The organism is Arthrobacter sp. zg-Y750 (genome assembly GCF_020907365.1).
Lineage (GTDB): Bacteria > Actinomycetota > Actinomycetes > Actinomycetales > Micrococcaceae > Arthrobacter_B.
This window is the reverse complement of sequence record NZ_JAJJOC010000021.1, coordinates 1-112,940: the sequence shown is the minus strand read 5'-3', so window position 1 is coordinate 112,940 and position 112,940 is coordinate 1. Positions and strand designations below refer to the sequence as shown.

At 66.2% G+C, this 112,940-nt stretch carries 100 protein-coding genes, 3 tRNA genes and 1 pseudogene (1 of these 104 running past the window's edge); 47 read left to right on the top strand and 57 right to left on the bottom strand.

Features of this window, described 5'->3' with window-relative positions:
• A protein-coding gene (locus tag LOC57_RS13620) for an MFS transporter (RefSeq protein ID WP_229960385.1) crosses the window boundary here: on the bottom strand, nt 1–495 show its beginning. Its footprint begins 990 nt before the window's first position; only the first 495 of its 1,485 coding nucleotides appear in the window; it begins with the start codon at nt 493–495; its stop codon lies off the left edge, out of view.
• 55 nt (nt 496–550) lie between these two features.
• Between LOC57_RS13620 and LOC57_RS13615 the strand changes: the two genes are divergently transcribed.
• Nucleotides 551–1,135, top strand: a complete 585-nt coding sequence (locus tag LOC57_RS13615; RefSeq protein ID WP_229960383.1) for a TetR family transcriptional regulator — start codon at nt 551–553, stop codon at nt 1,133–1,135.
• A 10-nt stretch (nt 1,136–1,145) separates the two neighbouring features.
• Here the strand turns inward: LOC57_RS13615 and LOC57_RS13610 are convergent, their stop codons facing one another.
• From LOC57_RS13610 to LOC57_RS13560, 11 genes are all read right to left on the bottom strand, one after another.
• Nucleotides 1,146–1,427 carry a hypothetical protein gene (locus tag LOC57_RS13610; RefSeq protein WP_229960381.1) on the bottom strand — a complete coding sequence of 94 codons (282 nt, stop codon included), beginning with the start codon at nt 1,425–1,427 and terminating at the stop codon, nt 1,146–1,148.
• An 84-nt stretch (nt 1,428–1,511) separates the two neighbouring features.
• Nucleotides 1,512–3,629, bottom strand: coding sequence for an FAD-dependent oxidoreductase (locus LOC57_RS13605; RefSeq protein WP_229960379.1), 2,118 nt, complete (start codon nt 3,627–3,629; stop codon nt 1,512–1,514).
• Nucleotides 3,630–3,694: 65 nt separating this feature from the next.
• Complete coding sequence (gene tatA, locus LOC57_RS13600; protein WP_227913069.1) at nt 3,695–3,913, bottom strand: Sec-independent protein translocase subunit TatA; 219 nt, start codon at nt 3,911–3,913, stop codon at nt 3,695–3,697.
• A complete protein-coding gene (locus tag LOC57_RS13595; protein WP_229960377.1) occupies nt 3,910–4,899 on the bottom strand; it encodes an alpha/beta hydrolase in 990 nt (329 codons plus the stop codon). The genes tatA and LOC57_RS13595 overlap by 4 nt, the downstream gene beginning before the upstream one ends.
• Nucleotides 4,896–5,573: an N-acetylmannosamine-6-phosphate 2-epimerase gene (locus LOC57_RS13590; RefSeq protein WP_227913071.1), complete on the bottom strand. Its 678-nt coding sequence runs from the start codon at nt 5,571–5,573 to the stop codon at nt 4,896–4,898. Before LOC57_RS13590 ends, LOC57_RS13595 begins: the two co-directional genes overlap by 4 nt.
• Nucleotides 5,566–6,522 carry an ROK family protein gene (locus LOC57_RS13585; RefSeq protein ID WP_229960375.1) on the bottom strand — a complete coding sequence of 319 codons (957 nt, stop codon included), beginning with the start codon at nt 6,520–6,522 and terminating at the stop codon, nt 5,566–5,568. Before LOC57_RS13585 ends, LOC57_RS13590 begins: the two co-directional genes overlap by 8 nt.
• 5 nt (nt 6,523–6,527) lie before the next feature.
• A complete protein-coding gene (locus tag LOC57_RS13580; RefSeq protein WP_229960373.1) occupies nt 6,528–7,460 on the bottom strand; it encodes a dihydrodipicolinate synthase family protein in 933 nt (310 codons plus the stop codon).
• Between the two features lie 55 nt (nt 7,461–7,515).
• Nucleotides 7,516–8,334, bottom strand: a complete 819-nt coding sequence (locus tag LOC57_RS13575; RefSeq protein WP_227913074.1) for an ATP-binding cassette domain-containing protein — start codon at nt 8,332–8,334, stop codon at nt 7,516–7,518.
• Complete coding sequence (locus LOC57_RS13570) at nt 8,331–10,511, bottom strand: dipeptide/oligopeptide/nickel ABC transporter permease/ATP-binding protein (protein ID WP_229960371.1); 2,181 nt, start codon at nt 10,509–10,511, stop codon at nt 8,331–8,333. Before LOC57_RS13570 ends, LOC57_RS13575 begins: the two co-directional genes overlap by 4 nt.
• A gap of 3 nt (nt 10,512–10,514) precedes the next feature.
• Complete coding sequence (locus tag LOC57_RS13565) at nt 10,515–11,474, bottom strand: ABC transporter permease (protein ID WP_227913076.1); 960 nt, start codon at nt 11,472–11,474, stop codon at nt 10,515–10,517.
• A 71-nt stretch (nt 11,475–11,545) separates the two neighbouring features.
• A complete protein-coding gene (locus tag LOC57_RS13560) occupies nt 11,546–13,159 on the bottom strand; it encodes an ABC transporter substrate-binding protein (protein ID WP_227913077.1) in 1,614 nt (537 codons plus the stop codon).
• A gap of 211 nt (nt 13,160–13,370) precedes the next feature.
• Here LOC57_RS13560 and LOC57_RS13555 point away from each other — a divergent pair, with 211 nt between their 5' ends.
• Both LOC57_RS13555 and LOC57_RS13550 read left to right on the top strand, forming a co-directional pair.
• Nucleotides 13,371–14,108, top strand: coding sequence for a FadR/GntR family transcriptional regulator (locus tag LOC57_RS13555; protein WP_227913078.1), 738 nt, complete (start codon nt 13,371–13,373; stop codon nt 14,106–14,108).
• Nucleotides 14,105–14,836 (top strand): glucosamine-6-phosphate deaminase, encoded by a 732-nt coding sequence (locus LOC57_RS13550; RefSeq protein WP_229960369.1) that lies wholly within the window; start codon nt 14,105–14,107, stop codon nt 14,834–14,836. The genes LOC57_RS13555 and LOC57_RS13550 overlap by 4 nt, the downstream gene beginning before the upstream one ends.
• A gap of 186 nt (nt 14,837–15,022) precedes the next feature.
• Here LOC57_RS13550 and LOC57_RS13545 read toward each other — a convergent pair whose 3' ends face one another.
• Nucleotides 15,023–16,054 (bottom strand): isopenicillin N synthase family dioxygenase, encoded by a 1,032-nt coding sequence (locus tag LOC57_RS13545; RefSeq protein WP_229960367.1) that lies wholly within the window; start codon nt 16,052–16,054, stop codon nt 15,023–15,025.
• A gap of 150 nt (nt 16,055–16,204) precedes the next feature.
• Between LOC57_RS13545 and LOC57_RS13540 the strand changes: the two genes are divergently transcribed.
• Nucleotides 16,205–16,705: a glutathione peroxidase gene (locus tag LOC57_RS13540; protein ID WP_283997817.1), complete on the top strand. Its 501-nt coding sequence runs from the start codon at nt 16,205–16,207 to the stop codon at nt 16,703–16,705.
• A gap of 25 nt (nt 16,706–16,730) precedes the next feature.
• Here the strand turns inward: LOC57_RS13540 and LOC57_RS13535 are convergent, their stop codons facing one another.
• Entirely contained in the window at nt 16,731–17,630 is a 900-nt protein-coding gene (locus LOC57_RS13535) for a hypothetical protein (RefSeq protein WP_229960365.1), read from the bottom strand.
• A gap of 136 nt (nt 17,631–17,766) precedes the next feature.
• Here LOC57_RS13535 and LOC57_RS13530 point away from each other — a divergent pair, with 136 nt between their 5' ends.
• From LOC57_RS13530 to LOC57_RS13520, 3 genes are read left to right on the top strand one after another with little or no spacing between them, the layout of a single operon-like run.
• The gene (locus LOC57_RS13530) at nt 17,767–18,066 is read left to right on the top strand and encodes a type II toxin-antitoxin system VapB family antitoxin (RefSeq protein ID WP_227904874.1); all 300 of its coding nucleotides are present in this window, start codon (nt 17,767–17,769) and stop codon (nt 18,064–18,066) included.
• Complete coding sequence (locus LOC57_RS13525; RefSeq protein ID WP_227913082.1) at nt 18,059–18,751, top strand: LytR C-terminal domain-containing protein; 693 nt, start codon at nt 18,059–18,061, stop codon at nt 18,749–18,751. Before LOC57_RS13530 ends, LOC57_RS13525 begins: the two co-directional genes overlap by 8 nt.
• A 6-nt stretch (nt 18,752–18,757) precedes the next feature.
• Nucleotides 18,758–19,486, top strand: coding sequence for a 4'-phosphopantetheinyl transferase superfamily protein (locus LOC57_RS13520; protein ID WP_229960364.1), 729 nt, complete (start codon nt 18,758–18,760; stop codon nt 19,484–19,486).
• On the opposite strand, the gene LOC57_RS13515 is transcribed toward LOC57_RS13520, so the two are convergent.
• Nucleotides 19,483–20,658: a heparan-alpha-glucosaminide N-acetyltransferase domain-containing protein gene (locus tag LOC57_RS13515; protein ID WP_229960361.1), complete on the bottom strand. Its 1,176-nt coding sequence runs from the start codon at nt 20,656–20,658 to the stop codon at nt 19,483–19,485. The two genes, LOC57_RS13520 and LOC57_RS13515, sit on opposite strands and share 4 nt — an antisense overlap.
• Before the next feature lie 303 nt (nt 20,659–20,961).
• On the opposite strand from LOC57_RS13515, the gene LOC57_RS13510 reads away from it, so the two are divergent.
• The 6 genes from LOC57_RS13510 to LOC57_RS13485 all read left to right on the top strand — a co-directional run bounded on the left by LOC57_RS13510 (nt 20,962) and on the right by LOC57_RS13485 (nt 30,429).
• Nucleotides 20,962–25,149, top strand: coding sequence for a Pls/PosA family non-ribosomal peptide synthetase (locus tag LOC57_RS13510; protein ID WP_229960497.1), 4,188 nt, complete (start codon nt 20,962–20,964; stop codon nt 25,147–25,149).
• Nucleotides 25,146–26,126: a 4-hydroxy-tetrahydrodipicolinate synthase gene (gene dapA, locus LOC57_RS13505; protein ID WP_229960359.1), complete on the top strand. Its 981-nt coding sequence runs from the start codon at nt 25,146–25,148 to the stop codon at nt 26,124–26,126. The genes LOC57_RS13510 and dapA overlap by 4 nt, the downstream gene beginning before the upstream one ends.
• 25 nt (nt 26,127–26,151) lie before the next feature.
• On the top strand, nt 26,152–27,597 hold the full coding sequence (locus LOC57_RS13500) for a heparan-alpha-glucosaminide N-acetyltransferase domain-containing protein (RefSeq protein ID WP_229960357.1): 1,446 nt from the start codon (nt 26,152–26,154) through the stop codon (nt 27,595–27,597).
• Nucleotides 27,597–28,655: a hypothetical protein gene (locus tag LOC57_RS13495; RefSeq protein ID WP_229960355.1), complete on the top strand. Its 1,059-nt coding sequence runs from the start codon at nt 27,597–27,599 to the stop codon at nt 28,653–28,655. The genes LOC57_RS13500 and LOC57_RS13495 overlap by 1 nt, the downstream gene beginning before the upstream one ends.
• 76 nt (nt 28,656–28,731) lie before the next feature.
• Nucleotides 28,732–28,911, top strand: coding sequence for a hypothetical protein (locus LOC57_RS13490; RefSeq protein ID WP_227913088.1), 180 nt, complete (start codon nt 28,732–28,734; stop codon nt 28,909–28,911).
• Between the two features lie 120 nt (nt 28,912–29,031).
• Nucleotides 29,032–30,429 (top strand): M1 family metallopeptidase, encoded by a 1,398-nt coding sequence (locus LOC57_RS13485; protein ID WP_229960352.1) that lies wholly within the window; start codon nt 29,032–29,034, stop codon nt 30,427–30,429.
• On the opposite strand, the gene LOC57_RS13480 is transcribed toward LOC57_RS13485, so the two are convergent.
• The 3 genes from LOC57_RS13480 to aceA form a co-directional block, all read right to left on the bottom strand.
• Nucleotides 30,426–31,079, bottom strand: coding sequence for a DsbA family oxidoreductase (locus LOC57_RS13480; RefSeq protein WP_227913090.1), 654 nt, complete (start codon nt 31,077–31,079; stop codon nt 30,426–30,428). The genes LOC57_RS13485 and LOC57_RS13480 overlap by 4 nt on opposite strands.
• A 125-nt stretch (nt 31,080–31,204) precedes the next feature.
• On the bottom strand, nt 31,205–32,836 hold the full coding sequence (aceB, locus tag LOC57_RS13475; protein ID WP_227913091.1) for a malate synthase A: 1,632 nt from the start codon (nt 32,834–32,836) through the stop codon (nt 31,205–31,207).
• A 98-nt stretch (nt 32,837–32,934) separates the two neighbouring features.
• Nucleotides 32,935–34,233 carry an isocitrate lyase gene (gene aceA, locus LOC57_RS13470; RefSeq protein WP_227913092.1) on the bottom strand — a complete coding sequence of 433 codons (1,299 nt, stop codon included), beginning with the start codon at nt 34,231–34,233 and terminating at the stop codon, nt 32,935–32,937.
• A 148-nt stretch (nt 34,234–34,381) separates the two neighbouring features.
• Between aceA and LOC57_RS13465 the strand changes: the two genes are divergently transcribed.
• Nucleotides 34,382–35,899: a helix-turn-helix domain-containing protein gene (locus LOC57_RS13465; protein ID WP_442860731.1), complete on the top strand. Its 1,518-nt coding sequence runs from the start codon at nt 34,382–34,384 to the stop codon at nt 35,897–35,899.
• 31 nt (nt 35,900–35,930) lie between these two features.
• Nucleotides 35,931–36,815, top strand: coding sequence for an Fpg/Nei family DNA glycosylase (locus LOC57_RS13460; protein WP_229960350.1), 885 nt, complete (start codon nt 35,931–35,933; stop codon nt 36,813–36,815).
• Between the two features lie 227 nt (nt 36,816–37,042).
• Here LOC57_RS13460 and LOC57_RS13455 read toward each other — a convergent pair whose 3' ends face one another.
• The gene (locus LOC57_RS13455) at nt 37,043–40,885 is read right to left on the bottom strand and encodes a S8 family peptidase (protein ID WP_229960348.1); all 3,843 of its coding nucleotides are present in this window, start codon (nt 40,883–40,885) and stop codon (nt 37,043–37,045) included.
• 649 nt (nt 40,886–41,534) lie between these two features.
• Here LOC57_RS13455 and LOC57_RS16530 point away from each other — a divergent pair.
• Nucleotides 41,535–41,648, top strand: a pseudogene (locus tag LOC57_RS16530) (carboxymuconolactone decarboxylase family protein); the annotation flags it as partial.
• Nucleotides 41,649–41,663: 15 nt separating this feature from the next.
• Entirely contained in the window at nt 41,664–41,912 is a 249-nt protein-coding gene (locus tag LOC57_RS16525) for a hypothetical protein (RefSeq protein ID WP_331460674.1), read from the top strand.
• Nucleotides 41,913–42,037: 125 nt separating this feature from the next.
• Here the strand turns inward: LOC57_RS16525 and thiD are convergent, their stop codons facing one another.
• The gene (gene thiD, locus LOC57_RS13445) at nt 42,038–42,883 is read right to left on the bottom strand and encodes a bifunctional hydroxymethylpyrimidine kinase/phosphomethylpyrimidine kinase (RefSeq protein WP_229960346.1); all 846 of its coding nucleotides are present in this window, start codon (nt 42,881–42,883) and stop codon (nt 42,038–42,040) included.
• A gap of 131 nt (nt 42,884–43,014) precedes the next feature.
• Nucleotides 43,015–43,668 carry a TetR/AcrR family transcriptional regulator gene (locus LOC57_RS13440; RefSeq protein ID WP_229960344.1) on the bottom strand — a complete coding sequence of 218 codons (654 nt, stop codon included), beginning with the start codon at nt 43,666–43,668 and terminating at the stop codon, nt 43,015–43,017.
• A 270-nt stretch (nt 43,669–43,938) separates the two neighbouring features.
• On the opposite strand from LOC57_RS13440, the gene LOC57_RS13435 reads away from it, so the two are divergent.
• The 3 genes from LOC57_RS13435 to LOC57_RS13425 all read left to right on the top strand — a co-directional run bounded on the left by LOC57_RS13435 (nt 43,939) and on the right by LOC57_RS13425 (nt 45,203).
• Nucleotides 43,939–44,676, top strand: a complete 738-nt coding sequence (locus LOC57_RS13435) for a queuosine precursor transporter (protein ID WP_229960342.1) — start codon at nt 43,939–43,941, stop codon at nt 44,674–44,676.
• An 83-nt stretch (nt 44,677–44,759) separates the two neighbouring features.
• Nucleotides 44,760–44,966, top strand: a complete 207-nt coding sequence (locus LOC57_RS13430) for a hypothetical protein (protein WP_227927123.1) — start codon at nt 44,760–44,762, stop codon at nt 44,964–44,966.
• 12 nt (nt 44,967–44,978) lie between these two features.
• The gene (locus LOC57_RS13425; protein ID WP_229960340.1) at nt 44,979–45,203 is read left to right on the top strand and encodes a hypothetical protein; all 225 of its coding nucleotides are present in this window, start codon (nt 44,979–44,981) and stop codon (nt 45,201–45,203) included.
• On the opposite strand, the gene tgt is transcribed toward LOC57_RS13425, so the two are convergent.
• Nucleotides 45,200–46,585 carry a tRNA guanosine(34) transglycosylase Tgt gene (tgt, locus tag LOC57_RS13420; RefSeq protein ID WP_442860730.1) on the bottom strand — a complete coding sequence of 462 codons (1,386 nt, stop codon included), beginning with the start codon at nt 46,583–46,585 and terminating at the stop codon, nt 45,200–45,202. The genes LOC57_RS13425 and tgt overlap by 4 nt on opposite strands.
• 119 nt (nt 46,586–46,704) lie before the next feature.
• On the opposite strand from tgt, the gene LOC57_RS13415 reads away from it, so the two are divergent.
• Entirely contained in the window at nt 46,705–47,730 is a 1,026-nt protein-coding gene (locus LOC57_RS13415) for an FUSC family protein (protein ID WP_229960336.1), read from the top strand.
• On the opposite strand, the gene LOC57_RS13410 is transcribed toward LOC57_RS13415, so the two are convergent.
• Both LOC57_RS13410 and LOC57_RS13405 read right to left on the bottom strand, forming a co-directional pair.
• Nucleotides 47,711–48,577 (bottom strand): DUF6707 family protein, encoded by an 867-nt coding sequence (locus tag LOC57_RS13410; protein ID WP_227913102.1) that lies wholly within the window; start codon nt 48,575–48,577, stop codon nt 47,711–47,713. The two genes, LOC57_RS13415 and LOC57_RS13410, sit on opposite strands and share 20 nt — an antisense overlap.
• Nucleotides 48,578–48,661: 84 nt before the next feature.
• Entirely contained in the window at nt 48,662–49,201 is a 540-nt protein-coding gene (locus LOC57_RS13405; protein WP_227913103.1) for an NUDIX hydrolase family protein, read from the bottom strand.
• A gap of 127 nt (nt 49,202–49,328) precedes the next feature.
• On the opposite strand from LOC57_RS13405, the gene LOC57_RS13400 reads away from it, so the two are divergent.
• Both LOC57_RS13400 and LOC57_RS13395 read left to right on the top strand, forming a co-directional pair.
• Complete coding sequence (locus LOC57_RS13400) at nt 49,329–49,955, top strand: YdeI/OmpD-associated family protein (protein WP_227913104.1); 627 nt, start codon at nt 49,329–49,331, stop codon at nt 49,953–49,955.
• Nucleotides 49,956–50,022: 67 nt separating this feature from the next.
• Nucleotides 50,023–50,895: a class II glutamine amidotransferase gene (locus LOC57_RS13395; protein ID WP_269440291.1), complete on the top strand. Its 873-nt coding sequence runs from the start codon at nt 50,023–50,025 to the stop codon at nt 50,893–50,895.
• 35 nt (nt 50,896–50,930) lie between these two features.
• Here LOC57_RS13395 and LOC57_RS13390 read toward each other — a convergent pair whose 3' ends face one another.
• On the bottom strand, nt 50,931–52,058 hold the full coding sequence (locus tag LOC57_RS13390; RefSeq protein ID WP_229960332.1) for a glycoside hydrolase family 76 protein: 1,128 nt from the start codon (nt 52,056–52,058) through the stop codon (nt 50,931–50,933).
• A gap of 135 nt (nt 52,059–52,193) precedes the next feature.
• On the opposite strand from LOC57_RS13390, the gene LOC57_RS13385 reads away from it, so the two are divergent.
• The 4 genes from LOC57_RS13385 to LOC57_RS13370 all read left to right on the top strand — a co-directional run bounded on the left by LOC57_RS13385 (nt 52,194) and on the right by LOC57_RS13370 (nt 55,252).
• Nucleotides 52,194–52,967 (top strand): SDR family NAD(P)-dependent oxidoreductase, encoded by a 774-nt coding sequence (locus LOC57_RS13385; RefSeq protein ID WP_229960330.1) that lies wholly within the window; start codon nt 52,194–52,196, stop codon nt 52,965–52,967.
• A 5-nt stretch (nt 52,968–52,972) separates the two neighbouring features.
• Nucleotides 52,973–54,184 (top strand): acyl-CoA dehydrogenase family protein, encoded by a 1,212-nt coding sequence (locus LOC57_RS13380; protein ID WP_229960328.1) that lies wholly within the window; start codon nt 52,973–52,975, stop codon nt 54,182–54,184.
• A gap of 234 nt (nt 54,185–54,418) precedes the next feature.
• Nucleotides 54,419–54,871, top strand: coding sequence for a hypothetical protein (locus tag LOC57_RS13375; protein ID WP_227913109.1), 453 nt, complete (start codon nt 54,419–54,421; stop codon nt 54,869–54,871).
• A gap of 75 nt (nt 54,872–54,946) precedes the next feature.
• Nucleotides 54,947–55,252, top strand: a complete 306-nt coding sequence (locus tag LOC57_RS13370; protein WP_227913110.1) for a hypothetical protein — start codon at nt 54,947–54,949, stop codon at nt 55,250–55,252.
• Nucleotides 55,253–55,296: 44 nt separating this feature from the next.
• On the opposite strand, the gene LOC57_RS13365 is transcribed toward LOC57_RS13370, so the two are convergent.
• Complete coding sequence (locus tag LOC57_RS13365; protein WP_229960493.1) at nt 55,297–56,199, bottom strand: RluA family pseudouridine synthase; 903 nt, start codon at nt 56,197–56,199, stop codon at nt 55,297–55,299.
• A gap of 80 nt (nt 56,200–56,279) precedes the next feature.
• Between LOC57_RS13365 and LOC57_RS13360 the strand changes: the two genes are divergently transcribed.
• Nucleotides 56,280–57,821: a SulP family inorganic anion transporter gene (locus LOC57_RS13360; RefSeq protein WP_229960326.1), complete on the top strand. Its 1,542-nt coding sequence runs from the start codon at nt 56,280–56,282 to the stop codon at nt 57,819–57,821.
• A gap of 41 nt (nt 57,822–57,862) precedes the next feature.
• On the opposite strand, the gene LOC57_RS13355 is transcribed toward LOC57_RS13360, so the two are convergent.
• The 4 genes from LOC57_RS13355 to LOC57_RS13340 all read right to left on the bottom strand — a co-directional run bounded on the left by LOC57_RS13355 (nt 57,863) and on the right by LOC57_RS13340 (nt 60,596).
• Nucleotides 57,863–58,780 carry a serine/threonine-protein kinase gene (locus LOC57_RS13355; protein ID WP_229960324.1) on the bottom strand — a complete coding sequence of 306 codons (918 nt, stop codon included), beginning with the start codon at nt 58,778–58,780 and terminating at the stop codon, nt 57,863–57,865.
• Between the two features lie 116 nt (nt 58,781–58,896).
• Nucleotides 58,897–59,445 carry a MarR family winged helix-turn-helix transcriptional regulator gene (locus LOC57_RS13350; protein ID WP_229960322.1) on the bottom strand — a complete coding sequence of 183 codons (549 nt, stop codon included), beginning with the start codon at nt 59,443–59,445 and terminating at the stop codon, nt 58,897–58,899.
• 157 nt (nt 59,446–59,602) lie between these two features.
• On the bottom strand, nt 59,603–59,995 hold the full coding sequence (locus LOC57_RS13345) for a GNAT family N-acetyltransferase (RefSeq protein ID WP_229960319.1): 393 nt from the start codon (nt 59,993–59,995) through the stop codon (nt 59,603–59,605).
• A gap of 4 nt (nt 59,996–59,999) precedes the next feature.
• Nucleotides 60,000–60,596: a LysE/ArgO family amino acid transporter gene (locus tag LOC57_RS13340; RefSeq protein ID WP_227913115.1), complete on the bottom strand. Its 597-nt coding sequence runs from the start codon at nt 60,594–60,596 to the stop codon at nt 60,000–60,002.
• A 69-nt stretch (nt 60,597–60,665) separates the two neighbouring features.
• Between LOC57_RS13340 and LOC57_RS13335 the strand changes: the two genes are divergently transcribed.
• Nucleotides 60,666–61,532: a LysR family transcriptional regulator ArgP gene (locus LOC57_RS13335; protein WP_229960317.1), complete on the top strand. Its 867-nt coding sequence runs from the start codon at nt 60,666–60,668 to the stop codon at nt 61,530–61,532.
• Nucleotides 61,533–61,537: 5 nt separating this feature from the next.
• On the opposite strand, the gene LOC57_RS13330 is transcribed toward LOC57_RS13335, so the two are convergent.
• From LOC57_RS13330 to LOC57_RS13315, 4 genes are all read right to left on the bottom strand, one after another.
• Nucleotides 61,538–62,335 (bottom strand): Fpg/Nei family DNA glycosylase, encoded by a 798-nt coding sequence (locus LOC57_RS13330; protein ID WP_229960315.1) that lies wholly within the window; start codon nt 62,333–62,335, stop codon nt 61,538–61,540.
• A 35-nt stretch (nt 62,336–62,370) separates the two neighbouring features.
• A complete protein-coding gene (locus LOC57_RS13325; RefSeq protein WP_229960313.1) occupies nt 62,371–67,269 on the bottom strand; it encodes an ATP-dependent helicase in 4,899 nt (1,632 codons plus the stop codon).
• A 68-nt stretch (nt 67,270–67,337) separates the two neighbouring features.
• Nucleotides 67,338–67,997: a DUF4232 domain-containing protein gene (locus LOC57_RS13320; protein ID WP_229960311.1), complete on the bottom strand. Its 660-nt coding sequence runs from the start codon at nt 67,995–67,997 to the stop codon at nt 67,338–67,340.
• A 112-nt stretch (nt 67,998–68,109) separates the two neighbouring features.
• Complete coding sequence (locus tag LOC57_RS13315; protein WP_229960309.1) at nt 68,110–68,682, bottom strand: TetR family transcriptional regulator; 573 nt, start codon at nt 68,680–68,682, stop codon at nt 68,110–68,112.
• Nucleotides 68,683–68,728: 46 nt separating this feature from the next.
• On the opposite strand from LOC57_RS13315, the gene LOC57_RS13310 reads away from it, so the two are divergent.
• Entirely contained in the window at nt 68,729–69,784 is a 1,056-nt protein-coding gene (locus LOC57_RS13310; RefSeq protein WP_229960307.1) for an NAD(P)-dependent alcohol dehydrogenase, read from the top strand.
• A 68-nt stretch (nt 69,785–69,852) separates the two neighbouring features.
• On the opposite strand, the gene LOC57_RS13305 is transcribed toward LOC57_RS13310, so the two are convergent.
• The 3 genes from LOC57_RS13305 to LOC57_RS13295 form a co-directional block, all read right to left on the bottom strand.
• Nucleotides 69,853–70,572, bottom strand: a complete 720-nt coding sequence (locus tag LOC57_RS13305) for a YcnI family copper-binding membrane protein (protein WP_229960304.1) — start codon at nt 70,570–70,572, stop codon at nt 69,853–69,855.
• 66 nt (nt 70,573–70,638) lie between these two features.
• A complete protein-coding gene (locus LOC57_RS13300) occupies nt 70,639–71,265 on the bottom strand; it encodes a hypothetical protein (protein WP_229960302.1) in 627 nt (208 codons plus the stop codon).
• A 135-nt stretch (nt 71,266–71,400) separates the two neighbouring features.
• The gene (locus LOC57_RS13295) at nt 71,401–71,856 is read right to left on the bottom strand and encodes a 23S rRNA (pseudouridine(1915)-N(3))-methyltransferase RlmH (RefSeq protein ID WP_229960300.1); all 456 of its coding nucleotides are present in this window, start codon (nt 71,854–71,856) and stop codon (nt 71,401–71,403) included.
• A 156-nt stretch (nt 71,857–72,012) separates the two neighbouring features.
• Between LOC57_RS13295 and LOC57_RS13290 the strand changes: the two genes are divergently transcribed.
• The gene (locus LOC57_RS13290; protein ID WP_229960298.1) at nt 72,013–72,879 is read left to right on the top strand and encodes a patatin-like phospholipase family protein; all 867 of its coding nucleotides are present in this window, start codon (nt 72,013–72,015) and stop codon (nt 72,877–72,879) included.
• Nucleotides 72,880–72,903: 24 nt separating this feature from the next.
• Here LOC57_RS13290 and LOC57_RS13285 read toward each other — a convergent pair whose 3' ends face one another.
• A complete protein-coding gene (locus tag LOC57_RS13285) occupies nt 72,904–73,218 on the bottom strand; it encodes a hypothetical protein (protein WP_229960297.1) in 315 nt (104 codons plus the stop codon).
• A 153-nt stretch (nt 73,219–73,371) separates the two neighbouring features.
• Here LOC57_RS13285 and LOC57_RS13280 point away from each other — a divergent pair, with 153 nt between their 5' ends.
• The gene (locus tag LOC57_RS13280; RefSeq protein ID WP_227927102.1) at nt 73,372–74,253 is read left to right on the top strand and encodes a manganese catalase family protein; all 882 of its coding nucleotides are present in this window, start codon (nt 73,372–73,374) and stop codon (nt 74,251–74,253) included.
• Nucleotides 74,254–74,904: 651 nt separating this feature from the next.
• On the opposite strand, the gene LOC57_RS13275 is transcribed toward LOC57_RS13280, so the two are convergent.
• Nucleotides 74,905–75,912 (bottom strand): restriction endonuclease, encoded by a 1,008-nt coding sequence (locus LOC57_RS13275; RefSeq protein WP_229960295.1) that lies wholly within the window; start codon nt 75,910–75,912, stop codon nt 74,905–74,907.
• Nucleotides 75,913–76,278: 366 nt separating this feature from the next.
• Between LOC57_RS13275 and LOC57_RS13270 the strand changes: the two genes are divergently transcribed.
• The 3 genes from LOC57_RS13270 (at nt 76,279) to LOC57_RS13260 (ending at nt 79,728) form a co-directional block, all read left to right on the top strand.
• Entirely contained in the window at nt 76,279–76,968 is a 690-nt protein-coding gene (locus LOC57_RS13270; RefSeq protein WP_229960293.1) for an 8-oxoguanine DNA glycosylase OGG fold protein, read from the top strand.
• Nucleotides 76,969–77,553: 585 nt separating this feature from the next.
• Nucleotides 77,554–78,213: a hypothetical protein gene (locus LOC57_RS13265; RefSeq protein ID WP_229960291.1), complete on the top strand. Its 660-nt coding sequence runs from the start codon at nt 77,554–77,556 to the stop codon at nt 78,211–78,213.
• Between the two features lie 600 nt (nt 78,214–78,813).
• Complete coding sequence (locus LOC57_RS13260) at nt 78,814–79,728, top strand: hypothetical protein (protein WP_229960289.1); 915 nt, start codon at nt 78,814–78,816, stop codon at nt 79,726–79,728.
• Between the two features lie 231 nt (nt 79,729–79,959).
• Here LOC57_RS13260 and LOC57_RS13255 read toward each other — a convergent pair whose 3' ends face one another.
• Nucleotides 79,960–80,664: a hypothetical protein gene (locus tag LOC57_RS13255; RefSeq protein WP_229960287.1), complete on the bottom strand. Its 705-nt coding sequence runs from the start codon at nt 80,662–80,664 to the stop codon at nt 79,960–79,962.
• 775 nt (nt 80,665–81,439) lie between these two features.
• On the opposite strand from LOC57_RS13255, the gene LOC57_RS13250 reads away from it, so the two are divergent.
• Genes LOC57_RS13250 through LOC57_RS13240 form a run of 3 tightly spaced genes read left to right on the top strand, consistent with a single transcriptional unit; the run spans nt 81,440 to nt 84,911 of the window.
• Complete coding sequence (locus LOC57_RS13250; protein ID WP_229960285.1) at nt 81,440–82,714, top strand: plasmid recombination protein; 1,275 nt, start codon at nt 81,440–81,442, stop codon at nt 82,712–82,714.
• Between the two features lie 11 nt (nt 82,715–82,725).
• Nucleotides 82,726–83,529 carry an SMODS-associated NUDIX domain-containing protein gene (locus LOC57_RS13245; protein WP_229960283.1) on the top strand — a complete coding sequence of 268 codons (804 nt, stop codon included), beginning with the start codon at nt 82,726–82,728 and terminating at the stop codon, nt 83,527–83,529.
• A gap of 53 nt (nt 83,530–83,582) precedes the next feature.
• Nucleotides 83,583–84,911: an SMODS domain-containing nucleotidyltransferase gene (locus LOC57_RS13240; RefSeq protein WP_229960281.1), complete on the top strand. Its 1,329-nt coding sequence runs from the start codon at nt 83,583–83,585 to the stop codon at nt 84,909–84,911.
• A gap of 392 nt (nt 84,912–85,303) precedes the next feature.
• Here LOC57_RS13240 and LOC57_RS13235 read toward each other — a convergent pair.
• From LOC57_RS13235 to tadA, 3 genes are all read right to left on the bottom strand, one after another.
• Nucleotides 85,304–85,393: transfer RNA gene (locus tag LOC57_RS13235), tRNA-Ser, on the bottom strand.
• 74 nt (nt 85,394–85,467) lie between these two features.
• Nucleotides 85,468–85,953 carry a pyridoxamine 5'-phosphate oxidase family protein gene (locus tag LOC57_RS13230; RefSeq protein WP_229960279.1) on the bottom strand — a complete coding sequence of 162 codons (486 nt, stop codon included), beginning with the start codon at nt 85,951–85,953 and terminating at the stop codon, nt 85,468–85,470.
• 75 nt (nt 85,954–86,028) lie between these two features.
• Entirely contained in the window at nt 86,029–86,499 is a 471-nt protein-coding gene (gene tadA / locus LOC57_RS13225) for a tRNA adenosine(34) deaminase TadA (RefSeq protein WP_227913129.1), read from the bottom strand.
• Nucleotides 86,500–86,587: 88 nt separating this feature from the next.
• Between tadA and upp the strand changes: the two genes are divergently transcribed.
• The 3 genes from upp (at nt 86,588) to LOC57_RS13210 (ending at nt 89,249) form a co-directional block, all read left to right on the top strand.
• On the top strand, nt 86,588–87,220 hold the full coding sequence (gene upp, locus LOC57_RS13220) for a uracil phosphoribosyltransferase (RefSeq protein WP_227913130.1): 633 nt from the start codon (nt 86,588–86,590) through the stop codon (nt 87,218–87,220).
• Between the two features lie 551 nt (nt 87,221–87,771).
• A complete protein-coding gene (locus LOC57_RS13215; RefSeq protein ID WP_227913131.1) occupies nt 87,772–88,641 on the top strand; it encodes a winged helix-turn-helix domain-containing protein in 870 nt (289 codons plus the stop codon).
• A gap of 83 nt (nt 88,642–88,724) precedes the next feature.
• Nucleotides 88,725–89,249 (top strand): SixA phosphatase family protein, encoded by a 525-nt coding sequence (locus LOC57_RS13210; protein WP_229960277.1) that lies wholly within the window; start codon nt 88,725–88,727, stop codon nt 89,247–89,249.
• A 31-nt stretch (nt 89,250–89,280) separates the two neighbouring features.
• Here LOC57_RS13210 and LOC57_RS13205 read toward each other — a convergent pair whose 3' ends face one another.
• From LOC57_RS13205 to LOC57_RS13190, 4 genes are all read right to left on the bottom strand, one after another.
• Nucleotides 89,281–91,356, bottom strand: coding sequence for a YhgE/Pip family protein (locus LOC57_RS13205; RefSeq protein ID WP_229960275.1), 2,076 nt, complete (start codon nt 91,354–91,356; stop codon nt 89,281–89,283).
• Nucleotides 91,353–92,003 carry an ABC transporter ATP-binding protein gene (locus LOC57_RS13200; RefSeq protein WP_229960273.1) on the bottom strand — a complete coding sequence of 217 codons (651 nt, stop codon included), beginning with the start codon at nt 92,001–92,003 and terminating at the stop codon, nt 91,353–91,355. The genes LOC57_RS13205 and LOC57_RS13200 overlap by 4 nt, the downstream gene beginning before the upstream one ends.
• A gap of 152 nt (nt 92,004–92,155) precedes the next feature.
• The gene (locus tag LOC57_RS13195; RefSeq protein ID WP_229960271.1) at nt 92,156–93,577 is read right to left on the bottom strand and encodes a dihydrolipoyl dehydrogenase family protein; all 1,422 of its coding nucleotides are present in this window, start codon (nt 93,575–93,577) and stop codon (nt 92,156–92,158) included.
• 126 nt (nt 93,578–93,703) lie between these two features.
• Nucleotides 93,704–93,779, bottom strand: a tRNA-Arg gene (locus tag LOC57_RS13190).
• A 331-nt stretch (nt 93,780–94,110) separates the two neighbouring features.
• On the opposite strand from LOC57_RS13190, the gene LOC57_RS13185 reads away from it, so the two are divergent.
• A complete protein-coding gene (locus LOC57_RS13185) occupies nt 94,111–95,994 on the top strand; it encodes a phosphoenolpyruvate carboxykinase (GTP) (RefSeq protein ID WP_229960269.1) in 1,884 nt (627 codons plus the stop codon).
• A gap of 110 nt (nt 95,995–96,104) precedes the next feature.
• On the opposite strand, the gene LOC57_RS13180 is transcribed toward LOC57_RS13185, so the two are convergent.
• Nucleotides 96,105–96,557, bottom strand: coding sequence for a hypothetical protein (locus tag LOC57_RS13180; RefSeq protein WP_227927094.1), 453 nt, complete (start codon nt 96,555–96,557; stop codon nt 96,105–96,107).
• A 4-nt stretch (nt 96,558–96,561) separates the two neighbouring features.
• Complete coding sequence (locus tag LOC57_RS13175) at nt 96,562–97,968, bottom strand: phosphomannomutase/phosphoglucomutase (protein ID WP_227913209.1); 1,407 nt, start codon at nt 97,966–97,968, stop codon at nt 96,562–96,564.
• 159 nt (nt 97,969–98,127) lie between these two features.
• On the opposite strand from LOC57_RS13175, the gene LOC57_RS13170 reads away from it, so the two are divergent.
• Entirely contained in the window at nt 98,128–100,278 is a 2,151-nt protein-coding gene (locus LOC57_RS13170; protein ID WP_229960491.1) for a RecQ family ATP-dependent DNA helicase, read from the top strand.
• An 18-nt stretch (nt 100,279–100,296) separates the two neighbouring features.
• Here the strand turns inward: LOC57_RS13170 and LOC57_RS13165 are convergent, their stop codons facing one another.
• From LOC57_RS13165 to LOC57_RS13155, 3 genes are all read right to left on the bottom strand, one after another.
• A complete protein-coding gene (locus tag LOC57_RS13165; RefSeq protein WP_229960266.1) occupies nt 100,297–101,874 on the bottom strand; it encodes a phenylacetate--CoA ligase family protein in 1,578 nt (525 codons plus the stop codon).
• A complete protein-coding gene (locus LOC57_RS13160) occupies nt 101,871–102,911 on the bottom strand; it encodes a hypothetical protein (RefSeq protein ID WP_229960264.1) in 1,041 nt (346 codons plus the stop codon). The genes LOC57_RS13165 and LOC57_RS13160 overlap by 4 nt, the downstream gene beginning before the upstream one ends.
• Nucleotides 102,912–103,038: 127 nt before the next feature.
• On the bottom strand, nt 103,039–103,881 hold the full coding sequence (locus LOC57_RS13155; RefSeq protein ID WP_227913215.1) for an alpha/beta fold hydrolase: 843 nt from the start codon (nt 103,879–103,881) through the stop codon (nt 103,039–103,041).
• 98 nt (nt 103,882–103,979) lie between these two features.
• Between LOC57_RS13155 and LOC57_RS13150 the strand changes: the two genes are divergently transcribed.
• Both LOC57_RS13150 and LOC57_RS13145 read left to right on the top strand, forming a co-directional pair.
• Nucleotides 103,980–104,549, top strand: a complete 570-nt coding sequence (locus tag LOC57_RS13150) for a TetR/AcrR family transcriptional regulator (RefSeq protein WP_227913217.1) — start codon at nt 103,980–103,982, stop codon at nt 104,547–104,549.
• A 102-nt stretch (nt 104,550–104,651) separates the two neighbouring features.
• Nucleotides 104,652–105,239, top strand: a complete 588-nt coding sequence (locus tag LOC57_RS13145) for a hypothetical protein (protein WP_229960262.1) — start codon at nt 104,652–104,654, stop codon at nt 105,237–105,239.
• On the opposite strand, the gene LOC57_RS13140 is transcribed toward LOC57_RS13145, so the two are convergent.
• Complete coding sequence (locus LOC57_RS13140; RefSeq protein ID WP_229960259.1) at nt 105,224–106,054, bottom strand: crotonase/enoyl-CoA hydratase family protein; 831 nt, start codon at nt 106,052–106,054, stop codon at nt 105,224–105,226. The genes LOC57_RS13145 and LOC57_RS13140 overlap by 16 nt on opposite strands.
• An 88-nt stretch (nt 106,055–106,142) precedes the next feature.
• On the opposite strand from LOC57_RS13140, the gene LOC57_RS13135 reads away from it, so the two are divergent.
• Nucleotides 106,143–106,649, top strand: coding sequence for a hypothetical protein (locus LOC57_RS13135; protein ID WP_229960257.1), 507 nt, complete (start codon nt 106,143–106,145; stop codon nt 106,647–106,649).
• Between the two features lie 13 nt (nt 106,650–106,662).
• Here the strand turns inward: LOC57_RS13135 and LOC57_RS13130 are convergent, their stop codons facing one another.
• From LOC57_RS13130 to LOC57_RS13115, 4 genes are all read right to left on the bottom strand, one after another.
• Nucleotides 106,663–107,694 carry an aldo/keto reductase gene (locus LOC57_RS13130; RefSeq protein WP_227913225.1) on the bottom strand — a complete coding sequence of 344 codons (1,032 nt, stop codon included), beginning with the start codon at nt 107,692–107,694 and terminating at the stop codon, nt 106,663–106,665.
• Between the two features lie 36 nt (nt 107,695–107,730).
• Nucleotides 107,731–108,279: a GNAT family N-acetyltransferase gene (locus LOC57_RS13125; protein ID WP_229960255.1), complete on the bottom strand. Its 549-nt coding sequence runs from the start codon at nt 108,277–108,279 to the stop codon at nt 107,731–107,733.
• 110 nt (nt 108,280–108,389) lie between these two features.
• A tRNA-Ser gene (locus LOC57_RS13120) sits at nt 108,390–108,480 on the bottom strand.
• 107 nt (nt 108,481–108,587) lie between these two features.
• The gene (locus LOC57_RS13115; protein WP_229960253.1) at nt 108,588–110,711 is read right to left on the bottom strand and encodes a prolyl oligopeptidase family serine peptidase; all 2,124 of its coding nucleotides are present in this window, start codon (nt 110,709–110,711) and stop codon (nt 108,588–108,590) included.
• 91 nt (nt 110,712–110,802) lie between these two features.
• Here LOC57_RS13115 and LOC57_RS13110 point away from each other — a divergent pair, with 91 nt between their 5' ends.
• On the top strand, nt 110,803–112,836 hold the full coding sequence (locus tag LOC57_RS13110; RefSeq protein WP_229960250.1) for an FAD/NAD(P)-binding protein: 2,034 nt from the start codon (nt 110,803–110,805) through the stop codon (nt 112,834–112,836).
• Nucleotides 112,837–112,940 lie beyond the last annotated feature (104 nt).

The window sequence follows — 112,940 nt, the reverse complement described above, 5'->3', positions numbered from 1 at the left end:
CAGGCCGATGGCCGCGCCGCCGCCGCCGATGGCGCCGTACACGGCGAAGGCCTTGATCCGGTCCTTGCCGGTGGGGAATGTGATGGTCAGGATGGCCAGCGACGCCGGGGCGAGCAGGGCGGCGAAGGCGCCCTGCAGTCCGCGGGCGGCCAGCAGCATTTCGGTACTTTCCGCGAAGCCGCCAATAGCGGACGCGACGGCGAAACCGGCCATGCCCACCATAAAGGTGCGCTTGCGCCCCCAGTAGTCGGCAATCCGGCCGCCGAGCAGCAGCAGCGAACCGAAGGCCAGCGCGTAGATGGTCACCACCCAGGTGCGGTCGCCGTCGGACATCCCGAGCTCACGCTGCGCGTCGGGCAGGGCAATGTTCACGATGGTGCCGTCCAGGACCACCATCAGCTGGGCCAGGGCCAGCACGGCCAGCAACAGCCAGCGGTGCGGATGCGCGGAGTGGTCGTGCGCTTCAGGGGCGCCGGCAGGGGTGGTGCGGTCCATAAAGGGGAATTCCTCATCAAACGAACTGGTTGGTTGGCTTAGCTAGACTACAGGGATGAGAAGCGACGGCGAAGCTACCCGTGCCAGGGTCATGGCAGCGGCACGTAAGGAATTTGCGCAGTACGGGCTGGCCGGTGCCCGGGTGGACCGCATCGCGGCAGAAGCCCGGGCCAGCAAGGAGCGGATCTACGCCTATTTCGGCAGCAAAAGCGGCCTTTTCACCGCGGTGCTGGAAATGAACCTGCAGGAAACCACGGACGGAATTCCCCGGGATGCCCTGGACCTGCCCGGTTTTGTCGGGGCCATGTTTGACCACGCGACGGATTATCCCGAGCACCTGCGCATGCTGGACTGGGCGCGGCTGGAAGGAGCGCAGGAGCTGCTGCCGCAGCGACCGTGCGGCCGCCCGGGGCCCGCGGTTGAGGACGTGGCCCGCGCCCAGGCAGACGGAATCATCGATCCGTCCTGGGATCCGCATGACCTGGTCACGCTGCTGTTTTCCCTCGCGTCGGCCTGGGCGCAGTCTCCGGAAGTCCTCTTTACCGGCGAAACGGCAGCAAGCCACAGTTCCCGGGAACGACGCCGGGAGGCCGCCGTCGCGGCGGCCTGCCGGCTGCTGGCTCCCGCAGCCGGATCCTGAATCATGGCGGTTACGCCAAAGCGGCGGGCCCGTCAATGACGCTTCCGGCCTCGTTTATCCAGGGTCCGGTTCCCGCCCGGGGGCAATGCCTGTGCAGGTTTTCCCGGATGGTCCCGGCGTCCGTGGTGTGCCGTCCGCGCAGCAGGGCGAAGAGATCCACGTCGAACTCCACTCGTCCGTCGCCCCACCAGGCGTCGTAGCGGAGTCGGCGCCGGGGCCGGTGCAGCCACCGCGACGGGGCAATAAAGGCCGTGGCGCGGAGGGCAAGGGGAACGTCTGCGGCCGGTGTCATGGGTCGATAGTGCCACGGCTAAAGGCTCCGCTGCCGAAAAGGCAGGGCGGCTGCACCCACTCGAGGCGCAGCCGCTCCTACGATCTAGAGCTCCGTGGTGACCTTCCACGAGGAGTGGATGGCGCCGTGGATGTAGTTGACCGCACCCGCGTCACCAACCACGTCGACGTCGATGCCCAGGTTCGCGGCCCGCAGCTCGTCCGCCAGCGGCGAGGCCGACGTCGTGCCGTCTGCGTAGACCACCATGTCCGCGGGAGCCGAGAAGCTTTCGCCGTCCTCGGTCCACTCCACGCTCTTGGGGGTGATGCGCGTGACGGAGACGTTGCGGTGGATCTTCACACCGTGCTTTTCGGCGTCCTTGACCGCGGTCCAGCGCCGCGGCATGGCCAGCGGCAGGCCGAGCTGCTGCTTTTCGTGCAGCAGCGTGACATTGCGGCCGCGTTCGGCCACGAATTCGGACAGTTCCAGGCCCACGAGGGACCCGCCGATCACCACTATGTTCTTGCCCATGGGCAGCCAGAACTTGGTGAACTGGCGGACGAACTCCGGGCTCTTCGTGACGCCGGAGAGCCGGCCGAGCTTGCCGAGGGTGCTCAGCAGGGCGCCGGCCTCTTCAGCGGTGGCGGTGCCGAGCATCATGGCCCGCAGGGTGTCGCCGGTCTGCACGTTGGGCAGGTCGCCGCCGGGGAAGTCCGGCTTCGGGCGCACGGCGCCGGTGGCGACGATGACGTGGTCCGGGTGCAGGGCCTTGATGGATTCCACCGTGGCCTTGGTATTCAGCTTCACCGCGATGTTCAGCCGCTTAATTTCGGACTTGAACCACTTCAGCAGGCGCTCGTTGTCCGGGGTGGTCATGGTCGAGAACCACATGGTGCCGCCGAGGCGGTCGGACTTGTCGACAACGGTGACCCGGTGGCCGCGCTCGGTCAGCACGCGCGCGCTTTCCAGCCCGGCCGGACCGGCGCCCACAACTACCACGTGCTTGGTGGCGGAGGCCGGCTTCAGCGGCAGCAGCGCTTCATTGCCCAGCGCCGGGTTGACCGCGCAGAACGGGGTGTCGTCGAAGAAGTTCTCCGCAACGCAGAGGTAGCAGTTGATGCAGGGGCGGACCTGGTCGAACTTGCCGTCGCGGAGCTTGTTCGGCAGTTCCGGGTCGGCCAGCAGCTGGCGTCCCATGGCCGCGAAGTCGATCTGTCCGGCGGCCAGCGCCTTTTCAGAAACCTCCGGCAGCATCCGGCCGACGGCAATGACGGGAACGCTGACGTGCTTCTTGATTTCGGCAGCGTTCTCCAGGTAGGCGCCTACCTTGTTGGGCAGGGGGCCGTCGGTGAAGTTGTCGAACGGGTTCCGTCCCCAGCCGGTGACGTGGATGGCGTCTGCGCCGGCCTGTTCGAACAGCTTGGAGGCCTCCACGGCTTCTTCGAGGGACAGGCCGCCTTCCTGGCCGTATTCCTCACCGGCAACACGGACCAGCACGGCCAGGCGGTCGCCCACCCGCGCCTTGACTGCGCTGATGACCTCGCAGGCCAGCCGGGCGCGGTTTTCCAGCGATCCGCCGTATTCGTCGGTGCGCTTGTTGTCGCGCTGGTTCAGGAACACGCCGAGGATGTAGCCGTGAGCGACGTGGATCTCGATGGCGTCGGCGTCGGCCTTGGCGATGCGCTCGGCGGCGTCGGCCCAGGTGGAGACGAGCCAGGCGATGTCCTCGCCGGTCATGTCGCGGTATTCGGTCTTCTTGCCGGCCGTGGCCGCGCCCATCTTGCCGAGCTCTTCGCGGGTGCTGTCGGCCAGGGCGGACATGTCATAGGTGTAGTCCGGCTGGTTGGGGGCGAGCACCGGGCGGTCATTGGCCACATCCACGCGGGCGACTTTGCCGTGGTGGGTGGACTGGATGCACAGCTTGCTCCCGGCGGCGTGGACCGCGTCTGCGAGGGCCTTCAGTCCGGGGATGTACTTGTCATCCGAGAGTCCGGGCTCCTTCATGGAAGCGGCGCCGTGCGGGAAGGCGATGGCACAGGCACCGGTGATGATCAGACCGGCGCCGCCGGCGGCGCGGGAGACGTAGTGGTCGATCTCCGTCTGTTCAATTTCACCGTGCTCGGAAACGTTCATGTCCATGGCGGGCAGGACAATCCGGTTGTGCGTGTCCATGGGGCCGATGCGGCCCGGGGACATCAAATGGGGGAAGGTTTTTGTACTCACAGTGGTACTTTACAGCTGATGTTTACACTGTAAACATCTGCGGAAAGAAGGCTGGGTTTTCTGCCTTATTTCGGCAGCGCAGGGCCGTCCGCGTCACGGGCGCCAGGCAGGGGATCCGCTCCGGTTGCGGGCTCGTTGTTTTCATCCTTGAGCTGCTTCACCTCGGACTTGAAGATGCGCATGGACTGGCCCAGGCTGCGGGCCAGGCCGGGGAGTTTGGGTGCGCCGAACAGCACAATCGCCAGAACAACAACAACTAGGATTTGCCAGCCTTCGAGCCTCATAACAGGGAACCTTCCGCGGGGGTGGAGATGGATGAAACGGGAGATGTAACGGGATCCGCCGGCCGGCCATGCAGCGCCCGGATCAGGGAGCGGTCACGGTCGCGCAGGCTCTGGCGCCCGACGGCGGACTCCGGACAGTTCAGTTCGAAGCCGTGATACGCGCCGGGATACACGTGCAGCTCGGTGGGCACGCCTGCCTGCAGCAGCCGGGACGCGTAGGTGATGTCCTCGTCCCGGAACAGGTCCAGTTCGCCGGTCTGGATCAGGGTGGGCGGCAGGCCGGACAGATCCTTGGCCAGTGCGGGGACGGCATAAGGAGAAAGTTCTGCAGCAGCGCCCAGATAGCACTTCCACGCGAACTCGCTGTGGGCCCGGTTCCAGGTGGGAATGGCAGCAAACTCCCGGGCGGAGGGGGAGGTGTGCGTGGCATCAAGCATCGGGTACATCAGGTAGGCGAAGGCAAGAGCCGGTCCGCCGGCGTCGCGGTTCTGCAGCGTGAGGGCCGCGGCCAGGCCGCCGCCGGCGCTGGAGCCGGCCACCGCCACCCGCGACGGATCCACGGATAGTTCCGCAGTCGAGGCGAAGAGCCACGCGAGCCCCGCGGCCGCATCATCCATCGCGGCAGGGTAGGGATGTTCCGGCGCCAGCCGGTAGTCCACGGCCACCACCACGGCAGCTGTCCGCAAGCACAGAGCAGCGCAGTACGGGGTGTCCAGATCCACGGTGCCGGCAATCAGGCCGCCGCCGTGGAGCCAGTAGATAACCGGATGCGGACCCGCGCCCGGCGGCGTGAACACCCGCAGGGCCAGCCCGTCCACGGTGCAGTCGCGGACAGTGACACCCTCCGGCAGGGCGGTACCGGCCGGAGCTGCGGCGTTCGCCCGGAAGGCTGCCAGTCCCGGCAGCGTGGTGGGCGGGGGGTGCATTAGCGAGTACTCCAAGCCGGGGAGCAGCTCCGGATCCACCCGTGCCAGGAAGGGTTTCATGAGGCCAGCGCGTCCGCGAACCAGCCGGTGATGGTGGCCGGATGGGTGATGGCCGTACCAACCACCACCGCGAAGGCTCCGGCGTCCAGGGCGGCACGGCCCTGTCCCGGGCTGTGGATCCGTCCTTCGGCAATGACCGGACGGCCGCCCAGGTCCAGCCCGGCCAGCTCGTGCAGCAACTCCAGGTCGGGTCCGTCTGTTTTGGGCCGTTCCCCGGTGTAGCCGGCCAGCGTGGTGCCGATGATGTCCGCCCCGGCCTCGGCGGCAGCAACGGCGTCGGCCGCCGAACCGCAGTCGGCCATCACCAGTGCCGGGGACTGCCGGTGCACCCCGGCGACGGTCTCGGCCAGCGTCAACCCGTCCGGCCGTTCCCGGCGGGTGCCGTCCAGCGCCACTATGTGCGCGCCGGCGCTCGCGCAGGCCAACGCATGGTGCAGCGTTGGAGTGATGAAGACGCCGTCGTGCCCGTCCTTCCACAAACCGATCACCGGCACCTCCACGGCCGAACGCACCGCCTGGATGTCCCCGATGCCCTGCACCCGGACGGCCGCTGCCCCGCCGATCACTGCCGACTGCGCCACCTGCGCGGTGGTGCGCGGATCCCGCATGGGCTCGCCGGGGTAGGCCTGGCAGGAAACGATCAGACGGGAGCGGAGGGAATCAAGGTCAAACATGGGAACCTTCGGGAACGGTAGTGAGGGACAGCGCGCGGCGGGCTGCACCGCGGATGGCCGCGGTTTCGCCCAGCTGCGCAGGGACTATGGGCAGCTCGGTGAGCGGGCGGAGCAGTTCGCGCCGTGCGGTGCGCTCCATGGTCTCCCACCAGAGCGGCCCGGCGAACGCCAGTCCGCCGCCCACCACAACGACGGCGGGGTCCAGGATGTTGGCCAGCCCGCCGATGGCGGACCCGGCGGCCGACGCACCGCGGTGCAGGGCCTCGGCAGCAACCGGATCGCCGGCGGCGGCCAGCCGGTAGACCTCGCGGGTGTCCCCGGCCGCGCTGCCGCCCAGCCGGGCATACAGCGCAAAGATGCCGGGCCCGGAGGCAATCGCTTCCACATGTCCGGCGCCGCCGCAGCTGCAGGCCAGCGGAACACCGGCCTCGTAGGCGAACGGGGAGGCGAAGTGCCCCACATGCCCGGCGGTGAAAGTGGCACCCTCGACCGGCTCGCCATTCTGCACGTAACTGCCGCCCACACCCGTGCCCAGCCCGATGAACAGGACGCTGTCCACACCGGCCCCGGCGCCCAGCCAGCTCTCGCCGAGGGCATGGGCGTGGACATCATTCAGGGCAGTGGCGGGCAGCCCCGTCCGGGCAGTGAGTCCGGCGCTCAGCGGCGTGCCGGTCCAGCCGAGGATCGCATCGGTCGCGGACACCACGGTGCCGCGGCCGGAGTCGATCACGCCGGCGGAGCCGATGCCCAACGCGTCCACGGCCAGGCCGCGCCGGGCCGCTTCGTCCTGCAGGGACCGGACCAGCCGTGCGGCGGTCTCCACGACCTCCTCCGCACCGGACTGCGACGGGGTGGCTACGGAGAAGGAGAAGACCACGTTTCCTTCAGCGTCGACAATCCCGCCCGCGGTCTTGGTGCCGCCCAGATCGATCCCGATGACGTGCCGCATGGCGATCAGAGCAGGCCGTTGTGCTCGAGGACCACGCGGATGGCCGCGGTTTCGGCCTCGTTGAGTGCGGTCATGGGCGCGGACATCACGTTGGTGTCAATGACGCCCAGCAGCATCAGCGCGGTCTTGAAGGCACCCAGTCCGGCGGCGCCGGGCGAAACGCGGCCCGGGGTGGGCGCGTACACAATGTTGAACAGGTTGGCCAGACGGTCCTGGATCCGGGCGGCTTCGGCGAAGTTGCCGGCCTGCGCCGCGGCGTACAGTGCCGCGTAACCGGCCGGGTCAACGTTGCCCAGCCCGGGAACCACGCCGTGCGCTCCGCCCAGCAGGGCGCCGTCGACCACTACCTCGTGCCCGGTGAAGACGGCGAAGTCCGGCAGGTCCCGGGTGGCCAGCAGAAGCTGGCGGAAGGAGACGTCGTCGCCGGAGGAGTCCTTCACGCCGGCCAGGACGCCGTCCTGCGCCAGGGTCACCAGCATGGGCAGCGGCAGCTTGAAGTGGGTGCGGACCGGCACATCGTAGGCGAACAGCGGCACGTCGAAGGCGGCGTGCAGGGCACGGAAGTGGGTTTCGGTCTCGGCCATGTCGGAGATGGCGTAGAACTGCGAGGTGGCCACGATGGCGTCGGCGCCCAGGCTGATCAGCCGCAGGCCCTCCTCGATGACGCGGGGCGTGGTCTGCTCGCTGGCCCCGGCGATCAGCGGCACTTCGCCGGCATTGACCCCGGCGATGGTGCGCATCACCGTGTCGCGCTCGCTGTTGGTCAGGTAGGGGACCTCGCCGGAGGAGCCCAGCACGAACAGGCCGGAAACGCCGCCGTCGAGCAGGTACTTGGTCAGCTTCTCCAGCGAGGCGGTGTCAATGGCGCCGTCCGCGGTGCGGGGCGTGACAACCGGCGGGATAACGCCGTGGAAGCGGGGCTGTGGTGCGTGTGACAAAAACTTCTCCAGTGCTTGGTGTTGGTGCGGGGGATAGATAAAACGGTCTGGACGCTCAGGTGTGCAGCAGGCTGGGCGCGGCGCCGAGCAGGCTCTTGGTGTAGTCATTGGCGGGTGAGTCGAAGACCTGCCGGGCGGGACCTTCCTCGACGATGCGGCCGAAGTACATGACGCAGATCCGGTCCGAGACGTAGCGGACGGTCTGGATGTCATGCGAGATGAAGACCATGCCCAGGTTCAGGTCCTTCTTCAGGTCCGAGAGCAGGTTCAGCACCTGCGCCCGCACCGACACGTCCAGGGCCGACGTCGGCTCGTCGGCCACGATCACCGACGGGTCCAGGCACAGCGCCCGGGCAATCGCCACGCGCTGGCGCTGGCCGCCGGAGACCTGGTGCGGGGTGACCTCGGCGGCGGACTGCGGCAGGCCGACCAGGCTGAGCAGCTCCTTCACCTTCGCGTCGCGGGTCTGCTGGTTGCCGATGCCGTGCACCTGCAGCGGGTCGGTGAGGATGTCATGGATGGTCATCCGCGGGTTCAGGGCGGTGGCCGGGTCCTGGAACACCACGCCGACGTCGCGGCCGAAGGTTTTCTTCGAGACGGAGGCCCGGGTGCTCACCTTCTGGCCATGGAACAGGACAGAGCCAGACGTCGGCTCCTGCAGCCCCACGAGCACGGAGGCGAGGGTGGACTTGCCGCAGCCGGATTCGCCCACGATGCCCACGGTTTCGCCGCGGCGGACGGTGAAGTCCACGCCGTCCACCGCTTTGACGATGTTCGGGCGGAACAGGGAACCGGAGCGGGCCCGGTGGTGGACCTTAACGTCCTTCAGTTCCAGCACCGGGCTGGTGTCGGCGTGGATCGCGTTGCTGCTCATGAGTCCTGCCTTGCTGTAGTGCCGGAGTTCGCCAGGGCGGCCGGAGCCGGTGCTTCCGTGCCGGTTTCGTGGCTGGCCCAGAAGTGGTCCTTGGTGCCCACGCGGACAAACTGCAGCACCTGGTTCGGATCGGCATCCGGGCGCAGCGAGCGTTCGGCAAACCGGTCCCCGGGAGCGAAGTCCTTGGGGGAGGGGACGGTGCCCCGGATCTGGTGCAGCCGGTCCGCGCCGGCCTCGATGGAGAGCACCGCGCCCAGCAGGCCGCGGGTATATTCGTGCCGCGGGTTGCCCAGCAGCTCGGGGACATCGGCGGATTCCACCACCTGCCCGGCGTACATCACGGTGACCCGGTGGGCCAGGGAGGCGACCAGGGCCAGGTCGTGGCTGACAAAGACCATGGCGAAGCCGAGCTGTTCGCGCAGCTCGTTGAGCAGGTCAACCACCTGCTTCTGCACGGTGACGTCCAGGGCAGTGGTGGGCTCGTCCGCCACCACGATCTTCGGGGACCGGGAGAGGGCCATGGCAATCAGCACGCGCTGGCGCTGTCCGCCGGAAAGCTCGTGCGGGTAGCTCTTGAGCGTACGGTCCGGGTCCAGCTTCACCATCTCCAGCAGCTCGCGCGGGCTCTTCCGCCCGCCGCGCCGGGTCAGCTGCAGCATCTGGTCCTTGATCAGCATGGACGGGTTCAGCGAGCTGAGCGCGTCCTGGTACACCATGGCGATCTGCTCACCGCGCAGGCCCCGGTAGAGCTTGTCGCGGTCCTTGGGGTTGTTGGTGAGCAGTTCCTTGCCGCGGTACTTAATGGAGCCGGTCAGCCGGGCGGTGGCCGGAAGCAGGCCCATGATCGCCAGGGAAGTGATGGACTTGCCGCAGCCGGATTCACCCACCAAGCCCATGGTTTCGCCCTCGCGGACGGTGAAGCTGACCCGGTCAACAATGGCGGTGTCGCCGTAGCGTTCCGGGAACCGGATGGAGAGGTCCTTCACTTCCAGGATCACCGGAGCGTCGTCGCTGACCGGAGGCAGCCGGTCGGAGCGGCGGGCCTCAGCGGCGGCCAGCAGCTCCAGTTCCGCGGCCAGCGCCTCAAGGGAACCGGCCTTGGTGACGTTGGCTCCGGCGTCGGACCGCGCCTGCCCGGCCGCCGCGGCACCGGCCGCCGCGATACCGGCTGCAAGGTCGGCGTCGGTTCCGGTGGCGGCAGACGCGGTGAGCGGAGAGTCGGCCAGCGAGGTGCCGGCAGGATCCAGCACGGAGGGCTGGGCGGTGGTGGCCACGGCTTCGGCGGCCCGCTTCTTGGAGCGCCGGGTGCCGGGGTTGACCATGGCGTCGGTGAGCCCTTCGGCGAGGACGTTCAGCGCCAGGACCGTGAGGAGGATGGTGATGCCGCCGAAGGTGGTGGGCCACCAGGCGCCGCTGAACACCACGTTCCGGCCGTCGGCCATCACGTTGCCCCAGGACGCGGCGGGCTGCTGCACGCCGGCACCGAGGAAGGACAGGGACGCTTCGAGGATGATTGCGTCCGCCACCATCACGGTGGCGAAGACCAGCACCGGGGCAGCACAGTTGCGGGCAATGTGCTTGAGCAGGATGTAGGTGCGGCCGGCACCGATGACGCGTTCGGCGCGCACATAGTCCTCGCCGTATTGGGCCAGGACGTTGGCACGGACCACGCGGGCCAGCTGCGGGGTGTAGACAATGGCGATCGCGAGGATCAGCACCGGAACGGTGGACCCGAAGAGGTTCAGGGAGTGCTCCCGGAGGGCGAACAGCAGGGCTGCTGCCAGGGCGATGCCGGGGAAAGCCATCATGATGTCCAGGATCCGCATCACGGTCTCGCTGACGGCCTTGCGTGAGGTGGCGGCAATGGCGCCGAGGATGGCACCCAGGATGAGGGCCAGTGCGACGGCGCCCAGGCCGATGGAAATGGACACCCGTGCCCCGTAGAGCATCCGGGAGAATACGTCATAGCTGGAACCGTCCGTGCCGAAGAAATGCTCTCCGGTGGGGGAGAGGACGGGAACGCTGGATTCGTTTTCGCCGAAGGGGGCGAGGAAAGGCCCGAAGACGGCCACAAGCACAATGAAGGCCAGGAATCCGAGGGCGAGCTTGGAGCTGATGCTCAGCGCGGTGAAGCGGGCCCCGGTGTTGCTGAGCCGTTCGGTAAGTCCGTTGCGCATGGGTTACACCGTCCGGATTCGAGGGTTGATGAGCAGGTACAGCAGGTCAACCACAATGTTGACCAGCACAAACGCGACGGCGATGGTGAGTACGGCACCCTGCACGAGGTTGGTGTCCGACGTCGTCAGGCCCACCACAATGAGGTCGCCCATGCCGTTGAGGCTGAAGATTTTCTCGATGACGACGGCGCCGCCCAGCAAGTAGCCCACGCGCAGGCCCAGCACGGTCACCGGGGTGACCAGCGCGTTGCGCAGCACGTTGCGGGCCACCACGGTGCGGTAGGGCACGCCGTTGCCGATGGCAGTGCGCACGTAGTCGCGGTCCAGTTCCTCAACCATGGAGGTGCGGACCACGCGGATCAGGGAGGCCGAGACGGGGATGCCCAGGGCCAGGGCCGGCAGCGCCATGGAGTAGAGCCAGCCGACAAACCCGTATTGGTCCGCCCAGGCCAGGCCGCCGGTGGGGAAAATGGAGCCTTCCGGCAGGGCAAACCACTGGATCAGCAGGATCGCCAGCCAGAAGGAGGGGGTGGCAATAGCAGCGATCGAGAAGATGCGGATGGCCTGGTCCGGCCAGCGGTCCCGGTAGAGGGCAGCGGCCACACCGAGGGTGAGTGAGAGGACAACAGCCAGCAGGATGCCCAGGAAGGTCAGTTGCAGGGTGACGGGGAAAGCCGCGGCAATCTTGGCGGCCACGGACTCTTCCGGCGGGTTGGTGGTGCCGAAGTCCAGCCGGATAACCCCGCCGAGGTAGCGGAAGAACTGGATCACCAGGGAGTCGTTGAGCCCCCGTTCCTCACGCCAGGCGTCCTTGGCGTCCTCGCTGGCGTTCTCACCCAGAACGGCTGTGGCGCGATCCGCGGGGACCACGGAGAGCACCACAAAGACCATGATGGTTACGCCCAGCAGCATGATCGGCAGGGCGGCCAGCCGGCGGCCCAGCAGGCGGAAAAACGTTGTCACTCAATAGCTCCAATGCAGGGGGAGGTGCTGGCGGGACGCCCAGGGGCAGGCATCCCGCCAAGTGTGCGGTGCTACTTGCGTCCTACCCCGATGAAGGACACGCCGGTGGTGGGCAGCGGCTGGAAGCCGTCCAGCGCATTGCTGTCCCAGGCGGTGGGCAGCTTGCGGTGGAACAGCGGGTACAGCGGGGCTTCCTCGGAGACGATGTCGACCACTTCGGCGTGGAGCTTCTTCGCCTTGTCCCCGTCCACCTGCACGGCCTGGTCCAGCTTCTGCTGCACGGTGGCGTATTCGGGGGTGGTGTTCCATCCGGCGCGGCCTTCCATCCAGGTGGCGCCACGGTAGAACCAGCTGAGCAGGATGTCGCCGTCGTTGCCGAAGACAGAGGGGTCGCCGGGAGCGCAGAGGACGTCGAAGTTCTTGCCGCCCACCTTTTCCGGGGCGTACACGGCAGCGGACTGCAGGATTTCCAGGGTGGTGGTCACGCCGATGGCGTCCCAGTATTCCTTGATCAGCGGCACCACGCGGGTAACCCAGCCGGTGTCGGTGGAGGTCAGCGTGATGGTCATGTCTTGCATGCCTGCCTCGGCCAGCAGCGACTTGGCCTTGGCGGCGTCGAAGCCGTAGGTGGTGGAGGCCTTGGTGTAGGACGGGTGCCCCTCCTGGAAGTACGACGACGCCGCCGTAGCGTTGCCCAGCAGGGCCTTGGAGATCACCGCGTCGGTATCGATGGCGTAGTGCAGCGCCTGGCGGACGCGCTTGTCTGCGAACTTTTCAGACGCGCAGTTGAACATCAGGAACAGCAGGCCGAAGGACTGGACGGATTCCACGTCCACCTTGGCCGCAAGCTGGTCCACGTCCAGGTACGGGACGTCCTCGATGGCCTGCGTGCGGGAGGGGACCGCCGCCACGCGGGCCGCCGGGTCGGCCAGCAGCAGCCAGGTCATATCCGCCACGCGGGCCGGGTACTTGCCGTTGTAGTCGTCGAACTTCTTGAACACGATGCGGTCTTCCTTGACCGCCGAGACCAGGCTGTAGGGGCCGGAGCCGATGGGCTTGAGGTCGAAACCGGCCGGGTCGGCCTTGACCGCGGCTTCGGGCACTACCTTGATGACCGAGATGCGGGAGCTGAAGCCCGGGAACGGGTACTTGAGCTTGAACTGCACGGTCGAGTCGTCCTTGGCGGAGACCGAGTCAATGAAGGGGATGAATCCCGCGAACAGTGATTTATTGGCCGGATCCATGACCCGCTGGAAGGAGAAGACAACGTCGGCGGTGGTGACGGGTTCGCCGTTATGGAACTTCGCGCCGTCGCGGAGCTGCACTTCGTACGTGGTGTCATCCACCTTGACCGGGTCCGCCTTGGCCAGGGCCAGGTAGGACTCCCGGGTGGCCGGGTGCAGCTCGGTGAGGCCTTCGAAGATGTGCAGGTTGGCGGCCTGCGGAGTGGCGCCGGTGGAGAGCATCGGGTCAAAGCCCGTGGAGAGCTGATAGGAAATGCCGGCTTCGATGGAACCGGTGCCCTCTGCGGCGGCACTGCCGGCGGGAGCAGGGTTACCGCCCGGGCTGCAGGCGGAAAGGGAGCCGGCAAATGCTGCCGCCGTGCCCAATACGCCGGCCAGCTTGAGGAAATTCCGCCGGCTGGAATCTTTCAAAAGCCCGCTGGATTCAAACGAAGTGCTCATCTACTGCCTCACATCCGGAAGTCACTTATCGGACGTAGGATGTCCGATGGCTGTCCCGGAAACTGTAAGCTTCGTCACATCGCTCCGTCAACCCTTCACTTTGGAAAAACCAGGTCCCCTTCCGGATAGGTAGGACATCCTATATCGTTGGCGGCAACCCCACCGGGTTCTGCTTGTGCACCACCTGCAACTCTGTCCCAGGAGGATCTCAATGAGTCTGCCCGACGCATCACTGCCGCCGGCGCGGTTCAGTGCCCAAAACCGTTCCCGTGCCCTGCAGGCGGAGATCATGGAGCTCATCCTCGACCGCGACTTGAAAGCCGGCGACGCCCTGCCCACGGAAGCGGAACTGGCCGGGGCGCTCGGCATCGGCCGGAACACGCTGCGGGAGGCGCTGAAGGTGCTGCAGGCGCTGGGTGTGGTGGAAATCCGCCACGGATTCGGCATGTTCGTGGCTCCGGCCAATTTTGACGCGCTGGCGGACGGACTGACCTTCCGGGGGCGGCTTTCGCTCCGCCACGAAGGCAAGGAAGCCCTGCAGCTGGTGGACGTGCGGCAGGCGCTGGAAGCAGGTTTGGTGGGCGAGGCGATGGACCTCTTCACACCCGAACACCTGGCCGACATCGAAGCCACCGTCCGGCAGATGGAGGCGCTGGCCGAACGCGGGGAAATCTTCACCGAGGTGGACGAAACCTTCCACTACCAGCTGTTCGAACCCCTGGGCAATGAACTGCTATCCAACCTGATGTCCGTGTTCTGGAAGGTCTACGGGAAGATCCACTCCGAACTTGGGGTTGATCCGCTGATCAACCTGCGGGAGACCGCGGCCGTCCACCGAGACATTTTCGAAGCGGTGAAAGACGGGGACAAAGAGCTGGCCTCCGAGCGGCTCCGCCGGCACTTTGACGGCATCCGCGCCGAACTCGCCAAGCTGCACGAGGCCTCATGAGCTCCCGCACCTTGAACCTAATCCGCTGCTCCGATCCCGCCGCGCTCGGGCAGGCCGCGGCCGACGTCGTCCTGGCAGCCCTGGCCGCCGCACCGGAGCCGGTCATCGGCGTCGCCACGGGTTCCTCGCCGTCGCCCCTGTACAAGGCGCTGGCCGCCAGCGGGGCGGACTTCAGCTCCGCCGCCTGGTTCGCCCTGGACGAGTATGTGGGCCTGCCGCCGGGACATCCGGAAAGCTATGCCGAAGTGCTTCGCCGGGAAATCGTGGAACCGCTGGGGCTCGACCCGCAGCGTGTCCACCTGCCGGACCCGCACCGGGTGGACCTGAAGGACGCCGCCCGCCGCTATGAACGGCAGATTGCCGCCGCGGGCGGAATTGACCTGCAGATCCTGGGCCTCGGCCGCAACGGTCACCTGGCCTTCAACGAGCCGGGGGCACCGCTGGACTCCCGCACCCGGCTGGAAACCCTGACCGAGGACACCCGCCGGGCCAACCAGCGGTTCTTTGCCTCCCTCGACGACGTGCCCACGCACTGCCTCACCCAGGGGCTCGGCACCATCCTGGAGGCCCGGCACCTGCTGCTGATTGTCCGCGGCGCAGGGAAGGCCGAGGCGCTGGCCCGGGCACTGACCGGACCGGTGGGCACGGACTGCCCCGCCTCGGTCCTCCAGACCCACGGGCACGTCACCGTCCTGGCCGACGACGACGCCGCCTCCCGGCTGAGCTGACCGCCCCGACCGCACTCCGCACCGGCGGACCCGTGCCGCCCGGGCTGGACCGGCGGGCCGGAGGACTGGTGCAGGACGATGCATGGGACCGGGCGGGTTCCCGCAGTTTGTGCCGGTTCCCGCGCCGCGCGGCGCGGGGAATTACCCAAACCGCGGGAATTCCGGACAAACCGCGGGAATTCCCGCTTAGGCCCCGGGAAGCAGCTCCGGGTGGTGCAGCTTGGCCACCTGCGGGTGCGCCCGCAGCCAACCCTTCAGCACGTTGGCACCGTAGGAGGCGAGCATGGGGTTCTCCGGATCATCGGAGATCCCGCGCGACTGCGCGGCCAGGGCCGGCGGCAGCTGCACCGGGTCAATCACGGTGTCCAGGCGAGGGGACCAGAAGAACGGGATCGCGTAGCGGTCCACGCCCGGAGCCGGTGCGGATACACGGTGGATGGTGGCCGAGAGGTAGCCCTGGGTGGCCACCTCCAGCATCTCGCCCAGGTTGACGACCAGTGCGCCGGGGATCGGTTCCACCGGCAGCCAGGTGTCGGATTCATGCGGTTTTACTTCCAGGCCGCCCACTGAATCCTGCAGCAGCAGGGTGATGAAACCGTAGTCGGCATGCGCGCCGACGCCCTGGGTGCCGGCTTCCTGCACGACGCCGCCCACATAGTGGATGAGCTTGGCCATCCACGCCGGGGTGCCAACAAACGGTTCCGTGAAGTGGTCTTCCGGCAGCTCCAGGGACACGGCGATGGCGGAAAGCAGTTCCGCGCCCACCAGTTCCATCTGCGCGGCCCAGGCCATGGAGGTGCTGCGCAGTTCCGGCAGTACGTTGTCCGGAAACAGGTTGGGCCCCTGCACCAGCCAGTACGGCTGGTCTGCGGGGTAGCCGGCAGCAGGTGCGCGTTCGGGGCCGAAGTCGATCTGTTCACGCGAATCCGGGCGCCCCCGGGTGATTTCGGTGCCCAGCCGGGTGTAGCCGCGGAAGTGCGGGGACTTGCGGTTATCCAGTGCCAGCCGGTCCTCCAGCGGCAGGTCGAAGAACTGCTTGGTGACGTCGAACAGCTTCTCCACCATCGCCTCACCGGCGCCGTAGCCCACCAGCTGGAAGAAACCGATCCGATGCGTCGCGTCACGCAGCCGGTCAATAAATTCGGGGCTGAAGGAGCCGTCCGGATTGCGGGCGGTACTCAGGTCCAGGACGGGAATTGCCTCGGGAATCTCGCTCATTCCGGCAAGCTACCACCGAGCCTTGTCAACTATGAACCAATTGTTACGAAGTGCGGTGGAACAGGTCCCCTTAAAAAGCGGTGGCCGCCGGATTGGGCGTTCCGGACGCCCATGGGATGCAATGGAGATACGCCAAGCGAAAGGTTCACCGTGGAAACCGCCAACCTGTACGACATCCCGCTCACCCTGCTGGACGGCACCGAAACCACCTTCGGAGAGCTGTTCCGCGGCAAGGCCGTGCTGGTAGTCAACGTCGCCTCCCGCTGCGGGTTCACCAAGCAGTACGAAGGCCTGCAGTCGCTCTACGAGACATACCAGGAACGGAACTTCACCGTCCTGGGCGTGCCCAGCAACCAGTTCAACGGACAGGAGCCGGGCAGCGCCGAGGAGATTGCCGAGTTCTGCAGCACCAACTTCGGCGTCACCTTCCCGCTCGCGGCCAAGACCGACGTCAACGGACCGGACCGCCACCCGCTCTACGCCGCCCTGACCCAGTTCCGCGACGGCGAACTGGGCGAAGACATTGGCTGGAACTTCGAGAAATTCCTGGTCACCGACAGCGGCGAGGTGGTTGGCCGCTTCGCCTCCGACGTCGCACCGGGCTCGCCGGAAATCCAGGAGTCCGTCGAGGCGGTCCTGCGCCTGGAGTAGCGGCCGCAGCAGGGAGCCGGCCGCGCTAGAGGACGACGGCGTCGTCCGCGGCCTGCCCCGCAGCCATGGCCTCCCAGCGCTCAAAGTAGGCCGCGCCGGCGTCGTCGTGGGTCAGTGCGCCGACCGGAAGCACCGGATACGGCGTGGCGGGCACGCCGTCCGCCGGCCGCACGTCCACGTGCGCCACGTCGAAACCGAGCCGGAACAGCTCATCGGCCATGGCGTAGTCAGTGCGCGAATCACCCATGGTCCGCCACCCTCGCGGAACCGGCGTGCCGTCGGCCTCCAGCATGGCCAGGGCGCGGCGGGCACCGAGGTCCTTGCCGACCCCGACAGCTTCAATGTCGGTGGAAATAATCGTGGGATCGATCCGGTACGCCACCGTGCCGGCAGCGTCCGGAATGGCATGGTCCAGCCGCTGCCCGCCCAGGCCGGCGAGGGACAGCTGCTCCAGGGCATCGGCGTCGAACCTGCGCTGCTCGGTGAGGTACTCAGCGTTGTCCGCGGCCACGTGCTGCTCCACGGAGAGCATGGCGAGCTTGGTTTCGTCGAAGAACATGGTCCGCGAGTATTTGGCGTCCACCAGGCCGCGGATGGTCTCGGCATAGTCGCCCGGGACCTTCAGCTCCGGATCCACCTGCGGCTGCCCTGGCCCCGTGCCGTCGAAGGAGAACCACACGGCGCCTTTTTCGCACACGGCGTGCACCCGGACGCCGGCGGGAAGCCCTGCTGCCATCATTGGCTGCATCACCTGCTCCCGGATGAAGGCATCGGAGCGCCCCGTGTTGAAGACAACGGGCCAGCCGGCGGCCGCCAGTGCCACCAGGCTGCGGATGATGGCCGGACGAACGGTCCGGGAAACGGGGCTGGCAACGGGTCCGTCGACGTCGAGCAGCAGGCCAAAGCGCGGGGCAGGGGTATTCACCCCTCCAGTATTCCAGTGCCCGCGGACCCGCCCGGACGGCCCTGCGGGCGCCGGAAGGACCGATTCAGCCGTTTAACCCCGCCCCGCACCGAGCGGCGTTGTTTCTTTGGCCCCAGATGTTCTTTACTCTGTACTAGTGATCTTCAAAGCTGTTGGCGACGTACGCCCCTACCCCGACCATGGATATGTCACACCTAAGGACTGGGCAGCGGTACCTCCCCGGCAGGTTCGCCTGGATGAACTGGTGACCACGAAGGCCACACTGGACCTCGGTGCGCTGCTGGCCGAGGACTCCACCTTTTTCGGAGACCTGTTCCCGCACGTCGTCCAATGGAAGGGCACCATGTATCTCGAAGACGGACTGCACCGGGCTGTGAGGACGGCATTGCACCAGCGGACCATTTTGCACGCACGCGTGCTGGTCCTCGATGACTAAGGAACCTCCCGACGGAGCTCCGGGCGGCCTGGCCGCCATGGACGATCGGGACGATTCGAGGCAGTGGCACGGGCACCGGATTGTTACCGGCGGCGAGCTGGGCGCGGTTTTCGCGCCCACCGACGAACCGGAGATGGTCCGGCGGGCACGGCGGCGGCGGCGGCTGCACAACTCGGTGATCGGCGTCTTGGCGCTGCTGTTGCTTTCAGCGGTGATCCTCGCGCAGGGACTGGTGTCCGGCTGGGTGAAGCTGCCCGCCGCAACAGAGATCAAAGCACCTGCAGGTCCGGCGGACGAATGTCCGGCCGGGCCTTTTCCGTATCTGGATCCGGCCACGGTGACCGTCAACATCTACAACTCGACGGCGGCTGCCGGGCTGGCCAATACGGTGGGGGCCGAGCTGGGCACCCGGGGGTTCCAGGTAGCGCAGGTGGGCAACAGCAGCGTCAACCGGGCAGGCATGACCGCGCTGATCCTGTCCGGGCCCTCGGGATTCGCCTCCGCCTACACGCTGCAGCAGCACATTCCGGACACCGAGTACGTCCGCGATGACCGCACCGACGCTTCCGTGGATATGGTCATCGGAGCCGGCTTCACGGAACTGCAGCCGCCGGAGCAGGCGGCAGCAGCCGGCCCCGGAGCACTGAGCTGTCCCGGGAACGCCACGCCCGCGGACGGGCAGTAGCCGGCAGTGGGGGACGGATTGGCGGTCCGGATTGCCACGCGGTGGCTGGATGCGGCGGATATCAGCGCTGCCGACAGCCTTGCCGAGCCGGTGCGCGCCCGTGCAGCCGCCATGTACCGCGAGGCGGACCGGCACCGCTTCCTGGCCGGACGGCTGGCAGCCCGCGCCTTGGTGGCCGGACTGCTGGGGGTACCCGAAACAGCTGTCACCGCCACCGCGCACTGCGCGGACTGCACGCACGGCAACGACGGATCACACGGCCGGCCGCTCTATTTCGTGGACGGGCAGCCGGCGCCCCTGCAGTTCAGTTTCAGCCGCAGCGGCGGATGGCTGGCCGCGGCGGCGGCGCCGGCCGGCGTCGGGGTGGACCTGGAGGACGCGGGCGCGGAGGCCTTCCAGGGGGCCGGTCTGGAAGACGTGATGGCCACTGCGGCGGAAAAGGCGGCCATCGCCGAGCTCGCCGAACCGGACCGCCCAAGGCTGCGCGCCCAGCTGTGGGTGCGCAAGGAAGCGCTGCTCAAGGCGGCCGGCCACGGGCTGCGGGTGGACCCGCGCACGGTGGAGACGGCCGCATCCGCCGTTCCGGGTGAGTCTCTGCGGGCGTCCATGCGGGCGTACGACGTCGGGCCGGAACAGTTGGGTCTTCCGGCCGGATTTGTGCTGTCCTACGCCGTCGGGGCGCCCCGGCACACGGTGGATGTCCTGGCCCCGGCGGCGGGCGCCCAGCCGGCCTAGTGTTCGGGCTGGGGATCCGGATAGCGTCGGAGCGCCGCCTGCCGGGCCGCTCCGGAGCCGCGGGAGATCCACTTCTCCAGCGGCCCCTGTTTCCCGGCCCGCTGCCAGAACACGGCAAAAACGATGAACACCGCAATCTGCAGCCAGAGTGAGAGATACGGAAGGACGGCCAGGGCGCCCGTGCCCAGGAACAGCAGGTGGGCACAGTACAGGGTAAGCGTCATCCGGCCGGGCGCGGATAACACCAGCAGGGCCTTGCCCGCGTAGCGGGCCAGGAACAACAAGGCGCCCAGCACTGCAACGGCAACACCGGTGGTGTGCAGCAGGTCCAGGGGAGTGGTGGTGTGCGGGGATACAAGCGCCAGCCACCACCAGGAGGACGTCGGCAGGTAGCCCTCGGGACCCCAGACGGCGGCGTCGCGGATCTGCTCGGCCACCAGGTCCGGATCCACCTCCACCAACCGGTCAAAACCCTGTCCCGGGCCGTCCAACAGCAGGACCGAGGCGAGCCAGGCACCGATAGCCAGCGCCGTGCCCCCGGCCAGCAGCTTCAACTGCACCGCGGATTCATTCAGCCGGAGCCGGCCCACGGCCAGCCCGGTGCAGATGTAGGCCATCCAAGGGATGGCCGGGTACGTGCCGGTGAGCAGCAGTTGGCTCAGGAAAACGCCGGGCTCGGTCAGCACCGTGCTGAAAGTCGGGTCGTAACCGGGTTCGGGGAGCGAATCCCGCAGGGCCTGCATAAGGACCGGCCCGAGCAGGGCAAACACGCCGGCCGCCGCCAGCAGCGTTCGAGTGGAAACACCCAGGAACGGTATAGCCAAGGCAAACATGGCCCCGTAGTACGCGAGGATGATGAACGCCGGCATGTCCACGTAGGCAATGGTCAGGCCCAGGGCGCAGATCATTCCGGCGCGGGCCGCCACTGCCCACCGGACCGCCGTGAGGGCGCCGCCCCGCTCAACCCGTGCCGTCCTGGTGATGAAGGCCAGGGACACCCCGGCCAGCACCGCGAAAAGAGCTGCGGCCTTTCCCGCGAACAACAGCCAGGGCAGGGTCGGCTCCAAATCACTGCCTGCTTCGGGCAGGACATGGACGGCCATCATCCCGAAAAGAGCGAGCCCTCGGGCTGCGTCCACCCCGGCGAACCGCGGCGATGCTGCAGGTGACATGTGGAACATCCCATCCGGCGAAGTTTCCGGTCCCGGGCCCGTCAGACGCGGGGCACCGGGAAGACACACGCAATCAATGCCACCTGTTCGTAACCTGTTTGAAATCTGAGTCCAGCCTGTGAGCTTTCTGGGCGGCGAAATACCTGCGGCCTCCCGGCCCAGACGCTCACGGCACCTGCCCATCCGGCCGCTATGAGGTCAGGTAGCCATGCGAGTAATCCCGGCTCCCACGGGAGTGATTAACGCCGGTCCCGAGTGCTTCCCGCGGCTGCGGTACTCGTGTAAGGCGGCCGCTGGTTGCCTATGTTTCTGCTCGGTCCCAGCCTTCTGCAGGGACGGATGCGCGGCCCGAACGGCCGCGGTTTTGAGCAGCACCAGCAGGGAGAACCGCTCTACATGAATATGCCCGAAATCCCCCAGGGCTCGGCGGCCGAATTCGAAACCGTCCGGACCCCAGCAGGACCCGGCAATGACCCTTCCCTCCACGCCACGGCGCAGGAAGCGGCGAATGCCGGCAGCAGCAAAGGCGGAGCCGCCACCCAGGTGATCACCAATCCGCCTCCCGCACGCGACGGCTTGGCGGTGTTCCACGGAGACCGCACTCCGGAACAGCGCACGCTCATGGACATCCTTACCGAAACCGTTTCCGCCTATCCGGGCGCACCCGCCATCGACGACGGCGCCGTATCGCTGAGCTACGCGGAGCTGGAGTTCCAGGTGCAGGCACTGGCCCGCAGGTTGTGGGCCGGCGGCATCGGGGCCGGAGACCGGGTGGGAATCTATGTGCCGTCCGGCTCCGTGGACCTCTACGTGGCCATACTCGGTGTGCTTTATGCCGGGGCCGCCTATGTCCCGGTCGATTCAGACGAACCGGCCGGCCGAGCAGACCTGGTCTGGGCCGAGGGCGGGGTATGCGCCGTCGTCGAGGCAGGACTGGAACTGAACCTGCTGCAGGGCGTGCCCGTGGGCGGACACAGCCCCCACCCGCACCCCGAAGACGATGCGTGGATCATTTTCACCTCGGGTTCCACCGGGAAACCCAAGGGCGTGGCCGTCACGCACCGTTCCGCCGCAGCCCTGGTGGATGCTGAGTCTTCGCTCTACTGCGTGGATGCGCCGCTCAGCCCCGGGGACCGAGTGCTGGCCGGCCTGTCGGTCAGCTTTGATGCCTCCTGCGAGGAGATGTGGCTGGCTTGGGCGCACGGCGCCTGCTTGGTCCCGGCACCGCGGTCGGTGGTCCGTTCCGGCGCGGACCTGGGGCCGTGGCTGGTGGAACGCCGGATCACCGCCGTCTCCACGGTGCCCAGCCTCGCCGCGCACTGGTCCACGGAGACCCTCCAGCGGGTGCGGCTGCTGATCTTCGGCGGAGAGGCCTGCCCCGAGGATCTGGTCCGGCGCCTGCTCGGGCCCGGGCGGGAAGTGTGGAACACGTACGGTCCGACCGAGACCACGGTCATCGCCTGCGGCGCGCTCCTGGACGGGAAACCTCCGGTCCGCATCGGGTTGCCCTTGGCCGGCTGGGATCTGGCCGTGGTCGGGGAAGACCGGCAGCCGGTGAAGTGGGGCGAGGTAGGCGAACTGGTGATCTCCGGAGTAGGAGTATCCCGCTACCTCGACCCGCAGAAGGATGCAGAGAAGTTCACGCCCCTTCCCGCGCTGGGCTGGGAACGGGCCTATTTCAGCGGCGACCATGTCCGGGCTGAACCCGAAGGCCTGGTTTTCGTGGGGCGGGTGGACGAGCAAATCAAGGTTGGCGGCCGCCGGATCGAACTGGGGGAGCTCGACGACGCGCTGAGCCGGCTGCCGGGGGTGGCGGCCGCGTCCGCTGCGGTTCATGCGACGAAATCCGGCAACAAGGTCTTGGCGGGATATCTGGTTCCGGCTGCCGGAGCGGCACTGGACCTGGCCGCGGCTCGCGCGCAGCTGGCCAAGCAGCTGCCCGCTGCCCTGGTTCCGTCCCTCGGTATTGTGGACGAGCTGCCGTTGAAGGCCTCCGGCAAGGTGGACCGCAAATCGCTGCCCTGGCCGTTGCCCATGGTCGATACACCCGCCGACGTCCGGGTGGAGCTCAACGCCGACCTCCGGTGGCTGGGACAGCGCTGGACGGACCTCCTCGGCCCGCTGCCGCTCACCGAGGAGAGCGATTTCTTTGCCCTCGGCGGTGCCAGCCTCGCCGCGGCCCAACTGGTTTCAGCCCTGCGCGAGCGGTATCCAAAGGTTTCCGTGGCTGACATCTACGAGCATCCAACCCTCAGCGCCATGTCCGAGCACTTGGCGTCCCTGCGCGATTCAGAGCTGGATGTCCGGCCCACGCCGCAGTCACCGTGGTGGCTGGGCCTGGCCCAGACCCCGCTGATTATTGCCCTCTACGGGATCACCGGCCTCCGGTACGTCACCGGCATCGCCGTGGTGTGCATGGTCATGACCCACACGGTGGGCAGCCCGTGGACACCGGATCCGCCGCTGATTCCGACCCTGGCCGCCTGGCTCGCCCTGTACAGCCTGCCGGCCCGGATGCTGGGCGCGGTGGTCTCCTGCCGGCTCCTGCTGGTAGGCGTGGGTCCCGGGATCTACCGCCGCGGCGGCAGCACGCACCTGCGGCTGTGGGCTGCTGAACGGATTGTGACGTACTGCAAGCTGGAACCCATCATGGGCACACCCCTGGGCACTTGGTACGCCCGCGCGCTGGGTTGCCGGGTGGGTGAGGACGTGCACCTGGACGCCATGCCGCCGGTTACCGGCTTCGCCTCCTTCGGCGACCGGTCCTCCATCGAGTATGAAGTGGACCTGGCCGGGCATTGGGTGGAGGGCGGACAGCTGCACATTGGTGCGGTGCACGTGGCCGACGACGCCCGGATCGGCACCCGCTCCACGCTGATGGGCGGCGCGAAGGTCGGCCGGGGAGCCGAAACCGAGCCGGGAACCCTGGTCTCCGGGGAAGTCCCCGCCGGCGAGCTCTGGGCGGGATCGCAGATGCAGAAGGTGGGCACGGCCGGCGGCGGCTGGCCCGCGGACCCGGCAACCGCACCGCAGACACGCGGTGTGCGGCTGCTCTACTCTGCGGCGCTGGGCGGACTGACCCTGCTTAACCTGGCCTCCCTGGTCCCCGGCTCTGCCCTGATGCTGTGGCTCCTGAACGGGGTTGGTTCCTTGACGGAAGCCCTGTGGATCCTTGCCCTCTGGTCACCGGTTTTTGTGGTCAGCGCCATGGTGACCTATCTGATGCTGATAGCCGCCGTGGTCCGCTCCACGGCCAGGCTGATGCCCCCGGGCATGCACCCGGCTAACGGCGTGTCCGGGTGGGCCTCCTGGCTGAGCACCCTGCTGCTGAGCCGCTCCCTGATCACCATGTACCCGCTGTACGCCAGTGTGCTTACCCCCGCATGGCTGCGCCTGCTGGGAGCCAAAGTGGGCCGGCACGTGGAAATCTCCACCATGGAAACCGTTCCGCACCTCACGGACCTGGGCGACCGGTCTTTCCTGGCGGACCACTCCATGGTCTCCATGCGGCGGGTCCGGAAAGGCTGGCTCCACCTGGGGCCGGCGGGTGTGGGTGAAAAATCCTTCGTGGGTAACTCCGCCATAGTGGGGCCGGACACCCGGGTGCCGGAGAATTCCCTCATCGCTGTCCTGTCCTCGGCGCCTGCGCAGATGCCTGCAGGTAGCTCGTGGTTCGGCCGCCCGGCCGTGGAACTGCCCCGTCCGGTGCAGGTGGGGGACACCTCACGGACCTACGAACCTCCCCGCCGGTTACTGGTTGCCCGCAGCGCCGTGGAAGCCTGCCGGATCCTGCCGGCGGTGATCACCGCCTGGCTGGCCCTGGTCACCGTGTGGGTGCTGTCCGCCCTGTGGGACACCTTCGGTTTCCTGGCCGCCGTTATATGGTCCGGGCCGGTGCTGCTGGTCAGCGGTATTGCCGCGGCGCTGCTTGCCGTGGCGGCGAAATGGCTCCTGGTGGGCCGCTTCGAGGCCACCGAACATCCGCTGTGGAGCTCATTTGTGTGGCGCAATGAACTGGCCGATGTGTTCTCCGAATCGCTGGCCGTACCGGGGCTGGTCCGGATGAGCCTGGGCACCCCCATGCTCAACGCCTGGCTGCGCTGGATGGGCGCACGGATCGGCCGCAGCGTGTGGTGCGAAACGTGGTGGCTTCCGGAGTTCGACCTGATAGAAGTGGGCGACGGTGCCAGCATCAACCGCGGAACCGTCCTGCAGACCCACCTCTTCCACGACCGCATCATGCGGCTGGACGAGGTGCGGCTGGAAGACGGCTCCACCCTTGGCCCGAACAGCATCGTCCTGCCGGGCAGCGCCATCGAAGAAGGCGGCACCGTGGGCGGCTGCTCGCTGCTGATGCGGGGCGAAAGCGTCCCGGTCAACAGCGCCTGGTGCGGAAACCCGCTGGCGCACTGGGACCAAAGCCGTCCTGCCCAGCGGCGGGCACGGCACCGCAAAATGAACCAGTACAAATCCGCAGGAGCAAGGGTATGAACACTTATACGGGCAGCACCGGGGAAACCGCAGCGGACATGGTCTGCCGCCGGTTCGGGCGGATCCTCACCGCCATGGTTACGCCGCTGGACGAGCACGGCCAGCTGGACCAGAACGGCGCCGAGGAACTCACCCGCTGGCTCCTGCGGGACGGCTGGAACGATGCCGTGGTGGTCAATGGAACCACCGGCGAGTCCTTTGCGACCTCGGACTGGGAAAAGGCGTCCATGGTCCATTCGGCCAAACGCGTCACGCAGGGAACCGGGCGGCGGGTCATCGCCGGCGTGGGGTCCACCGACACCCGGCACAGCATTGCGCTGGCGCGCGCCGCCGCCGAGCAGCAGGCGGACGGGCTGCTGGTAGTGGCTCCGTACTACTCACGCCCGTCGCAAAAGGGCCTGCTGCGCCACTTCGAGGCCATAGCCGACAGCACCGACCTCCCGGTCATGCTCTATGACATCCCTGTCCGCACCGGCGTCGCCATTGCACCGGAAACCCTGGTGGCCGCCGGGAAACACCCGAACATCGTGGCGGTCAAGGATGCCAAGGGAGACCTGGCCTCCTCCTCATGGGTCATGCAGCACAGCTCCCTGGTCTACTACTCGGGAGACGACGTCCTGAACCTGCCCCTGCTCTCCATCGGCGCCGTCGGCATGGTCTCGGTGGTGGGGCACGTCGCCGCTGACCGGCTGCGGGCGCTCGCCGCAGCCTTCGCCGGAGGCCGGGTGGACGAGGCGCTTCGGATCCACCGCGAACTGCTGCCTATCTACACCGGAATGTTCCGCTGCCCGGGGGCTGCGTCCGCCAAGGCCGCACTGCGGAAACTGGGTCTTCCGGCCGGTCCTGTGCGCGGTCCGCTCGCAGACCTCGATGCGGATGAAACCGCGCTGCTGCTCGCAGACCTCTCCGCGGCTGGGTTGCCCACTACGCTTGCGCACGGCACGGCGGTCCCTGATGCTCTAGCTCCGACGCATTGACTGTGGCGGAGGAAGGGGGGTGGCGGTGAGTGAACCGACCCGGACAGGCGCGGCCAAGCGCCGCATAGGGGGCGTCGACGCAGCCAGGGGGGCGGCGTTGGTGGCAATGATGGCCATCCACGTCCTTCCCGGCTGGAACGAAGACTTTGAACCCACCTTCACCTGGCTGGTATTCGCAGGACGGGGCGCTGCACTGTTTGCCCTCCTGGCCGGGGTATCCCTGGCCTTTATGTCCGGAGGGCAGTATCCGCCGCGCGGCGAGCGCATGACGGCGGCGCGGCTGGGGCTTGCCGTGCGCGCAGTCCTGATCACCGTCATCGGGCTTTTGCTGGGATTCCTGGTGATCTACGCGCAGGTCATCCTGGTCTATTACGGGGTGATGTTCCTGCTGGCGCTGCCGTTGCTTCGGCTGCGTGCGCGGACACTCCTGATCCTGTCAGCGCTGATCGCCCTCACCGCTCCGGTGCTGATGCAGGCAACCCGGGACTCACTGGCCGACATGGGCGGGGTGGAACCGAATTTTTCCACGCTGGTGCAGGCGCCGGGGGATGTCTTGGGCCAGGTGCTGCTCAGCGGCACTTATCCGGCCCTGCCTTGGATGGCCTATGTATGCGCGGGACTGGCGATTGGGCGGCTGGACCTCGCCGAGCGCAAGGTCCAGCTCCGGCTGGTCGTGGCCGGAGTGGGCCTCGCCGTAGCCACAGCGGCCCTGTCGGCATTTCTGCTGGGACCGCTGGGCGGCCGGGACCAGCTGGTGGACGCTGCCTCTGTATGGTCCTCCACCCCCGAGGAGACCGTGTACGACACCCTGATGTGGGGCCCGGATCCCACGCTGCCAACGGACACGTGGTGGTGGTTGGCTTCCTTGACGCCCTACTCCAGCACGCCGCTGGTCCTGCTCAATACAATCGGCACGGCGGTGGCGTTCCTCGGAATCCTCCTCCTGCTGGGCAAGGCAGCCTCCGCAGTGCTTGCCCCACTGGCCGTCCTGGGGAAAATGACCCTGACCCTGTACTCACTGCATCTGTTGCTCCTGGCCACCGGCCTGTTCGAGGACCGGCCGCCCCTGTCCCTGATTGTGCAGCTCATGATCGTGGCAGGCTTCGCCTACGCCTGGCAACGGTTCAACGCGCAGGGCCCGCTCGAACGGGTTGTATCCGAAGCGTCTAAACGGGTCCGCAGCACATATCTGGAACGGGCGGGCAGAAAAGCGACCGCTCAACGGACTGCCGAATACGGAGCGGAACGGAAGCCCGGCGAGGCCCGGCTCCCCTCCGGGACGCCGGCCGGGACGGAAGGGCAGCCGTTTTCGATCCGCAGCGCGGCGCCACCGCCGCCATCCACTCCGCCGTCCATCCAGCCGGACAGAGTTTCCCCTTCCGCCTCGGCTGCCCCACCGCCGCCCATGGGGAGGCGGCAGGCGCTGGAAGCAGAGGCCCGGGACAGGCACCGTAACCGGCAGCGCAGCTGATGCCTTTAACCTCCCGGCAGCGGATGCTGAGGGCTGTGCTGGGCGCTGTATTCGGCTCGGCGCTGCTCGCGGCGCCAGCTGCTGCCTCTCCGCAGGAAGCGGACCCGTGCGCCCGCCTCACCGCAGGGGAGGTGCGGTACGACGTGGCCGACGCCGAGCGCGTCACCTTCGCAACGGCGGAAACGTACGGCGCCACGGAGACCCGCCTAATCGGCTGTGTACGCCAAGGGGACAGCTACGTGCAGGAGTGGAAGTCGTGGGGGTTCAGCGGCCGCAACGGGTTCGCCCCGCCGGGAAGCATGTGGGAGAACACGCTGTATTCGCCGACCGGGTCCTTCACGATAACGGAGGCCCTGGGACGTGCCAATCCCGGAACGCAGCTGACCTATTACACGCTGAACCCCGCCTCGCGGTGGGGCGGGGAACACGGTCCCAGCTACAACCAGTACTTCGAGGGCACGGGCGGGCCGGCGGATGAAAACCTTTGGGGGTACATGCAGCAGGGACTATACGAGCAGGCGGCCGTCATCAACTGGAACCGCCCGCCGGACATGCCCACCCGCCAGGGTGCCTCTTTTGCCATCTTCTTCCACGCCGGGTACGCGCCCACCTGGGGGTGCATATCCACGGATTTGTCCACGGTGGTGCGGTTGCTGAAAACCGCGGTCCCCGGGGATCGCATCGTGATGGGCACGGTGGATGACGTTTTCACTACCTCCACGGCAGCTGCCGACGGCGTGGCCTCCGCGGCGGCCCGCGCGGAAGAAAAAGCAGAAGCCGCGCAGGACCGGGCCGAGACCATGACCACCGGTGCAGCCACCCTGGCGGTGGTTGCCGCGATGGCGTTTGTGATCCGGCTGGCCTTCCGGAGCGCCGGCCGCAAACACAGGCCCGACGGCGGCGCGGGCGGCACCCGGCCGGAGCCATCAACGGAGTCATCAACGGAGAAACCAACCGAGAAACCAACGGAACGACCGCTGCCGGAGGGACCGCCGGCGGAAGGGTCTGCTGCGGAAGAATCCCGGACGGGCTCTTCCGTTCGCGGCACCAGCCGGTGAGCCGGGCCTGCATTGGGCTGCTGGATTGAATAAACTGCTGGGGTGAACCGAATTTCCGCCGCCCCGGGCTACCTGAATGGACGCTGACGCAGCGGAAGCAGGCCGGCGGCTGTATGAGGAACGCATGGCGTTCCTGCCCGGGCTATGGATGCCCGAAGCCCCGGCATGGGAGAGCCTGCCGGAAGAAGACCGGTTGCGCTGGATCCGATACGCCTCAGAACTCCCGGCAGAGGGCCTTTCCGGCTCCGACGACTAGTTTGCCCCCCGGGACGGGAAAACTTCGGACGGGTAAACTTCGGACGGGTAAACCAGTCGGGGCAGCCCTGACCCCGACTACGCGTACCTGCCGCCCCGCCGCCGTGGCATGCTCTCCGGCATGCAGCAGGCCGGAGAGCAGCGGAGCGCCCCTGATCCTTACACCCCCACCCACGGCAGCGATGAGGTGAACATTCACCACTATGACCTGCGGCTGGACTACAGCGTCAGGTCCAACCGGCTGGCGGCCGTGGCCCACCTGGCCGGAACCGTCCGAAATCATCCGGACCGCACGGACCGCACCGACCGGATTGTCCTGGATCTGGACCGGCGGTTGCGGGTGGAAGAAGTGCGGCTGGTGTGCCGGCAAGGCGCCGATGCCGGCTTCGCCCCGGCGGACCCCACGGCCGGGGATCCGGTGGCCGTCCGCAGTTTCCGGCAGCGCCGGGCAAAGCTGGAGGTACTGCCGGAACGTCCGCTGGCGGGCGGCGAAAACTTCGTGCTGTCCATCCGCTACCGCGGAAAACCGCGGCCAGACGCCGGGCAGTGGGGGGACATCGGCTGGGAGGAACTGACCGACGGGGTGCTGGTGGCAGGGCAGCCAACCGGGGCGCCGTCGTGGTTTCCCTGCAATGACCTGCCTTCTGAAAAGGCGCGGTACCGCCTCAGTGTGACCGTTGAGGAAGGCTACCGGGTGGCCGGCAACGGCGCTCTGGTGTCGCGGACCGCCGGGAAGGGGCGGGAAACCTGGGTATTTGAGCAGACCGAGCCGATGGCGACGTATCTGGCCACCGTGCAGATCGGCCGGTATCGGAACATGGGTCTGCCGGGGCGGGTGCCGCAGTCCGTTCTCGTACCGCCCTCGCTGGCAGGCGCAGCCCGGACCGCACTAGGCCGGCAAGAAGCCATGATGGATCTGTTCACGGCTAGGTTCGGACCGTATCCGTTCAAAACCTACACTGTGGTGGTCGCCGATGACCGGCTGGAGATCCCCCTGGAAGCCCAGTCGGTGTCCGTTTTCGGCCGCAACCATTTGGAGACCGCGGGGGAGCCGCTGGTGGCCCATGAACTGGCCCACCAGTGGTTCGGGAACTCAGTGACTGCACGCAGCTGGAAGGACATCTGGCTGCACGAGGGTTTTGCCACCTACGCGGAATGGGTGTGGGTCGAAGCCGCCGACGGCGAGGATACCGACGAGCGGGCCCACCGCGAGCTGGCGTGGCTGCGGGGCCAGCGGCAGGACCTGCAGCTGGCCGATCCCGGCCCGGCAGCCATGTTCGACGAACGGGTGTACCGCCGTGGTGCCGTGGCCCTGCATCTGCTGCGCCGTGCCGCCGGGGACGGGGCCTTCTTTTATCTCCTGCAGGAGTGGACGTCCCGATACCGGCACGGTTGTGCGGATACCGGGAACTTCCTGGACCTGGCCGAGCGCATTTGCGGTTCAGCCGGCGTTTCGGCCGCCGGGCTGCTCACTCCATGGCTGTACGAACCGGCGCTGCCGGCCGCCCGCCCCGCCTAGGCCGGATGGGATTCCTGCCAGGCCTGGTCCAGCGCCGACGCGAAGAGGTCAGTGGGCTGGGCACCGGAAATGCCGTACTTGTCATCCAGCACAAAGAACGGCACGCCGCTGATGCCGAGTGACCGGGCCTGGGCAATGTCGGCGTTGACGTCCTCGGCGAACTCCTCGGCGGCCAGCATGGACCGCACCCGCTCCGGATCCAGGCCTACCCGGCTGCCGATCTCGGCAAGGGTATCCACCGCTCCGATGTCCTGCCCCTTCTCGAAGTGGGCGGAGAGCAGCGCCTCCTTGGCGGCGTCGGCAGCGCTGTTGCCGCCCTCGGCGCGGGCCAGATGGATCAGCCGGTGTGCGGAGAAGCTGTTGGCAACCACCAGCGAGTCATAGTCATAGGACAGGCCCTCACCGGCGGCCTGGACAGTGACCTGCTCCAGCATTCCGGCCAGCTGCCCGGGATCGATGCCCTTGCGCTCGCTCAGGTACTGGGCCTCGGTGCCGTCGTAGTGTTCGGGCAGGGAGGGGTCGAGCTGGAAGCTGCGCCACTGCACTTCCACCTCGTCCCGGTGCGGGAAGGCGGCCAGTGCGGCCTCGAAGCGGCGCTTGCCGATGTAGCACCACGGGCAGGCAATGTCGGACCAGATATCAATCTTCATACCGGCTCCAACGCAGAAAGGACCGGGAGGCATTCCCGCACTGTCGAAACAGTGCAGAACACGCTCCCGGTCCCTGCCTGCGCGGATACTGAAGCGGTATCCGCACTAACCCCTACCCCCAGGGGTTAGGCCGGCGCCAGCTCCTGCGATTCGTGCAGGAAGCGGGCGTAGGCAGGCACGGTGAGGAAGGTCGGGAAATGCTCCCCGCACGCCACTTCCTCAAAGAGTTCACGGGCGTCCTTGAACCGGTCACCGTCGAAACGCTGCAGGTTGCCGAACTCCTCGTCGAGCAGTTCCTCCACCCACTGGTGCGTCACGATCTCGCCGTCGTCAGTCACGGCCGAGGTGTGGATCCACTGCCAGATCTGCGAGCGGGAGATTTCCGCTGTGGCGGCGTCCTCCATCAGGTTGTTGATGGCCGCTGCACCGTTGCCGCGCAGCCAGGACTCGATGTAGCGGATGCCCACCTCGATGTTGCTGCGGATGCCGGCCTCGGTGATAACACCCGGGGTGGAAGCAATGTCCAGCAGCGCCTTGTCATCGGGCACCACGTCCTCGCGGGTCCGCTCCAGCTGGTTCGGGCGCTCGCCGAGTACGCCGTCGAACACCTCCATGGCCACCGGCACCAGGTCCGGATGCGCCACCCAGGAGCCGTCGAAGCCGTCGCCGGCCTCGCGGGTCTTGTCGGCGCGCACCTTCTCCATGGCGACGTCGTTGGCCGCGGCGTCCTTGCGGTTCGGGATGAAGGCGGCCATGCCGCCGATGGCGTGTGCCCCGCGCCGGTGGCAGGCACGCACCAGCTGCTCGGTGTAGGTGCGCATGAACGGCGCCGTCATGGTCACCATGTTGCGGTCCGGCAGGACAAACCGGGGGCCGCGGGTGCGGAAGTTCTTGATCACCGAGAAGATGTAGTCCCAGCGCCCGGCGTTCAGGCCGGCGGCGTGGTCTTTCAGTTCGTAGAGGATTTCCTCCATCTCGAAGGCCGCGGTGATGGTTTCGATCAGCACGGTGGCCCGGATGGTGCCCTGCGGGATGCCCATGAGGTCCTGTGCCAGCACAAAGATGTCATTCCACAGGCGGGCTTCGAGGTGGTTTTCAATCTTCGGCAGGTAGAAGTAGGGGCCGCGGCCCTGCGAGATCAGACGCTGCGCGTTGTGGAAGAAGTACAGGCCGAAGTCCACGATGCCGCCGGCAATGGGGGTGTTGTCGATCAGCATGTGCTTTTCGGGCAGGTGCCAGCCGCGGGGACGGACCACAATGGTGGGCAGGTCCGTCAAAGAGGAACCGCTGAGCTTGTATTCCTTGCCTTCCGGGGAGGTGAAGTCGATCTTCCGGTCCAGGGCGTCGCGCAGGTTCAACTGTCCGTTGACCACGTTGGACCACGACGGCGTGGAGGAGTCCTCCATGTCAGCCAGCCAGACCTTGGCACCGGAGTTCAGTGCATTGATGGTCATCTTGCGGTCCACCGGGCCGGTGATTTCCACCCGGCGGTCCTCCAGCCCGGGGGCCGTGGGAGCCACCCGCCAGGTCCCGTCTTCGCGGATGCTGCGGGTTTCGGCCAGGAACGTCGGGTCCGCGCCGTTGGAGATCTGCGTCCGGCGGGCCTGGCGCTGCTGCAGGAGTTCCTGCCGGCGGCTGGCCGTGGCCTTGTGCAGCGCCTTGACGAAGTCCAACGCCTGCGGGGTGAGGATCTCTTCCTGACGCCGCACGGCGGGGGCGGTCAGCGAAATTCCGTTCAGGGTGATCGGGTCATTCATGGCGTTCTCCTTGGGGTAATTCAAAGCAGTGGGGTGATTCTGCGGGGGCGGGGCCGGTGCGGCCGGCGCCCCCGCAGAATCCGGCTGAAGAGCCGGGGTTAGTGGAACTGGCTGGATTCCGTGGAACCGGCCAGGGCCAGGGTGCTGCCCTCGGGGTTCAGCGCGGTGGCGATGGCGTCGAAGTAACCGGTGCCAACCTCACGCTGGTGCTTGGTGGCGGTGTAGCCGCGGGACTCGGAGCCGAACTCCTTTTCCTGCAGTTCCACGTAGGCACTCATACCGTTGCGGGCGTAGCCGTGGGCCAGATCGAACATCGAGTAGTTCAGGGCGTGGAAGCCGGCCAGGGTGATGAACTGGAACTTGAAGCCCATGGCGCCGAGTTCGCGCTGGAACTTGGCGATGGTGTCATCATCCAGGTGCTTCTTCCAGTTGAAGGACGGCGAGCAGTTGTACGCCAGCATCTGGTCCGGGAATTCGGAGCGGACAGCCTCGGCGAACTTGCGGGCCAGCTCCAGATCCGGGGTGCCGGTCTCCATCCAGATCAGGTCCGAGTAGGGCGCGTAGGCCTTGGCCCGGGCGATGCAGGGCTCAATGCCGTTGCGGACCTTGTAGAAGCCTTCGGCTGTGCGCTCGCCCGTGATGAACTCGGCATCCCGCTCGTCGACGTCGGACGTGATCAGGGTGGCTGCCTCGGCATCGGTGCGGGCAATAACCACGGTGGGGGTGCCGGCGACGTCGGCCGCGAGGCGGGCTGCGTTCAGGGTGCGGATGTGCTGGCCGGTGGGGATCAGGACCTTGCCGCCGAGGTGGCCGCACTTCTTCTCCGAGGCGAGCTGGTCTTCCCAGTGCACGCCGGAGGCGCCGGCCTGGATCATGGACTTCATCAGCTCGTAGGCGTTCAGCGGGCCGCCGAAACCTGCCTCGGCGTCGGCCACAATCGGCACCATGTAGTCATCCACGCTCTGGATGCCTTCGGCGAACTCGATCTGGTCGGCGCGCAGCAGGGCGTTGTTGATGCGGCGGACAACGGTGGGCACCGAGTTGGCTGGGTACAGGGACTGGTCCGGGTAAGTGTGGCCGGAGTTGTTGGCATCGGCCGCTACCTGCCAGCCGGAAAGGTAGATGGCCTTCAGGCCGGCCTTGACCTGCTGCACGGCCTGGTTGCCGGTGAGGGCGCCCAAGGCATTGGTGTAGCCCTCATCGCCGGCGCCCCGCAGCTGGTCCCAGAGCTTCTCGGCGCCGCGGCGTGCCAGCGTGTGCTCTTCCTGCACGCGGCCGCGCAGCTTCACAACGTCTTCGGCGGTGTAGTCCCGCTCGATGCCTTCCCAGCGGGGGTCACTGGCCCATTCCTGGGTGAGCTGCTCGGCCGTGGGGGCGGTGTTCTGGTCCTGGCTCATTGCTAAATCTCCTCGAATTCATTTCATTCATTCCGGTCCGCTTCAAACCGGGAATTTCCTGCTGTGAACTAAGCCTGTGCCAACAACAACCCCTCTTCTAGGGTTTTTGTGTGGAAAGAAATGCAGTTCTTCGCGTATGGTGAAAAATGTGACGAGTACAACATGGAACCGGCCCAATCCCACGCCCCGGAAGCCGGGTGCCGCCACCGGCAAGCAGTCCGCAATCGACACCGATAGCACCCTGGACGTCATCAGCCTGGGGCGCCGTGTACGGCATTTGCGCAAGGCCAAGGGCATGACCCTGGATGACCTGGGTGCCGCCGTCGGAACCGTGGCGTCGCAGCTGTCCCTGATTGAAAACGGCAAGCGCGAACCCAAGCTGGGCATGATGCAGGCGCTGGCGGCTGCGCTGGATGTCAGCATCGACTCGCTGCTGGGCTCGGAGCCGCCAAGCCGCCGGGCAGCGCTGGAGATCGAACTGGAACGGGCGCAGCGCGGGCCCCTCTACGCCTCTTTGGGCCTGCCGAAGGTGCGCATCGGCTCGCGGCTGCCGCTGGACGTGCTCGAATCCCTCGTGGGGCTGCAGGCCGAACTGGAGCGCCGGCTGGACGAGCAGGTGGCCACACCCGAGGAGGCACGCCGGGCCAACGGTGAACTGCGGGCCATGATGCGTGAGCGGAACAACTACTTCCCGGAATACGAGGCCGAGGCGCAGAAGGTGCTGAAGTCCGTGGGGCACACCTCCGGGCCGCTGTCCCAGCACGTCATAGCTGACATTGCCGCCCACCTGGGCTTCAGCCTGCACCACGTGAACGACCTGCCGCACTCCACCCGCTCCGTGACCGACCTGAAGAACCGCCGCATCTACCTGACCCAGTCCCAGCGTTCGGACCATGATCCGCGCTCGGTGCTGCTGCAGGCGCTGGGCCACTTTGTCCTGCAGCACCAGACGCCCAGCAGTTACGGCGAGTTCCTCGGCCAGCGGGTGGCTACCAATTACTTCGCCGCGGCGCTGTTGTTGCCGGAGAAGGCCACAGTCGATTTCCTGCAGCGGGCCAAGGCAGCCAAGGAAATTGCGGTGGAAGATATCCGCGACGCGTTTGCGGTGTCCTATGAAACGGCGGCGCACCGGTTCACCAACCTCGCCACCGAGCACCTGGGCATCCCCACGCATTTTCAAAAGGTGCACGAGAGCGGGATTGTGTACAAGGCCTATGAGAACGACGGCGTGACGTTCCCTGCGGACCACACCGGCGCCATCGAGGGCCAGCCGATTTGCCGGTACTGGACGTCGCGGGAAGTGTTTTCGGTGCCGGACCAGTTCAGCGCGTTCAACCAGTACACGGACACCCCGGCCGGGACCTACTGGTGCACCGCCCGGGTGGAGCGGGGCTCGGCCGGCAAGTTCTCCGTCAGCATCGGGCTGCCGTACCAGCATGTGAAGTGGTTCCGCGGCCGGGACACCGCCGAGCGGTCCAAATCCCGCTGCCCGGATCCGGACTGCTGCCGCACGCCTCCCGGCGAGCTCTCTTCGGAGTGGTCCGGCTTCGCGTGGCCCAGCGCCCGGGCACATTCACATCTGCTGGCCGCACTGCCGCCGGGTGCGTTCCCCGGTGTGGACGAGACCGAGGTGTACTCCTTCCTGCAGTCCCATTCGGAGCAGTGACGCGTCCGTGACCACCGCATAGGGTAGGGCCATGCCTGAGATGCCCGAAGTGCAGGGACTTGCCGATTTCCTGCGAACCAAGCTCCTCCCGGCCGATGCGCCGCCCGCCGTCGTTTCCGACGTGGAAGTGCTTTCCTTCGCCGTGCTGAAGACCGCGGGGGTGCAGCTGGACGCACTGAACGGCCAGGCGGTGGAGGCGGTGGAGCGGCGGGGTAAATTCCTGGTGGTCACGGCGGGGAGCGTGCATTTGGTGATGCATCTGGCCAAGGCAGGCTGGCTGCGCTGGTCCGACGCACTGAAGCCGGGCCGGCTGCAGCCAGGGAAAGGCGCCATGGCGCTGCGGGTGCGGTTCGCGGCCGGCGACGACGGCAAAGAGCCCGGCTTCGACCTCACCGAAGCTGGAACCAAGAAGTCACTGGCCGTGTACCTGGTGCGGAACCTGGAGGAAGTGCCGGGGTTGGAACGGCTGGGGCCGGAAGCGCTCGACGTCGGATTTGATGCCTTTGCCGCACTGCTTTCCGCCCACCGAGGCCAGATCAAGGGCCTGCTCCGGGACCAGTCGGCCATTGCCGGGATAGGCAATGCCTACAGCGACGAAATCCTGCATGCAGCCCGCCTCTCACCGTTCGCCAACGCCTCCAAGCTGGACGCAGACGAGGCAGGCCGGCTGTTCGTTGCCATGCGGACCACGCTGGAGGCGGCCATTGCCGCAGCCTCCGGCCGCCCGGCGTCGGAACTCAAGGACTCCAAGCGGCAGGCCATGCAGGTCCATGCCCGCACGGGCCAGCCGTGCCCGGTGTGTGGAGACACCGTCCGGGAAGTCTCCTTCGCCGATTCGTCGCTGCAGTACTGTCCCACCTGCCAGACCGGCGGCAAGGTCCTCGCGGACCGGCGGATGTCCAAACTGGACAAGTAGGGCCAAAGGGATGGCCCCTTCGGGGCCTGGATCGGCGGCAACGAAATTCCCGCGCTCGCAGAGCTCGCGGGGAATATTAAAGCCGCCTTCCTCCAGGCCCCTACGGCGCCACGTACGGCGAGGGGTAAACGCAAGAGCAGCGGACCCCGGCGTGTGCCGGAGTCCGCTGCTGTCTAACCAGGGGTTGTATCCCGGTGCGGGGTTACCTCCGCACCGGGACTACGGGCTTAGCTGCGGCCGTGGCCGTGGCCACCACCGTGTCCGCCCCTGCACTTCTGGCCTTCGAACTTGGCCTTGTAGCTTGCCTTCTCGGTCTTGCCCTTGCCGTTGAAGGTGTAATTGGCTGTGACTTCGCCGCCCTTGATGGAGGACTGCTTGGTCTTGATGGTCACGGACTTGCTCTTGCCGGCCCCCAGGTTCTTGACCGTCACGGTGCCGTAGCTCGACTTCACCGTGATGTCTGCCTGCTTGGTGCCGGTGTTCTTGACTGTCACTGCAATCTCCGCGCCGGAGCCGGAGCACTTGCTGACCGCGCTGACCGGGTTGGCCGGCGTGGGCTTGGGCGTGGCGGTCGGCTTGGGCGTGGCCGTGGGCTTGGGCGTAGACGTCGGAGTCGGCTTGGGTGTGGCCGTGGGCTTGGGCGTAGACGTCGGAGTCGGCTTGGGTGTAGCCGTCGGCTTCGGCGTGGCCGTCTGGGTAGGCGTCGGCGTGGGCGTAGGCGTCGCCTTGGCCGGAACCTTGATGGGCAGGATTTCCGCACGCCCGCCGTCGCCGTTGGTGCCGCTGAGGTCACCGGTAGCGTTGTGCAGGTGCAGGAACAGCGCCTTGGCATCGGTGGTTCCCGCACGGCGGGTTACATCGATTTTGCCGCCGTTCACGTCCGCAAACAGGGCGCTCGGCGTGGCACCGTTGAAGGTCAACGCCGGGTTGGCGGCGTCGAACGCCACGTATCCGGTGCTGTCCACGGCCACACTCTGACCTGCGTCATTCACGTTGTACGGGCTCCATGTGGTGACCCGGTACTGGAGCAGCGCCGATGCGGCGTTGACGTCCAGGCCCAGGGCTGCAGCCCGCACCGGCAGGGTCACTGCGTTGGTGTCGAACGTGTTGGTGTCCGTGTTGCCCTGGACCCCGTTGGCTGCGGTCTGGTCCACCTGCACCGCAGTTCCGTCGGCGTTCAGGCGGTAGGTCGAGATGAGGACAATGTCCACGTCGTCGGCGCGGCTCGTGAACGTCACGAAGTCGGGAACCGAGTCACCGTTGGTGTCAATCTCCACATCAATCTCGGTGGCGCCGCCCAGGATGGGCCAGTTATCCCATGTGCTTACGCCGAAGTTGACCAGGGACTGCTGCAGGTCACCGCCGGCGGCCTTTACGGTCGGGACAGTGGAAGAAGCGCCCACCGCCTGCACGTCGAGGGCGTACATGGAATCCATCTTCACAGATGCCAACCGCGGGCTCTCGGCACCCAGGACCAGGGGCGAGACCAGGGACAGGTAGCGTGAAGCGCCCGTGCCCTGGTTGAGGTCGCGCCCCTGCAGGGTGACCGTGCTGTTCAACGCCTCGGAATCTGCGAAGGCAATTTCCTTGCCCGCGCTCATGTCCGAGGTCGGCTTCGGAGCGGAGTAGACCGGGACACGCAGGGTAGGCGTGCCGTTGGCGGTCAGCTGCACCCGCCCGGACACATCGGCCAGGAACTGCCGGGTGATGCCCAGCTGTGTGGTGTCGGCGGCCGGGTCCATGGTCTTGGCCAGGGCTGCCGGATCCGAAATGCTCAGCGTGACATCCACGGAGGCCTTGCCGTTGGCCGGCACGTTCACCGAGGGGGTGGTGCTGATAACGACGCCGGGCATGGCCGAGGCCTGCAGGTAGCTGACGTTGTAGGACATAGGCCGGTCGGACCTGTTTTCCACCGTGATCTGCTTGGTGAGGACAAGTGCTTCCTTGCCGAGTTCCAACACACCGAAGTTCACGCTGGTCAGGGCGGGATCCTCGGTGGCGTAGGCCAGCACCTTGGTGCTGACGGCATCCAAGGCATCCACACGGCCCGAACCGACGCGGTTCGGAGCGTGGACGGCTCCGTTGGCGGCGATCACGTCATGGGTTGCGGTGTTCATGATGGCCGTCTTCACCTGATACGGGTTCAGGTCCGTGGCGGCGTAGACCAGAGCGGCAATGCCGGCCACATGGGGAGTGGCCATGGACGTGCCGCTGTTGACGGCGGCGCCGTCGCCCGAGCCCACGGCTACGGAGCCGATGGCAGAGCCGGGAGCAGCGACGTCGGGCTTCACCACGCCGTTGGAGCCGTGCACGCCGCGGGACGAGAAGGAGCTGACAGTGTCACCGACGCCGGAGGGACCGGATGTGGTGGCCTTGTACGCGGGGGACAAACGCAGGGTCAGGGTGCCCGCCACCGCGGCCGGACGCAGCCGGTCGGAGGAAGCAGCGTTCAACTGGATACCGGGAATGGTGGTATTGCCGCCGATTCCGGCGTCAAAGACCGCCCGCGGGGAATCCAGGACGACACCGGTGGCACCGGCCGCCTGGGCGTTGTTGAAACGGACGCCGGAGCCGCAGGGGAACGCACCGTCCGCTTCCCACTGGAGCCAAACCCATTTGCCGGTCAATGATCCGGCCGGGAACGGGTTGCAGCCAAAGGCATTGTCCGCCGGGGCGGCGACCACGGTTCCGGTGAGCTGGGCTTCCGTGACGGCCGGGTTGGAATAGTTGAAGTTCGACGAGTACTGGCCGGAAGCCGTGCCTGCGAGCTCTGCGGGGGCGAGGACATCGGCGCGGTCCAGGGTGACCTGGGAACCGATGGTGCTGGCCACCGTCAGCGCGGATTTGGCATTGCCCGGGGAACCGCCGACGTCGTAAACGTCTCCGGCGTTGCCCGATGCGACCACAGAGAGGATGCCCTGCTCGGTGAGCTTGTTGACAATGTCATTTTCGGGATCGTCCACGGGGGAGTAGTCAGAGCCCAGGGACATGTTCACAACCTGCGCGCGGTCGGAGAAGTCTCCGTCACCGTTGGGGTCGAGCACGTAGTCCAGGGCCTGGCCCACCACGTCGGAGGAGCCCTCACAGCCGAAGACACGGATGCCCACCAGGGACGCTTCGGGGGCGGAACCGGGTCCGATCCGCATCGAATTGACCTGTTCCGCCGTCAGCTTGGAGTAGTCGCCGCGGAAGGTGGTGCCGTCATTGTTGGTGCCGTAGCCGGCTGCGGTGCCGGAGACGTGGCTGCCGTGACCGCCGCAGTCCAGCGGGTTCAGGTCAGGCTTGGGGACAGGCTGGTATGTGGGGGATCTTGGATCGGCGTTGTAGTCGTCGCCCACCAGGTCGTAGCCGCCGATGAACTTGGCCGCATCCAGCAGGCCGCTGTCCGCGGTGGGAATGATGGGGGACGCCTGCGCTGCTGCGTAGGCCTCAAGTGTGCCCGGACCGCCGAAGTCGCTGTGAGTGTAGTCAATGCCGGTGTCCAGGACGGCGATGGTGATGCCCTTGCCCGTCTGCTGGCGCTCCACCCAGGTGTTCAGTGCACGGGTGTCGATGTCCGTTCCCTTGTTGTCCACGGACTTCGGGACAATCTTGGTGATGCGCTGGACGTCGTCGCGCCCTGCCAGCGCGCGGATGGCTTCGGCGTCACCCACGATGGCTGTGCCGGGAAGGGTGTTGGTGGTGGTGTAGAGGGTGCTGGCGTCGGCTTCCTGGGCCACGGATTCGGCCTGGGAGGCAATGTTGCTGCGGATTTCTTCCACCAGCGGCTTGTTCACCACCGGCTCCGCTTTGCCTTCCTTGACCTCTTGGGGCTGCGTCTGTTCAAACGCGCCTTCACCGGTGAACTGGACGTAGACGGAGACCTGGCCTGAGGCGTCGCGCAGGCTCGGGGACACCTTCTGTGCCTGGAACTGCTCGAGCGATATGCCCTGGGCGAGTCCGTCCGTGTTGGTGGGTGCCTCTGGTACCGCGGTGGCCTGGGCCGGCAGGCCCAGGGACGCCGTGAGTGCGATCCCGGCGAATGCGGCAGTGAGAACCGCGCCGGGTTTGTGATGGATGGACAATCTCATTGCGCTCCTTGAACATTCCGCCGAGCGCTACCGGGCATGTCCAAGAGACTTTGCACCGGCTGCTGACACACTGCGGCAGGTTTCCGTTGTGCCCCCAACCCCCGTCAGGAGTGTCAGCGTGCACGTAACGGCCCCCAAACCAAGCAGCCGTAGGCACACAATAGACGAGCAATCCCGCCCTGCAAAGGTTGGTGTCCCACAATGCGAATTACTTGCCGGCCTATTGTTTTATGCCCGGTGAGCAGTTATCTTTCGCGCTATTCTCCGGAGAATTTATGCCCGTGCTGCGCCGCCGGCGGACCACCGGGTTGCCCGGCAGGACCTTGAGCGAGCGGAGCGAATTACGGGATTTCACGATTCCTCGTTTCCAATAGGCGGATGGAAGCAGGTAAGCGGGCTTTATCGGACCCTTGCCCGGTAATTGAACAGCACACCGTGTGATAAGCGGACATACGCCAGACTTAGGGGCAACAGCAATGAGACCCTCAATGTGCCGGAACCGGCCGCCGGGTTGAAGGACACCAAGGAGTACGATGCCAGGGTTTTTTCTTGATAAGTCGGACCCGGCCAGTTGGCGGGCCTTAAACGGACTGGCCCTGAAGGTCGCTGAGGCGGCCGAGCAGGCGGGGCTGCCCCGGTCCGTAATGAGCTGCTGAATGTCCGCACCTCCCAGCTCAACGGATGTGCCTACTGCCTGGACCTGCACGTCCGGCTGGCCCGTGAGGCCGGCGTCAGCGGGCAGCAGCTGGCGGTGCTTCCGGCCTGGCGGGACGCTGCGGTGTTCAGTGAGGTGGAGTGCGCTGCCCTCGCCATTGCCGAAGCGTCCACCCTGCGGTCAGGAACCGAGGCACTGCACCAGGAACTGCAGACGGCGCGGAAAGCCCTGACCGATGATCAGTACTCCTGCCTGCAGTGGGCCGCCGTGGCCATCAATGCCTTCAACCGGGTTTCCATCCTCAGCGGCTATCCGGTGCGCCCACGGACTGAAAACGCCGCACGGGAACCGGAGAAATCCAGCCGTGAGTAATCTCGATCCGTCTCCCGGGCAAAACGAAAGGGCACGATTTACCGTTTTCGCAGCAGAAAACGGTAAATCGTGCCCTTTCGACGCTCCCAACGGTAACTTTTGCCGTTCGGAGGGCCGGGGTGGCGCTAGAGGGCCGGGCCCTGGCCCGCGTTGCCCTGCCACAGCGCGTCAAACGGCGCGTTCGAGGAGACGCGGTTGCGGATGCCTTCGGTGACGAATGCCTTGGCGGTCTTGGCCGCTTCCAGCGGGGTGGCACCCTTGCCCAGTTCGGCAGTGATGGCGGCGGCCAGCGTGCAGCCGGCACCGCTGACGGCGACGTCGCCCACCTTGGGAGCGCGGAGCACCTCCATGGTCTCGCCGTCGTAGAAAACGTCCACCGCGTCCTCGCCTTCCAGTCGGACACCGCCCTTGGCCAGGACCACCGCGCCGCTGGCCTCGTGGATGCGGCGGGCTGCTTCCTTCAGGTCCTCGACCGTTTCGATGGAGTCCATGCCGGAAAGGGACATGGATTCAAAGTGGTTGGGGGTGACGAACGTGGCCAGGGGGAGGATCTGTGCCTTCAGCGCCTGGTCGGTGTCCAGCGCAGCGCCGGGTTCCTGGCCCTTGCAGATAAGCACCGGATCCAAGACCAGGTTCTTCCAGTGCTGGGCCTGCAGGGCCTTGGCGACGACGTCGATAGTGGCCGGGGTGCCGAGCATCCCGATCTTCACCGTGTCCAGGTCATAGGCGGTGGTGATGGCTTCGAGCTGGTCGGCGATCACCTGCGGGTCCACGGGCACGAAGCGGTGGTTCCAGGAGTCCTTGGGATCGAAGGACACAATGCAGGTCAGGGCGGTGATGCCGTAGACGCCCAGTTCCTGGAAGGTCTTCAGATCAGCTTGTGCGCCGGCGCCGCCGGTGGCTTCGGAACCGGCGATGGTGAGCGTGACGGCCGGAGCTGCGGCCGCGGCAGAGTGTGTGTTTGCAGACATGGCTCTATCTTCCACCTAAACCGGCGGAACCGGCCACCCTGATAAATCGCGCCGTAACCGGGCGCCTTGGAGCTGCCCGCCGCCACCCGCCGTCGTGCTGGTTGTCCGTCCCGGGGTTAGCGGTCCCGGGGTTAGCCGTCCCGGCGGACGCCGCGCAGCAGGTGCACCACGTCTTCGACGATGTTCCGGACCACGGGCAGGCGGGAGAGGATCACCAGCTTCGCCACCAGCGGGGCAAGGCCCGCTGCCAGGCTGTGGGACCTGCGCTGGTCAGGGGAACGGTCGTAGACCCAAAACAGGGTGATGCCCATGTACATCAGCCACAGCAGTTCCGGCAGGTCGTCGCGGATGGCCAGCGGCGGCTGCGGCCGGGCGCTCGTGACGGCCTGGCGGAACAAGGCGATGGACTTCCCGCGGCCGACGGCGGCGTCGGTGCGGCGGTTCGAGGCCATGGCATCGCGCAGGAAGTGGCTGCCGAAGGCATGGTAGGGGGCCATGGTGGCCAAACCAGAGGAAAGGATCACCTTCAAATTCTCACCGAGGTTTTGCCCCTCGCGGATCAGCGGCAGCGCCAGGGACCGGTGCTCGTCCTGCAGCGATGAATAGAGCTCGTGGATGAGGTCATCCTTGGAGCGGAAATAGTAGTACGCGTTGCCCACCGAGACCCCGGCATCCTGCGCAATGGCACGCATGGTGGTCTGCTCGTAGCCCTGGACGGTGAACAGTCGAAGTGCCGTTTCGATGAGGAGCCGGCGCGTCTGTTCGCTCTTGACGGTGACGGCCAATGATGCTCCCTTTTGCAGTAATTTCAGCGTTTAGTAGACCACAGAATTGAACGCGTTCAAAAAGGCGCGCCGCAGGGTGAAAGCCGCAGGGGGAAAGAGGCATTCAGCGGGCCGGGATGCCGGGGAATCAGCGGGAAGCGGGGCGGGCCCGCGACGGCCTCCGGGGCATGGCAGAATGGATGCGGTCCTGAAGGGCCGCCCGGGGCAGCGGGCACAGTGCTAATACAGCCGGCGGAAGCCAGGCGAACCACTACCGAAACGGAAAATGCCATGACTGCACAGCCACGGGCAGCTGCGAAAACCGCTGCAACCTACGCCTCCCGCGGGAGCTCCCAGTACGACTTGATCCTGACGCTCATGTGCGTGGTCATCGTTATCTCCAACATCGGCGCCACCAAAGGCGTGCAGTTTGCCCTCCCGGGCGGCTGGGAGATTGTGACCGACGGCGGGTTCTTCCTTTTCCCGCTGGCCTACATCCTGGGCGACGTGGTCAGCGAGGTGTACGGCTTCAAGGCCGCCCGACGAGCGATCTTCACCGGGTTCGCCATGGCGCTGCTCGCCGTCGTCAGTTTTGCCATCATCATTGCGCTGCCCGGGTTCACTGACGCGTACGGGCTCCAGAAGCAGGCCGCGCTGGAGGTGGCCCTCGGCCCGGTCTGGCAGATTGTGGCCGCCAGCCTGCTCGGGTTCCTGGCCGGGCAGCTGCTGAATTCCATGGTGCTGGTGCGGATGAAGGAACGGTTCCGCGAAAAAGCCCTGGTGGGCCGGCTGATGGCCTCCACCGGGGTGGGTGAATTCGCCGACACACTCATCTTCTGCGCCATCGCCGCACCGGTGATCGGGATTACCGACGCCGGCGGGTTCCTCAACTATGTGGTGTTCGGGTTCCTGTACAAGACACTGGTCGAGTTCCTGTTTGTGCCGGTGACCGCCATGGTCATCCGGGTGATTAAGAGGCGCGAACCGACGTATGCCGGACCGGACCTGGAACCGGCGCCTGCCGGATAACCGCGGGGCGAAATCTGCACCGGTTTGTGCAAGGGTGGACAGACGCACGCGTTTCACTTCCCCACTACGGCAGGAGAAAAAACATGAGCAGTTCCGAACAGGTCCCCAACCCCGGAGCCCGGGCAGTAGACGAGAACCTTGCGGGAACCCGCGACGAGTTCAACGACGAAGTCACCAAGGTGCTGCTCGAGGATGCGCAGGAGGACAAGAGCCCCGCCGACGAGGAACGTGATTCCCAGCCCGCCCTGGAAGAGGATGAGCAGACCGTAGCCAAGCCGGACAATTCCTAATTGGAGGACAGCATGCCCGAGGACAAAGATTTCGAACAGAACGAAACCAAGGCCGAAGAACAGCTGCAGATTGTCGATCCGCCGGAGCCTGACGGGTCCGGAAACCAGCAGGCGGGCCAGCAGTCCGGGTCCGGTGCCCCTACCGGCGGCCCGGAAGATCCCACCGCCGAGCAGCAGAACGTCACCGGACAGCCGGATGAGCAGGAGAACGAACCGCTGCCGCGCACCTGGAACTAGGCGCTGTAGTACTTCCCCAGCACCTCGGCCTTGAAGTCGAAGAAGGACCCGTCCTCGATGGCCAGCCGGGCGTCATCCACCAGCTTTACCGTGAACCGTTCGTTGTGGATGGAGATCAGCGTGTGGCTGACCATCTCGTTGGACTTGAACAGGTGCTGGATGTACGCCCGGGTGTAGTTGGTGCAGGTGTAGCAGTCGCAGCCGTCCACCAGCGGACCGAAGTCCTTCTTGAACTTGGAGTTTGAGAGGTTCTTGCGCCCGTACGGCGTGTAGAACGCGGAGTTGCGGGCCACCCGGGTGGGGGAGACGCAGTCAAAGGTGTCGGCACCGTTCTCGATGGCCGTGAAAATGTCATCGGGTTCGGAAATGCCCAGCAGGTGCCGCGGCTTATTCTCCGGCAGTTCCTCGGTGCACCAGCGGACAATGGTGCCCAGGTTCTCCTTTTCGAAGGCGCCACCCAGACCGAAGCCGTCAAAGTCCATGGCACCCAGGTCCCGGGCAGCCTTGCGGCGCAGGTCCTCGTACTGGGCGCCCTGCAGCACCCCGAACAGCGCCTGGTACGGTTTTCCAGCCCGCTCCTCGGTGAGCCGCTCGTGTTCGGCCAGGCAGCGCAGCGCCCACAGGCGGGTGCGTTCCAGCGACATTTCCTGGTAGCCGCGCGAATTCATCAGGGTGGTCAGCTCGTCGAAGGCGAACATGATGTCCGCGCCGATCTTGTGCTGGACCTGCATCGAAATTTCCGGGCTGAACCGGTGCTTGTCCCCGTTCAGGTGCGACTTGAACCAGACGCCGTCGTCGTCAATGTGGGCTAGGCGTTCCTTGCCGGGCGCGACGTCGTCGTCCGCTCCCGTGGCATGGGTGGTGCCGTCGGCATTCATGTTGATGACCTTCTTGAACCCGGCGCCCAGGCTCATGACCTGGAAACCGCCGGAATCGGTGAAGGTGGGGCCGGACCAGTTCATGAACTTTCCCAGCCCGCCGGCCTCATCCAGGATGTCCGGGCCGGGCTGCAGGTACAGGTGGTACGCGTTGGCCAGCACAGCCTGCGCGCCCAGCTCCGCAACCGACTCGGGCAGCACGGCCTTGACCGTGGCCTTGGTCCCCACCGCGATGAACGCCGGGGTCTTGATCTCGCCGTGCGGAGTGGAGATGGTGCCCGTCCGGCCTTGGAAGCCTCCTCCGTTCGCCTCTACGCGGGCTTCGGCCGCTGCGGGGGCGGTTTCGCGCAGGCGCTTACCGAGGGTGAAGGAGAAGGCTGAAGAAGACACCCTTCCATTTTGCCCTACCCAGGGCGGCTCGGTTTCCGGGGACGACGCCGGGCCGCTGGGGGCGCCGCGGGGGCTACGGGCGGCGGAGGGGACGGTGTGGGACGTTCCCCACATTTATTTCAGCCCGAACTTCTCCGGGGATACGTTGGAAGGTGCGGGTTCGGAAGGCACATCCGGGTCACCGGCCCACTCCTTCTGCGATGTCCACGGCAAGAAAGGCTGTGTCTGCCCCCTTGACGCACCTGAAAGAAATGTTCCGGATTGCGCCGGCCAACAATGACCACCACGTGGCCATCCGCTGTGCCATCGGTATTGGCCTGCCGCTTCTGCTGGTGTTGTTCCTGGGACGCATCGACCTGGCGATCTTTGCCTCCTTCGGTGCCTTCACCGGTATTTACGGGCGCAACGAACCGCACCGCCAGCGCCTTGGCCACCAGGTCCGTGCCGGAGCGCTGATGCTGGCCGTCATCCTGGCCGCAGCCCTGTGCGCACGGCTGGACCTGGATGAGTGGGGAACCGTTATAGGCACCACCCTTGTGGCTGGGCTGGGCACCGTCGTCACCGGATTCTGGCGGCTGCGCCCGGCCGGGTCGCTGTTCCACATCTTTGCGTTTGCGGCTATCTCCTCGGTGCCGAACCAGCCGCCGGTCTGGCAGGGCATGCTCGTTGCCGTCCTGACGGTGGCGTTCTCCATCCTGGTTGGCCAGACCGGAATGCTTGCCCGGCACTACCGCACGGACTGGAGCCGTCCGGTCCGTCCCCGGTTCTCCCCGGCGCAGCGCCGCCTCATCTATATAGACGGGCTGCAGTACGCGGTGGCCGCGCTTCTGGCCGGATCCATTGCCACGATGCTGGGCATCGGCCACAATTACTGGGCGATGGTGGCCGCCACGGTTCCGCTGGTGGGCCAAACCGCCCGCCACGGGGTCTACCGCGGTCTGCAGCGGATCCTGGGCACGTTCGCGGGCCTGGTCCTAACGGCCCTGATCCTGTTTCCCAACCTGGAACCGTGGCAGATGGTGCTGGTCATCGCTGCCTGCCAGTTCGGCGCGGAAATGCTGATTGCCCGCCAGTACGCGCTGGCCCAGGCGGTGGTCACGCCCCTGGCGCTGGTCAGCACGGAACTGGCGCATCCCAGCAATCCCGTGGAACTGCTGAGGGACCGGGGGATTGAGACCCTGATTGGTGCCGCCGTCGGCATGGCCGTGGTGGTTGTTGTGCACCTGCGCCGGAAGCGCCTTAGCCCCGGACAGCGATAAGTTCGGTCTGGATCCGGCGGTCGATTTCCGCGTCCGTGAGGGTCTGCGAACCGCCGTGGGCCCGCAAATACAGCAGGGCGTTCAGGCGCAGGACCCGCCATTCCTTTTCGCTGTCCTCGTTGCCGGCCTCAGCGGCACGGTGGATTTCCCGGTCATACAAGTTGGGTTCGTTCAGCTGGCGCTGCAGCAGTTCGGCTGCGACTTTCGCCCTCAAGGGGTCTGTCTCGGTTGCGTCCGCCGCGCGCACTGCTTGGCTGTACGCGGCAGCACTCTCGTCGTCGCCGGCCTCGTGGGTGATGTGTGCGGCCAGGCTCAGCGCGCCCTGGATCCAGTTCCACCGCCCAAAGTTCCCGTCAAAGGGCAGCCCGGTGATGACGTTGCAGACCTTTAGGGCGTTCCCGGAATCGCCCAGGTCCACGAACAGCAGATAGGCCAGGTCGCGGACATCCTGGAGATTGCTGCCGGACTTCACGTTCAGGCCGCGTTCCAGCCGGCCGGCGATCTCCTGCACGGCGGCATGGCCGGGATGCGCTGCGGCGGCTTCGGCGATGATTTCGGCCGCGTTGTCCTCTTCGGAGGGCACCTGGCGCACGGCGTCCGACGGCGCGCCCTCCGGCGCCGGGGCCTGTACCCGGACGGATGATCCGTGCGCCAGCCGCAGCGAGCTGCCGTCCTCAAGCTTCACGATCACCAGCGCGGGAGTGCCGAAGTCGTCTTCCTCCACACTGGTGCCGGCGACCGGAGCCAGCGGTGCCGCGGGCCCGTCACCCGGAACCAGTTTCTGGCCGGGGGCTAGCAGTTCCGCATTGACCCGGAACGTATACGTTTCCGGCGCACTCTCAGACATGGCGATTCCTTCGTGGTTGGACCTCGGCTCCCCAGACCTCCCATTATATAAAGCTCCGGTAACGCCGGTTCGTCAGCGTCCCGGTCAGCGGCCCCAGCCGGCCGAGGCCAGCGCCTGGCGGAGCAGGTCGCCCCGCCCGCCGGAGAACTCGGCGTAGATGGCCGGGCTGAGGGCCTCCTCCGGCGTCAGCCAGGACAGCTCCAGGGCATCCTGGCGCGGATCGCATTCACCGGTCACGGGAATCAGGTAGGCCAGCGCGACGGCGTGCTGGCGCTCGTCAGTGAGCCCGCTCTGGGAGGGGGAGGGGAAGTACTCGGCGACGGCGAACGGCACCAGAGTGGGCGGCAGCTGCGGCAGCGCCATGGGGCCAAGGTCCTTTTCCAGGTGGCGCAGCAGCGCGCCGCGGATGGTTTCGCGGTACATCACCCGCCCGGAGACGAAGGAACGCACCATCCGGCCCTCGGGTGTGGCCTGCAGCAGCAGCCCCACCTCCGTGACGTAGCCCAGCGGGTCGCACCGGACCGGGACGGCTTCAACGTAAACCATGGGCAGGCGCTGCCGGGCTTCGTAGAGGTCTTCCTCGGAAAGCCAGCCTGGATAAGGGTCAGGAGTGCGAACGTTCATAGCAGTGTTCTACCCCAAACAGGCCCTGCCAGTCATTCGGCACGCTGCGCTTCGGCCATCGGCTGAACGGCTCCAATACAGCCCCGGGGCCTTTCGGGCCGCGCCGCGGCCGCCCTACGCTTGATCCATGACACGGGAGCTCCCGGAGCTCCTCCTGCCGGATGCCGGGGCTTGGCGGGAGTGGCTGGAGCACAACTATGCCCGATCTTCCGGCGTACGGCTGGTGCTGGGCCGCAAGGGCGGCACCGTAACGGGGCTGACCTACAAACTGGCTTTGGACGAGGCCCTCTGCTTCGGCTGGATTGACGCCCAGGCGGACAAACGCGACGAGCAGAGCTATGTTCAGCGGTTCCAGCCGCGGGGAGCGCGCAGCGTCTGGTCGCTGCGGAACGTGGGGCACATCAACCGGCTGGAGGCAGAGGGCAGGATGCACCCGGCCGGCCGCGACGCGGTCCTCAGCGCAAAAGTCGACGGACGCTGGGACGCCGCCTACGCCGGACCTGCGGCGGCGGAGCTCCCGGCGGACCTGCAGGCAGCCATTGCCGCCGATCCCGAAGCCCAGCGGATGTTCGACGTACTGACCGCGCAGAACCGCTATGCCATGTATTTCCGGCTCAAGAACCTCAAAACGCAGCAGGGCAGGGAACGCCGCATTGAGGCCTTTGTCCAGATGCTCCGGGAACACCGCAGTCCCTATCCGCAGAAACGCACACCCCCGCCCCCGTCCCCGGCGGACACGCCGTCGGACGCATAGGGGCATCCCACCGGGCCGGGACAGAAGCAGCAGCCGGCCGTCCAACCGGTTCCACTAGGAGGTCCAGATGTGCCGGCTCTTCGGTATGCACGCAGGAAAAACCCCGGTCGCGGCCACCTTCTGGCTCCTCACGGCACCGGACAGCCTGGCCCGGCAAAGCCGGAAGGAAGCGGACGGTTTCGGCATCGGCACCTTCGGCCCCGACGGGAAGCCGCACACGGACAAGGCACCCATTGCGGCCTACGAGGACGTTCAGTACGCCCAGGCCGCACGGGACCTGGAGAGCACCACGTTCATTGCCCACGTGCGTTACGCCAGCACCGGCGCTGACACCGCCGTCAACACCCATCCCTTTGAGCAGGACGGACGGCTGCTGGCCCACAACGGGGTGGTGGAGGACCTGGACAAGCTCGATGACCGGCTGCGGCAACTGGATGTGTATGGCCTGGTGAAGGGGGACACGGACAGTGAACGTGTCTTCGCGCTCATCACCGCCGAAGCAAGGGCCAACGGCGGCAACGTCACCGAAGCCATCGGCACGGCCGTGGCCTGGGTGGCGGAAAACCTCCGGCTGTACGCCGTCAACCTCGTCCTCACCACCGCCACCGATCTGTGGGCGGTCCGCTACCCGGACACCCATCCGCTGTATGTGCTGCAGGTGGCCTCCGGAAACCAGCACGGGGACAAACGCACTGACCGCATCAGCGTCCACAGTGACCAGATGCGGCAGGAAAACCGCCCGGCCGTGATGGTGGCCACCGAAAAAATGGACGAGGACCCCAACTGGCGGCTGCTGGATTCCGGCGAAGTGCTGCACGTGGACAGCAGCCTCACCATGGACCGCCTGTTCCCGCTTCCGCAGCACCCGGAACACCTGATCACCCTGGCGGACCTGGACGGCAAGGCCGCGGCGTCGCAGCATCCACTGAAAGTCAGCTGACCCCGGCGTACCACCGGTACGGTGCCCGGGCCGGGTTACCCGTCCAGGTCGGCCCGCCGCACCCTGGCCGACGCTTCCAGCACCATCCACGCCTGCAGCTGGGTGGAGAGCTCCACCGTGGAGCCGCCCGGATAGGTGTTGGCGGCCGGTTTCAGGGGATGGGTGGAGAACAGCTCCCAGTCCGCGCGTTTGGCCCGGCCCTCCCACAGAGCCTGCGCGGTGGCGTCCACCAGTTCCGACGCTGTGCGGCGGGATGGTTCGGGCAGGGCGGGTGACACTGCGGCCTGGGCAAGGTACCGGGCCAGGATTCCCGTGAACAACCCGCCGTCCCCGGTACCGTGGGTTCGCAGCACCGGCGAGGGGCCGCCGTCGTCGGTCAAATGCTGCCGAACGGCAGCCACCAGCTCCTGTGCCCGGGCGAGGTTGGCGCTGCCGCCCAGTTCCAGCAGGGCAGCCAGCACCGGCCCCTGGTTGTAGGTGAAGATCCGGGATTCGAGCTGCGGGCGGCCGCGGACCACCTTCACGCCGTCCATGTACAGGCCGGTTTCCGGATCCAGCAAGGTGGTGTTGAGCCAGTCCACCAGCGCCTGGGCCCGGTCCCGGGACCCGGTCCGAACAAAATGCAGGGCAGCCGGGGCGGTTGCCGGGGTGTTCTTGAAGTTCCGGTCACGGTTCCAATAGATGCCGCCGCCCAGGTCATTCGTGTGGGCCGATACCAGGGCCGCGTCCAGGGCCTGCAGGACCTTGCGGTAGGGACGCTGCCGGTCGCGGGACCCGGACAGGGAGTTCAGGCGTCCCACGGACAGTGCCAGCCAGGCCATGTCGTCGTAGAACCGGTTGGTGTACCGCATCCGGTTGCGCAGCCCGATGGTCCGCACCAGCGCGGGGGCCAGCTCGGCAGCGGCGGGATGCTCCGGCCCGCGGAAAGGGGTGCCGGTACGGCGTTCCCGCAGAGCCGCATCCACCAGGGAGTCCAGATAGTGTGCCTGCCACCAGTAATGCCAGGGCTGGCGCAGCTCCGCCAGCCGGGACAACGGGTGCCGGGTGGCGGCCAGGTGGGTGCCGGGCAATCCGGCCAGCTGCCGGCCGAAAGCCGCACTAACCGTGCGTGCGGCTGCCTCGGCGCGGTCGTCGGCATCCAGGGCAGGGTCCTCGAAGAGCATGCGCCAACCCTAGACCAGCCGCGGAGGATGCGGCACCAGCCGACGCACAGTAGGCTCGGATCCTGCCGTGTGAGCTGCACTACAGTTGCTGCGGCAGACGGATCCGCACGGGGAATTGGCAAGCAGGAGGAACGCATGGACATCGCAGGCGCATCAGCAATAGTCACTGGAGGAGCGTCCGGACTCGGGCGCGCAACGGCGCGGAAACTGTACGACGCCGGTGCCTCCGTGGTGCTGGTTGACCTGCCGCAGTCCAACGGACTGGCCTATGCCGGGGAACTGGGCGGCAACGCCCGCTTCGTGCCCGGCGACGTGACCGACCCCGAGCAGATGCAGGCCGCCGTCGAAGCCGCCATGGCCGCCGGACCGCTGCGGGTGGCCGTGAACTGCGCCGGCATCGCGACCCCCGGCAAGGTGCTGGGCCGCGACGGCGTGCTGGCGCTGGACGACTTCGCCCGCGTGATCAGCGTGAATCTGATCGGCACCTTCAACGTGACCCGGCTGGCCGCGGCCGCCATGGCGGAAACCGAACCCGTGACGGCCAACGGCACCGAGGAGCGCGGCATCATCATCAACACCGCGTCCGTGGCGGCCTTCGACGGGCAGATCGGCCAGCCGGCCTACGCCGCGTCCAAGGGCGGGGTGGCCGCCATGACCCTGCCGCTGGCCCGCGAGCTGGCCCGCCACCTGATCCGGGTGGTCACCATTGCCCCGGGCATCTTCGAGACACCCATGATGGCCAGCCTGCCGCAGGCTGCCCAGGACTCGCTGGCCGCGCAGGTACCGCACCCCTCCCGGCTGGGCCGCGCCACCGAATACGCCTCGCTGGCCGCGCACATCATTGAAAACCAGATGCTGAACGGGGAAACCATCCGCCTGGACGGCGCCATCCGGATGGGACCTCGCTGAGCCTGATGACGGAAACGAACCCGTTCCCGGCCGAGGCCCTGCCGGATCTGCCGGACGCCGACTTTTACGCCTTTGAAGACTTGCTCTCCGATCCCGAAAAGGACAAGCTGGCGCAGCTGCGGCGCTTCCTTGCCGCGGAAGTGCTTCCGCACGCGGGCACTTGGTGGAATGAGGCCCGGTTCCCCGCCGAGCTGCTGCCCAAGCTGGCTGAACTGGACCTGTCCACCCCCGTGCAGCAGGGCCACTCACCGCTGTTTGCGGGTCTCGTCATTGCGGAAATGACCCGTGCGGACACGTCCCTGGCCACCTTCTTTATGGTCCACCATGACCTGTTTGTGGAGGCCCTGCACGCCTTTGGGTCCGAGGAGCAGAAGGCCCGGCTGCTGGAGGACGCCCGCGCCCTGCGCATAACCGGCGCGTTTGCCCTCACCGAGCCGGAGCACGGCTCGGACGTGGCTGGCGGCATGGCCACCACCGCAGTGCGCGACGGCGACACCTGGGTCCTCAACGGTGCCAAACGCTGGATCGGCAACGGTACGTTCTGCGACTACATGGTGCTGTGGGCACTGGAACCGGAAACGGGCCGCACCCGCGGTTTCCTGCTCAACGCCAACCTGCCCGGGGTGACCCGGACCCGGATTGAAAACAAGACCGCGCTGCGCACCGTGCAGAACGCCGACATCTTCCTCGACAACGTGCGGGTGCCCGCGGCGGATCTGCTGGCCGGAGTGGAAAGCTTCGACGACACCAAGCAGCTGCTGCGCGGGTCCCGGATCATGGTCGGCTGGCAGGCCGTGGGCGCACAGCTGGCGGCGTTCGACGTCGCCCGGGCCTACGCCGTCGAACGCCTCCAGTTCGGCCGCCCGCTGGCTTCCTTCCAGCTCATCCAGCAGCAGCTGGTGCAGATCCTGGGGAACGCCGTGGCCAGCACGGGGATGCTGGCCCGGGTTACGGAGCTTGAGCACGGGGGATACGCGGGCGGCAAAGTAAGCGGAGGCATGGCCCGGGCAGCGCTGGCCAAGTCCTACGCCAGTGCCCGGATGCGTGAAAGCGTGGCGCTGGGCCGGAGCATCCTGGGTGGGAACGGGATTGTCACCGACTACCGGATGGCCAAGATCTTCGCCGACGCCGAAGCCATCTACACCTACGAGGGAACGTACGAGATCAACACCCTGATTGTCGGGCGGGACGTAACCGGGGTTTCCGCGCTGCGTTAGGCCTCTGCGGTTGTGCTGGCCGGCTCGGGTATGGGGGATTCCCCTCCGGTCCGGGAAAAATCGACCGGTTTGGGAAGTCCCTGCCACTGCAAACCGGAGGGATTTCCCAAACTGGCAGCAGATTGTCCGGCGGCCCGGAAGAGGCCGGGTGGCAGAGCGAGTAAAGGATCAGTAGGCTTACTAAATGGGTCGCAGCAACGGCGGCCCGGTTTACCGGACCGAAAGGCATGGTTTATGAGCGAGCAGAGCATTCCTGACCCCGAGCTGGGCGACGATCCGGTCCTGGCCGACGACGTAGCCGCGGTTGCCACCCCCGACGAGCTTTCGGTGGTCTCCGAAGACGAACTGCTGGAGCAGGACGAACTGGTGGACGCCGAAGACCTGACGTACCCCGGCGCCGCAGAGGACAACCCGGACAACTGGCAGGAAGATCCCCTGATCCGCGGAGAGGAGCCCCTGAACGAACCGGGCGAGCTCTCCGATCAGACCCTGCGGGACGAGACCGCCGAGGAACGCTTCCTCACCGGTGCCGACCAGGTTCCGCCGGAGGAGCCCACCATCGGTGAGGCAGCCAACGACGTCGACTTCGGTGACCCGACTGTAGGTGATGAGGAAGACGCAAGCGATGATCCCTCCCACCGCGGCGGCGATCCCCTTGCTGACTTCAATCCCGAAGAGCAGGTCTAGCCAGCATCAACCTGCGGGGTCCGGCAGCCTTGGTCCACGGACCGGCACCGGGCCCCGCGGCACTAGGCTGGAGCTATGCCTTCCTTCCGCGTCCAGCTGAACATCCTGGGACTAAAGCCGGGCAACCAGCCCGAGGCCGTCATGGAAACCGCGGTTGCGGCGCTGGGCACAGCACACCACGTGGAAGCGAATCAGCTCGACATTGTGTCCGGGGTTCCGCGGATCACGCTGCGGTTTACGGTGCCGGATGACGAGTTCTCCGTGGAGAATTCACGGGCGCGCCGGGCAGCCATCAACATGCGTGCCGCCGTGGAGGAAGTCGCCAACGGGCAGGACCTGCGGGTGCTGCGGCGGATGCGCGGGCGCTGGACGGTGTTGTAACCGGCTCTTCGGCGGGAAATGCCAGCGACAGCCCGGCAGCGTCCTCAGCCCGGGAACGCGTCCAGGGTGAGGCGGCTGCGGTATTCCACCGGCTCCCGGGTCAGCGGATCGGTAAACCGCACGGATCGCGCCAGCAGCTGCAGCGGCTTCGAATAGTCGTCCGCCGCCTGCGGAAGCAGCTCCGGATAAAACGAATCGTTCAGGATCCCGATCCCCTGCGACGCCATGTGCACCCGCAGCTGGTGGGTCTTGCCGGTGTGCGGCAACAGCCGGTAGCGGCCCAGCCCGCCGGCACGTTCCATCAGCTCAATCCGGGTCTCGGCGTTCGGCTCGCCCTCGATTTCCTGCGCCAGAAGATACGTCCGCGACTTGATCATCCTGCTGCGCACAATCCGCGGCAGCTCAAGGTCCTCCCGCACCGGGGCCACGGCTTCGTACTCCTTCTCGATGCGCCGCTTCTCGAACAGCACCTGGTATTTGCCCCGGCTGGCGGGGTTGGTGGAGAAAAGCAGCACGCCGGCTGTCATCCGGTCCAGGCGGTGCATGGGAATAAGGTCCGGAATGCCGAGCTGGACCCGCAGCCGCACCAGTGCCGACTCGGCCACGTACATACCGCCCGGCGTCGTCGGCAGGAAATGCGGCTTGTCCACTACCAGCAGGTCCTCGTCCTGGTGCAGGATGCCGATCTCCACCGGAATCCGCTCCTCGGGTGGCAGTTCCCGGTAGTACCAAATGAACGTGTGTGCGTTTAGGGGCGTGGCCCGGGTCAGCGGAATCCCGCCCAGGCCCACCACCTCGCCCCGCTCAAAGCGGTCCACAATCCCGTCCGGATCCACATGGCCGAAGCGCTCCAGGACATAGTCCATGGCGGTTTCCCAGGGACCCTCGTCGGGCAGGCGCAGGCGGGTGGCATTAACTCCGTTGCGCACGGGTAGCGGGGATTGCATCACCATTTCAGGATATCCGGTGCCCGGACGTAAATTGGGTTGGGCGATTCCGCCCGCAGACCCCCTTGGAACGGAGCCCGGTGGCCGCTAAACCAGTTCGTGCAGCACAGAACCCGCAAACCTCTTCCGTACCGGCACTCACACCGGAGGAACGCCAATCGGTGCGGCGGACGCTGCGAACGCCCAAGCTGCTCAAGACCGAGGTGCTTGCCGGATTGGTGGTGGCCCTCGCGCTCATTCCCGAGGCGCTGGCCTTCTCCGTCATCGCCGGCGTGGACCCGAGGATAGGGTTGTTTTCTGCCTTCACCATGGCTGTCACCATTTCCTTCCTGGGCGGCCGCCCGGCCATGATTTCCGCTGCGACCGGCGCCGTCGCCCTGGTTATCGCCCCGCTCGTGGCGTCCCACGGTGTGCAGTACATGGTTGCCGCAGTGCTGCTGGCAGGGGTTTTCCAAGTCTTGCTCGCGCTGCTCGGTGTGGCTAAGTTGATGCGTTTCATTCCGCGCCAGGTCATGGTGGGTTTCGTCAACGCGCTGTCCATCCTCATCTTCATCGCCCAGGTGCCCGAGCTGCTGGGGGTGCCGTGGCTGGTGTATCCGCTCACGGCCCTTGGAGTGCTCATCGTCTTCGGGCTGCCGCGGCTGACGACGGCGGTGCCCGCGTCGCTGGTAGCGATTGTCGTCATCACGGCGATCACGGTGGCAGCTTCCATCACTGTCCCCACCGTGGGTGACAAAGGCGACCTGCCGGACAGCCTCCCGTCACTGCTGCTGCCGGATGTTCCCCTCAGCCTGGACACCCTGAAGATCATCTTCCCGTACGCGCTGGCCGTGGCCTTCGTGGGACTCCTGGAGTCGTTGATGACGGCGAAACTGGTGGATGACGTCACGGATACCCGGTCCAACAAGACACGGGAAGCGTGGGGTCAGGGGGCAGCCAACATCGTGACGGGCTTCTTTGGCGGCATGGGCGGCTGCGCGATGATCGGCCAGACCATGATCAATGTGAAGGGCTCCGGCGCCCGGACCCGGATTTCCACCTTCCTCGCCGGCGTTTTCCTGCTGCTGCTCGTGGTGGTCCTCGGGGACGTTGTGGCGCTCATTCCGATGGCCGCCCTGGTGGCCGTCATGATCTTCGTCGCCGTGACCAGCTTCGACTGGCACAGCGTCCGTCCGTCCACCCTCAAGATGATGCCCAAGAGCGAAACAGCCGTCATGCTGTCCACGGTGGTGGTGACCGTCTGGACCCACAACCTGGCCGCTGGCGTCGGCGTCGGTGTGCTGGTGGCGATGGTGCTCTTCGCCCGGCGGGTGGCGCACTTCGTGACGGTGGAGCGCAGCGTGGCGGAGGACGACGCCGGCAACGCGGCCGCCACCTATACGGTCAACGGCGAGTTGTTCTTCGCTTCTTCGAATGACCTGTACTCGCAGTTCGAGTACGTCCAGGATCCGGCGCGCGTGGTCATTGACCTCAGCAGCTCCCATGTATGGGATGCCTCCACGGTGGCGGCACTGGATGCGGTGGCGGAAAAGTACCGGCGGCGCGGCACTGAAGTGGAAGTAGTGGGGCTGAACGCGGCCTCGGGCAAAATGCGCGACCGCATGGCAGGCCGCCTGGGCTGAGCTGGCAGCCGCATGACCGGTTCGCAGCCGGCGACCGCGGTTCAGGCGGCGTTGAGGTCCATGTCCCGGAATCCTGCCGGGGCGTCCTCAAACAGAGCCGACAGGGCGCGCCGGCACTGCTCCGCCGTCGGGCGTTCCTGCGGGGACAGTGCGGTCATAGCGGTGAGGAGTGACCGCCACCCGGCGGGCAGCGTTGACGGAATCTCCGGTGCCCGGACGGTCCGGGCCACCATGGATTCAACCTGCGGCAGGTCAAATGCCCGCCGCCCGGCCAGCGCTTCCAGCAGTACCAGGCCCAGCGAGTAGATGTCCGTGGCGGGGGTTAGCCGGGAACCGGTGACCTGCTCCGGGCTCATGTACGGCAAGCTGCCGTAGGACGAAGCGCTGCGGGCAGGCAGGAGCGTGCTGACGGCGGTGCCGAGGTCGGCGACTTTCGCGCCGGTTCCGGGGGCCAGCAGGATGTTCGAGGGTTTGATGTCGCGGTGGAGATAATCCGCGGCGTGGATAGCGGCCAGGCCCTCCGTAAGGTCGGTGCCAAGCTGTGCAGCGGCCGCGGGCGGCAGCGCACCGCTCCCGGCGAGGTGCTGGCGGAGATTGGGTCCCGGCACCAGTTCAAGGACCAGGAACGGCGTCTGCACTCCGGTCACGGGATGCCCGACGGTTCCGGTGGCAATCACCTGGACCACCCGCGGACTGCGCACCGCTGTGAGGGCTTCGGCCTCGCGTGCGGCTTCACGGCCCGACGGCGAGTGGCCCAGCGGAGCGGAAAAGATCTTCACGGCAACTTTGTCCAGGGTTGCCAGATCGGTGGCCCGCCATACATAGGCGGCCGTACCGCGGCCGATCGGCTCATCCAGGCAGAAGCGGCCCTCAATGAGTACGTGGGGGCTGAATCCGGAGGTATCCGTCCGCGGCAGGGACGGTGCCTGGGACAGGTGTCCGGGCGCGCTTCTCGCCATGCTTCCCCCGATACTTTAGTTAGCCTGTCTAGCTAGTAGCTGAGCTAACCATAAATGGGCGTGCGAGTGGTGTCCAGCTGTCCAGCGGCACGTGGCGGTGCGGACTACCTGGATAGCTACTGGGCGGTACCGGCGGCCTCGGCGGAACCGTCCGGAGCGGGTTCGCCGGGTGTCCCGCCCAGAGCCTGCCGGAGCCGGGCCATAAACCGGATCACGGTATCGGCCTCCTCCGGGGATAGTTCTGCAGCTGCCTGCAGCATCCGCCCGTGCATGTCGCCTACGGTCTGCCGGACTTCTGTGTCGGAGACCTCGGTGGGGACAATTTCCCAGGCCCGGCGGTCATTGGGGCGGGCGCGCCGGCGCACATAGCCGCCCTTCTCGAGCCGGTCGATCAGTGCCGTGGTGGAGGCGGTGGAAATGCCCAGCAGCCGGCTCAGGTCCTTCGGGCCAAGACTCCCGCCGGACTGCCGGGCCTGCATGAGGTGGCGCATGGCCAGCAGGTCATTCTCGTTCATCCCCATGGCGTCCTGGGTGTGCCGGCGGACCCGGGTTTCCGCTGCCCGGTAGCTGCGCACTGCATCCAAAACGTCGCGGGCCCGGGGGTGTTCCGGGTCCGGCGAATACCAGTACCCGTTGCGTTCGGGGTCCTGCTGCGGGGTGTCCATTCGAATAATCCTAGCCCTGCTGGAAGGTAGCCCGCCTAGGGATCGCTGCGACACATTTCGGTTGTCCCGCCGCTTTGCGTTTTTGCTGCCGGTTTGAACCGGCAGCAGAAACGTGAATGGGCAGCAGAAACGAGAGCCGGCAGCAGGTTCGCCGCAGCTACAGGGTCAGGGCCATGCCCAGTGAATCCGGGGCGACTTCGCGGAATCCGTGCCGGGCGTAGAGGCGGCGCCCCGGAGGATCGGCCATGAGCGTGACCCATGCCCCGGCGGGTGCCTCGGCGCGGATGGTTTCCAGCAATGCCGTGAGTACGCGGTCGCCCAGGCCCTGCCGCTGGTGCCCGGGCAGGACGGCCATGTCTGCGATAAAGAAATACCAGCCGCCGTCACCGACCACCCGTCCCATGGCCACCGGCTGTCCCGTTTCGGCTTCCACGATGTGAGCCGCGGCCCAGCTGCCGGCAAGGGCCGCTGCTGCCTGGTCCGGCCGCTTAGGTGTTAAACCGGACTCGGTGCGCAGCCGCAGATAAGCGTCCACCGGTGGCGTCGACATAATGTCAGCGCAGGAGCAGGAGCACGGCCAGCGCCAGCATCACAATGCCGATCAACACGTCAAGGATCTGCCAGGTGCGGGGGCTGCTGAGGAACTTCGCCAGCGACCGGGCGCCGTAGCCCAGGGCCGAAAACCACAGGACGCTGCCGGCCACTGCCCCGGCCGCGAAGATCCAGCGGCCGCTGGTGCCGTATTGGTTGCCAAGGCTGCCCAGAAACACCACCGTGTCCAGATAAACGTGCGGATTCAGGTAGGTCAGGGCCAGCGCGGTGCTGACCACCGATCCGCGGGAACGGGGTTCCTGTGCGCCGAGCGAGGACGGCTTCAGTGCCGAGCGGATGGACCGGATGCCGAACCAGGCCAGATAGGCGGCGCCGGCCCAGCGCAACAAATCCAGTGCCTGCGGGAACCGGGAGACCAGTGCACCGATACCGGCTGTGCCGCCCAGGATCAGGATGGCATCACTGAGCGCGCACAGCAGCACCACCGTGCCGATGTGTTCCCGCCGGATGCCCTGCCGCAGCACAAAGGCGTTCTGCGCGCCGATAGCCACGATGAGTCCAAGGCCGGTGACCATGCCGGTTGCCGCGATGCTCCACATATGTTCACCGTAACCAGCACGCTGAATTCAGGCCAACGAATTATTCTTCGGATGCATTAGCTTTGCTTCATGAACCTCGAGCAACTACGGGCCCTGACCGCCGTCGTGGACGAAGGAACCTTCGAAGCGGCTGCCGAGCGCCTCCATGTCAGTCCGTCAGCGGTCAGCCAGCGGATCAAGGCCCTGGAGAATGCGGAGGGGCAAATCATGGTCCGGCGCGGCATTCCATGTACTCCGACCGAGGCGGGGGCGGTCCTGCTCCGGATGGCGCGGCAGATACAGCTGCTGGAATCCGAGGCCCGGACGGCACTATCCACAGGCACAGGAGCCGGAACGTCGACGCCGGTGGCCGTTAACGCTGATTCACTTGCCACCTGGTTCCGGCCGGTCCTCTCCGAAGCTGCCGCGTGGACGGACGGCACGCTGGAACTGCAGGTAGAGGACCAGGACCACAGTGCCCGGCTCCTGCGCAGCGGCGACGTCATTGGTGCCGTCACTGCCGATCCCGTGCCGGTCAACGGATGCAGGGCCGAGCTGCTGGGCGCCATGCGGTATCTCCCGGTGGCCACGCCGGCCCTGCGGCAGCAATACACCGGGGCGGACGGGGTCAGCTGGGACACCATGCCCGTGGTTCGCTTTAACTCCAAGGATGACCTGCAGGGGCGGTTCCTGGCGGCCCGCGGCGTCACCGGCCTTCCGCCGCGGCACACCATCCCGTCTTCGGAGGCGTTCCTGGCCGCGGTCCGCGCGGGGCTGGGCTGGGGCATGCTGCCGGAACTGCAGTTGGGCTCGGACCTCGACGACGGAACGCTGGTGCTGCTGGACGGGAGCGCCTACGAGGATGTGCAGCTGTACTGGCAGGCCTGGAAGCTCGATTCGGAACGCCTGCGCCGCATCAGTGCCGCCATTCGGCAGGCCGCCGCCCGGCTGCGGTAGAAGACCTAACCCCGCAGCGGCTGGCAGTGCGGACAGTAATACAGGTCCCGCAGCTCCAGTTCGTTGTCGCCGAGCAGTTCGTGGGCCACCTTGGTGCCGCAGCGCAGGCACCCCCGCCGTTCCCGGTTATACACCCAAAGCTGGTCCCGCCCCATGGCGCCGGTGGTGATCCGGCGGGGGCGGGCTTTATTGACCTCTAGAAGCCGCTTGGACAGGTCCACCAGCCGCGGCAGGTCCGGCACGTCGGAGACCGGGGTCAGCGGGTGGACGCCGGCCAGGAAACACAGTTCGCACCGGTAAATGTTGCCGATCCCGGCCATGATGTGCTGGTCCAGCAGCGCCAGGCCGATGGGCCGCTCCGGCTCGGCCCGCAGCCGGCGCAGCGCCTCCTGAGCGTCCCAGTCCGGACCCAGCAGATCGGGACCGAGGTAGCCGACGGCGTCCTCCTCATCCTTGCGGGCCAGCACCCGCAGGAAACCGAGGTCGAACCCGACCACCTGGTGCGTGGCGGTTTCCAGGACGGCGCGCGCCTTGAAGGCCGGACGCCGCCACTTCTCGCCTCGGGCGTAGACGTGCCAGAGCCCTTCCATTTTCAGGTGCGAATGCAGGATCCAGCCATCCACCGGATCGCCGCCGCGGATCAGCAGGTGCTTGCCGCGGGACACCACGTCCTGCACCGTGTCGCCGGTGAAGTCCGTGGTGGCGAATTTCGGCACGCGAATATCGCAACGGGTCAGCTCCTGGCCGGCCAAAACGGCGTTGAGGTCCCGGGCTGCCCGCCAGATGGTATCGCCCTCAGGCACGTCCCCTCCGTTCGCCGCGGACGGTGCCGCACATCTCAGACACGGTACCGCAGGCCTTTGGGGGTGGTGTAAAAACCGGCGGCGGTCAGCGCCCGGGCGGCCTCGGTGTCCAGGATGTCGGCGCCGTTAACCTTCTCAATGGCCATTTTCTCCGCCGCGCCGCGCCGGATAATCCGAACCAGGGCGGCGGCGGACAGTTCCAGCGCCGCCGGATCCTCCGTGAAGGTCAGCAGGGTCTTGCCGCCGCGCTCGGCGTACAGCGCCAGGTCCCCGTCGACCAGGACCACCAGCGCGCCGGCCTTCCGGCCGGGCCGGTGCCCGCCGTCCAGGGCCGGCCAGGGCAGGGCCGCGCCGTAGGGGTTGGCGGGGTCGGTGGCGGCCAGGGCGACGGCGGTGGGCTCCGGCTGCTTCAGCTGCGCGTCTTCGGAGAAGGAGCGCAGCCGGTCCACCGTGGCCGGGACCGCGAACTGCGCGGCCCCGAGCTGTTCAATGAAGTAGCCGCGCCGGCACCGGCCCATCTCCTCCAGCCGGGCCAGCACCCGGTAGAGCAGGGCGAAGCCGCCGGCCGTACCCTCGCTGGCAACGGAGCCGCGGGTGACCACACCGTAGCGGTCCAGCATCAGCTCCGCCGTGGCATGGGCGTGCAGGGTAGTGTCGGTTTCCACCGCCGGCAGCATGCTCCACCGACCCGCCACCATGGGCGGGGCGTTGCGCAGCGTGGCGGCCGCGGTGCCGCCGCCGGCCAGCCGCAGGGAGTTGCCGGTCAATGAAGCGCCCGGCGCCCGGCCCAGCCGCCCCATCCGGGCGGTGCGGGCGCGCGGGGTGGCGGCCCGCTGCTTGTGCGCTGTTTTCCCTCCGGAGAGCAGGGAGCGCACCGGGGTGAAGGTGTCGTTGCTGATCCGTCCGGCCCAGACCAGTTCCCACAGCGCGGACACCACATTGGCATCGGTTTCCGCGGGACCGTTTCCGGCCAGGCCGTCGCTGAGCTGGCGGAAGAAATACGCGCCGCCGTTGCCCAGGACCTCCAGCAGCCGCAGGTGCAGGGCGCCCGGCTCGAAGTCCGGGGACGGAGCAAGAGTCAGGGGAGCGTTTTCGGCCAAGTGCAGGGAAATCCAGCCGTCGTTGCCGGGCAGGGAGCCGCTGCCGGACCAGATCACTTCGCCGGTGGCGGTCAGTTCATCCAGCATGGCCGGCGCATAGTCCCGCACCCGGGAGCCCAGGATCAGCGGTTCCCACGCCGACGCCGGGATGGGCACCCCGGAGAGCTGGTCAATAACGGTGGCCACGCCGTCGAGCCCGCGCAGCCCGGAACCCACGTTCTGCCAGGCCGGCAGGAACCGTCCGTAGGTGGCCGGGTCCACCGGTTCCACTTCGGAGCGCAGCGCCGCCAGCGAGCTGCGCCGCAGCCGCCGCAGCACCTCCACGTCGCACCATTCGGTGCCGCCGGGCGCGCCGGGCACTGTGACGGTGACCGGGGGAGTGGAGTCCACGCCGTCGTTCGCGTCCAGCAGCAGGGTTTCCGCGGGGCGGAACTCGCCCTCGGCCACCCGGCCTTCACCGGCCAGGCGCTGCAGGGTGCCGGTGACGACGGCGACGCCCAGTCCCAGCCGGGCCGCCGCCTCCGCCGCGGTGAAGGGCCCGTGCGTGCGGGCGTAGCGGCCCACCAGGTCACCGAGCGGATCGGCCACCGGCTCGATGAAGGCCAGCGGCACACCCATGGGCAGCGGGACGCCCAGGGCGTCGCGGAGCCGGGCGGCGTCTTCGATGGCGGCGTAGCGGGCGGTGCCGGCCATACCGATCCGCAGCGCGCGGTTGGCGCGGACCAGCTGGTCCAGCAGCTCTTCCGCGTAGTCCTGGGATGCCGGTTCCGGTGCGGTGCCCTCCGGTGCGGGTTCGGCCGGCTGCAGCCTTGCGGCGACCTCGGGGACGGAGAGCGGGCCGAGCAGGCGCAGCAGATCGGCCACGCCTTCGAGCCCGCGGACCTTCCGGTCCGGTGCCAGGCGCTGCAGCTCCTGCTCGATGCGGCTGATGATCCGTGCATCCAGCAGCTCGCGCAGTTCGGCCCGGCCCAGCAGTTCATTGAGCAGCGTGGGATCCAGCGACAGGGCCGCGGCCCGCCGTTCGGCCAGCGGGGAATCACCCTCGTAGAGGAAGGCCCCCACGTAGCCGAACAGCAGCGAGCGGGCGAACGGCGACGGCGAGGGCGTGGTGGTTTCCACCAGACGGATCTCGCGGCGCTCAATGCCGGACGCAATGTCCTTCAAAGCCGGCAGATCGTAGACATCCTGCAGGCATTCGCGCACCGTTTCGAGCACGATGGGGAACGTAGGGTACTTTTTGGCGACATCCAGCAGCTGCGCCGAGCGCTGCCGCTGCTGCCACAGCGGGGTGCGCTTGGAGGGGTTCTGCCGCGGCAGCAGCAGGGCGCGGGCCGCGCATTCGCGGAAGCGGGAGGCGAACAGGGCGGAGCCGCCCACCTCGGCGGTAACGATGGAGTCCAGTTCCTCTGGGTCGAACAGGAACAGTTCGGCGCCGGGCGGTTCGTCTTCCATCAGCGGCACCCGCAGCACAATGCCGTCGTCGGAGGCCATCGCGGAGCCGTCCAGTCCGTAGCGGGCGTGCAGCCGCGCGCCCACGGCCAGCGCCCAGGGCGCGTGGACCGGCATGCCGTAGGGGCTGTGGAGGACGACCCGCCAGTCGCCGAGTTCATCGTGGAAGCGTTCCACCACCAGGGACTTGTCATTGGGGACCACATCGGTGGCCTGCTGCTGCTCGCGCAGATAGGTGATGAGGTTCCCGGCGGCCCACTCGTCCAGTCCGACGGCGGCCAGCCGTTCGCGGGCGGCGTCGTCGTCGGAGCCGGCCATCTCGCGCACAAACGCGCCCAGCGCCCGGCCCAGTTCCACCGGCCGGCCCAGGGAGTCCCCGCGCCAGAACGGCAGTTTGCCCGGCTGGCCGAAGGCGGGGGAGACCAGGACCCGGTCATGGGTGATGTCTTCGATCCGCCAGCTGGTGGCGCCCAGGGCGAAGATGTCCCCCACCCGGGATTCGTAGACCATTTCCTCGTCGAGTTCACCGACCCGGCGGCTGTTCTTGCCCTCTGAATCGCCCACCAGGTAGACGCCGAAGAGTCCGCGGTCCGGGATGGTGCCGCCGGAGGTCACGGCCAGGCGCTGGGCTCCGGGCCGCCCGGTGATGGTCCCCTCGGTGCGGTCCCAGACGATCCGCGGGCGCAGTTCGGCGAATTCGTCCGACGGGTAGCGGCCGGAGAGCAGGTCCAGGGTGGCATCGAACGCAGAGCGCGGCAGGCCGGCAAACGGTGCCGAATTGCGGACGACGTCGAACCATTCCTCCACGTCGATGGAGCCCAGGGCGGCGGCGGCCACGGTCTGCTGGGCGAGGATGTCCAGCGGATTGGCCGGAATGGACAGCGGTTCGATCTGCCCGGCCAGCATCCGTTCGGCGGTGACAGCGGAATTGAGCAGGTCACCGCGGTGCTTGGGGAACATCACGCCCTGGGAAATTTCCCCGACCTGGTGCCCGGCACGGCCCACCCGCTGCAGCCCGCTGGCCACCGAGGGCGGGGACTCGACCTGCACCACCAGGTCCACCGCACCCATGTCGATGCCCAGTTCCAGCGAACTGGTGGCCACCACGCAGCGCAGCCGGCCGGATTTCAGGTCATCTTCAATCAGGGCGCGCTGATCCTTGGACACGGAGCCGTGGTGGGCGCGGGCGAGCAGGGGAGTGTCGTCGTCCACCGCCAGGTCTGCGCGGCGCAGCACGGACACTCCGGCCTGCGCCATGATCTGGGCCGGCGGGCGGGATGTCCCGGGTCCGACGGCCGGCACCGGCGCGGCGTCGTCGGTCCCGGTGGCCGCGGATGCCGCTTCGAGCCGGAAGGCATGGATCTCGTTGAGCCGGGCGGTCAGCCGTTCGGCGAGGCGCCGGGAGTTGGCGAAGACGATGGTGGAGCGGTTGGCCTCAATGAGGTCGACAATCTTCTCCTCCACATGCGGCCAGATGCTCGCCTGCGGGGCGTAGCCGCCCTCCGCGGTGTCTTCGGCGGCCGGAGCCCCGCCGAGGTCCGTCATGTCCTCCACCGGGACGGTGACGGTGAGGTTCCAGTTCTTCTTGGATTCGGGCGCCACAATCCGCACCGGCGCGTTGCCGCCCAGGAAGCGGGCCACGGTTTCGTGCGGTTCCACGGTGGCGGAGAGCCCGATCCGCTGCACGGGCTTTTCAAGCATGGCGTCCAGCCGGGCCAGGGTCACGGCCAGGTGTGCGCCGCGCTTGGTGCCGGCCACGGCGTGGACCTCGTCCACAATGACGGTTTCCACCTCGGCCAGGGTTTCCCGGGCCTGGGAGGTGAGCATCAGGAAGAGGGATTCAGGGGTGGTGATGAGGATGTCCGGCGGCCGGGTCAGCAGCGCGCGGCGCTCATTCTGCGGGGTGTCGCCGGAGCGGACGCCCACAGTGATGGACGGCGCGGGCAGGCCCAGCCGCTTGGCGGTCTGCGTGATGCCGATCAGCGGGGAACGCAGGTTCCGTTCCACGTCCACGCCCAGGGCCTTCAACGGGGAAATGTACAGGACTTTTGTCTTGCGTTTCGGTTCCTTGGCGCGCCGGGAGCCGGACGCCTTTCCGGCCGCCGGCAGGGGAATGTCCAGGGTGGGATCCGCCGGCGCTGTCTGCGCGGCAGCGGCAATGAAGCTGTCGAGCGCCCACAGGAAAGCGGCCAGCGTCTTTCCGGAGCCGGTGGGGGCTACCACCAGGGCATTGGCGCCTTCACTGACCGCATCCCAGGCGCCCAGCTGGGCGGGGGTGGGCGCAGCGAAGGCACCCTCAAACCATTCCCGGGTGGCGGGGGTGAATTTGCCGAGCACGGACCGGGCCTGCCGGGAAAGGGCCTGCACCGAGGACGCCGATGTCATGCCACTATTCTTCCCCACACCGCTGACAGTTTTCCCGCAGCCGGCCAGGTTTGGCTGCAGGCCGAATATCAGCGGGCCTGCAGTGCGCCTACCTGCAGCAGTTCAATGTCACCGTTCAGGCACCCCGTGGAGGGGTAGGAGACGGTCAGGGACGTGGTGTCCTCCGGCGGGTACACCAGCAGGGAAGCGGTGTCCTGTACCTGGCATTCACCGTATTTCTGGGCCACGGTTTCGCGCAGTTCCGCAGCGGCGGACTGGCCGGGCTCCAGCGTCACGGGGGCCGCGGCAACATCATCGACCCGCCCGGCGGCAGCCCCGACCTGCTGGCCCGCAGCATCCAGGTAGGAGACGCCGGGGTAACCCATCATGGTGCAGGCGCCCCCGCCGGACGTATTGGTCAGCACCAGGGCACGGGCCACCCCGCCGGCAGACGCGCCGCCGGGGATGTCTTCCACCGTTCCGCTGAGCATGTCAGCGGTGCACAGCGCCGGTCCCGTCGCAGCCGCCCCGCCGGTGCCGGCAGGAGAGGTTGCCGGAGCGGGCGTGGCGTCAACACTCGGTGTCGCGCTTGCAGAGGGTGAGGACGACGACGCCGCGTCGCCGCCGCCGTCGTCATCCCGGGATCCGCAGCCGGCCAGCGCGGAGCCGGAAAGGGCCAGCAGGGCCAGGAGGGACAGTGCCCGGCGGGAAGCGGAGGCGGGACGGGAGGCGGCGTTTCGGCTGTTCATGCTCTCACCCTGTCCCTGCGGCCGGGGCGCGTCAATCCGCCCCGCTGGGCGGGGCGGAAAGACGCATAACCGTTACGGATATACGCGGCCGTCGGGCGGCCCGCGCTGACGATTACGGAACGCACAGGCCGGATTTCACCACGGCGGCCAGCGCTGCCCGGCGCCTCTGATGGACGTGGGCGGGATCCCCTCCGCCGGCGACAGCGGTGATTGAAGCCTGGGCCCACGTGGAGGCCATTGAAATCAGGAGCGACCAGACATCCTCCACCTCGATATCCGAACGGATTCCCCCCGTTCGCTGCTCTTGCTCGATGCCGCGCAGGTGTGCCGCATCATTCTCCTGCAGTCCGGGGTATAGATAGCCCGCGGATTCACGTTCGAGGCGCTTCCAGGCAATCAGCCGGACAAGCGCCGGATCTGCGACATAGTCGTCATACAAGCGCACCGCATAGCCGGCAAGGTCATGCGCAGTGAACGGAACCCGGTTTTTGTTGGCTAGCACGTGCGAGGTGAATACTGCCTCGAACAGTTGCTCCTTGGAGTCGAAATAGGCGTACAGCATGGGCTTGCTAGCCCCGGATGCGGCGGCGATCCGGTCTACCCTGGCTCCGGCGATGCCCCGGACAGCAAATTCCTCGGTTGCTGCATGGAGGATGCGGCGGCGGGTTTCCTCAGCGTTTGGCATGGGAAGAGTATATCTTTACTACCAACTAGTAGGTAGTGTGGCGGGAATGGAAACCATAGCCCTTCAGGCAATTACTCCCGGCGGTCCTTTGCAGACGGCTGTTATCCGGCGCCGTCCCTTGCGCGACGACGACGTAGACATCCGGATTACCTTCTGCGGGGTCTGCCATTCAGACCTTCACGCCCTGCACGCGGGTGCCGGGGGCACCTATCCGCTGGTGCCGGGACACGAGTTCATCGGGGAAGTAGCAGCGGTCGGTCCCGCCGTGACGCGGTTCGCACCGGGGGACACGGTGGCAGTAGGCAATATCGTTGACTCCTGCGGGGCCTGCAGGATGTGCCGGGCCGGGCAGGAGAACTTCTGCGAGGAATTTCCGACTTTGACGTACGGCGGGCAGGACCGCGTGGACGGGACCACAACCGCGGGCGCGTACGCCGGGCGGTACGTGGCCCGGGAAAACTTCGTTTATGCGCTGCCCGACGGACTTGATCCGGCCGGTGCCGCACCGCTGATGTGTGCCGGGGTGACCGTGTGGGAGCCGCTTCGGGCAGCCGGTGTTGGGCCCGGTACCAGACTCGGTGTCGTCGGACTGGGCGGTCTCGGGCACCTCGCCGTGCGGCTGGGCCGGGCGCTTGGAGCAGAGGTCACGGTCTTTACCACCACCCCGGCCAAAGCTGCAGATGCCCGGGCCCTGGGTGCCGGGAAGGTAATAGTTTCAACCGATGCGCGGGCCATGCAGGAGAGCCGGGGCACTCTCGACGTCGTCCTGGATACGGTGGCTGTTGAGCATGACCTGGCCCCGTACCTGAGGGCGCTGGACCTCGACGGCATCCTGTACTCCCTCGGCTATCTCGGCTCGTTCACCCTGGCCACTACGGATCTACTGATCGGGCGGAAGCGGTTGGCTTCGGCGGGGAGCGGGGGACACCGGCGCACACGTGAGTTATTGGACTTCTGTGCCCGGCACGGCATTGTTGCCGACGTTGAGACCCTTCCGTGGAAGGAGGCGGACCTCGCCTTGGAGAGGCTGGCGCGGAACGACGTCCGCTACCGTTTCGTGCTGGACCTCCGCGGCATAGATGAAGGCCTGGAGCGCAAGTAACAGCGATACCCGTCCCTGCTCAGTGCTGGGACGGGCATCGCTGTGAGCAAACCCTGGAATTCAGTGCGCTAGGCCTTGCTGCGGCCCCGGGTACGGACCAGTGCAGTGAGGCCGGCGGCCAGGCCGAGCAGGCCGGCACCCAGACCCACGTAGCCTGCGGTCTGCGCGGCTTCGACGTCGCCGTCATCATCGTCCCGGTCCGTCGACGACGCCGGTGCGCCCGGGTTGTGTCCGTCGCCGTGGTCGTCGTCGTCATCGGCCTCGGTGACGGTCAGGGCCGGGGCGGGGGAGTCCAGGTCGTGGGCGGTCTGGCCCTCTGCCGGCACCTGCGCCCAGTCGGTTTGGCCGTCTGCGCAGGTCTGCAGCACGGGGAACGCCAGTGTGGCGCCCTCTTCCTCGGGCAGGGTGACGCTGAGCGTGAAGGTGTCCCGGACGCCGTCGGCGAGCGGCTGCTGGGCGGTGTAGACAATGGCGCTGGTCCGGGAACTGACCTGCGACCCGTTGGGCAGGGTGCGCGGTTCGGACAGTTCCTCGGTGACCTTCTTGACGTCCCAGCCTACGTGGGCGGTGGGGGTGGCATCGGTCAGCTCATCGGGCAGCGTGAAGGTCAGGGCCGTGGTGGGGGAGCCTTCGCAGCCGTGCGAGAGGTCGAACGTCAGCAGTGCCGTCTCGCCGGCAGCGGTGGTGTCCGGGGTGATGTGGACGTGGGCGGCAGCCGGGCCCAGGCCAAGGGCCATCAGGGCGGCAGTGCCGCCGGCAGCGAGGAGGGCAGAAGTGGAGGTACGCATGGGAAAACCTTTCAATGGCGCGCAGGCGCCGGGGGCCGCGGGGCGGCACGGAAGAAGAAAAAGGGATTAGGCCAACGCGTACGACGGCGGTCCGCGCACCGGCCGTGAGGGGCAGTGCCGGGACCGGACCCGACCGGGAGCCGGAGCGGAAATGGCTGCGGGCTGGGCGGTCGGGAAAGAAACGGGTGACGGCGCCGTGAACAGGGGGCGCAGCCAGGCCGCCGCGGCGTGCAGTGCGTCCTCGCCGCGGGCCAGTGCCAGCGTGCTGAGGACCACGGCGGCGAGGTGCGCCAGGAACAGTGCGGGGCCGGCGTCGTGCAGGCCATGTTCAGCAGCGGCCGGAAGGGCGGCCGGCAGGCACTCCAGCGCCGTTGCGTGGTGGCTGGCCATGCCGCTGTGGCCAGCGGCGGCGCCGGGCGCGCAGGACACCGGGGCGGCCGGTGCCAGGACGGCAAGGGCGTGGTGCAGGCCGAGTTGGGCGGAACCGAGCACCAGGAACAGGCGGCCCGGACGGAACCGCCGCCCCGTGGTGATGGTGACGCCGGCCAGGGTGAAGGCGCCGAGGGCGAGCAGGAGGACCGGGGCCGGGAGGGTCCCTCCGCCGGCTGTGTGCGCACCGACGGCCAGGGCCAGGATTACCGCGGTGGCCGCGGCGGCACGCAGCATGCGAAAGGGGTCAGCGCGCTGGGGCATGGCTCCCTTTCCGGTCCCGCCGGCCGCGGCGCAGGGCCTGCCGGACTGCTGAAAAACTGCTCCCACTTTACCGTGCGCGCTTGACCGGCCCGGTTGACCGGCCCGGTTGGGCCATCCGGTGCAGGGAGGGGGAGCCTACTCGTGGTGGTAGGGGCGGCCGCCGGCAATCTCCTGGGCCCGGTATACCTGTTCGGCCAGGATCAGCCGGACCAACTGGTGCGGGAAGACCAGCGGGGAGAGGGACCACACAAAGTCGGCGCGGTCATGCACGCTCTGGTCCACGCCGTACGCTCCGCCGATGATCAGGGTGACGTTGCGGGAGGAATCCAGCGGTTTCTGCAGGGTCTTGGCCAGGGCAGGGGAGGTGATGGCCTTGCCGCGTTCATCCAGCAGGATCACGTAGTCCGAACCCACCTTGGCGAGCAGCCGCTCGGACTCTTCCTTGCGGGCGGCATCGCCCTCGCGCGCGGAATGCGGAATGGGCACCCAGGTCAGGTCAAAGGGCTTCTTTAGCCGCTTTTCATACCGGCGGATCCCGTCAACCACCCAGTCCTCGTGCTTGCGGCCCACCATCAAAACTCTCAATGCCATGGAACCATTCAAGCCCGGAACCCTGCCCCGGAGCGAACCGGTACAACCTACCGCCGGTATGTCCCGGTGACGGAAGATCGGGCTTACACTGCCCAACAAGGAGAGGCCGGACCTCTCCGGCTTGTCTTTAACGGCGGAAGCCAAGGAGGAACAACCATGCGTTCAATGCGTGCTGTGGTGCTGGGCGGCGGCGGAGTGGCCGGTATTGCCTGGGAAATCGGATTGCTGGCGGAGCTGCTGGATCTGGGGGTGGATCTGAATGAGGCGGACCTGGTGGTGGGAACCTCCGCCGGTTCCGTGGTGGGCACCGCGCTGCGGTTCGGTCAGGTGCCGGCCGCCGTGGCAGCGCAGGAAACCGCGGAGGACGGGGCCAGTGCGCCGGACTACCAGGAGCCGGACTCGTTCGACGGCGAACGGTTCATGAACATCATGGGCGCGGCCGGGCAGGGCGGCGGCGGGGAAAAAGCGGCCCGGGCCCGGCTGGGGCAACTGGCGCTGAAGGCCGATACCCAGCTGACCGAGGAAGCCTGGGTGAACAGCATCCGGATGCTGGTTCCGTATCCGGTGTGGCCGGAAAAGGCCCTGGGCGTCACCGCCGTGGATGCCGAGGACGGCCGGTTCACGGTCTTTGACGGCAGCTCCGGCGTAGATCTGGGCCTGGCGGTGACGGCCAGCTGCACGGTGCCTACTGTGTGGCCGCCGGTGCACATCAACGGCCACGTGTACATGGACGGCGGGATGCGTTCGGGGACCAACGCCGACGTCGCGGCCGGGTATGGGAAGGTCCTGGTGATTTCCTGCGGGCTCGAGGCGCCGCAGAGCCCGTTCGGACCGACGCTGCCGCAGGCATTGAAAACCATTAATAAGGAAGGTGCGTCGTTCCTGATCGAAGCGGACGCGCAGGCCCTGCAGGCCTTCGGCACCAACATGCTGCTTGATTCGACACGCAAGCCCTCCCTGGCCGCCGGCCGGCGGCAGGCAAAGGAGATCGCCGACGACGTCCGGCGGTTCTGGGAGGGCTAGCGGCTTAGCGTATCGGCGGGCCGCTTAGCGGTTGTCGCGGTCGACGTCGTCCGCCAGATCAGAACCGGGCTCGATCACGACGCCGTCTTCCCGCTGTCCGACGCCTGCGCCCTGCGCATCTGCTGCGCGCTCTTCGGCAGGAGCGGTCTGCTGGGGTGCTGTGGCGGTTCCGGCCGCTTCGGCTTCCTCGCGTTCCTGGATGTGCTTGACCAGGAACTCGAGTTCGTCGCTGTACTGCTGCAGCCGGTCGGACCGGGTTTCGTTGGCCAGGGCCAGCACCAGCTCGGTCTGGCGGTTGCGGAGCTGGGTGAGTGTGGGCTGTGATCCGTTGTTGTCCATGCTTCATCCTACAAAGGCGGCTGCTCATCAGTGCTTATTTGGAGATAATAAGTTTGCTTATTAGTTATCTTCTGGGCTAGGTTCTAGCTACAGGCGCGCGGTGTCGGCAAAGCGGCGACCATTCGATGCGGGCCAGATATGCGGAGGTGAATAGTGTTCTTTCACAAACAGGAACTTCAGTTCAAGGCAACACCGGATAAGCCGGATGCCGTCTACGCACGCAAGCTCCAGGAAGTGCTCGGTGGCCAGTACGGTGAAATTACCGTAGCCATGCAGTATGGGTTCCAGTCATGGAACTCGCACCTTCCCGGCAAATACCGGGATCTTCTTTACGGCATTGCCGCCGAAGAAATGGGCCACGTCGAGATGCTGGCCATCATGATTGCCCAGCTGCTGGAAAAGGCTCCGCTGGGAATTACCGACGACGCAGTCCAGTCGGACCCCACCATTGCAGCCGTTGTTGGCGGCATGGATGTCCAGCACGCCATTGTGGCCGGTGCCGGCGCCCGTCCCGTGGACAGCAACGGCAACCCGTGGACAGCCGGTTACGTAACTGCTTCCGGCAACCTGCTGGCCGACTTCACCTCCAACGCCAATGCGGAGATGCAGGGACGCCTCGCCGTCGCCCGCCTCTACCACATGACCGATGACAAGGGCGTTCGGGATCTGCTCTCCTTCCTGCTGGCGCGCGACACCATGCACCAGAACATGTGGACCGCTGCTGCGAAGGAACTGCAGGAAGAGGGCTACGAGCTCCTGCCGGTCCCGAGCAACTTCCCGATCAAGAAGGAAGAGCGCGAAGTGTCCTACCAGTACTTGAACTTCTCCGACGGCAAGCACGCCTCCGAGGGCTCCTGGGCTTCCGGCCCCACCCCGGACGGCAAGGGCGAGTTCAGCTACCACGAGGGCCCGACGACGACGGCCCCCATGCCGGACGTCACCCGCCCGGATGCGCGCTACTACGGCACCACCGACATCCCCAACGTGGTGGAGAAGGTTGCCGGCACGGTTCAGGACAAGCTCCACCGCGAGTAGGCCTGTGAACCGGGAGTAACTGCCCGCAACAGAGGCCCGGATGCAGGGCGTGGAATCCACGCCGGTGTCCGGGCCTCTCTGCGTTGGTGCAGAGCCGGTTATTGACCCCGATGTCACAAGAGGGTTGACCAGAACACCGGCGCTATTGGCCCGCATCCGCCGGAATGATTACTAGGGCAAGTATCTTTCAGGGCTCGCGAGGCCTCCATCCCATCCTAAGGATTCCGGCGCACAGGGGCTGGATCTATTATCCTGACATCGGACGGCGCCACCCCAGCTGACCGTCGGCATCCGGTATGCCAGCCCTTTCGTGTTGATCGTGCCCACCGTAGTACGAGCCGGAGTGGGGATCCGGATGTGCTGAGATCACGGCCTGGTGCGGGAGGACAGAGGTCGAGGCCGCTTTCTAAACGGCAACGGGCGGCAGCAGGTATGAAAACAAAGGTCATATCCTCGGTCTCAGTGGTTTCAGCGCTACCTGCTCTGCGGGACCTGAGGGACCTGCAGCACTGAGGGATCGGAGCTATTGTGTCGAACCGAACTGCCGGAACGCTCCCGGTCGTTTGACTGGCCGGCGCGATCGAATGCAGCCTGTTTTGACGTGAAAGACGATTACGCTCGGGTCTTAGGAAAATCCTGAGCCTGAATGGGTTAGTTGTCTTTCTCGCCGAGTAGGTCCTTGATCTGGCTGCTCAGCTTCAAAGAACCCATGCTAGGTTCCCATTCCACTAGGTGAATGCCTTGGATGGATAGGCTCGATACGAATTCGGTGTCTAGCCTCGTCGGTCGAGTGATAATCGCTCCGTAAGTCGTCCGCTCCTGGTGCATGGCATTCTTCAATTGTTCGACCGCTCGGAGTAGATGATGTCGAGCCCGGACCGTCAATTTGACGTCTACAATGACTTTCTTTGAGCCGCTCGTAATGATGGCATCTATTCCCGAATGATCAACGCGATTTGGAAGGACCACATCGAAGCCGCGATGGAGAAGGGCCTTTAGGATCTCTTGTTCATAATCGTAGTTCGCTAGCACTTGGCGGGCGGATGTGCTGGAGGGAGACGATTCTGGTAAGACATTTAGCAGGGTGCGGAGAGAACTAGCACCCGCCGAATCCATGTTGGGTGCCGCATCTGAGGTGGTAGTTTTATCGCGGCCATGAAGCCCCTCGTTGCGCTCTAGGAAATGAGTAAGGATTCCTCCAACAGCGTCCTTTTGAAAGGGAGCCCTGGCGGAACTAGATAGCGAGGTCATGAGGTCGAAAGCCAAAGACGATGGTAGCTGTATCTGCTCTTTATCGCCCGAGGAGATAATGCGGTCGGTTACCCACTCGAACTGTTGCCACCATGCCTCGTCTGCGGCCTTCTCCTTGGTGTGGGTCAACTGTTTGGACAGCTGCCAGGCGCCAATACTGGCGGCTACGACTGCGAAAAGTCCAGCAATTGCGGGACTTGTAACGAACCGTGCACCGAATGAGAGCCAGTCCTGAGGCGGCCGCCACATAAAAGACAGACAAAGTGTCTGGCCGCCCACCACTAGCGCAAGTAGAACGGAATAGACGCACACGAATATGCGTTCATTCCGCCGGAGGACAGGCCGGCAACTCTCTGCATGATCGCTGGTTTCCGCCATGTCGTCCCCGGTAACGGCCGTCTCACTCATGAGCTAAATTCTAGTGGCCTTCCACGAGCCATAGGGGCCATGGCGGGCGGCACCTCTGAGACTCATAATAAATAGTCGCCACTAATACAATGGCATCGCGATCCACCTCGCGTTGCGTCAGGACGCTAAGTCTCCAGCGCATCCTAGATCCAAGAAGGATCCACAACATAATGTCGGTTATGTTGTGGAGCTAGGTAACACCAACATCGGGACGCCGCCCCTTTCGGCAGCCGGATTGCGATTCATCGTGTCAAGAGACGGCGTAGCCACGAGCGCTAGCCACTGGTGCAGCCGCAACTCCACCTGGAGCACACGGTGTAGGGCGAGTTGGCGTTCACCCGTCGCCCGGTAAGGCACGATGGCAGCATGAGTCTAGATCCTGTTCCTGCCGAGCTAGCCGAGTTGCTTGTGGCAGAGCCGTTGCCGCAGCAGTCTTTTTCGTGGAATCGCATGCCGTGGCGTGAGCAGATGCACGACTTGCCAGATGTCCTGACTGCCCTCGATGCATTGCCCGACCGTGTAGATCGCTCCAGCACCCGCGAAATCGTCTTGGCAGAGTTGGACGCAGGACGGATTTTGCCTGCGTTCGTGTCGGCGATGATATGGGGACATGGAGGCACTGGCTTTGGACCGGTCAGGACTCGGTGGATTCTGACTGGCGTGCGCAGCCACCGCGCGCGTGAGGCCCCGGTACTTGAACTGGTGAGCGAACGGCTAGGTGAAGGCGCCGCGACCGCTCGTCAGCATGGGCCGCTCCGGGCATACCAGTTGATGAACAACGCTGGGGGTGTCAAACATTTAGGGGCGGCCTTCTTCACCAAGTGGCTCTACTTTGCCTCAGCTATCCAGGGACCAGATGACCCGGTTTCCGCACCTATCATCGACTCCAAGGTCACCGGTTGGCTTGAAGAACATGCAGGAGTCACGTTAGACGTAAATCGAACTTCCTCCTATGAGATCTATTTGAACCTCCTGAATGCCTGGAGCGAGCATTATGGACGAAGCCCTGTGCAGGTTGAAAAGGCCATTTTTGGGCTAGCAACAGGACGTAGCTGAATCGCTCGCGGTGGAAGATGGGAAACGGGTGAACCGACGTCGGGACGAGGCCTATGTCCTAGATTTATGGGACACCGTCATAGTTGCGAAAAGCTTGCGGGAAGCCAAATTCGCATGGTTGTTTGGTGACCCGGGGATGCATGGCCGCTCCCGCTTTTTGCCGGTGGACGCCTACTGGCCAGGCCTAGGGCTAGTAGTCGAGTTCCGGGAGAGCCAGCACGATCATCCGGTCCCGTTCTTCGACAAACCGGAGCAGTTAACAGTCAGCGGAATTTCTAGGGAGCGGCAGTGAAAGTCGTTTCAGGCAAAGGTGGCGTCTGCGCGACCCGAATTCGCCACGTAGCCCAATGCCTAGCTATTCACGATTAGTTGAGCAGAGAACAGGGCTACACGGGGATATCGCTGGCATGACGTATACCGGTTGTTTTCTCTGGGCGCCTCCGGAAGGTAGCCGCCATCTCAACGGTGGTAACCTATCCGCAGAACGCTCGTCCTAGGGGAAATCGGCCCTGATGCGGACGAAGAGACAATTTTCTACTTCTTAGCCGGCCCCGGGTGCCATACTCCTGCGGTGGAGGACCAGCATTGACCATCATTCAGCCAAAACTCGATGTGCCAGCTGCTATTGAGCTGGGCCTTCTCGCAGGTAAATACATTCGTGAAGGTAGCGTCGTCCGCGACGCATTATCAAAACAGATCGTCAAGCACTTGAAGGAAGTGCCTGACACGGTTGAAATTGCAGAGAAGGCAGTGGGCACCGCAGCGCGCCTGAAGTGGGTGCCAAGCAAGGGTGCGATAGTCATCACTGCTGTTGCAGTAACTGCTGTTGCTGTGACCGGAGTGGTCAAGCACGTGGTCAAGAAACGCGCCGCGCAAAACGTGGGTTTGCCGGAATGCGTCAGGAATTTCGGCGCCTCCTGGGACAGCTATCGGGCAGCAATTCGTGATCGACGCCTCGACGTCGAGATCCTCGACCAGTTCATCTCCGATTTTGATGCGCTGCTGCGGTATTCCGAGGACGAGGGCAGCCTCCCACTGGACCTCAGCACCGAGCAGGGCGCATCCCTCGCCAATTTCGTGGCAGATTACACGGCCAAACTCGCTGATGCGAACAGCGTTGACTTGGCTGATCTTCAGAAAAAGGCGAGGCAACAAGAGATGACCCAAGATCCAAAACATGATGTCGTCGTCGACCTGCGTCGCAACCTCGTCGTCCAAAGGAAGATCTTCGGCGACGCGGCTTAACACACTTGTCTGGATGTACTGACGGATCCGGCGGCACGGAGAGAAATGGCTTTCCATTTGCGCCGCAATACTCTGGACGCGCAGTTGATGGCGGCCTTGGACAAGGTACGGGGCTTGGTGACTCCCGAAGCTGTGAAGAGGCTGGCCCAGTTGGAGCTTCCGTCGCCAAAGTCGCTGGCCAGGACGCGTGCCTCGGAGAAGTTTTGTCAGTTCCTTGCCAAGCGGGCTCCATAGGGCAAAGCAAAAGGCCCCGGTTCCCTTGATTTACACGGGAACCGGGGCCTTCTCATGTGGCGGTGACGGTGGGATTTGAACCCACGGATGAGGTCTAGAGGGGTCGGGTCGGCTTAGCATAAGGCGCGTAAGACCAACGATCCTGATCAATCTACTCACAGAGTGGACGGAGTGCTCACAGGTACTACTGCACCAAAAGGCACCACAATAGGTGTTTTGGTTGGTGGCATCAGGGTCCCCGTTTTCGCCTATGCAGGGGGCGATCGGGTCGCTAGCCCAACCAGCTGCCGCACAACGCTCCGTGCTGATTGCCGCCGAAAATCTGTCGCAGGGCAAGCACTGCTTTAGGTCTGCGACGATAGGGCGGTGAAGACGGACAATGAATTCGACCGAGAAGACCTCAACTGGAGCCACCCTCGCACTTCCGAACTCCGGGACATAGATGAGCAGATCAGCCGGCACCCAGGAAAGCGGCTAATGAATCGGCTTGACGAGCTTCGGAGAGTCTTGGACGCGTGGGCTGGGTTCTCGATGATGCTCAGCGATTTGCTCCGTGCATGCGAGAACGAGGACAAGTTTGCGGTTGAACTATTGCGCAACGTGGGAGATCAGACGGGGCGACAGACCATCGTTCGGGCTCTTGACCAAGCCACTATCGCTTACGTCGCCGGTCTCGGGGCTGTCATCGAACACACGAGATCCGTTGTGAACAAGCAAAGCGAGGGTGTGAAGTCTGAGTATGGAGGTCGAACGGCCGCCTTGGTTGAAAAGCATCCAGCGGCACCCTTCCTCGGCAAGTTGCGCAACTACGTTCTCCATAACGTGGCGGCCCCCTGGGAGTTCAGCGGATCATTCGGGGAGCAGGCGACTTGCCGTATAGCTCTGACCTCAGAGGTCTTGCTGGAGGACAAAAAATCATGGAATGCCGAAGCCAGGAACTTCATTGTTGCGTCCGGCAAAAGTATCCAGCTTTCCCCGCTACTGACCCCGTACATGGAAGCCATGGTGGAACACGTTGGGCTGGTGATCCCTGCTGTCATACGAGAGAACGAGGCGAGTCTTGACGAGTGTAACGCTCTCATAAAGAAAAGGAATCTGCTGTTAACCGATGGAGTATCAGACGGGAGCGACTGGGAAGCCCGTATGGCCCACATTACTGAAAACTTCAAGCGGGTTAAGCGAGGAGAGCGACAAACGGATTTTCGAACGGGTGAAGAGATGTCCGCGGATGGGGGAGCGAACGGCCAACGGAACAAGACACCTCCGTTCGAGAAGCTGTAGGTTAAGCAACCCGACAAATGTCGATTGTGGCGAAAGCTCGCCAGCATGGATCAACTCGGGGGAACTGGATGCAGGGCGGCGAGGAAGGTATCGCCGGCCCGGGTTGGTGACAACATCCAAGTTGTGAGATGCTCCACGAATCGTCGCAGGTGTTTCGCGACACGTGAGGCCACCAAGTCGGAGTCCTGCCGGGTGTAGGCACGAACGACGTCGTCTACTGTGCTCCCAGGGTCAAGGGCTGCAGCAATGTCCTGGAGCCCGAGATGCACCAATCCGTTGCGGAGCTTTGACTGCTCCAACACCCACGCTGACTCCGGCTCGTCGAGGAAGGTCAATGCTTCTTCCGATCGAGAGTCCAACCCGCCATTTTGCCCGCATGATCGTGAGGGCGGTCAGGGACTGGAAAAGGACGATGAATCGACGCTTACGGGCCGCGGCCTCGCACCACGGGCACAGTTCTAGTTGAGCGCTCCGCGCCGCGGATGCTGAGACGCTCTGGATGGTCAGCAGAGCCGCGGCCAGGGATGAGGGAAGCCTCCCTCCAAATAGCCGCGGCAGAGCGATCCTGCTCTTGCCGTCGAACCACTCATAAGCTGCGCTGGCCCCGTGCTGGTGCCAGGCAATGCCAGAATCATTCAGCAGAAGTCCGGCAATGTTACCTACTCCAGTGCTCAGCCGCTGTATGGCTGAACCTACGGTTTCCCTGTCACCGACCTGCTCCGGTGCGAGCCCCGTCAGATAGTGAGCGCTGATGAGAGTCGTGTATGGGATGTCGCCGAGGGTGACGACAGACATATCGTTCCGGAAGAAATCTAGGAAGCGACTGCGCCTGTTGGTAGGGAAAAATACCCCGTGGTTCGCCAGGAGGAGATCATCGAAATGGCTGACGACTCCCTGGAAGTTCCGTTTCGTGTCGGCGAAGAACTTGCCGCTCATCCGCACGGCCTTTGCGGTGTCAGGGTCCCATCTCGTCTCTAGACGCCATCCGAGTGTCTTTTCGAAGTGAACTTGTGCCTCGTATGCTGCCATGGCTCCGTACTGCAGGAGAGCAACCTCAACGGCAATGGCGGAAGACGGGGCGTTCACCAGCGAGGTAGCCACGTAGTGCATGTCAGCCCGAGCGATATCAAGAGCGATGAGCTCAACCGGCTCGAGATTCGTTGCAGAGCAGGAACGCGTGGAGGGCGAACGTCGGCACGCCGACTGAGGCGGGCAGAAGAGATACGGCGCCTCCGCGAGAAGTGCACGTGTGAGGGCTTCCCACCCTCCGTCTGGTTGCACGGAGACGACTGCCCGGTGCTGCCTGACGAGGAACGCCAGAAGCGGGTTGGGAAGCGGCAGGCGGAGCTGGACGCGAAGGTCGCTAGAATCCGTGCGAACGGCGGCCTGCTCACCGCGGAAGGTGCAGCATGAACGTCTACGACGGACAGCACCTGCCGATCCCACAGGGCTCCGGTAGAGCGCTGGCGGATCCGTTGGTCGAAGCGCGCAGCGCCGAGGATCCCCCGCGCAGCGGCCCCCGGAGGGCCCCGGGAACCTTGGAACGAAGAGTAGAGGTGTATGGGGTAACACTTCCGTTTCTGAAGTGCGGTGCAGAGGCTCCGGACATGGGTGCAGGGTCCCATGAGCGGAGAGGCAACGGACTTCGGAAACGGAAGCCCCGCGGGAGCGCCGCCGGAGGCATCACCGGAGTTTCGCGGAGGTGGTCGCGGTGAGTTGGACGGTCACCTACGACGCCTCTCCGGAGGCGAAGGTCAAGGCCACCGGATCACATGCGGTGAATCGTGATCGCCACCTCGGCCGGGCGGCGGATCTCGCGGCTGGGTTCGATTTCGGGCACCAGAATCCGAACATCGATCCGGTCCGGGTGGCGCTGAACGAGTCCTTCGTCAACGACGGCAACGGTGGCTTCCGCGAGCTGGCTGTCACGCAGGGTCTGAGGGGGAAGGACCGACCGCCCAGCGCCGAGTTCGCAGACTATCGACACACGCGGCTGGAGCAGGTGAAGAAGCCGCTGCGCAAGGACGCGGTCATCATGCGCGGCGTGATGCTTCAGCTCGCCCCAAAGAGGTTCGGCGCGCACTGTCCGGGCTGGCGCATCGACGGGCTCAACGACCAGGCTCAGCGATTCGTGCAGGCCCAGCTCGACTGGGCGTGCCAGGGGTTCGGGCAGCAGAACATCGTCGGAGGATCCCTCGACCTGGACGAAACCAGCCCTCATCTACAGCTGTCCGTCGTACCAGTCACCGACGATGGCCGGCTCTCACAGAAGGACTTCTTCCAAGGGCCGGGGCATTTCAGGAAGCAACGCAAAGAACTATGTGATGCCTTGGAGGCGGCCGGGTATGAGCCGCAGTGCACGGCGACGGTCAGGTCAACGGAGCGAACGTCCAGCGCCGAGTACGCCCGTCGTACTGCTGATAAGGCACGCGCTACCCTTGCCGTCGCCCAGCGAGACAGCCGGAAGCTTTGGGAAGAGCGTCAACAGGTACGGGCCATGAAGGCAAAACTGGACGAGGATGCAGAGTCGTTCACTAACGACAGGCAGGAGCTTGATGCGCAACTTGGAGACGTTCCCCGCCTGATGCACAAGGCAAAGAAGGACGGGATGGAGGCTGCTCGCTCTGCAGCACGGCAGGAAACCGAAGAGGCCAGATCTGCGGCGCGGGCGGCGAAGGTCCGCGCAGAGGAGGCCGAACGGGCCCATAGGGCCGCTGAGCGCGATTTGCTGGCTCTGAGGCAAGAAATCCACCAGCAGCTCCTCAACATTCCGGAGCCACCGACTTACGAGGAGATGCGCCAGGACATTCTTGGAGCGCAACCCCATTTGCTCCGGAAATTCCTCAGGGGAATGAAGTTCAAGGACGGATCCACGCTGGAGCAGCGGGATCACTACGACTTGTGGCCGATATCGTGGGTTATTGTCTTGAAGGCTGACCAATGGTTTCCAGCCGATCACCGAATAGTTGCCAATAATTGCGGTTAAGGACCTAAACAATGGTGCGTCTTCTGATTTACGTTGGTATAACACTGATCTCCGTAATTGTGGCGGTAATCTCGGATAAAAGTGGTTGGATTTTTGCCGTATCCTGCGGTCTCGCTGTAGGCTTCGCCGTACCGCTGGTGGACACCCTGGTTAGTCATTGGCGATGGTTGAAGATTGCGTGGTACTCCGTCCTTACCTGGAAAAGCAGAGTCCGCATCTCGGCGTCGTACCTTTATCGCATACGAGTTGATAACGAGTACCTTCTCGTGAAGGGGACGAGATTCGGTCTGTATCAGCCAGTGGGCGGTGTCTACAAGGCCCATCCTTCTTCGGCGGGCAAACTTTCGGCCTTGAACGTCCTGGATGATGACTTGTTGGTCCCAGACGTTGTGAGTGAAGCTGACCTCAGGATCCGTGTTCCGGGCAGGAACCTACTGTCATTTGTGAAGTGGTACGAAGAAGAACGTGGACGTGAGACTGACGGTTGGCGTGAGTTCTATGAAGAGCTCGTTGTAACTGGCATATTGCCGGACGAGGCTTTCCGAGTGATCAAATATGACCGCCTTGGACGCCGTTACCATCCGTTGCGGTACAGCCAATGGGCGCAGAGCAAGGAACTGTTTATTGCGGATATCTTGGACCTTCTGCCCACGGATGAGCAATGTGCAGAATTGAGGAAGCTGAAGGATCGCTCTGATCCTCGCGTCCTGTGGGCATCGGAGAGGCAGATCAGGCGCATGGGAGCGACGGACGGTGTATCGAGCCAGAGGACGCAGATCGCTGAACAAACTGTATGGACCATTGATGCGCCCTGAGTTGTGGGCAGGCCTTCGAAGCCCAACCGATATATGTCCTGGGGGGACAGCAAATGAGTCAGAGTTCCGATTTCAAGGACTTCCTTACGGACAAAGTGAATCTGAATCAGAGTAGGTTGAACCAACTCGCACAGCGGGTCACGGCCATTGAGAATCTTCTATCTAACGATGAGGTCCTAGGTGAACTCGTAACCGAGGTGATTCCACAAGGATCCTTCGCTCACGGGACCATAATCAAGCCGGTCGGTAACAGGGAGTTCGACGCAGACGTTTTGGTCGTGATGGAAGCGAATGTCGGCTGGGACCCCAGCGACTATGTGCAGAAGCTGTATGAAGCGTTTGGGCGGAGCGCGACATACAAGTCGATGCGTTCGCGTAAGAAACGATGCGTGACGATTGACTACAAAGGAGACTTCCACATCGATGTCGTCCCCTTTGTAAAGCGCTTCAGTGAAACCTACGTCACGAACAGGATCACCGATCGGTTTGAACGCGCCGCTCCCGACGAATTCAACGAGTGGTTGGAGGGGAAGAACCGGATTACGCGTGGAAATCTGGTCAAGGTCGTCCGTCTCCTGAAGTATCTTCGAGACCATAAGACCCGCTACACGATTCCATCCATAACGCTCACCGCAGCCTTGGCCCACCAGGTCAGCGATCACGCGCGAATCGCTGATCCGGAAGCGTACCGAAACGTTGCAAACACTCTCAGGACGCTCTCTAGCGCTTTGGCTGTCCAGATAGCAGGGCATCCAGATGCAGCGCCGTGCATTCCTGATCCGGGTACCGGCAGAGACCTCGCCGATCGTTGGCTAAGCCACAACTACCGCAACTTTCGCTCTCGGTTTGCATCCTACGCAGAGCAAATCGAACAAGCCTGCAACGAAGAGGACTACGGCAAGGCGCGGGAAATCTGGCGGAGCCTCTTCGGCTCTGATTTCGGTACAGGTAGCCTTACAGCCGGTGCCGCCACTACGCCGTCGGTACCAGCCTCCGAGCGTTTTCTGGACCGCGACTTTTCTATTCCTGAAGCCCTTAACCCTTCTTATCGCTTCAAAACCGTTGGGTACGTAGGCCCGAGCAACGGATTCCGCAATGGACCCCTCCCAAAGCGAGGTAACAGAGTGGGAAAAGGCCGGTCCTTGAGGTTCCGGCTTGAAGGATCCAATATCCCAGAGCCATATGACGTGTATTGGAAGATTCGAAACCGTGGTGAAGAAGCCAGGGTGGCCGGGGCGCTGCGGGGTGATATTCAAAGGGACAATGGAAGTCGTTCTTGGAATGAGACGACTTCCTACATCGGACACCACTATGTCGAGGCAATGATCGTGAAGAACGGTAAGTGCGTCGCGAAGAGTCGACAAGATGTCATCGTCATCTAAATACCCGGAGCAGGCAGGTCGAGGCTGAACGGAAAGTAAACCGATCTCGGAGTTCTGCAAAAGGCGCGGGTGGGATCGGCACGCCTTTTTGGGTTTGCCAGCATCACGACCACGTCAAGCCGCTGACGCCCTCAGCCTGATCCACTGCAGGTGAAGAGTGCTGCGGTTCGCTCCGTATCCCGTCACGGGTCCCAGGAGTGAGTCCAAGCCACAGAATGTTCCTCCCGGTGATGCAGCATGTCAGTTATCTTCGCGAACGAGACCTGACCGGGAACGAAGCCGGTGGGCGCCTGGCTGTGCTCCGTCGGGTCCCGGCCAACTGACATGCACCGAAAATGCACCACAAAGACCCTCACCATGCAGAAAACCCCCGGTTTCCCGGGGGTTTTCAGTGGCGGTGACGGTGGGATTTGAACCCACGTTGGCTTTTACACCAAACAACATTTCGAGTGTTGCACCTTCGGCCGCTCGGACACGTCACCAACGCGTCAACCTTACCGGGTTAGAGGCCCAACACCCAAAAGCGGCCCTGAAGCCGCCGCCGAAGCCGCCGGAACTAGAGGTCGACGACGTCGTTCTTGCCGATGTTGGGCGTCCCGCCGGTCACGGCGGCCTTGCCGATCTTGAACATGCTGGCGATCTTCGGTTCGTCCGACGCCCAGTATTCGGCCGTGTGGGAATCCACCTTCAGCAGCGCCACCGCCGGATCCTCGCGGCCCTTTTCGAACCAGCCCTCCACCGAGGTCTTCCAGAGTTCGTCGATCTTCTCCACGTCCCTGGTCATGGTGGCAGTTCCGCTGATGGACAGGAAGCCCTTGGAATCCTGGATGGCCACGTTCACATGCGGATTCGCCCGGACTTCATCAGCCTTGGGGGAGGGGTCCGGGGTGAAGAACCACAGGTTCCCGTCCTTGTCCGCCTCCTGCAGCTGCAGCGGCCGGCTGACCAGGTTTCCCTGCAGGTCCACGGTGGTCACCGTGGCGATCTTGGCCTTCTCGAGGATGCTGACAACAATGTCTCGTCCGTCCTGCTCTGATGCCATTGCGGAAACTCCTTTGCTTGTCGCGTTCCGGATTTAGTAAGCCTACGTATAAACGAGGGCAGACGGAACGGCGGCTCAGACGTTTCGCTTGGAGCCGAAGAAGTCCCGCAGCAGCCGCGCAGCTTCCTCCTCGCGGACGCCCGGGAAGACCTCCACCCAGTGATTCAGGCGACGTTCGCGCAGGATGTCGAACACGGAACCGGACGCCCCCGCCTTCTCATCCCAGGCCCCGAAGACCACCTTCGGCACCCGGGCAAGGACAATCGCCCCGGCGCACATGGCACACGGTTCCAGCGTCACCACCAGGGTGCAGCCGGCCAGCCGCCACTCGCCCACCTTCGCCGCGGCGTCGCGGATGGCCAGGACCTCCGCGTGCGCCGTCGGGTCACCGGTCGCCTCGCGTTCGTTTCGCCCGGTGCCCAGCACCTCGCCGTCCGGCCCCAGTACGACGGCGCCGATCGGCACGTCCGAAGTGTCCAGGGCCAGCCGGGCCTGGTCCAGGGCAAGATCCATCCAGGCCTCGTGCCTGCGGGAAAGGGACTCCATGCTCCCATCGTCCCGCATCCGCGCGCCTGCGGGCGAACGCGGTAAGGGCAACGCGGTAAGGGCAGGGCCGGAATGGTAGTTTTGAAGTATGCGCGTACTTGTAGTGGATCACCCCCTCGTTGCCCACAAACTCACCGTTCTCCGCGACAAGGACACCCCGTCACCGATCTTCCGTCAGCTGACCGAAGAACTGGTCACCCTGCTGGCCTATGAAGCCACCCGGACCGTCCGCGTGGAGCCGGTCCCCATCGAGACCCCTGTCACCTCCGCCATCGGCACCGGACTGGTCAAGCCCACCCCGCTGGTGGTGCCGATCCTGCGTGCCGGACTGGGCATGCTCGAAGGCATGACCCGCCTGGTGCCCACCGCCGAGGTTGGTTTCCTCGGCATGGCCCGCAACGAAGAGACCCTCGAAGCCATCACGTACGCCGAGCGGCTGCCGGATGACCTCACCGGCCGCCAGGTTTACGTGCTGGATCCGATGCTGGCCACCGGCGGCACCCTGCGCGAGGCGATCAAGTTCATGTTCAACCGCGGTGCCGCAGAAGTGATCTGCATCTGCCTGCTGGCCGCCCCGGAGGGCCTCTCCGTGCTTCAGGAGGAACTCCAGGACGCCAACGTCACCGTGGTGCTGGCCTCCATCGATGAGCGACTCGATGAGAAGGCCTACATTGTTCCCGGCCTGGGCGACGCCGGCGACCGCCTCTACGGCGTCGTCTAACCTGCCGTCCCGGGTTCTCCGGGACGGGACGGCCGCTTCTGGCCGGCCCTGCAATCTCCGTCCATTATGTGGACAAACACTTTCAGTTTGATGGCGCCTGCTCCCTGCCCTACGGTTCGGGGGCGGGCGCTTTTTTACTTCTCCATGTTGAAACTAGTCATCGGGCTTATCGTCCTCGTGCGGAATCTGCTTTGGTCTTATGCATATTTATGCATAGCTATTCATTGTGTCTAAATGTGAAGTGCGTCACAAAACTACGCAATCCGTCCACTATGTGAGACAACTGGGGCATTGTTACTTGCGCGCCACCCTTTGTTACATGCAATAATCCGAAGCGTGAACACCAACACGGCAGCACCAGTCGCAGTCTTCCCCGGTGGCGCCCGCGCCACGCAGGAGACGTGCTGTTGTCGAATGCATACCTCTGGAACCACCCCCATCCTCAGGTAAGACTCAGGCCCAAGAATTGGGCATAATAGCCGCCATCTCGACCGGGCACACCCCCCGCTTTCGAGCCGTGATGACGGCGATTCACGATGAGTAGGTCCCACATGTCAGTAGCATCCGGTTACGTCCACATCTCCCTGCGCGCCGCGCAGAACCGCGCCGGATCAGGTTCCCAGCGCCCCGCCTCCGGCGGTTTCCCCCGCTCCTACGGTGCACAGCCGTTCGGGAACCAGTCCTACGGTGTCCAGCCGTCCAGCAGTGCCGCAGCGCGTCCGCTGCGCGCCGTCACCGGCCAGGACGCCAACCCCGTCACCGCCCCCACCCCGGTGGTCACCCCCAACGGCATTCCCGGACCCCAGGCAGTCAGCAATGACACCACGGCCCGCGGATTCGTTATTTATGTTGGCCTCGATGAGGAAACCGCCGCAGCCAACGGCACCTCGCTGAGCAAGCTGGCCGCCGAAATCCGGTCACACGTCCAGACCCTGGTGCCCGGCGCACAGAGCCACGCCGCCGTCGCCCTCGCACCGGCCGGTGCCACCGGCACGGACATCGAGGTTGTCCGCCAGGCACTGGGAGACCCCACGGTCGCCCGCCGCCAGCCCGTCCAGCAGCCCACCCCGGCGCCGCCGGTTCCGGCAGCGACCCGGCCCTCCGGCGTCCTGATCGACCTGTCCCGCCGCGAAGTGCACCTGGACGGCGACACCCTGAACCTGACGTTCAAGGAATTCGAGCTGCTGAACTACCTGGTGGAAAACGCCAGCCGGACCGTCGGCCGCGAAGAGCTGCTGGCCGGACTGTGGCGCAATGCCGAAGAGGTGCCCAACGAGCGCACCATCGACGTCCACATCCGCCGCCTGCGCTCCAAACTGGGCCGCCTGGCCAACACCGTGCGCACCGTGCGCGGACAGGGGTACCGCTTCTACGAGCACCCCGAGGTTGTTGTCTGGGCCGCACCGGAATACAGCATCTAGTCAGCCGCGGGCCCGCAGCCCCGAAGTGACAACCGCAGCCGCGGACGGAACGCGTTCATTCCGTCCGCGGCTAAGCTGAACCAATGACCGGCCACCACCTCAAGAAACTCCAGCTCCTGCGCCATGCCAAGGCCGACTGGCCCCGCGACGTCGCAGACCACGAGCGTCCGCTCTCCGGCCGGGGGCACCGGGACGCACCGCTGGCCGGCGTGTGGATGCGCGAGCACGGCAGCATCCCGGACTTCATTCTCTGCTCCTCCGCACTGCGGGCACGGCAGACCTGCACCTGGGTGTGCAAGGAACTCGGCGACAAGGCACCCACCGCAAAACTCGAGGACCGGCTCTATGACGCCAGCCCCGAGCGGATCCTCAGCCTGATCAACCACGTGCCGGAAACGGTGACCAGCCTGCTGGTGATCGCCCACCTGCCCGGCGTCCAGGACCTGGCCATGCGCCTTGCCTCGGCCGACTCGGATGAAGAGGCCGTCATGGAGATGGCCACCCGCTATCCGACGTCGGGCCTCACCGTGATGGAAACCGCCCTGCCTTGGGCGGAGCTGGACGGCCGCGACGCGCGGATCACCGACTTTGTGGTGCCGCGCGCCTGAGGCAGCACGCGGCACCGAAGTGCCGGCGAGGCTAGATGTCGATTTCCGGCTGCAGCGTCTTCAGCGTCCACAGCCGGTGCTTGCGCGCCGCCAGCAGGGACAGCAGGAGCCCGACGGCGGTGTAGGCCAGCAGCCCCGCCGCCACCGAGGTGACCTGGGCGAGTTCCCCGCCGTACAGCAGCTGACGCAGGCCGTTCACCATGTAACCCATCGGCAGCAGGTCGTGGGCCACGTGCAGCGGGGCGGGAATGGTCTGCCACGGGAAGGTGCCGCCGGAGGAGACCAGCTGCAGCACCAGCAGAATCAGCACCACAAACTTGCCCACTGAACCCAGCAGCGCCACGATGCCCTGGATCAGGGCCGAGAATGCCATGGCGGCCATCAGCAGCAGCACCCACGCCAGGACCGGGTGCGCCGGGTCCAGCCCAAGGCCGAACCGCACCACCGCGTACAGCAGGGTGGCCTGGACCAGGGAAACCACCAGGAACGGCAGCCAGCCGCCCAACGCTATCTTCCACGCCGGAGCGTTGGACGCCAGGGCGCGGCGGCTGATGGGCCGCATGGCCTGGGCGAGCATAAAGATGCCCACCCACATGGCCAGGGTCAGGAAGTACGGGGCGAGGCCGGCGCCGTAGGTGCCCGCTTCTGCCTGGTCCACGGTGCTGACCGTCAGCGGATCGGCAATTACCGAGGAAGCGTTGGCGCGGTCCTCTTCGCTGGGGTTGGGCACATTGCCCGCGCCCTCATCGAGTTGCTTGGCGAGCTCCGCGGAGCCGTCCTTCAACTGGGCAAGCCCGTCCTTCAGGGTGTCGGCGCCTGCGGCGGCGGAATCCGCGCCGTCGGCCAGCTGCCGGGAACCGTCCAGGGCCTGCTGTTCGCCGGCTGCCAGGTCACCCGCACCGGCGGAGAGCTTGTCTGCACCGGCGGCCAGGTCGGTGGCTCCGGTGGAAAGCTTGGCGGCGCCGGTGTTGGCGGCGCTGATGCCGTCGGTCAGCGGCTGCGCGTTGGCGGCCAGTTGCTCTGCGCCGGCAGCGACGCTCTCAGCGCCCGTGGCCAGCGTCTGCAGCTGTGCCAGCTGGTCTTGGCCGGCGGTTCCGGTCTGCGCGCCGGCCAGCTCCTGCTGGAGTGCGGCGGCCTGCGCGGGAGTGAGCACGCCGCTGGCCACCAGCCGGGTCACGCTGTCCGTGACGTTCTGCTGGGCGGCCTGCGTGGCTGCGGTGATTTTGCTGTTCAAGCCGGCCGTTGCATCTGCAACCTGCCTCGCCCCGTCAGCCAGCTGCCGGGTCTGCTGCGGCAGCGCAGCCGTGGAGGAGGAGAGCTGCCCCAGTCCGCTGGACAGCTGCCCCGCACCCGTGGACAGCTCATTCGCTCCGCCGGAAAGCTGGGTGGCGCCCGTGGCCAGGCTGTTGGCGCCGGTTGCCAGCTGCTCCTGGCCGGACACCAGCGAATGCGCCCCGGTGGAGAGAGTGTCCAGGCCGGACTTCAGCTCCGCCGCGCCGGAATCCGCTGAGCCCGCGCCGTCGGCCAGCTGCCCCGCGCCGTCGGCGGCCTTCTCCAGCTGCGTGTGCACGGTGCTGAACCCGGTGAGCAGCTGGTTGGCCGTTTCCTCGCCCACTTCGGCCGCCACGCTGTCGTGCACGGAGCCCGTGAGTTTGTCCACGATGCTGCTGAGCAGGTAGTTGTTCGCGTCATTGGTGGTCACATGCAGGCTGGCCTGGCGGGCGTTCCCGAGATCCGACGCAGAGGCAAGGTTCGCGGAAAAATCCTCCGGGATGGTCAGCGCAAATTCGTAGGTGCCGTCCCGGACCCCGGTCTCGGCGGCGTCGGCACTGTCCACGATCTCCCAGTCGAAGGTGCCGTCCTCCAGCAGGTTCTCCTGCACGGTGGCACCGACCTCCAGGCGCCCGTCAGTGGTGTCGGCACCGTCGTCGTCCACCACCAGGGCGGCCTTGATGCCGTCCAGGTTCCCGTACGGGTCCCAGTTCGCATAGAGGTAGATGGCGCCGTACAGCAGGGGCACCAGGGACAGGGCGAGGATGGCCAGCTTCGGCAGGATGCCGCCGGTCATGCGTTTAAGCTCGCTCAGGGCGAGGCGGAAGACGGTCACGCGGACACCTCCTGGGCGGTGGCGCCGGCCGATGCGCCGGCGGAGGCTGCCGGTCCGGTCCAGTCTGCAGGAATCTGCGCCACGACAGCGACGGCGGTAACCAGCCGTTCAGCGGACGCCACACTGTCCGTGAGGATGGGCAGCCAAACGTCCGGATCCGCCAGGTGGCGGTCAGGGGAATCAAAAACCAGCAGTTCGACGGCGAAGTCCGCCAGCGCCAGCCGGACCAGCAGGTCCAGCCGGGCCGCCGGTTCCAGTTCCTCGATCCACAGCGGGCCCAGCTCCGCGAGGCCTTCGGCGGCAAGCCAGGCCCCGGCGTCGGCGTGCGGCCGGCTGCGGCGCGGAATCAGGGCCAGGTCCTCAGCCACCAGGTCGCGCACGCGGAAATGCCGCTCCGGTTCGTTTACCTCCGGCGAATCCACCAGGGCCGCGTGCCGGCGCAGGTTCTCCAGCCGGTCGCTGCGGCCCCAGGCCACGGTGCCGGAGGTGGGACGCATCCTGCCGGAGAGCGCCAGGGCCAGTGCGGTGCGGGTGGACTGGTCATCCCCCTGGATCAGCAGCAAACCGCCGGCTTCCAGGCGGAGGGACGTGGGCGGCAGGAGCGCACTATGGCGCCCCTTAATGAATAAGTCTTCCGCACTGAGCATGGTGTCTTCGCCTCTTTGTCCTGGGATGTAGCGAGATGTCGCGCGCCTGGCACGCAGAGAGGCGCATCTGCCAACCTAGGTGAAACTGACTAGTCAGTGCAAATGACGGCGGCGAGAGGTTTGCCACACCGGCGGGGCCGAAGCCATCCGGGTCAGAGGCCGTACTTTTCCAGCAGCCGGAGCCACACCTCGCTGATGGTCGGGTAGGCGGGGACGGCATGCCACAGCCGGTCCAGCGGCACTTCCCCGACAATGGCGATGGTGGCCGAGTGCAGCAGTTCCGAAACGCCCGGACCCGCGAAGGTCACTCCCACCAGCACCTTGCGGTCCTCGTCCACCACCATCTGCGCCCAGCCCTTGTAATCGTCGGCAAAGAGGGATGAACCGGCGACGGCGATCTCCAGCGATGTCTCCGAGGCGTTGATGCCGTCGGCCCGGGCCTGCTCCAGGGTCCGGCCCGCCATGGCCACCTCCGGATCCGTGAACACCACCTGCGGGACGGCGTACTTATCCGCCGTGGCCGTAAAGCGGCTCCACGGTGCCGGGTTCACGGCATCCGTTCCCGCCCGGGCCACAATGGCATCACCGGTGGCGCGGGCCTCGTACTTGCCCTGATGGGTCAGCAGCACCTTCCCGGCCGCGTCGCCGACGGCGTACAGCCAGCCGCCGTCGACGCCGGTGGCCCGGCCGGTATCGTCGGTGTCCAGTTTCCGCGGATCCAAGCCCAGTTCTTCCAGTCCCAGCCCCGCCAGGTTGGGGTGGCGTCCGGTGGAAACGAGCAGCCTGTCTCCGCTCACCGTGCCGCCGTCCTCCAGCGTCACCTCCACGCCGCCGTCGTCGGACTTCCGGACCGAGGCAGGGGAGGTGGAGGTGCGGACATCCACGCCGGCCGAGCGCAGGCCCTCTTCCACCAGGGCGCGGGCGGGTTCGGGAAAGGACTTCAGCAGCGGCCCGCGGGCGAGCAGCGTAACGGTGGAGCCCAGCCGGGCGTAGGCCTGCGACAGTTCGACGCCGGCGACCCCGCCGCCGATAACCACCAGCCGGCCGGGAATTTCCTGTGCGGAGGTGGCTTCCCGGGTGCCCCAATAGTCGACCGCGTCCAAGCCGTCGAGCGGGGGAGCGGTGGGCGTGGATCCGGTGGCCAGGACGACGGCGTGCCGGGCGGTGATCTGCAGGGTCCGGCCGTCGGTGGCGGCCACTTCCACTTCGCGCGGCCCGGTTAGGCGGGCGCGGCCCCGCACCAGCTCGATTCCGGCACTGTGCACCCACTCGACCTGGCCCTCGTCGTTCCAGTGCGAGGTGAAGGAATCCCGGCGGGCCAGTACGGCAGCGGCATCAAGGGTGCCGGTGACGGCTTCCCGTGAACCGGCCAGGGAACGGGCCTCGTTCAATGCGGTGCCCGGGCGCAGCAGCGCCTTGGATGGCATGCAGGCCCAATAGGAACACTCCCCGCCCACCAGATCCGCCTCAACGAGGACGGCGGACAGCCCGCCTTGAACAACGCGGCCGGCCGCGTTTTCGCCCACGGCGCCGGCGCCGATGACAACTACGTCTGTATGCATGGTCTCAGTCATGGATTGAGCCTTGCATCACGTGCCGGGAGGGGCAACCCGGCGGCGGTATGGGGAGGCACCGTGATTCGCACCGGGAAAACAAAAGACCCGGTCTGATCAAGTTTCCTTGATCAGACCGGGTCTGAGTGGTGCGCGCGAAGGGATTCGAACCCCCAACCTTCTGATCCGTAGTCAGATGCTCTATCCGTTGAGCTACGCACGCATAAGAACTACTCTATCAAACCTCTGGAGCCGATTTTCACCGGTGATTCTTCAGTTCTTCAAGACTCTTTCAAGTTCTTTCGTGGCTGTTTGGCCGTAGATAACTATAGCGGGCTTTCCGGGGCAACGCCAATTCGAGGAGGTGTCAGCTGCGTCACTAGACCGGTCTATGTGACGTTAGTCACACTGGAGTAGGCTGTGAGCCACATTTCTCTTGGATTTCAGGGTCCGTCTCTTCCGGCGGCGGTAAAGGTGCGATCTTTGCCGCCGGAGCGGTCGGTACGGCGCACTTAGCATCAAAACACACCACTGACCCAACGAAGGGAAGAGTCATGGGCGATGACGCGCGTCAGCTAGTTCTCGATGAGAGCGGCGAAAACGCTGCCAGCCAGCCGCTGGACACAAAGGGTGGGGCAGCCGCCCCAACCACCCACCAGGCCCTCCTAGCGTGGGTGAACGAAGTTGCCGAGCTGACGCAGCCGGACCGCGTGTACTGGGTAACCGGTTCCGAGGAGGAAAACCGGTCCCTGACCGATGAACTGGTGGACGCCGGCACCCTGGTCCGGCTCAACCCTGAGACCTTCCCGAACTCGTTCGCCGCGTTCTCGGACCCGAAGGACGTGGCACGGGTGGAGGAGCAGACCTTTATCTGCTCCGAAAAGCGGAAAGACGCCGGCTTCACCAACAACTGGATGGATCCGGGCGAAATGCGGACCAAGCTGGACGGGCTCTTCGCCGGGTCCATGCGCGGGCGCACCATGTACGTGGTCCCCTTCGTGATGGGCCACCTGGACGCCGAGGACCCCAAGTTCGGCGTCGAAGTCACCGACAGCGCCTACGTGGTGGCCTCCATGCGGATCATGGCGCGCATCGGCACCGACGTGCTGCGCAAGATGGAGGAACTGGACGCTTTCTATGTCCCGGCCCTGCATTCGGTGGGCTACCCGCTGGCCGAGGGCGAGCAGGACGTGCCGTGGCCGTGCAGCGACGAGAAGTGGATTGTGCACTTTCCTGAGGACCGTTCCATCTGGTCCTACGGATCCGGGTACGGCGGCAACGCGCTGCTGGGCAAGAAATGCTATGCCCTGCGCATCGCCTCGATCATGGCCCGGGACGAGGGCTGGCTGGCCGAGCACATGCTCATCCTCAAGCTCACCAGCCCGGAGCAGAAGGACTACTTCGTTTCCGCGGCGTTCCCCTCGGCCTGCGGCAAGACCAACCTAGCCCTCCTGGATCCCACGATCGAGGGCTGGAAGGTCGAAACCCTGGGCGATGACATCACCTGGATGCGGTTCGGCAAGGAAGGCGAACTGCGGGCCGTGAACCCGGAGTCCGGCCTGTTCGGTGTCGCCCCCGGCACCGGCTGGAGCACTAACCCCAACGCCATGCGCGCCATCGCCAAGGGCAACTCCATTTTCACCAACGTCGCCCTGACCGACGACGGCGGTGTGTGGTGGGAAGGCATGACGGATGAGGCACCGGCGCACCTGACCGACTGGCTGGGCAACGAGTGGACCCCGGATGCCGGGCACCCCGCCGCGCACCCGAATTCGCGTTTCTGCACCCCGATTGACCAGATCGACATGCTTGCGGACGAGTACCACTCGCCCAACGGCGTGCCCGTTTCCGCCATCCTCTTCGGCGGCCGGCGCAAGACCACCGTTCCGCTGGTCACCGAGGCCCGCGACTGGGCCAGCGGCATCTTCATGGGATCCACGCTCTCCTCGGAAACCACGGCGGCCGCGGCCGGCGCGGTGGGTGTGGTCCGGCGCGACCCCATGGCCATGCTGCCTTTCATGGGGTACGACGCCGGGGATTACCTGCGGCACTGGATTGAGCTCAGCGGCAAGGCCAACCAGGAGAAGCTGCCCAAGATCTTCCTGGTGAACTGGTTCCGCCGCACCGCCGACGGAGGGTTCGCCTGGCCCGGCTTCGGCGACAACGCCCGGGTGCTGAAGTGGGTCATTGAACGGCTCGAAGGCACCGCCGGCGCCGTCGAAACCCCCATCGGCTATGTGCCCACCGGGGACTCGATTGACCTCACCGGCCTGGACATGACCCCTGAGGACGTGGAGCAGGCCGTACGGGTGGACCCGCAGGAATGGGCCACCGAACTGGACGGTATTGACGAGTGGTACGCCCGCTTCGGTGCCACCCTGCCGCAGGAACTGCAGGACCGCCTCGACGAGCTCAAGGAGCGCTTCGCCGCAGCCTGAGACCGGTCAGCAGTACCAAAAGCAAAAGGGTGGCCCCGCCGGAACCGGCGGGGCCACCCTTTTGTTTTGCTGTTTTGCTGCTTTGACCCGGCGTGATCCGGATCCGTTAACTAGGCTTCGGGAGCCCAGACAATCCGGTCGCCGGATTCCCAGGTGGGCTCATTGAAGGTCCACTCGTCGCCGTCGTTGGAGTAGGTCTGGATGGCCGAAATGCATACACCTTCGGAGTGCTCGGTCACCACGTGGATGGCGTCCGTGTTTTCCTCCGGCAGGTGGATGTCGGAGAACACGGCCACGGCACGGTTCTCACCCTTCTGCTCGGTGAGCACCGTGTAGAGGTCATCGATCATGGCATCGGCATCGAGGTCTTCGTCGCTTTCTTCCGGCGCGACGGCGATCATGCGCAGCTCGCCGTCGTTCTGGACCACCAGTGCGGCGGGCAGGAAGGCGCCCTGCGCCTCGAGCTGCTCCTGGGTGACGCCCAGCGCGGTGCCGAGCAGGGAGTTCAGGTCCTCCTGGACCTGTGCGGACGGTTCGCTGCCGTTCAGTTCAACATCAGCCATGTTCTTATTTCCTCACTAGTTCAAGTACGTGGTCGCGGACGCGCTCCATGGTGGGCAGGTCCTCTGCTTCAGCGTTCAGCCGCAGGAAGGGTTCGGTGTTGGAGGCGCGCAGGTTGAACCACCAGGCGCCGTCATCGGAAGTGAAGGTCAGCCCGTCCATGGCATCAACCGTGACGCCCTCGCGCTCGTATTCGGCGCGGACGCGGGCGACGGCGGCCGGAACGTCTTCGACCCGGGAGTTCACCTCGCCGGAGGAGAAGTACGGCTCATATTCGCGGGCCAGGTCCGAAAGGACGCGGGTCTGCTCGCCCAGGGCGGCCAGGACGTGCATGGCAGCCAGCATGCCGGTGTCCGCATTGTAGAAGTCGCGGAAGTAGTAGTGCGCGGAGTGCTCCCCGCCGAAGACCGCCCCTTCGCTGGCCATCACGGCCTTGATGAAGGAATGGCCCACCCGGGTGCGGACGGCGCGGCCGCCGTCGTGCGCCACCAGCTCCGGAACGGCGCGGGAGGTGATCAGGTTGTGGATGATCACCGGGGTTTCTTCGCCGGACGCCTTGGCGCGGGCGATTTCCCGGCGGGCCACCAGGGCGGTGACGGCGGAGGGGCTGACCGGCTCGCCCTTCTCATCAATCACGAAGCAGCGGTCGGCGTCGCCGTCGAAGGCCAGCCCAATGTCTGCGCCGTGTTCGACGACGGCGGCCTGCAGGTCGCGCAGGTTTTCCGGCTCGAGCGGGTTGGCCGGGTGGTTGGGGAAGGACCCGTCCAGTTCAAAGTACAGGGGGATGATGTCCAGGGGGAGGCCCGGGAGGATGGTGTTGCCCAGCACGGCGGGGGTGGTCATGCCGGCCATGCCGTTGCCGGCGTCCACCACTACTTTCAGCGGGCGGATGCCGGAGAGATCCACCAGGTTGCGCAGGTAGCCGGCGTAGTCGGCCAGCACGTCGCGGACCGAGATCTGCCCGGTCTGCGCCCCGGCGGGAATGGCTCCGTCATTCAGGTACTTCTCAGCGAGCGCCTGGATGTCCTTCAGCCCGGTTTCCGAGGAGATGGGTACCGCTCCGGCCTTGGCCATCTTGATGCCGTTGTACTGGGCCGGGTTGTGGCTGGCCGTGAAGGTCACGCCGGCGGCGTTCAGCACACCGCAGGCGTAGTACAGCTCATCGGTGGAGATGAGGTCCAGCAGCAGCACGTTGGCGCCGCGCGCGGTGGCCCCGCGGGCAAAGTCGCGGATGAACTCCGGCGACGACGGACGCATGTCACCGCCTACCAGGACCGTCTGCCCGGCCAGGCCCTGAACGTCAACAAACGCGGCCCCTACGGCCTCGACGATCTGTTCAGTGATGGTCTCGCCTACGACGCCGCGGACGTCGTAGGCCTTGAAGGACGCGGAGAGGTCGAATGCATTGTTCACGTGGGCCAGTCTATAGGGGCGCCCGCCGAGGCGGTCTTGTCCACAAGCCGATTCCTGTGCAGAAAACAGTCAGACGGGGCTGGGATAGTGGAAGGTATGGAACGCACGGATACGCACGGCACCCCCTTCAAGTCGGAACATAATTCGGCACAGGACTCGATGCAGGACTCGGCGCAGGACGGGGCGCAGGACCGTGCCCCGGAATCCTCCGCACTGCACGCGGAGGCCGTGGAGTTGCTGCGCGCGCTGGTGGGCAATGATTCCGCGCAGTTCCACCAGGACCAGTTCGAAGCCATCGAAGCGCTGGTGTCCGGCGGCCGTAGGGCCCTGGTGGTCCAGCGCACCGGCTGGGGCAAATCCGCCGTCTACTTTGTGGCCAGCCTGCTGCTGCGCGCCCGCGGGGCCGGACCAACGCTGATTGTGTCCCCGCTGCTGGCCCTGATGCGGGACCAGGTGGCAGCCGCGGCCCGTGCCGGGGTGCGCGCCGAGGCCATCAACTCCGCGAACCAGCTGGAGTGGCAGGACATTTCCGCCAAGCTGGAAGCCGATCAGGTGGATGTGCTGCTGGTCTCCCCGGAACGGCTGAACAACCCCGGGTTCCGGGAACAGCACCTGCCCGAACTGATCCGCCGCTCGGGGCTGCTGGTGATCGACGAAGCGCACTGCATTTCCGACTGGGGCCACGACTTCCGCCCGGACTACCGCCGGATCCGCAGCCTGATTGAGCAGCTGCCCTCCTCCGTGCCGGTCCTGGCCACCACGGCCACCGCCAACAGCCGCGTGGTGAAGGACATCGAGGAGCAGCTGGCCTCCGGCGGCGAAGACGTGTTCACCATCCGCGGTCCGCTGGCGCGGAAAAGCCTGCGGCTGGGGGTACTGCGGCTGCCCAATGCCCGCTCCCGGCTGGGCTGGCTGCTCACCCACCTTGACGACCTGCCCGGCAGCGGCATCATCTACGCCCTGACCGTCTCCGCCGCTGAAGACACCGCCAGGCTGCTGCAGAAGGCCGGCCACCCGGTCCTGGCCTACACCGGGCGGACCGATCCGGCGGACCGGGAGGAAGCCGAAGCGGCCCTGAAGGAGAACCGGGTCAAGGCGCTGGTGGCCACCAGTGCGCTGGGCATGGGCTTTGACAAGCCGGACCTGGGGTTTGTCCTGCACCTGGGCGCCCCGTCCTCCCCGGTGGCCTACTACCAGCAAGTGGGACGTGCCGGCCGCGGCACCCCCAATGCCGACGTGCTGCTGCTGCCCGGTGCTGAGGACCGCGACATCTGGCAGTACTTCGCCACCTCCTCCATGCCCGCGGAAGGACCCGCCAGCGCGGTGCTCGCCGAGCTGGCCGGCGGCACGGTGCTTTCCACCGGTGTGCTGGAGACCCGGGTGAACCTTAAGCGCTCGCCGCTCGAGCTGCTGCTGAAGGTCCTGGCCGTGGACGGCGCCGTGGAGAAGGTGTCCGGCGGCTGGCGGGGCACCGGCCAGCCCTGGCATTACGACCGCGAACGCTACGAACGCATTGCCGCCGCCCGGGTACGCGAGCAGCAGGCCATGCTCGATTATGAAAGCACCGCCGGCTGCCGCATGCAGTTCCTCTCCGAACAGCTGGACGATCCGGCCGCGGCGCCGTGCGGGCGCTGCGACAACTGCGCCGGGCGCTGGTTCGCCGACGACGTCGCTGCCGAGGCCACCGAGAACGCCGGCAGTGCGCTGAGCAAAGTGGGCGTGGAAGTGGATCCGCGCGGCATGTACCCCTCCGGCATGGACCGGCTGGGGGTGCCGGTCAAGGGCAAGATCAAACCCGCACAGGCGGTGTCCTCCGGCCGCGCGCTGGCCCGCCTCACGGATCTGGGCTGGGGCGGACGGCTGCGGGAGATCTTCGCTCCCGGCGTCGAGGATGCCCCGGCCGATCCCGCCCTGGTCAACGGCTGCGTGCAGGTGCTGGCGCAGTGGGGCTGGGAGCAGCGGCCCGTGGCCATAGTCAGTGTTCCGTCCCGGTCCCACCCGCAGCTGGTGGACTCCCTGGCCCGCGGCCTGTCCGAGCTGGGCCGGATCCCGTATCTGGGCGCGCTGCTGGCCCCGCACGGCGGGCCAACGGGCGGCCCCGGCGGCAACAGTGCCTTCCGGCTGGCCTCGGTCTGGGACCAGTTTGCTGTTCCGCCCGAGGGCGCGGCCTGGTTCGCGGCCAACCCGGGACCGGTGCTGCTGGTGGACGATTTTGCGGACAGCCGCTGGACCCTGACCGAAGCGGGCCGGGTGCTCCGCGAGGCCGGGGCTGAATCCGTGCTGCCCTTTGTGCTGGCGCTGAAGGCCTAGGCGGGTTACGGGAATTGGCTAGGGCTGCGCCGCGTAGGACAGATCCAGGTCCCACTGCGTGGCTTCATCCCCGTCCAGCTGCCATACGTACTCGTTCTTGAGCTTTCGCCCGTCGGCGGTGAAGGGGCCGGTCCGGAAGTCGTAGAAGGCCACCGTGGGCAGGGATGAAGCGGGGGAGGTGCGGATGGCGTTGTTGAAGTCCCCGTTCATCCGGCGCAGCTCGGCGAGCACGTGCGGACGGAACCGCTCCGTGTCGAGCGCCCCGGATGCGGTTGCCTGTTCGGTCAGCTGCAGCGCAATGTGCAGCTGGCGGTTGCCTCCGTCGTCCTCATAACTGATGAGCCGGTGGTTTTCCACGGCGTCGAGCAGCGCCGGCTCGTTGTAGATGACGTCCCGCAGGGCATCAGGGGCCACCACGGCCCCGTTGAAGTCCACCGACAGGTCCGAACGGCCGTAGTGGAACAGCAGTGGCAGGTCCAGCAGCTGCTCGCGCAGCACGTCGTGGAGGCCGTACTCGCGCAGCACCGGCAACAGGTCCCGCACCCGCATCACATGGCCGCGGTCATGGATGTTGTAGCGGATCCGGGGGTTGATGTTCTCCCGCCGGACAATCGTCACCAGCAGCTCCCCGGCGTCGTTGGTCTCGATCAAATAGCCGTACGGGTTGAACTGGAAGATCATCGGCAGGACGCCGTACTCGTCCTGCTTGGTGATGCGCGCGGCCAGTTCCGGATGCCGGGCCACGGCCTGGCGCAGCGCCACGGAAAAGTCCGTTTCAATGGCCAGGTTGATCTCCAGGTCGGACGCCCCGTAGGAACCAAAGGCACCGTGCGTGTAGCGGTTGATGTGGGCGCGCATGTTCTCGCTGATGCCTTCACCGCCAAAGGCGGCAACTATGTCGTAGTCCTGCCAGTCCAGCCGGGGGTCCTCGAAGAGGGCCTTCAGGAAGGGCGGGTAACTGAGGATGATGTAGGTGAAACCCGGGCCGAACTCCCGCATGGTCTGAATGATCTTGTCCTTGTCCGGACCGATCGACTTGATCATAGTGACGTCGGTCAGCGACGAGGTGACGTTCATGCCGGTGGCCCACGCACCCAGGGAGAACGCATTGAGCACAAAGGGCTGCTTTTCCAGCTCGGCGGCGGTCCGGGCAAAGCCCAGCTGCAGCAGCTGCCGGGTGGCCTCGCGCTCGTCGGGACCCCGGACCCAGCTGGTGGGCACCCCTGAGCTGCCCGAGGATTCATCAACCACCACGCCGCGGCGGGGGAGTTTGCCGCCGATGCAGCGCTCGGCGGTGGTCCACGGGCGGATGTAGCTGTCCTTATCCATTTCCGGGATCTGCGCGAACTCGTCGCAGACCTTGCCGTTGCCGGTGAGCCGGCCCGGGAAGTCCTGCTTGGCCAGGAACTCCCGGTAAGCGGGAACCTTGCGGGCCGCCAGTTCAAAGGTGCGCCACGCCCGCCAGCGGCCCATGGTCCAGCGGAACGATTCGATTCCGGGCAGCAGGAGCAGCTTGTGGGTGGCAACCCGAGGCATAAAGAGGCGCACAAAGCGTTCCTGCAAGGCAACAAAGGCGAAGATCAACAGCTTTTTCACGGATGCAGCTCCTGGACGGGGTCAACGATCATGGCAGAAGCAGGGCGCCGGTGCGCCGGGGGTGGCGGGGTGCTGTGGCCAAACCGGAAGAGCATCCAGGCCATCCGCCCGTTACCCTCGGTTGCTCCTGCAGCTTGTACGAACTCGGTGTGCGAGCGAGGGTTGGTGATAACGGTGCCGAACGGATGCAGGTATACATTCCGGCGGGTGAAACCCAGCCAGATCTGCATAAACGTGCGCCCCGCCGCCACGTAGTCGGCGGGTCCGTTGAAGGGCCCCTCCAGCCAGCCCAGCTGGCGCACGCCCCGCATGGTGTTCAGATAGATCCGGCGGATGAGCGCCCCGATCACCGGTGCTTCCCACAGGCCCCGGTGGTGCATGGCGAAACGCAGCACTGGCCCGGGCATCAGCATGGTTTCGGCACTGAGGCCGTCACCGCTCTCCCGGGCTTCGGCGCGGGAGAAACGCAGCCACGTGAGGATTTCGCGGTGCACGGCGTCTTTGCGCAGATCGTCGAACAGGGTGGCTTGGTTGATGTGCACCACCTTGCGGACGAGGGCGGCGTCGCTGGTGCTGCGGAATTCCTGCCCGTGCCGGCGTGCCGTGGCCTCGGCCTCCTCGACAGCGGCGGGTGCCACCACGGTGTTGTCATACGGCCGGCGGGAGGTCTGCCGTGCCTGGAAGGCCTCGAAGGAGGCCACATCCTCCGCGTCGGGAGGCCGCGGCACCAGGGTGAGGTCACCGATGAGGTGAAGCCGGTCAGCGGCCCCGAAGTCCATGTCATGGTGGTGGAGGTCTTCACGGACGTCATATCCGCGGACCCGCGCGCACACACGGACAGATTCCAGGAAAACCCCTGCGCATACATGGCCGAACGGTATGCCAAAGGACTCCGCGGGCAGCCCCAGGTCCAGGTCGTAGTAGACCGTGGCCTCGGTCGGGCTGCGCAGCTGGATCTTCATCGGCTGTGAGTTGTGCGGTGACGGATATCGGTGGGCGTCCTCAATGATGGCCCCCCATGCATCGGATGCGAACATGCCCACACCATACTGTGAGCTGCCCCATGCCGTGCTTTATTCGGTGGGCGGTTCGGCCAAAACAGCGGCAGCGGGCCGCAGACGCGTCCCGCTGCCGCCGCCGGTCAGAGCCGGGTTTGGCGCGGCGCTACTTGCCGGCGAAGCCCAGCAGCGCCTCGTTGACCTCGGCAGCGTGGGTCCACAGCAGGCCGTGCGGTGCGCCGTCGATCTCCACGTAGTCCGCTTCCGGCACCAGCTTGCGGAACCGGCGGGCAGTGGCGTCGATCGGGAGGATGTTGTCCGCCGTGCCGTGCAGGATCAGCACGGGCTTGCCGCTCTCGCGGACGGCGTCGACGTCGGCGCGGAAGTCTTCGATCCAGGTGGGCACTACCGCGTAGGCGGCAACCGGTGCGCTGCGGGTGGCCACGTTCCAGCTGGCAGTGACGGCCTCCTGGCTGATCCGGCTGCCCAGGTTCTCCTCCAGGTTGTAGAAGTCGGAGAAGAAGTTGGTGTACCAGGCGAAGCGGTCTGCCCGGGCGGCTGCTTCAATCCCGTCGAAGACTTCCTGCGGGACACCTTCGGGATTGTCCTCCCGGGCCACCAGGAACGGTTCGAGCGAGGCGAGGAAGGCAAGCTTGGCGATGCGCTCGGACCCGTGCCGGGAGACATAGCGCGCGAGTTCGCCGGTGCCCATGGAGAACCCGACAAGGATCACGTTGTGCAGGTCCAGGGTTTCCAGCACGGTATTCAGATCTGCTGCGAAGGTGTCGTAGTCGTAGCCCGAGCCGGCCTTGCTGGACTGGCCGAAGCCACGGCGGTCGTAGGTGATGACGCGGTAGCCGGCGGCGAGCAGTTCGCGGGTCTGGCGCTCCCAGCTGGAGCCGTCCAGCGGGTAACCGTGGATCAGCACAACCGGCTGGCCTGTGCCCTGGTCTTCGTAGTAGAGGTGGGTGGTGGTGCTGTTCTCGGTGCCTGCGGCGATGTAACCCATGATGGACTCCTCTTTTCGGTACCCGCGAGAACGATCGTTCTCAAGGTGTGAACTAGACAATAGAGAACGTTCGTTCTCGCGTCAAGTAGACTGGAGAAATGACGAACGAAGACATTGCGGAGCGCGTCCTTTCGGCAGCCGATGACCTGTACTACCGCAAGGGATTCGCTGCCGTCGGGATGGACGAGCTGCGTACTGCCGCGGGCGTTTCACTACGGCGGCTGTACTCCCTGTATCCGTCGAAGGACGACATTATTTCCGCAGTGCTCCGGCGTAAACACGAGGAATGGGAATCAGCGGTTGAGGCACGCGTAGCCGTGGCAGGGGAGGCCCCGCGAGAGCGGCTGCTGGCCGTCTACGACTACCTGCAGGACTGGTTCTGTACCGGGAATTTCCGCGGCTGCGCGTTCATCAACGCCTTCGGTGAACTGGGCGGGACCAATCCTGCCGTGGCCGCACTCGCACGGGAACACAAGCAATCCTTCCAGCGGTACATGGCCGGCCTGGCCCGGGACCTCGGCGCCACGGAAACCCTGGGGGCACAGCTGGCGATCCTGGCCGAAGGGGCCCAGAGCACGGCTGCCATAGCGGGGGATTCCGCGGCCGCGGTGCAGGCCCGTGCCGCCGCGGAAGTCCTGATCGACGCCGCCCTGCGGCCTGCCGCCTGACTGTTCCGTTCTACGGCCGGGGTTCCGGCGGGGCACCAGGCCGGGGCATGCTAGATTTCCCGGAACCCCGGTATCCAACCGGGCCGCAGACCGGGGGACGGCATGGCCGCAGCATCTAACACGCGCATCGTCACGGCAGGCACAGCGGATGCGCGTCCGGCGGACCGACGGGCGGGCCGGTACCTTTCCGCAGCGACCGGAATAGGCGCGCTGCTGGGCACGGCCTGGCAGCTTGCCGGGGCCGGCAGGCTGCCCTTCCTCCCGCAGAACTGGGCCGGTACGCAGCTGATGAGTTTCGGCGCCGGTATCCTGGCCGCGGCACTGCTTCTCGCCGTCTGGTTCCTCACCGCCCGGGCGGAAACCCGTCAGGGCCTCCGGGTTCAGCGCGGAGCCATGGCCGCACTGGCTGCACTGGCCGTCCTGTGCATTCCCTTTACGCCGGACCTGGTCTTCAGCCCGGTGTTCGGCGGGGCGCTGATTCTCCTGGCCCTGCGTACGCGGGAGGCGCTGACCGCCGCGCTCGGCCTGACGGCACTGGCTGCCGCCGTGGTCCTGGCATTTTGCCCGTCCCTGACCGGCGCGGCACTCATCCCGGCCCTCACCGCGGCGGCCGCCGTCGCCGTCGTTGTGCAGCTAGGAAGCACCCGTGACGAGCCCCGCCGGGACCGTGCCGGCTACTCCCCGCGGTAGACCGGCAGGCGGCGCTCAGCGAACGCGGCGGTGGCCTCACCGAAGTCGCGGCTGGCCAGGAACGCGGTGTTCCAGACCTGGACATAGTCCAAGCCGTCCTGCACCGGTCCCTGCGTCCGCCGGTTCATCACCTGTTTGACGCCCTGCACTACCAGCGGAGGATTGGCCGCCACAGCGGCGGCCAGTTCGCGGCCGCGTGCGACGACCTCGTCCGCCAGTTCCGTGACCAGCCCCAGTGCATAGGCGCGGGCGGCATCAAAGTCCTCGCCGGTCAGGGCCAGGTGCCGGGTGGCTCCCTCGCCAATGATGGCGGGCAGCCGCTGCAGGGAGCCCAGATCCGCAACAATGGCCACTTTGACCTCCCGTACGCTGAACCGTGCGGCAGGGGAGGAAATGCGGATGTCCGCTGCCGCAATCACGTCAATGGCGCCGCCAATGCACCAGCCGTCCACTGCGGCAATGACGGGCTTGGCGCAGCGGGCCAGCGAGCTCACCGAGTCCTGGAGGGCCTTGATCCGGCGGCGGAAATCCTCGCGCAGTTTCGCGTCCATCCCGCCGGCAGCCAGCATCGGGGCGAAGACCGGGGCCATGGCCGGGAGGTCCAGGCCGTAACTGAACGTGCCGCCGGAACCGTAGAGCAGCACGGACCGGACGCCGTCGTTGGTGCTCAGCGCATCAAACACCTCGGGCAGTTCGGTCCAGAAGTCCGGCCCCATGGCGTTTCCCTTGGACGGGCCGATCAGCTGCACTTCCGCCACCCCGTCCCGGATATCGACTCGGAGGGACCGTAACTGGGTGGTAGTGCTGGCTGTCATGGCATCTCCGTTGATAGGCCGTGGCTGTGGTGAACGTCAATATACCGGCCGTTTTAAGGCGCGGAGAAAGCGAAGCTAGGATCGAGGTATGGAGCTCGCGGTGATTCTTCTTTTTGTCCTCTCAATAGCAGTTGTCAGCGCGCTGGTGGGCAGGATCCAGAAGCGCCGGGCAGCTGAAGCTCCGGGCGGCGACGGGGACAGTACCGGCAAGGCCCGGCCCGCAGCGCAGCGTCCCGCCCGGCCCCGTTCCACGGCGGAAACCGGCACCTCCCTCCAGGCGGCCAAGGAAGCGGCGTCGCTGCTGAACGCGGCCCAGCACCAGCAGGTGTACGCCGCGCTGGCGCAGGGCCAGCCCGTGAAGGCACTGAAGCTTTACGCACAGTTCACCGGTGCCGGCATCCGCGCCTCGGGGGCCGCCATCCAGAACATGGCCGCCCACCCGCAGCCGTACGTGCGGCCGATCCCGGAGACCGACGGGAAGCCTGCACCGAGCGCCGAAAACCCGACGCCGGCGGCGAAGCCGGATGAGCTGCAGGAAGAAGAAATCAGCAAGTGGGCGCAGCAGCTGCGCCCCGAGGACTTCCTCAAACCCTGACGTTCAGCGGTTTTTAGCGGCCGCCCTCGAGTAGCCGGGCGCGCTGGTTCAACCCGTCCGGGCCGTACGGATAGTTGCCCACCTGCGGCATGCTCAGCTCGGTCAGCCGCTGGGTTTCCTCCTGCGTGAGCGTCAGGAAAGCCGCGCCCAGATTGTCGGCCAGCTGGTCCGTGGTGCGGGCGCCCAGAATCACGGACGTCACCCCTGGGCGGTCCGCCAGCCAAGCCAGCGCCACCTGTGCCGGCGTCGCCTGGTGCACCTGGGCGACGGCGCGCAGCTCGTCGATAATCCGCCAGGTCCGCTCGTTGTGGCTGCGCAGGTCCCAGCCCTGGAACTGCCGGGTAGGGTTGTCGCCCACCCGGGTGTTGCCGGCGGGCACCGTTTCGCGGTCATACTTGCCGGTCAGCCAGCCGCCTGCCAGAGGCGACCAGGGCAGCAGGCCCAGGCCGGCGTCGAGCGCTGCCGGAACAATTTCGGACTCGATTTCCCGCTCCAGCAGGTTGTACTGCGGCTGCAGCGTAACCGGCAGCGCCCAGCCGTGCTCCCGGGCCGTGTAAACCGCCTTGGTGAGCTGCCAGCCGGTGAAGTTGGACAACCCGTAGTAACTGATTTTCCCGGCCGTTACCGCGTCCTGGAGGAAACCCAGGGTTTCCTCCAGCGGCGTGTAGGGGTCCCACGCGTGCAGCTGGTAGAGGTCCACATGGTCCACCCCCAGCCGGGTCAGGGAATCCTCCAGCGCGCGGCGCAGGTGCCGGCGGGACGTGCCCAGGTCATTGGCGCCGGCCCCCATCGGGAACCGGCCCTTGGTGGCGAGTACGACGTCGGCGGCGGCGCGGGGATTGGCATGCAGCCAGCGGCCGATGATTTCTTCGGAGGCGCCGGAGGTGTACACATCAGCGGTGTCCACGAAGTTGCCGCCGGCGTTGACGTAGTCGTTGAGGATGGCGTGTGAAGCCCGTTCGTCAGACTCGTTGCCGAAGGTCATGGTGCCCAGCGCATAGTTGCTGACTGCGGTGCCGCTGCGGCCCAGAAGACGCATTTCCATGGAAACTTCCTTCACGGTAGGGAGATGGCTGCCAGCCTATCCGCGGGGCCGGTCCGAGAGCAGTGCGGCGAACAACAACGAATCACGCCGTGTCCCGTTGACTTTCTTATGCGCCCGCAGCCTGCCCTCGAAGACAAAGCCGTTCTTCTCCAGCACACGCACCGAACCGGTGTTTTCCGGATGGCAGGTGGCTTCCACCCGCTCCAACCCCATGGGTCCGAATGCGTGGGCCAGCAGCAGGCCGGCGGTTTCGGTGCCGATTCCCCGGCCCCACATGTCCTGGTGCAAGGTGTAGCCGAGCTCGCCGGTGCTGTCGGCGGCACTTTTTACCCAAACACCGGCGGTGCCGACCAACCGGTCCTCGACCACTACGGCGAGGGTAAACAGGGTCCGCCCGGGCTGGCCGGCTTCAGCGGCGGCTGCGGCGATAAAGGCGCGGGTTTCGGCAAGCGTGTTCGGTCCCCAGATGGACCACTGAGTGACCGTAGGGTCGGACGTGAAGGCGTGCACGGCGTCGAGGTCGCCCGGCTGAATATCCCGCAGGGTGACGCGCGGTCCGGTGAGCTGGATGCTGTTGGTGGTCACAGAGGCGAATCTACCCGACCGCGGCGGTGTCATTTGTCCGGGTTCGAGGGGGCAGAATCGCGTCTTGAGGGGGCAGACGCAAAAAGTCCCCCGGAAAACCGGGGGACTAGTGGCGGAGACGGGGAGATTTGAACTCCCGGTGGGCTTTAGGCCCACACTTCATTAGCAGTGAAGCCCATTCGGCCGCTCTGGCACGTCTCCAACATGCGTCAAACCTGCAGATTTAACCTGCATATCCAGCATGGCCCGCAGCTTCCGCTGCCAGCCTGACAAGACTACCGGCAACTTGCCGGTTAGGGCAAAACGCCTCAGCCAAGTCCGCCGGTGAGCGCTTCCCAGAGGAATTCGTAGGACCTGGCGTGCATCCGGGCGGACTGCCGGTTGTCCGCCGCACCGGCGTGGCCGCCCTCCAGCGACTCGTGGAACCAGACGTTGTCCACGCCCAGCGCCTTCATCCGGGCGGCCATTTTGCGGGCCTGCACCGGCCCCACCCGGTCATCGCTGGTGGCGGTCCAGATCAGGGCGGGAGGGTAGTCAGCATCTTCCTTCAGCAGGTGGTAGGGCGAGAACGTCTTCACAAAGTCCCACTGCTCGGGATCGTCCGGATCGCCGTATTCGGCAATCCAGGAGTATCCGGCGGAAAGCTTGGTGTAGCGGCGCATGTCCAGCAGCGGCACGCCGCAGGAGACGGCCCCGAAGAGGTGCGGATAGGTGGTGAGCATGTTGCCCACCAGCAGGCCGCCATTGCTGCGGCCCGTGCAGCCCAGGTGCTCCCGTGACGTCACGCCGCGGGCCACGAGGTCCTGCGCGACGGCGGCGAAGTCCTCGTACGCCCGGTGCCGGTTTTCCTGCAGGGCGGCACGGTGCCAGGCCGGACCGTATTCCCCGCCCCCGCGGATGTTCGCCAGCACGTACACGCCCCGGCGTTCGGCTCCGCCGGCATCCGTGGTGCGCCGCTCCAGCCACCCGCGGCCCACTACGCCGCTGTAGGCCGGGGTGAGCGAAGCTTCGAACCCGCCGTACCCGTTGAGCAAGGTGGGGTTGCCGCCGTCGAGCACCAGGTCCTCCGGGCCCACCTGGAAGTACGGCACGCGGGTGCCGTCTGCGGATACGGCAAAGTGCTGCTCCACCGCGAGCCCGGTGGTGTCGAAGAACGCCGGCGAGGATTTCACGGCAACCGCCTCAGAGCCGGCCTCCCCGCCGACGGGCAGGGTGCCGCGGGACACGGTGGACGGGGTCAGGAACCCGGTGCTGACCAGCCAGTAGTCATTGCCGGCTTCCTCATCCTCGTCGTCCACCGCAAAGGCGTCCACGGCGTGCAGCGGCGGGCAGGCATCCAGGATTTCCGCGGTCCACCCGTCAGCCGGGTTCAGCACCAGGATCTCGGAGCTGACATCGCGCAGCACATTCAGCAGCAGCCGGTCCCGGGTCCAGCTCCAGGACTGCAGTGCGGCGGCGGCATCCGGGGTGAAGATCCGGTGCACCCGCCGGGTTCCGCCGGTGAAGTCCGCCAGCGACGCGGCCAGCAGGGACCCGGCCGGGTGGGTCTCGCCGTCGAGCTCCCAGTCATTGCGCGGGCGCAGCAGCAGCCACTGCCGGTGCACGTCCACAGTGACATCCAGGGGCACGTCCAGCTGCACCCACTCGCCGCCTTCGCGCAGGAAGGTGCGGCTGTTGTAGAAATCGATGATGTCCACGGCAATGTCGCGCTCGAAACCGGGTGTCTGGTCACGCTGCACCACGGCCATCATGTGGTCTTCGGGGACCTCGAAGTACGGTTCGGCGTCCTGCAGCTCCTGCCCCCGGCGCAGGACCCGGCTGGTGCGGGGGTAGGACGAGGTGGTCATGGAACCCGGACCGAAGTCCGTGCCCACGTACAGACTGTCCTCACCGGCCCAGCTGATGCGGCTTTTGGCTGCGGGAATGTCGAAGCCGCCGGGCACAAAGGCCTTCTCGACGACGTCGAACTCCCGGTACCGGGAGGCGTCACCGCCGTCGGGGGAGAGGACCACCAAGGCACGGCGGTAGGAGGTGCCGTCCGCGGGACGCAGGAACCGGGCGCCGGCCCACACCCATTCGGTGCCCTCGGCGGCGCTGAGCGCGTCCAGGTCCAGCAGCACCTCCCACTCGGTGTCCGCAGCGGTGTAGCCCTCCCACGTGGTGCGGCGCCAGAGGCCCTTGGGGTGCCCGGCGTCACGCCAGAAGTTGTAGTAGTACCCACCCCGCTTGGACACCATGGGAATGCGGTCCGTGGAGTCCAGGACTTCCAGCAGCCGCTCCTGCGTCCGCTCGAAACCGGTGCGGGACAGGAGGTCCTCGGTGATGCTGTTCTCGGACCGCACCCAGTCCAGCTGCTTGTCTCCGTAGATGTCCTCCAGCCAAAGGAACTCGTCGGTCTCTGCGGAATCCACGTTGCGGTTTGCCGGTGTCATGGGCCCCATCCTAGTTCCCGGCCGGCCCCGGCCAGCCCCGGCCGGCTCAGCCGGGGCATAGAGGGACTCTCCCTGCCGATACCCTAGATGCATGGATCACACGCAGAGTTTCCGGGTAGCTGTTATTGGCGCAGGCCCGCGCGGACTCTCCGTGGTGGACCGGCTGCTCAGCCGCCGGCGGGCGGCAGGGACGCAGGAACCGCTGACCATTGAGCTGATTGATCCGTTTAATCCCGGCCCGGGGCATGTATGGCGGACCGGGCAGTCCCGGTTGTTCCTGATGAACACTCCGGCGCTGTTCCCCACGGTGGTGCCGGCCGGCGACACTGTGCGGGACCTGCTGCCCTCCCCTGCAGGGCTCTCCTTCAACCAGTGGCGTGAAATGATGTCCGCCGGCACCCGCGCCGCCGCCGGCCTTCCGGCCGGTGACCGTACCGAACTGGCATCCCTGGGCCCGGCGGATTTCCCCAGCAGGGCACTATACGGACGGTACCTGGAGTGGACCTACGGGCAGCTGCAGGAAACGGCCGCTGCGGACGGAGTGGAACTGATCCACCGGCGAACCGAAGCCCTGGGCGTAACCCGGGCGGCGGACGGACGACTGGTGGTGGAAGTGGAGGGCCGGGAGGTTCTGGCCGCTGACGCCGTCGTCCTGGCCGTGGGCCACCTGCCGGCGCTGCTGTCCGCAGAGCAGGCCCGGCTGCAGGACGCCGCCGAGCGGCACGGCCTTACCTACCTGCCGCCTGCGGTTCCCGCCGACGTCGACTTCTCCCGCCTGCCCGCCGGTGAGCCGGTGCTGATCCGCGGACTCGGCCTGAACTTCTTCGACGTGATGGCGGCAGTGACCATAGGCCGCGGCGGCCGGTTCGTGCCCACCGGCCGGCCCGCCGGGCGCGCGCTGAGGTATGAGCCCTCAGGCCGGGAACCGCAGCTGGTGGCCGCCTCCCGACGCGGCACGCCCTACCGCGCCAAGGCCCGGCTGGAGTCCTACATTCCCCGCAGCATCCGGCTGCGTTGGTTCACCCGCGAAACCGCGCTCGCGTTCCGTGCGGACGGACTGTTGCCGGGCTTCGACCACGACCTGTGGCCGCTGCTGCACCGCGATGCCGTGTGGGCGTACTACTCCACGCTGGCCCGGGTGGCCGGCACGGAGCTCCGGGGGGAGCCGTCCGCCTTCCTGGGCGACCTCGAAGCAGCGCTGTACCTGCCGGGTCCGGAGTGGGACGCGGCGAAGGAAGCCGTGTTGGACCGCTACGTGCCCGCGGACCGGCGGACCAACCTCGAAGCACTGGCCCAGCCGCTGGGACGGCGTCCGTTCGCCGGCGCCCAGGACCTCGACGACGTCGTCCTTGCGTACCTTGAAGAGGACGCCGCCGGTTCCGCCGCCGGTGAGGACGATCCGCTGAAGATGGCCATCGGTGCCCTGAACGCCGGGCGGACCCTGCTCAAGTCGGTAGTGGCCGACGGCGGGCTTGCCGAAGCATCATGGCTTGCGGAACTGCGCGGCTGGTTCGAGCCGCTGGTGGAAGGCCTCGCAAGCGGCCCGCCGCCGGAACGGATTGAGCAGCTGGCCGCCCTGACCCGCGCAGGAGTGGTGCATTTTGTGGGCCCGGATCCGCGGTTCGACGTGGACGAGGCAAGGGGTGTGTTCACCGCATCCTCGCCCTGGGTCGGTACCGAGTACGCCGGACGCACGCTCATGGAGGCCATGATGCCGCCCAACCGGGTAGACCGCAGCGTTTCGCCATTGCTGGCCGGGCTCATCCGGGACGGCCTGGCCCGGCCAAAGGTCATGATGTCCGCGGACGGCACCCCCGTGCTGACCCCCGGCCTGGACGTCACTATGCCGCCCTACCGGACAGTGGGCGTCAGCGGCGAACCGGTGGAGAATCTCTTTGTGCTGGGCCTGCAGTTGTCCTCGGTGCAGTGGGGCACGGCCATCGCGGCCGAAGCGGGGTCATCCGCCGCGGAAGGCTCGCGCACGCTGCAGGATGCAGACGACATTGCTGCCGCAGTGCTCGCCGCCGCATCCGGTGTGCGGCGGGTTGGGGCCGGGTGGGACGACGCCGGGCGTGCCGCCGTGCCGGTAGTCAGTCCCCAGCAGGTCCTGGGGAAACCAGTCTGAAAGCTTGCAGTGGATGGGGAAGCGCCAGCCGATCCAGCGTTAACGACGGGGGGGGCCCCCCCCAAGGGGGGGGCGGCCGGGGGGGGGTTGCAGGGGGGGGGGGG

Excerpts from the sequence above, each read along its gene's own strand:
- upp (WP_227913130.1), top strand. The coding sequence starts at position 86,588 with ATGCGCGTACTTGTAGTGGATCACCCCCTCGTTGCCCACAAACTCACC.
- LOC57_RS13335 (WP_229960317.1), top strand. The coding sequence starts at position 60,666 with ATGAACCTCGAGCAACTACGGGCCCTGACCGCCGTCGTGGACGAAGGA.
- tgt (WP_442860730.1), bottom strand. The coding sequence starts at position 46,585 with ATGTGGGGAACGTCCCACACCGTCCCCTCCGCCGCCCGTAGCCCCCGC.
- LOC57_RS13310 (WP_229960307.1), top strand. The coding sequence starts at position 68,729 with ATGGAAACCATAGCCCTTCAGGCAATTACTCCCGGCGGTCCTTTGCAG.
- LOC57_RS13430 (WP_227927123.1), top strand. The coding sequence starts at position 44,760 with ATGAGCAGTTCCGAACAGGTCCCCAACCCCGGAGCCCGGGCAGTAGAC.
- LOC57_RS13325 (WP_229960313.1), bottom strand. The coding sequence starts at position 67,269 with ATGACATCGGCGTCCTCGGTGCAGGCCCTTTCCCGGCAGGCCCGGTCC.
- LOC57_RS13485 (WP_229960352.1), top strand. The coding sequence starts at position 29,032 with ATGCAGCAGGCCGGAGAGCAGCGGAGCGCCCCTGATCCTTACACCCCC.
- LOC57_RS13210 (WP_229960277.1), top strand. The coding sequence starts at position 88,725 with ATGACCGGCCACCACCTCAAGAAACTCCAGCTCCTGCGCCATGCCAAG.
- LOC57_RS13525 (WP_227913082.1), top strand. The coding sequence starts at position 18,059 with ATGACTAAGGAACCTCCCGACGGAGCTCCGGGCGGCCTGGCCGCCATG.
- LOC57_RS13365 (WP_229960493.1), bottom strand. The coding sequence starts at position 56,199 with ATGCAATCCCCGCTACCCGTGCGCAACGGAGTTAATGCCACCCGCCTG.
- LOC57_RS13435 (WP_229960342.1), top strand. The coding sequence starts at position 43,939 with ATGACTGCACAGCCACGGGCAGCTGCGAAAACCGCTGCAACCTACGCC.
- LOC57_RS13395 (WP_269440291.1), top strand. The coding sequence starts at position 50,023 with ATGTGCCGGCTCTTCGGTATGCACGCAGGAAAAACCCCGGTCGCGGCC.
- LOC57_RS13215 (WP_227913131.1), top strand. The coding sequence starts at position 87,772 with ATGTCAGTAGCATCCGGTTACGTCCACATCTCCCTGCGCGCCGCGCAG.
- LOC57_RS13460 (WP_229960350.1), top strand. The coding sequence starts at position 35,931 with ATGCCTGAGATGCCCGAAGTGCAGGGACTTGCCGATTTCCTGCGAACC.
- LOC57_RS13380 (WP_229960328.1), top strand. The coding sequence starts at position 52,973 with ATGACGGAAACGAACCCGTTCCCGGCCGAGGCCCTGCCGGATCTGCCG.
- LOC57_RS13350 (WP_229960322.1), bottom strand. The coding sequence starts at position 59,445 with ATGGACACCCCGCAGCAGGACCCCGAACGCAACGGGTACTGGTATTCG.
- LOC57_RS13285 (WP_229960297.1), bottom strand. The coding sequence starts at position 73,218 with ATGGACAACAACGGATCACAGCCCACACTCACCCAGCTCCGCAACCGC.
- LOC57_RS13305 (WP_229960304.1), bottom strand. The coding sequence starts at position 70,572 with ATGCGTACCTCCACTTCTGCCCTCCTCGCTGCCGGCGGCACTGCCGCC.
- LOC57_RS13515 (WP_229960361.1), bottom strand. The coding sequence starts at position 20,658 with ATGTCACCTGCAGCATCGCCGCGGTTCGCCGGGGTGGACGCAGCCCGA.
- LOC57_RS13400 (WP_227913104.1), top strand. The coding sequence starts at position 49,329 with ATGACACGGGAGCTCCCGGAGCTCCTCCTGCCGGATGCCGGGGCTTGG.
- LOC57_RS13425 (WP_229960340.1), top strand. The coding sequence starts at position 44,979 with ATGCCCGAGGACAAAGATTTCGAACAGAACGAAACCAAGGCCGAAGAA.
- LOC57_RS13180 (WP_227927094.1), bottom strand. The coding sequence starts at position 96,557 with ATGGCTGATGTTGAACTGAACGGCAGCGAACCGTCCGCACAGGTCCAG.
- LOC57_RS13375 (WP_227913109.1), top strand. The coding sequence starts at position 54,419 with ATGAGCGAGCAGAGCATTCCTGACCCCGAGCTGGGCGACGATCCGGTC.
- LOC57_RS13115 (WP_229960253.1), bottom strand. The coding sequence starts at position 110,711 with ATGACACCGGCAAACCGCAACGTGGATTCCGCAGAGACCGACGAGTTC.
- LOC57_RS13140 (WP_229960259.1), bottom strand. The coding sequence starts at position 106,054 with ATGACAGCCAGCACTACCACCCAGTTACGGTCCCTCCGAGTCGATATC.
- tadA (WP_227913129.1), bottom strand. The coding sequence starts at position 86,499 with ATGGAGTCCCTTTCCCGCAGGCACGAGGCCTGGATGGATCTTGCCCTG.
- LOC57_RS13130 (WP_227913225.1), bottom strand. The coding sequence starts at position 107,694 with ATGGAAATGCGTCTTCTGGGCCGCAGCGGCACCGCAGTCAGCAACTAT.
- LOC57_RS13385 (WP_229960330.1), top strand. The coding sequence starts at position 52,194 with ATGGACATCGCAGGCGCATCAGCAATAGTCACTGGAGGAGCGTCCGGA.
- LOC57_RS13195 (WP_229960271.1), bottom strand. The coding sequence starts at position 93,577 with ATGACTGAGACCATGCATACAGACGTAGTTGTCATCGGCGCCGGCGCC.
- LOC57_RS13390 (WP_229960332.1), bottom strand. The coding sequence starts at position 52,058 with ATGCTCTTCGAGGACCCTGCCCTGGATGCCGACGACCGCGCCGAGGCA.
- thiD (WP_229960346.1), bottom strand. The coding sequence starts at position 42,883 with ATGTCTGCAAACACACACTCTGCCGCGGCCGCAGCTCCGGCCGTCACG.
- LOC57_RS13160 (WP_229960264.1), bottom strand. The coding sequence starts at position 102,911 with ATGTTCGCATCCGATGCATGGGGGGCCATCATTGAGGACGCCCACCGA.
- LOC57_RS13355 (WP_229960324.1), bottom strand. The coding sequence starts at position 58,780 with ATGGCGAGAAGCGCGCCCGGACACCTGTCCCAGGCACCGTCCCTGCCG.
- tatA (WP_227913069.1), bottom strand. The coding sequence starts at position 3,913 with ATGAGGCTCGAAGGCTGGCAAATCCTAGTTGTTGTTGTTCTGGCGATT.
- LOC57_RS13155 (WP_227913215.1), bottom strand. The coding sequence starts at position 103,881 with ATGGGTTACATCGCCGCAGGCACCGAGAACAGCACCACCACCCACCTC.
- LOC57_RS13300 (WP_229960302.1), bottom strand. The coding sequence starts at position 71,265 with ATGCCCCAGCGCGCTGACCCCTTTCGCATGCTGCGTGCCGCCGCGGCC.
- LOC57_RS13490 (WP_227913088.1), top strand. The coding sequence starts at position 28,732 with ATGGACGCTGACGCAGCGGAAGCAGGCCGGCGGCTGTATGAGGAACGC.
- LOC57_RS13545 (WP_229960367.1), bottom strand. The coding sequence starts at position 16,054 with ATGAGCGAGATTCCCGAGGCAATTCCCGTCCTGGACCTGAGTACCGCC.
- LOC57_RS13110 (WP_229960250.1), top strand. The coding sequence starts at position 110,803 with ATGGATCACACGCAGAGTTTCCGGGTAGCTGTTATTGGCGCAGGCCCG.
- LOC57_RS13150 (WP_227913217.1), top strand. The coding sequence starts at position 103,980 with ATGACGAACGAAGACATTGCGGAGCGCGTCCTTTCGGCAGCCGATGAC.
- LOC57_RS13480 (WP_227913090.1), bottom strand. The coding sequence starts at position 31,079 with ATGAAGATTGATATCTGGTCCGACATTGCCTGCCCGTGGTGCTACATC.
- LOC57_RS13315 (WP_229960309.1), bottom strand. The coding sequence starts at position 68,682 with ATGCCAAACGCTGAGGAAACCCGCCGCCGCATCCTCCATGCAGCAACC.
- LOC57_RS13320 (WP_229960311.1), bottom strand. The coding sequence starts at position 67,997 with ATGAACAGCCGAAACGCCGCCTCCCGTCCCGCCTCCGCTTCCCGCCGG.
- LOC57_RS13245 (WP_229960283.1), top strand. The coding sequence starts at position 82,726 with ATGGTGCGTCTTCTGATTTACGTTGGTATAACACTGATCTCCGTAATT.
- LOC57_RS13610 (WP_229960381.1), bottom strand. The coding sequence starts at position 1,427 with ATGACACCGGCCGCAGACGTTCCCCTTGCCCTCCGCGCCACGGCCTTT.
- LOC57_RS13275 (WP_229960295.1), bottom strand. The coding sequence starts at position 75,912 with ATGAGTGAGACGGCCGTTACCGGGGACGACATGGCGGAAACCAGCGAT.
- LOC57_RS13340 (WP_227913115.1), bottom strand. The coding sequence starts at position 60,596 with ATGTGGAGCATCGCGGCAACCGGCATGGTCACCGGCCTTGGACTCATC.
- LOC57_RS13370 (WP_227913110.1), top strand. The coding sequence starts at position 54,947 with ATGCCTTCCTTCCGCGTCCAGCTGAACATCCTGGGACTAAAGCCGGGC.
- LOC57_RS13575 (WP_227913074.1), bottom strand. The coding sequence starts at position 8,334 with ATGAGCAGCAACGCGATCCACGCCGACACCAGCCCGGTGCTGGAACTG.
- LOC57_RS13230 (WP_229960279.1), bottom strand. The coding sequence starts at position 85,953 with ATGGCATCAGAGCAGGACGGACGAGACATTGTTGTCAGCATCCTCGAG.
- LOC57_RS13495 (WP_229960355.1), top strand. The coding sequence starts at position 27,597 with ATGCCTTTAACCTCCCGGCAGCGGATGCTGAGGGCTGTGCTGGGCGCT.
- LOC57_RS13560 (WP_227913077.1), bottom strand. The coding sequence starts at position 13,159 with ATGAGCACTTCGTTTGAATCCAGCGGGCTTTTGAAAGATTCCAGCCGG.
- LOC57_RS13240 (WP_229960281.1), top strand. The coding sequence starts at position 83,583 with ATGAGTCAGAGTTCCGATTTCAAGGACTTCCTTACGGACAAAGTGAAT.
- LOC57_RS13410 (WP_227913102.1), bottom strand. The coding sequence starts at position 48,577 with ATGTCTGAGAGTGCGCCGGAAACGTATACGTTCCGGGTCAATGCGGAA.
- LOC57_RS13570 (WP_229960371.1), bottom strand. The coding sequence starts at position 10,511 with ATGCGCAACGGACTTACCGAACGGCTCAGCAACACCGGGGCCCGCTTC.
- LOC57_RS13455 (WP_229960348.1), bottom strand. The coding sequence starts at position 40,885 with ATGAGATTGTCCATCCATCACAAACCCGGCGCGGTTCTCACTGCCGCA.
- LOC57_RS13295 (WP_229960300.1), bottom strand. The coding sequence starts at position 71,856 with ATGGCATTGAGAGTTTTGATGGTGGGCCGCAAGCACGAGGACTGGGTG.
- LOC57_RS13345 (WP_229960319.1), bottom strand. The coding sequence starts at position 59,995 with ATGTCGACGCCACCGGTGGACGCTTATCTGCGGCTGCGCACCGAGTCC.
- LOC57_RS13615 (WP_229960383.1), top strand. The coding sequence starts at position 551 with ATGAGAAGCGACGGCGAAGCTACCCGTGCCAGGGTCATGGCAGCGGCA.
- LOC57_RS13145 (WP_229960262.1), top strand. The coding sequence starts at position 104,652 with ATGGCCGCAGCATCTAACACGCGCATCGTCACGGCAGGCACAGCGGAT.
- LOC57_RS13135 (WP_229960257.1), top strand. The coding sequence starts at position 106,143 with ATGGAGCTCGCGGTGATTCTTCTTTTTGTCCTCTCAATAGCAGTTGTC.
- LOC57_RS13185 (WP_229960269.1), top strand. The coding sequence starts at position 94,111 with ATGGGCGATGACGCGCGTCAGCTAGTTCTCGATGAGAGCGGCGAAAAC.
- LOC57_RS13590 (WP_227913071.1), bottom strand. The coding sequence starts at position 5,573 with ATGTTTGACCTTGATTCCCTCCGCTCCCGTCTGATCGTTTCCTGCCAG.
- LOC57_RS13290 (WP_229960298.1), top strand. The coding sequence starts at position 72,013 with ATGCGTTCAATGCGTGCTGTGGTGCTGGGCGGCGGCGGAGTGGCCGGT.
- aceB (WP_227913091.1), bottom strand. The coding sequence starts at position 32,836 with ATGAATGACCCGATCACCCTGAACGGAATTTCGCTGACCGCCCCCGCC.
- dapA (WP_229960359.1), top strand. The coding sequence starts at position 25,146 with ATGAACACTTATACGGGCAGCACCGGGGAAACCGCAGCGGACATGGTC.
- LOC57_RS13510 (WP_229960497.1), top strand. The coding sequence starts at position 20,962 with ATGTTTCTGCTCGGTCCCAGCCTTCTGCAGGGACGGATGCGCGGCCCG.
- LOC57_RS13270 (WP_229960293.1), top strand. The coding sequence starts at position 76,279 with ATGAGTCTAGATCCTGTTCCTGCCGAGCTAGCCGAGTTGCTTGTGGCA.
- LOC57_RS13200 (WP_229960273.1), bottom strand. The coding sequence starts at position 92,003 with ATGCTCAGTGCGGAAGACTTATTCATTAAGGGGCGCCATAGTGCGCTC.
- LOC57_RS13550 (WP_229960369.1), top strand. The coding sequence starts at position 14,105 with ATGAGCTCCCGCACCTTGAACCTAATCCGCTGCTCCGATCCCGCCGCG.
- aceA (WP_227913092.1), bottom strand. The coding sequence starts at position 34,233 with ATGAGCCAGGACCAGAACACCGCCCCCACGGCCGAGCAGCTCACCCAG.
- LOC57_RS13170 (WP_229960491.1), top strand. The coding sequence starts at position 98,128 with ATGCAGGACTCGGCGCAGGACGGGGCGCAGGACCGTGCCCCGGAATCC.
- LOC57_RS13585 (WP_229960375.1), bottom strand. The coding sequence starts at position 6,522 with ATGCGGCACGTCATCGGGATCGATCTGGGCGGCACCAAGACCGCGGGC.
- LOC57_RS13255 (WP_229960287.1), bottom strand. The coding sequence starts at position 80,664 with ATGAGCGGCAAGTTCTTCGCCGACACGAAACGGAACTTCCAGGGAGTC.
- LOC57_RS13595 (WP_229960377.1), bottom strand. The coding sequence starts at position 4,899 with ATGAAACCCTTCCTGGCACGGGTGGATCCGGAGCTGCTCCCCGGCTTG.
- LOC57_RS13405 (WP_227913103.1), bottom strand. The coding sequence starts at position 49,201 with ATGAACGTTCGCACTCCTGACCCTTATCCAGGCTGGCTTTCCGAGGAA.
- LOC57_RS13555 (WP_227913078.1), top strand. The coding sequence starts at position 13,371 with ATGAGTCTGCCCGACGCATCACTGCCGCCGGCGCGGTTCAGTGCCCAA.